Below are 108814 nucleotides of genomic sequence, written 5' to 3'. Positions count from 1 at the left end.
GCTGGCCGTGGCTGCCGACAAGCCGGCCACCACCGACGCACCCGCCGTCGCCGACAAGGATTTCCACCTGCCGCCGCTGCCGGCCGACGCGCACGTGGTGCAGTCTGCCCAGGTCGACGGCCGCACCTTGAAGTACACGGTCACCGTGGGCTCGCTGCCGGTGCGCAACGACAAGGGCGAGGTCACCGGCGAGGTGGTGTTCACCGCCTACACGATGGACGGGAAGGACCGTCCGGTCACCTTCGCGCTCAATGGCGGCCCTGGCGCCTCCTCGGTGTATCTCAACCTCGGCGCGATCGGACCGAAGCGGGTAAATTTCGGCGTCGAGGGTGCCAACCCCTCCGACCCCGCCACGCTGCACGACAACCCCGGCACCTGGCTGGGCTTCACCGACCTGGTGTTCATCGATCCGGTCGGCACCGGCTACAGCCGCGCGCTGGTGGACGACAAGAAAGCCACCGAGCTGTTCTACAGCACCGACGCCGACATCAAATACCTCTCGCGCATCGTCTACGACTGGCTGGTCAAGAACGGCCGCATGGACTCGCGCAAATATCTGGTGGGCGAGAGCTACGGCGGCTTCCGCGGCCCGCGCGTCACCGATTACCTGCAGACCCAGCTGGGCGTGGCGATGAACGGCGTGGTGCTGGTGTCGCCCTACCTCGACCCCGCCGCCTCCGACGACGAGAACGTCTCGCCGCTGCCGTGGATGCTCACCCTGCCCTCGATTGCAGCGGCCAACCTGGAGCGCCAGCACAAGCTCAGCGCCGAGGCGATGGCGCCGATCGTGGCGTATACGCGCGGCGAGTACGCCACCACCTTGATGCAGGGCCGCAGCAATCCTGCCGCCACCGAGGCGATGGTCAAGAAGGTCACCGAACTGACCGGGCTGGATCCGGTCTTCGTGCGGCGCTCCGGCGGCCGCATCGAAACCCAGGCCTACCTGCGCGAGATCTACCGCGCCGAAGGCAAGCTGGGCAGCCGCTACGACTCCAACGTCACCGCCTGGGACCCGTTCCCCTATGCGCCCCAGCAGCAGACCGGCGACCCGATCCTCAACGGCATCATCGCGCCCACCACCACCGCGATGGTCAACTTCGTCACCAAGACCGTGGGCTGGAAGATCGACGCCCGCTACAACGCGCTGAGCTACCAGGTGAACCGCCTGTGGCACCAGGACGACGACGCCAACCGCGGCTCGGTGAACGAACTGCGCGAGTCGGTGGCCAACGATCCGGGCCTGCGCGTGCTGATCGCACACGGCTGGGATGACCTGTCGTGCCCGTTCATGGTGTCCCAGCTGATCGTCGACCAGATGCCCGCGATGGGTGACCCCACGCGCGTGCAGGTGAAGAATTATCCGGGCGGCCACATGTTCTACGCCCGCCCGGACAGCCAGGCGCAGCTGCGCCAGGACGTGGAGGCGCTGTACGGCGTGAAGTGAGGCACTGTCGAGCGTCGTCGTTACGGCCCGTCGGGTAACCGGCGGGCCGTGGCCGTCGTATGACAGGCAACGCGGCCGTCGGCCGCCTCTTCGAGATGCCACTCATGCGCTCCCTGCTCCGTCCGATCCTGATCCTGCTTGCGGCCCTGGCCGCCCTGCCGGCCGCCGCGCAGACCGCGCTCGCGCCCGGCGACGCCGCGCCTGCCTTCGCCGGCATCAACCGGTGGATCAACTCGCCCCCGCTGACCACCGCCGCTCTGCGCGGCAAGGTGGTGCTGGTGGATTTCTGGACCTTCGAATGCATCAACTGCCTGCACGCGCTGCCGCAGGTGAAAGCGCTCGATGCAGCGTACCGCGACCAGGGCCTGGTGGTGGTTGGCGTGCACACGCCGGAGCTGGCGGCCGAGCGCGATACCGGCAACCTGCTGGCCGCGGTCAAACGCCTGGGCATCACCTTTCCGGTGGCGCAGGACAACGGCTACGCCACCTGGAACAACTGGCACAACCAGTACTGGCCGGCGCAGTACGTGATCGACCGCAGCGGCCACGTGGTCTACACCCACATCGGCGAAGGCGGCTACGAGGCCATCGAGAACGCGGTGCGCGCGGCGCTGGCCGCCGCGCCCTGAGCGATCGGGCAACGCGTGGCACGGGCACCCGGCGGGCCTTGTGCCGACGGCGACGGCCATCATCTAGGGGGCTGGACCTCCTCGCGGACCACGCCATGACCTCCCCTCTTGCCGTTCCCTGCCCGCACTGCCGCGCGCTGAACCGGGTACCCGCCGAACGCATCGGCCAGCACCCAAGCTGCGGGCGCTGCCACCAGCCGCTGTTCGGAGGCCACCCCGTGGCGCTCGACGCGGCAACCTTCGATGCCGTGGCCGGCCGCGGTGACCTGCCAGTGCTGGTGGACTTCTGGGCCACGTGGTGCGGCCCGTGCATCGGCTTCGCACCCGTGTTCGCCGCCGCCGCGAAGGAGCTCGAGCCGCGCATGCGGCTGGTCAAGGTGGAGACCGAAGCCAACCCGGCGCTGGCGCAGCGCTTCGCCATCCGCTCCATTCCCACGCTGGTGCTGCTGCGTGAGGGGCGCGAGATCGCGCGGCAGAGCGGCGCCCTGAGCGCGGCGCAGCTGCGCCAGTTCGTGGCGCCGGTACTGCGGTGATCCGCCGCCACGCGCACGCGGTCGAAGACACACGCCCGCCGCCCGCTCCGGCGTCGGCGCGCGGACGCCATGCCGCGTGGTGCCTGCTCCTGCTGATGGGGGCAGCGCTGGCGCAGGGCGGCATAGCGGGATACCCCACCGCCAGAGTCCACCTCCGTGCGGGGCCTGGCGTCGACTATCCGCAGCTCGCCACCCTGGCCGCATCCGATGGGCCGTTGGTCATCCATGGCTGCACACAGGGGCGGGCATGGTGCGATGTGACCTCGCGCGGCCGGCGCGGCTGGGTCGCCGGCCGGTTGCTCGCATGCCGGGTTGGTGGCGACGTGCAAGCGATCCGGCCATGCGGCGTGCCCGAGAGCGTCCCGATCGTGAGGTTCGACATCGAACGCTACTGGAGCGAGCACTATCGCGATCGTCCGTTCTATCCCCAGCGCCACGGCAAGCACGGAAGGCCGGCGTCGGAGCAACCACAAGGGCCGCCACACCGGCCGTGGCACGGATCCGGCACGCCGCCCGGCGCACAGACCGCGCGCCCCGGCACGCCAGCGGTGGAGCGGCATCCGTCGTCCACCGGTGGACGACCTGAAACGCACTAGCAGCCCACTGCCTGCGGCGCGCGACGTCAGGGCTGCGGTCAGCGCGAACCGGCGATAACGCCAATCACGCCTGATCGGCTCTCGCAGATACGTCGCATGTCGCCGGGCCGCAGACAAAAAAAGGCCAGCGCCAAAAGCGCTGGCCTTTCTGCCGGCAGACCCGTCAGCGGCGGTCGTCGCCGCGGATGCGCCTGCCGTGGTCGCGTGCCGCGCTGCGGTCCTGCACCGGCTGACTCCGGCGGCTGCCGCCATACCCGACCCGGCCGGTGCTGCTGCCTTCGCGGTGGCCGTCATGTCCGCGCCCACCGCCGTCATAGCCGCCACGGTTCGGGTGCCAACCGTGGTCGCGGTCACCGTCGTGATCACGGCCGCGGCCGTGGTCACCGTCGTGGCGATCGTGGTCCCAGTCGTGCCTGCGGTCATAGCGGTAGTCGCGGTGACGATAACCGTACGAGCCGCCGTACCACCCGCTGCTGATGCCGATGCTGACGCCGCCGGGATACCCGTACCCGCCGTAGCCGCCATAACCGTAATAGGAGGGAGCGTAGTAACCGTCGTCATAGACGGTGGTGGGGCCGCGGCCGTAGTACGCATCGCCGCCGTAGCCGTCGCGCACGTAGCTGTAGCCCGGCGCCACATAACATCCGCCCAGTGCCGAGGCGACCACGGCCAGAGCCACGCCTGCCAGCATCTTCTTCATGATCGGGGTTCTCCACCCGTCGTCGGGGACGGGTTCATCGGGACTCAGGCCTTGCACGCTAGCCCCTGCCGATGAACCCGCCCTGATCTGCCGTGACGCCGTGCTCAGCCCTTGTCGCGCTTGCTGCCCCGCTCGTGGGCGAGGTTGTCCGGCGCGGTCGGGGCAGCAGGAACTTCCGGCCCAGCCTGGGTGCTGCCGTCCGGATGCGCCTGCTGTGCGGCACCCGGCCATTGCGGACCCTGGCGGTCACGCTCGTGCTTGGCATCGAGCAGCGCCTGGATGTGCGCCACGGCCTCCTCCGGACTGATGTGCTTGACCGGCGTCTCGCGGGACGACGTGCCGCGCGTCTTGCCTGCGCTTGCGCTGCTGGGGCCACCGCTCTTGCGCGCAGCGGGTTTGCCGGACGCTCCGGCCGGAGCGGGGCGCCGGCTGGCGACCGGGTTACCGGAGTTGGCGGGGGCCTTCTTTGCCACGGGCTGCTTGGTCGGCGCCCTGCCATTGGCCTTGCTGGTGGCGACTTTCCCGGCGGTAGATTTCTTGGCAGCCGACTGCTTGGTCACGGGCTTTACGGCAGCCGGTTTCCCGGTGCTGCCCCGGGTGGGCGCGGCCTTTTTCGAGGCAGCACTCTTAGCCGCCTTCTTCGCAACAGGGTTTTTTGCGACCGGCTTTTTTGCGGCGGCCTGCTTTGTCGCCGGGGACTTCACGGCGGCCTTCTTTGCGGCAGTCCTTTTCGGCGCTGCTTTTTTCGTCGCCGCCTTCTTCGCGGGGACGCTCTTCGCAACCTTCTTGCCTGCAGCCCTCTTTGGCGCGGCCCTTGTCGGTGCCGCCCTGGTGCTGGCGGCGGCCCGTGATGCCGGCTTCTTCGCTACGGACTTCTTCGCTGCCGGCTTCTTCGCTGCGGACTTGCTGCCCGTGGATTTGGCCACAGCGCCCGACGGCTTGGCGGACTTGGCGGCGGCGGGTTTCTTCTTTGCCGCGGATTTCTTCGCGGCGGACGTGCGGGTCGTTGCCATGCGTCATTTCTCCTGCGGAAAACGGAACGTCGTGCTTCGATGCCGGACAGCCATGCGCGAGCGCCGACGGCGTTGCGGTGGATGCACGTCCAGTATTGCGCGGGGCCGCAACACTGTCATGGGCAGGTGCCGCATGCGTTTCAACGCGAGACAGGCAGAGCGTGGCGGCCGTGCAGCATGAAGCGTCCTTCCGCGCTGTCGTAATCCCAGCGCTCCACCACGCAATCGGCTGCCCCTTCGCGCCGCAGCACGTTGACCGAGTTCGGCACGTCGCCACGTACACGACGCGATACCGCCGTACCCGCCTGCACCACGTGGGACTCGCGGGAAAGCTGCGGATAGGCCTTGCGCAGGGGGCGCACGTAGGGCAGGTGGATATGCCCGCCCAGCAGCAGGTCGGCACCTGCCTCGGTCCATGCCGGAGCCACCTGCGCATGTCCGTGCAGCAGGTTGGCGACGTCGTTCTCGCGGATCGCCAGCAACGGCTGGTGCGTCACCACCACGCGCACCTGGCCGGGCGCAGCCTGGCGCAGGCGCTGCGCGACGCGGCGGCACTGGCTGCCGGACACTTCACCGTCCTTGTGGCGCCACCAGCGCGTGGTGTTGAGCGCGATCACCAGCCACTGCGGCGTCGACCACTCGCACTCCAGCGCCGGCCCGAAGGCGCAACGAAAACCCGCGTACGGCGAAACCAGCCGGGCCCACAGGTTGAACAGAGGGATATCGTGGTTGCCCGGGATCACCAGCGCGGGCGCCGGCAACGCATCGACGAACTCCCGCGCCGCCGCGAACTGCGCAGCACGCGCCCGCTGGGTGATATCGCCGGACAGGATCACCCGCTCCGGCTGCAGCTGCCCGGCCAGTCGCAGCAGTGCGTCGACCACCTCCGGCCGCTCGGTGCCGAAGTGCGGATCGGAGATATGCAGCAGCACGCTCAAGCCGCCTGCTCCGGCTCCGCGTTACGGGGCACCAGCAGCCGCAGCGATTGCGGCGCGACTGAGAAGCGCAGCGGCAGGTCCAGCGAGCAGATCTCGCCGTCGAGCGCGACCTTGATCCGGCGACGACGCGGCAGGTCCACCGTCAGCTCCTCGAACGCAAAGCTGTCCACGCGATCGAAGTCGCCCAGATGTCCCAGCAGCCCGCGTATCGCCATCCACACCAGCGACAGCCGTCCCACCGGACGCACGGCAATGCCGACCAGGCGCCCCCGCTCGACCGCGCTGGCCTGCTCGATGCCGATCTTCTCCAGCTGCAGACGGTTGTTGCCCACAACCAGCGTCATTGCGCTCAACTCGCCGGCCGGCGCATCGCCGCGCATGCGCAGGCGCAATCGCGGAAACCGCTGAAGCAGCGTGCGCAGCCCCGAGCCCAGCGCGACGAGACGATGGCGCCCGAACTGCTGTTTCGCACCCTCGCGTTGTTCCAGCAGCGACGGGTACAGACCCAGGCTGGCGTTGACCAGGAAGGCGCGGCCGTTCACCAGCCCGGCCTGCGCCGGTTGCTCGTCCGCCTCGAGCAGTTCCCGCACGCCTTTCCCGGCGTCGCCCTGCGGCAGGCCGTGTGTGCGTCCGAAGAAGTTGAAGGTGCCCTGGGGCAATACGCCAAACGGCACCTGACCGGGAAGCACCGCCTGGGTCACCGCGTTGATGGTGCCGTCGCCGCCGACCACGATCACCGCACCATCCTGCTCGCGCGCCAGCGCCACCGCCTGATCGGCCAGCTCACCGAGCTGCGAGGGATCGTCTACCCGCAGGATCCGGAACGTGCGACCGGCGTCGTCCAGGCTGCGCCGGATGGACTGCTCGACCTCGCTGGCGTCGCCATGCCCGGAGGCCTTGTTGAGCACGATGAAGAGGGGCGCATGGGCGGCGAGCACGGGGTCTCCTTGTCAGCCGGCTCCGGGATGGGCCAGCGCATTGAGAAAGTGAGATAGCACGCGCGGCTCCATCAACAGCGTGAAAGCCACGCCATAGGCGCCGCCCCACAGGTGCGCGCTGTGATTGACGTTGTCCTGCCCGCGCTTGTCCATGTAGATCGAATAGGCGGTGTAGAGCACCGCGTAGATGATCGCCGGCAGCGGCAGCACGAACACGTAGATGCGCGACCACGGCGCCAGCAACACATAGGCGAACAGCACCGCGGACACCGCGCCGGATGCCCCCAGGCTGCGGTAGCTGGCGTTGCTGCGGTTCTTCAGATAAGTCGGCAGGATCGAGACCACCAGCCCGCCCATGTAGAACAGCAGAAAACCCAGCGATCCCAGCCGCGAGGCGTAGAACGGCTCCATCGCCCGACCGAAGAAGAACAGCGTGAGCATGTTGAACAGCAGGTGCCCGAAGTCGGCATGCACCAAGCCATAGGTGACCAGCCGGTAGTACTCGCGGCTGCGCTGGATGGCCGGTGGCCACAACAGCAGGTCGTTCATCAGCTTGGCGTTGTTGAGCGCCATGAACGAGACAACGCAGGTCACGGCGAGAATGGCGAGAGTGATCGTCATGGTTTCCATCGGCAGTCGGGGCTGGCGGGCATCTTGGCGGTGCCGGCCCGTGCTGTCGACCGCGATGGCACGCGCTGCGCGTTCTGCCGGACGACGCCGGCCGGGCGACTTACGCCGCGGCGGGGATCGCGCGCTGCGCGGCGCGCCGCTGGCGCAGGCGCAACCCGGGTCGCTCCACCAGCAGGTGCAATGCCCCGCCCGCCGCCAGCGCCGCCAGCGCGTAAAGCCCGAACAGGGCGATTCCGTGCAGGCGCTCGCCCCAGCCCACCTGCACCAGATGGAAGGCGATCTTGTGCGTGAGGTAGAGGCTGTACGAGATGCTTGCGACCGGGCGTGCGCCCCACACGTGCCAGCGTCCGATCGCGCTGCCCGGCCCCGCCGCGGCGAACACCAGCAGGCCGATCGCCGCCGACAGCAGCGGCCAGCCGAACGCGTTGGGCAGCCACGCGAGGCGATCGCGGAACAGCCAGAACGCCAGCGCCAGCATCACCAGCCCGCCCCACATCGCCACCGTGGCGTGCGCCTGGGCGCGAGTCCACAGCTGCGGCCGGAAGACCTTGAGCGCGGCCAGCAGCACACCGGTCAGCAGCCCATCCAGCCGCGACCAGGTAGGAAAATAAAGATCCTCGATGTACCAGTTGCGCGGCGGGTCCAGCGCACGGTCGTGCAGCCACAGCGTGGTACGCACGGCGATGCCGCCCAGCACCAACGCCAGCGCCACGCCCTTCAGTGCCGCGCCGGACCGCCACCGCGCCAGCCCCATCGCCAGCAGCGGAAACAGCACGTAGAAGTGCTCTTCCACGCACAGCGACCACGCGTGCGAGAACGCCGGCTGCGCGTTGTAGTCGATCAGCAGGTTCAGCGAGAACGTCGCGAACTGCCACCACGGCGCCAGCCCCTCGAACTCGCGCACCGCCGGCGCCCACACGTACAGCGCCAGCACCACCGCAAAGGCCGGCACGATGCGGTAAGCCCGCCGTTGGTAGAAGTCCACCAGATCCAGCCACTCGCCGCGCGCCAGTGGCGCCAGCACCTGAGCGCCGATCAGGAAGCCGCTGAGCACGAAGAAGATGTCCACGCCCACCCAGCCGTAACGCGACAGCCACCCGAAGTGTGGCCCCAGCCCGCCGACGACCCAGGAGTGGAACAGCATCACCCAGACAATCGCGGCCGCACGCAGCGTGTCCAGGCCAGGGAGTCGTTGCATGGGGGCGGTCCATCGCGGCAAAGGGGGCGAGCATGCCGCGACCGTGGCGGCAAAACCACGGGCAGGCCATGGCGGAATGCGGGCAAGGTTGCGGTGATGGCGGCAGCGCGTGCCGTCGATCCCGGCGCCTCATACCGCCGCTCCAGCGACCGGTGGCGCGGATTGCTGATCGCGCAGGCTCGCCGCAGCGCGCCGTCCGGCATGCGCGGGCGTCCGGCCTCAGATCATCGCGCGCCTGCCTCGCAGCGTACTGCGCCGCTATGCTCGATTCGTCCACGCGCGGGCGCCAGCGACCAAACGGAGCCGCTGGCGCGCTAGCCGACCGCAGACATCACGGCGGCAGACCGATCACCGCAACCCCACCGTCCCGTTCGCCGCCTGCACCAGTTTCGCCGGGTCGTAGCCCACGCCATCCTTGAACACGGTGATTACCTTCTCGATGTCCTTGATGTTGCTTGCCGGGTTGCCGTCGATCAGCACCAGGTCGGCCACCTTGCCTGCTTCGATCGAGCCAATGGATTTTTCCTCACCCAGGAAGCGCGCGCCGTTGAGCGTTGCGATGCGAATCGCCTCCAGCGGGCTGAAGCCCGCCTCCACCAGCAGCTCCACCTCGCGCTGGTCGCCGTAGCCGGCGATCACGCCGCCGAAGCCGGTGGGATCAAGGCCGGCCAGCAGCGTGCCGCCGGCCTTTGCAAAGGCGTGCTCGAAATCCATCTCCAGCTTGAACAGCGCCGGCCACGACGAATCCTTCTGCGCCGCCACGCGCTCGCGCGTGGCGAGGTACTCGGTGCGCGTCTGCGGCAACATCGCGTCCAGCACGCGCTGATCCACCGGCGCGCGCCCGGGCACGAAGGTCTCGAACACCGGCAGCGTCGAGGTGACCGCCACGTGCTTGTCCACCAGGTGGCGGATCAGCTGGCGGATCTCCGGGCTGTCGACGGTGAGCGTGGCCAGGTGCGCGGAGGCGGCCTTGGTATCCGGACACACGTCGGGCTGCTTGCCCGCGGTGAATTCGGTATCCACCACCAGGCCGTGCTCGAGATCGTCGATGCCCAGGTCGGCGGCCTCGGTGAAGCCGATCGAGCACAGGTGGCCGGTGACGGTGATGCCCCTGGCGTGCGCCGCCGCGATGGCGGCGCTCAACTCGGCGCGGGTGATGTGCATGTAGGCCTTGAACGAGGTGGCGCCCTCGTCCATCCAGTACTCCACCGTGGCGCGCGCATCGTCCGCGCCGGTGAGCTCGTGCATCTGCGGCCCGAGCGCACCCTTGCCCTCCAGGTAGGGCCCGGTGGTGTGCATCTTCGGGCCGGGCATCAGGCCTGCGTCGATCGCCTTCTTCAGTTCCAGGTCGGTGTACGGCTCGGTGCTGCCGGTGGTGCGGATGGTGGTGACGCCGCCGGCCAGGTAGAGCTTGGGAAAGCTCGACGGCTGCTCCGGATAAATCGCCACCTTCGCCTGCGGGTTCACCTTCGGCGCCGGATAGAACATGTGGTCGTGCATGCCGACCAGGCCGGGGATCAGGCTCTTGCCGCTGCCGTCGATGACGGTGGCCTCCTTCGGGACGCGGACATGCCTGCCCAGCGCGGCGATCCGGCCGTCCCTCAGCACGACCGTCTGGTTTTCCCGCGCCGGCGCGCCGGTGCCGTCAATTACCCGAACGTGGGTGATCGCGATGAGCGGCTGCGCGTGGCTGACAAAGCCCAGCGTTTGCGGTGACAGCGTGACCGCACCGGTCGCGCCCGCGGCCGCGGCCCACAGCGTGCAGCCGAACAGCGGTCCGCAGACCAGGCGAGCGCAGCGAGGCACCCGGTTACGACGGTTGGACTTCATGATGATTACCCCTGCGACGGACCAGACGCGATTGAGGCATGGAACCCGCGACGCGGGATAGGGTGGACGCAGCATGGCTGCCGTCGCGCGGTGCCTCAGCGCGCGTGCAGCGACTGCACCTGGCTGCGCCGCCAGGTGGCGGGCGGTGCGCCGTACTCGCGGCGGAACGCGCGGCTGAAGGCGGTATCGGTGCGATAGCCCACGTCCTCGGCGATCCGCGCCAGCGGCACGTTGCTGCGGCAAAGCAGGTTGGCCGCCAGCAGCATGCGCCACTGCATCAGGTACTGCATCGGCGAGCTGCCCATCAGCTGGGTGAAGCGCTCAGCCAGCACGGAGCGCGAGGTACCCGCGGCGCGCGCCAGTTCCTCCAGCGTCCACGCGTGCGCCGGCTGCTGGTGCAGGGCGTTGAGCGCGCCACCGACGATGCGGTCGCCCGCGGCCGCCAGCCAGCCGGTGCGACCGGCGCCCTGCTCGTGCATCGTCAGGCGCAGTACCTCGATGAACAGCAGCTCGGCCAGCTTGGCCAGCACGCCGGCGCCACCCGGGCGCGGCGAGCGCGCTTCGGCGATCGCTTAGCGCAGCGAAGCCTCCAGCCACGCACCGGCGTTGCCACCGCGCACGTTCACGCGCACCAGCGGTGGCAGGCCGCCGAGCAGCATGCGCGCCAGCCGCGCGTCGCAGGCGAGGTAGCCGCACACCAGTCCGGTGGGTCGGCCACCACCGCCGTGCAGCAGCTTCAGCGGGCGGCGCGCCAGCACGTCCTGCAGCCGCGCGCCGCGCGGTGGCGTGAGCCCCGGCCCCGACGCCATGCGGTGCGCGTGGCCCTGCGGAAACATCACCACGTCGCCGGCCACCAGCCGCAGCGGCGCCTGCCCGGCCAGTTCCACCACGCACTCGCCGTCGGTGACCAGGTGAAAGATCACCACGCGCTCGGCATGCGGCTCCAGCAGCGGTGCGGCCGCGTCGGCATGCGGCGACTGGTAGCACCACGGCGCGGTGAAGCGCGCGTTGATGAAGATCGCACCGACCAGGCGCACGGCACGCAGGGTTTCGGAGAGCGCGTCCATCATGCGGCGTCGATCTGCCAGTCCAGCGGCAGCGCCTGTTCGACCGCGGCCGGCACCGGCGAGCAACTGCGGCTGCGCCGCACCAGCGCCTGCAGGGTCGGGGCCGGCACGCCGGCGGCGCGCAGGCGCACGCGCATCTGCATCGCGCACGGCGCCGACGGCACCGGCAGGCCGTCGGGGGCTTGCATGCCCAGCAGGCCGCGGGCATCGGATTGGCTGTCGGCGCGCACTTCCAGCTCGGTCAGCTCGATGCCGCAGGCGGCCGCCTCCATCGCAATGCGGGTGGCCGCGCACGACGCGAGCGCCGCGCGGAAAAGCCAGCCGGGCGTCGCGTGATCGCCAGTTCCGCCCAGCTCCACGGGCATATCGGTTACCAGCTGCGTGCCGTTGGGGTGGTCGCAGGCGATCCGCGCATCGCCCTGCCATCGGGCCACCGCGCCGGTATCGTCATGCAATCCGCGCTCGGGCCGGCGCTGCAGCACGTCGCGCATGCGCTGCATGGCTGCGGCCATCTGCTGTGTCGTCATGCGTCGACCCTCCGGCGGCGTGCCGATGGATTGTGGGCGCCTGCCCCGCCAGCGCCAAGTGGCCGCTGGCTCGCCGCGCGCGAGCCGGACGCGCGGGCAGGATCCGCGGACGCCAGAGCAACCCGGCGAACGCGCCCGACGCCCGGGCAACTTGCCGGGACGCACGGACAGGACGGCACCCGACCGGCAGCGCATCGTTCCGCCAGGGCATTCCGCCCCGCCGCAGTCCATGGAGAACCGTCATGCCCCTGATCAACGTGAAAGTCATCGAAGGCGTGTTTTCGCCGCAGCAGAAGGCTCAGATCATTCGCAAGTTGACCGACGCCATGGTCGAGGTGGAGGGCGAAGCGATGCGCGCCGTCACCTGGACGGTGATCGAGGAAGTCCGCAGCGGCGACTGGGCCATCGGCGGCAAGCCGCTATCCACCGCCGACGTCAGGGCACTGGCCGGGGCGGAGTCTGCGGCAGCGGCTTGCTGAAAGCGTCCTGCACCAGCGGCACCAGCGCGGCGGTGAACTGCCGCGCGGCCGGTTCGGACAGGTGCGACCACTCCGGCTGCTCCAGCCCCTGCAGCTGGGGGTAATCGGAGAACTCGATGCCGGGCGCGCCGGTACGCTGCAGCAGCACGTCCCAGCTCTGCGCGCGCGGCGCGACCCTCTGCTCGAACGCGTAGTACGGCCCCGTGACCGGCGCGCGCAGGAACACCACGCGCACGCCGCGGGCGCGCAATTTCGCCACCGCAGCCACTGCACGCGCGATCTGCTGCTGCGCGATCGCGCCGGCCTTTGCCGGCGTCTCGAACCCCGGCGGCGGCGGCGCGTTGATCTGCTGCAGCCAGATGCCACGCGCCAGCTCGCGGTAAGAGGGGTCGGTCACCAGCTTCGACCACATCCGCCCGTTGCGGTCGTAGTCGAAGTTGGCCAGCTTGCGCACCTCTCGGCGCGGGTGGGTGCCGGCGCGCACGGGCCAGGGCTGGCGCTTGATCACCGTGGCCAGCGCGAAGTCATTGCCATCGAAGGCGAGATAGGGCTCGAACAGGCGCATCGACAGCCAGGTGCCGATGCGCTGGGAAGGACTCTCCCGCGGCGCCTTGCGAATGGCCGCGCCGCGGTAGGCAAAGCCGCTGAAGAACAGCGACGGCGTCACCCCCACCAGCAGCCTGCCGGTGAAGTTGGGATCCCCGGCCAGATCCTCCAGCACCGGCAACGCCGAGGTGCCCTCCAGCGCCAGCTGGATCGGCCGCTCGCCGGTCATCTGCTGCCACACCGGCAACTGCACGTCGAACAGCGTGCGCGAGGAGCCGATCAGCACCGTCCCATGGCCTTCCCCGTTGTCGATGCGCCGGCGCTGCATGGCCCACTGGCCGTCGGAATTGGCGTAGGCCGGAGTCACGCCGAACGCGCGCCAGCGCCACTCCCACCCGCCCAGCAGCAGCAGCGCGACGGCCAGCGCGCCCAGCCAGATCCGGCCCCATGCCCGCGCGGGAATGTCCCGCTCGGGCACCGGCTGGGCCATGCCGGGACGATCCGACGCGGTAAGCCGCACGAAGCCCGGGCGGTCGGCATCGGCGACCCGGGGCGCGCCGGGAGGCACCGCGCCGGCACGGACGGGCGCCGCACCGGCCGGGTCAGAACTGGAAATAGATGAAGGCATTGCCATCCCCCTGTGCCGTCACCACGGCGAACGCCATTACCCCCAGCGCCAGCGACATCGGCACCGCGGGCGCCTGCTGCAACATCGACTCCAGCGTGCGCCGCCGCATGATCCAGTGCGCCAGCACGATGCCCGCGACGATCACCGCGGTGGTCACCAGGTACATGGTCGGCAGGATCGGCGGTGCGACGGCGTTTGTCCCGACCATGCCGCGCAGCATCGTCCATGCGCCGGCAAAACTGCGCGCCCGGAAGAACACCCAGGTGACGTTGATCAGCACGTAGGTGAGCAGGCCCAGCCCGAGCACCGCCAGCGGACTGGGTCGGTAGCCGGCGAACCTGCGCCGCAGCAGGCGCTCCACCGACAGGTACAGCCCGTGCAGCCCGCCCCACACCACGAATGTCCAGCTCGCTCCGTGCCAGAGCCCGCCCAGCAGCATGGTGCCCATCAGCGCCATGTAGGTGCGAGCCTCGCCGTGGCGGTTGCCGCCCAGCGGGATGTACAGGTAATCGCGCAGCCACGACGACAGCGTGATGTGCCAGCGCCGCCAGAAGTCGGAGAAGCCCACCGCGGCATACGGAAAGCGGAAGTTGTCCGGCATCGCGAAGCCCAGGCACATCGCCACGCCGATGGCGATGGTGGAGTAGCCCGCGAAGTCGCAGAAGATCTGCCCGCTGAACGCCAGCGTGCCGATCCACGCATCCAGCGCGCCCGGTGCGCCCGGCCCGTCGAACACCATCTCTGCCGCCTTGCCCAGGAAGCTGTCGGCTAGTACCACCTTCTGGAACAGCCCCAGCGTGATCAGCACCAGGCCGAACTGCAGCTGCCGGGCGGTGCCACGGCGCGGCTGCTCGAACTGCGGCACCAGCTCGGTCGGTCGCATGATCGGGCCGGCCACCAGGTGCGGGAAGAAGGTGACGAACAGCGCGTAGTCGAGAAACTTGCGCGCCGGCAGCGCCCGGCGCAGGTAGATGTCCAGCGTGTAGGACAAGGTGGCAAAGGTATAGAACGAGATACCCACCGGCAGCACGATGTCCCACGCCGGCGGCACGTAGTGCACGCCCACCGTCGCCATCAGCGCGCTGAAGTTTTCCAGCAGGAAGTGCCCGTACTTGAAGTACGCCAGCATGCCCAGGTTGGCCACCACCGACAGCAGCATCCAGGCACGGCGGATCAGCGGCCGCTCGGCGTGCACCAGCTTCTGCGCGGCGAACCAGTCGACCACCGTGGAGATCCACAGCAGGATCACGAACGGCGGGTTCCACGCTGCGTAGAACAGGTAGCTGGCTATCAGCAGGTTGAGTTTGCGGGTGGTCCACGAGAACGGCATCGCATGCAGCGCGAGCACGATCGCGAAGAACGCCAGGAAAGCGAGCGAATTGAAGACCACGTTGTGCCCCTCGTGCCGCGCACGCCCCCCGGCGCTGGCCGGAGCCTACTCTTGTCCGGGGGCGTCGGCGCAAACGGCGCCAGTGCGGGGCCGCGAGAGGCGCCAGCGCTCAGCCGCGGCTCGGAATCTTCAGCCCCCGCTGTACGGCCGGGCGGCCCATGGCCCGCGTCAGCCAGGCGCCCACCTGCGTAAAACTGTCGAAGTCGACCAGTTCGCGCGCCTCGTAGAACGTGATCAGGTTGTTCACCCAGCCGACCGTGGCGATGTCGGCAATGGTGTACGCCTCGCCGATCAGCCACGGGCGCCCCGCCAGTCGCTTGTCGAGCACGTCGAGCAGGCGCATCGACTCGTTCACGTAGCGCTCCAGCGGGCGCTTGTCCTCGATCTCCCTGCCGCCGAATTTGTTGAAGAAACCGAGCTGGCCGAACATCGGGCCGATCGAGGCCATCTGGAAGAACAGCCACTGGATGGTCTCCCAGCGGCCGGCCGCGTCGGCGGGGATGAACTTGCCGGTCTTGTCGGCCAGGTACAGCAGGATCGCGCCGGACTCGAACAGCGCCAGCGGCTCGCCCTGCGGGCCGTCCGGATCGATGATCGCGGGGATCTTGCCGTTCGGGTTGAGCGCCAGGAACGCCTCGGTGTGGCTCTCGCTCTTGGTGATGTCGACCAGGTGCGCCTCATACGGCAAGCCGGTTTCTTCCAGCATGATCGACGCCTTCACCCCGTTGGGCGTGTTGAGCGAATACAGCTGGATGCGGTCGGGATGCTGCGCCGGCCAGCGCGTGGTGATGGGAAAGTCGGCAAGTTTCGACATGGGCTGCTCCGGGTGGTTGGCGGGGGCATCGGCCGGGCGGCCGGCCGGGGGAAAGAGGAGACGGATCGTCATGGGCGCTCACCCTCGCAGCGCCCACGACACCGCCGCGTCAACGCCGGGAGTGAGGCAACCGCTTCAGCGCGCGGCGTGCATGCGCCGCACGCGCACGACCGCACCACCTTCGAAGTGCAGCACGAATGTCGCTCCCTCGTGCGCCTGCCCGGTGACCGGGACTGCCACCGGCGGCTGCGCCTGGAGCTGCGCCCGGTTGCGCGACACCTCCTGGCCGACCGGGATCAGCGTCATCGGCGGACTCATCGACTGGAAGTTCTGGAAGCGCGAGGCGCACAGCGCGCAGTCGCGCTGGATCACCGGCATCCGCTGCATCCACAGGAAGTATTTGTTCTCGTGCGCGATCCATACCCGGCCATCGCCGTTGTGCACGCGCCCCACCGCGCCGCCGGCATTCCACACCTGCACCACGTGAGCCTGCCGGCAGTCGGCCGAGGCGCATTCCTGCAGCACCAGGTACTCGTCGTCGTTGAGGTGGACCGGCTGCACGCTGAGTATGTCGTCCTTGACCAGCGGCTGGGCGGGAAACACCACCGTGGGCATGCGCGCGTCCACCCGGAAGTCGCCCGAAACCACGTATCCGCCGTGGGAGCGGGTATACGGCGCGGTTACGGTGACGCCGGGCAGCGCCTGGCCGGTCGTGGGCGGCGGCGAGCCATCCTGCGGCAAGGCCGATGCGCCGGCCGCAGGCAGTGCGGCCAGTGTCAGCGCCGCGCCGATGAGGAGGCAGATTGCAGGGGGCATGAAGACTCCAGGTCCATCTGGCATGACGCGCAGTGCCGGTGACCTTACGCCGAGGCGGCCGTCACCACCACTGCAAGGCGATGCCGTAGCGCCCTGACGGCAAGCGTGATCTGGCGCACATTTTCACGCGCGGGCGACGATCCGCCTGCATTGCGAAGGCGCCTGGACGGCTATTTGCAACGCGCTTGGGCTACGTTCGCACTGCGCTGCCAAGCCGCCATGCTGCGGTCGCGTTCCGGCCGGGACGGACCACCCGTCGACGGCATGGATCGGCGGCTGTTGCACGCCACACATTCAGGGGGAATGTCATGCTTCGTCACTCGCTGCGGGTTCGCCTGCTGCTGCCCGTGCTCGCTCTTGTGCTCGCCGTGGTCGTCGCGGTCACGCTGATCCTGGCCACCACCGAGGCCAGCCGCGTGCGGGCCGAGGCCTCCACTGCAATCGACCGCCAGACCACGGCCCTGCAGAGCCTGTTCTCGGTGACCCGGTCGATCATGCTCGACCGCGTGCACAACGCGATGCGCCTGCTGCGCAAGGAAGGCGATGCCGTCGGGCCGGCCAGCGTGGGCGGCAAGATCACCGTCCCCGGCCACGACGGCGAGGTCAACGACCTGCTGCTGGGCAGCGTGCCCCAGGGCAACCAGTTCACGCTGGTGGACAGCGTCACCGCGACCATGGACGGCACCGCCACGCTGTTCTCGCGCACCGGCGAGCAGTTCGTGCGCGTCTCCACAAACGTCAAGAAGGACGACGGCAGCCGCGCCATCGGCACCATCCTGGATCCGAGCGGACCGGTGATCGCGCAGATCCGCAAGGACGAGAGCTTCTACGGCGTGGTCGACATCCTCGGCAACCCTTACGTCACCGGCTACGAGCCGATCTATCCCGCCGGCGGCTCCAGCGCCATCGGCATCTGGTATGTCGGCTACAAGACCGACCTGGAATCGCTCGACCGCGTGATCAGCGAGAGCCGCGTGCTCGACTCGGGCTTCATTGCCCTGTTCGACTCCAAGGGCAAACTGCGCTTCCACTCCAAGACCGGCGCCACCACCGACCCCACCGCAATGGCGAAGATCGTCGCCACGGCGCCGGCCGATTGGGTGATCACCCGTCAGGATGTGCCCAACTGGGGTTTCTCGCTGGTCTCGGCGTATCCCCGCAGCGACGTCAACAACGTGATCGTGCGGCAGTCGCTGTGGATCGCCGCGGTCGGCCTGCTGGTGTGCTTCCTGCTGCTGGGCCTGCAGTCGGCGCTGATCTGGACCCGCGTGCTCAAGCCGGTGCAGCACCTCACCGCAGTGGCCGAGGAGCTGAGCCTGGGCAAGTGGAACCACACCATCGACGAGGTCAACCTCAAGGACGAGATCGGCACGCTGGCGCGGGCGATCGCCCGCCTCTCCAACAGCGTCCGACTGGCGATGGATCGACTGAGCAAGCGCTGAGGCATACCCTGCCCGCGCCCGCTCGAATGCATAGAGGCATACCGGCATGGCCAACGAGTTCCGCCCGCTGATTGAGATCCTGCGCGACCTGAAGGCGCTGGCGCTGCAGAAGGCGTCGGGCTTCTTTTTCGTCGTCACCGAGGACAACCACTCGTGCACGATCCGGCTGCGCAGCGGCCAGATCGAAGACGTGGTGTTCAGCCGTCATCGCAGCGACGAGGCGGTGCAGCTGCTGGCCAAGGTGCCGGCCGGGCGCGCCCGCTTCCAGGCCGACCCCGCCGCCGCGGGCGCGGCGCGCGTGTCGCTGGGCGAGGCGTCGCTGAGCTGGCTGATGGGCGGCTTCGAAAAAGGCAGTGCCGCCCCCGCCCCGTCTGCTGCGGCGCGCCCGCCCGCGCCGGCAGCCAACGTCAACGTGCAGGGGCTGTCCGCGGAGCAGCGGGCGACCATCGAGCGGATCGCGCTGAACTACCTCGGCCCGATTGCCGGCCTGCTCTGCGACGAGGCGCTGGAAGTGCCCGGCAGCATCGACCGGGCACTGGTGCAGATCGCCTCCAACCTGCCCGCGCGCGACCAGGAAGACAAATTCCTCGCCGAGGCGCGGGCGGCGCTGGGGCTGCGCAGCTGACGCCTGCGCCAGGGCCCCGCGCGCCGCGCGACAATGGCCGCCCGTTTTCGCGGAGCGTGCCATGGCGACCTGGACCGATACCCGGCTGACCCGACTGCTCGGCATCGAGCATCCGTTGCTGCTGGCGCCGATGGCCGGCGCGGCGGACGACGCGCTGGCCATCGCGGTGGCGCGCGCCGGCGGCCTGGGCGCCCTGCCCTGCGCCATGCTCGATGGGCCGACCATGGCGGCGCAGGTGGCGCGTTTTCGCGCCGCGGTGGATGCACCGCTGCTGTTGAATTTCTTCTGCCATGCGCCGCCGCCGGACGACCCGGCACGCGATGCGCGCTGGCGCGCCCGGCTCGCGCCGTACTACGCCGAGCTGGGCCTGCCGGCCGAGGCCCGCCTGCCGGATGTAGAGCGCCGGCCGTTCGATGCGCAGGCCTGCACGCAAGTGGAGCAGTTGCGGCCGACCGCCGTGAGCTTTCATTTCGGGCTGCCCGAGCCGGCATTGCTGGATCGGGTGCGCGCGGCCGGTATCCGGGTGATCGGCTGCGCCACCACTGTGCGCGAGGCGCGCTGGCTGGAGGCACGCGGCTGCGATGCCATCGTGGCGCAGGGACTCGAGGCCGGTGGTCATCGTGGCCTGTTCCTGGAGGAGTCGCTGGACTCGCAGGTGGGCCTGTTCGCGCTGCTGCCGCGCGTGGTCGACGCGGTCGCCGTACCGGTGATCGCCGCCGGCGGCATCGGCGATGGCCGCAGCATGGCCGCGGCGCTCGCACTGGGCGCGGCGGGCGTGCAGCCGGGCACCGCCTACCTGCTCAGCGACGAGGCGCGTATCCGCCCGGTGCACCGCGCGGCGCTGCAATCGGAGCGGGCCGCCGACACCGCAGTCACCGATCTTTTCTCCGGGCGACCCGCGCGCGGCATCGTCAACCGCCTCATGCGCGAACTCGGCCCCCACTGCCCCGATGTGCCGGCCTTTCCCCGCGCGGGCGAGGCGCTGGCGCCGCTGCGTGCACGCGCCGAAGCGCAGGGGCGCGACGACTTCTCCAACCTGTGGGCAGGCCAGGGCGCGCCACGGGTGCGCGCCGGTCCGGCTCAAACGATCACCCAGGCATTGTTATCGGACGCACAGCAGTGGCTGGGCCGGCGCGGCAACCACCACCACTAGCCTTTGGCCCTGGCCTTGCGTGGCGCCCGCGGCTTCGGCAGCGGCAATGCGGCGGCCGTGGCGCGCAGCAAGCGCCCGAGGCGCTCGCCGTCGTCCAGCACGGCGTCCATGCGCCAGTGCATCCTGGCGCCGGGATACGGCGGCGCCTCGTCGACCGCATCGAGCAGCGCCCGGCCAGCCTCGGTGGGTTTGACGAACAGCATGTTGTCGCACACCAGCGCGACCACGCGGTCGTCCAGATACAGCGCGTACTCGCCGAACATCCTGCGGTAGCTCAGTGCCGCGCCGAGTCCCGCCTGCTCGCAGACGTAATCGACGAAACCGACGTCCGAGGCCATCAGTGCTTCGCGGCGGCCGGCGCCGCCCCGGCACGCGCGGCGGGGGCGGTGGCGCAGCCGGTGGTCTGCATGCTGTAGGTGATGGCGGCGATGCGCCACTGGCCGCCCTCGTCCTGCAGCAGGGAGAAACTGTCGATGCCGCAGTGGGACAACTTGCCGTCGAGATGAAAATCGTACGGCGCCCACACCTGGGCGATGCCGTCGTGCATCAGCACCCGCGGCGACCAGATCCGTTCGCGCCAATCGCCGCCGCGGCTGGCGAGCACCTGCAGGAAGTCCTCGTCGTGCTCGAGCTTGATCCGTCCATCCGGGCCGCGCAGGGCGAACACCGCACCCGGCAACAGCAGGGCACGCATGCCGGCGGCATCGTGCCGGGCCATGGCGGCGAACGTGCGGTTGACGGTGTCGAGTACCGCCTTGTGGCCGGGCGGCGACGCGCTGGCGGCCAGCACGGGGGCGCTGGCGATCGGGAGCAGGCAAAGCAGTGCAGCTCTGAGCAGGCGATGCAGCGACATGGGTTGCTCCGGGAGGATGGACAGGAGCGCCAGCATCGCGCGATCGCCTACCGCCTGCACGTGCCGGTCGATACGTGCGGCACGGGTTGCACGGGCGGGCGGCCGTACCCATGACGAGGGCTTGTTGCCACCAACTCGAGGTGTCCATGCGTACTTTCGGCAAGCCAGCCCAGGGTGAGCGGCTGGAGCGCTTGCGCAGCCTGCCGCTGTGGGACGGCGAGCGGCTGCGCAACGTGCATCCGGTGCTACCGGGATTGCGCGATCCCACCGCACCGCGGCCGAGCCTGCGCGACCTGCTGCGCGGCGACGCCGACCGCAAGCCGCCCGCGCCGCTGCGCGCGGAAGATCCGCGCCAGCCCTGGCTCAAGCGTTCCGCCAGCGGCCTGCGCGCCACCTGGCTGGGCCATTCCACCGTGCTGCTGGAGATCGACGGCTGGCGCGTGCTGACCGATCCCGTCTGGGGCCAGCGCGCCTCGCCGTTCACCCTGCTTGGCCCGAAGCGCTTCCAGCCGGTGCCGGTGGAACTGCGCGACCTGCCGCTGGTGGATGCGGTGGTGATCTCGCACGATCACTACGATCACCTGGATTTCCCCACCATTCGCGCGCTGCGCAAGTCCCGCGTGCCGTTCATCACCTCGCTCGGCGTGGGCGCGCATCTGGAAGCCTGGGGGATCGCGCCGGAGCGCATCACCGAGCTGGAGTGGTGGCAGAGCCATCGCGTACCCGGCACCGGGCTCACGGTCACCGCGGCACCGTCGCAGCATTTCTCCGGCCGCGGCCTGAACAACCGCAACAGCACGCTGTGGTCGTCGATGGTGATGCAGGGGGAAAAGCACACGGTGTTCTTCAGCGGCGATACCGGGCTGACCACCGAGTACGAGGCGATTCGCGACCGGCTGGGGCCATTCGACCTGGTGATGCTGGAGGTGGGCGCGTTCCACCCGTCGTGGGGCGACATCCACCTCGGGCCGGAGAACGCGCTGGAGGCGCATCGCCTGCTCGGCGGCGGCGTGCTGATGCCCGTGCACTGGGGCACCTTCGCGCTGTCCACCCACGCCTGGGATCAGCCGGTGGAAACCCTGCTGCAGCAGGCCGACCCGCGCCACGCCCATCTGCTGCTGCCACGGCTGGGCGAGCCGGTGGAGCCGGCCGAGCGGCGGCCGGTGCTGCCGTGGTGGCGCGAGGCCAGCGAGCCGGACGCCGCGGACCAGCGGACAGCCCCGCAGAACGACGACGATCGGGCGAGCAACGAGAAGAACCAGGACAAGCTGGATGGCGAGATGCCCTGGCCGCTGGACTGACGCCGGCCGCGACTAAGGCGAGCGCGGCACGGGCGGGCCGCGCACGATCACCGCTGCCCATACCGTCATGCCTGACGCTCCGAGCGTGGCGATCAGGAAAATCGGTTCATGCAGCGGGGCGAAGCCCTCTGCGATCAGCCGCGCGACATGCGCCATCACGATCAGCGCGAACAGGCATCCGGTCACCACGACATAGGCACGCACGGCAGGTCTCCGAGGAGTGAAGTGGCCGACCAACAGGTCGGCCGCCCGCGCGTCCGGGCGCAGTCCCGGAGCCCCTCGCTTTCTACGCCTGCACCAGAGCCAATGCCAGCGTGCCCAGCCCCCGCAGATGCCGGAGCTGGTCGCGGGCCGGCACCCCGCGGCGCGGCCGACCATCAGAGTAACGAAGCAATCCGCCCCACCTCGGCCAGCACCGCATTGCGCCCATCGGCATCGGCGGACGAGCCGGCGTAGTAGGCGGTGACCAGCAGCGGCTTGCGTTGTGGCGGAAAAACGATCGCCACGTCGTTGCTCTCGCCCTGGCTGCCGCTGCCGGTCTTGTCGCCGGCGGTCCAGCCTGCGGGCAGGCCGGCGCGCAGCTTCTGAGCACCGGTGCTGCAGGCGCGCAGCCACCCGAGCAACCGGACCCGCGAGCGGTCGGACAGCGCATCGCCGTCTACCAGCAGCGCGCGCATGGTATCCAGCATGGCGTCGGGCGTAGTGGTATCACGCACGTCTCCGGGCGCGCCGACGTTGAGCTGCGGCTCGGTGCGGTCCAGCCGGGTCAGCGGATCGCCCAGGCGGCGCACGAAGGCGGTGACGGCGGCCGGGCCGCCGAGGCTGGTCAGCAGCAGGTTGGCCGCCGTGTTGTCACTCAGCGCGATCGCCGCCTCGCACAGCGCCTCCACATGCAGGCCGGGCGGGCCCACGTGCCGTTGGGTGACCGGCGCGTAGTTGAGCAGCACGTCGGCGCCGTAGATCACCGGGCGGTCGAGCCGTTCGGCGCCCTGGTCCACCCGCGCCAGCACGGCCGCCACCGCCAGCAGCTTGAACGTGCTGCACATCAGGAAGCGCTCGTCGCCCCGGTGAGACAGCCGCTTTCCGCTCCCCGTGTCCAGCACGCTGACGCCGAGCCGCCCGCCGTGGCGGCGCTCCAGCGCCTGCAGTCGTAGCACCAGCGGATCGCCCTCCGCGGCGAGAGCGGTGATCGGTCCAAGCGCGAGCGCGGAGGCGCCCCACAGGGCGCTTCGAAGAACATCACGACGGTGCATGGCAGGTCCTCATGGCGGGTGCGACAAAATAGCGTGCCACCGTAAACGCTGGTGCGGCGCGTGGCCCGTCCTTCCCATGGCAGCGCGCGGGCAATGCCGCTTGCGCCCGCGCTGGCCAGCCGCATATAGAAAGGCTCCACCACCTTGCCACCTGCCAGGAGCTGATCCGATGACCGAATCGACCGAACGTGCCGTGCTCGCCGGCGGCTGTTTCTGGGGAGTGCAGGAGCTGATCCGCGCGCAGCCCGGCGTGATCTCCACCCGCGTGGGCTACTCCGGCGGCGACGTGCCCAACGCCACCTATCGCAATCACGGCAACCACGCCGAGGCGGTGGAGATCGTGTTCGATCCGGCCGTGACCAGCTACCGGGCGCTACTGGAGTTCTTCTTCCAGATCCACGACCCCAGTACGCCCAACCGCCAGGGCAACGACCGCGGTGCGAGCTACCGCTCGGCCATCTACTACACCAGCGCACAGCAGAAAGCCGTTGCAGAGGACACCATCGCCGACGTCGATGCGTCGGGGCTGTGGCCGGGCAAGGTGGTCACCGAGGTCGCACCAGTCGGCGATTTCTGGGAGGCCGAGCCGGAACACCAGGACTACCTGCAGCACTACCCCACCGGCTACACCTGCCACTTCGTGCGCCCCGGCTGGCGGCTGCCGCGCCGCGCCGACGCCGCGTCGGCGACCTGACTCCACACGGCACCGACGGCCCCCGGCCGCCGGCGCCCGATCAGCTGGAATGGTCGAGGATGATCTTCCAGCCGGCGGGCGTCTTTTCCCACAGCAGCGAATACACGCCGTCATCGGCAGCGACGCTGCCATGGGCGGTGCGGTCGAGGTGGAAACGGCCGGTCACCACCGCGTAGCGCACGCCACCGTCCGCGCACGGCAGCAGCCGCACGTCGATGCCGGAGAAGGTCAGCTGGCCCATCTGCTCGCGCCCCGCGTAATGTTCGCGGTAGCTCGCCAGGATCGCCTGATAGCCCTGCCGTACCGAGCTGCCGACGAAAGTGGTGTCGGCGGCGTCCTTGTAGCCGTGCATGAAGCTCTCGACGTCGCCGCGGTTCCACGCCGCCTGCTGCTCGGCCAGCACCGCACGGATCGCGCCGGCCTCCCCGCTGTCGGCCGCGCGCCCGGCCCACGGCCACAGCGCCAGCATCAGAGCCAGCAGGCACCACCCATGAAACCTGTTCATCGCGCTTCGCTCCCGCAGCCGGATCAGGCGCCGAGCGTAGCGGGTTTCGCGCGGCGCGGCTGCCGGGCCGCGTGCCATCCGGCACTGCTTGCCACGAAGGCGAACCGCTAGCGTGCGCACTGGATCCCGGCCGCGTCGTGCGGGCAGGTTGTTCCGCACCAGGACGCACGCACCATGGCTCATCGCACTGCCGATCACTCTCCGCAGGCCCTCGCCCGGCTGGCTGGCGCGCTCTACCTGGTAATCATCGTCGCCGGTGCACTGGGCGAACTGCTGGTGCGCGGCCGGCTGGTGGTGCCGGGCGATGCGCTCGCCACTGCCACGCGCATCGGCGCCTCACCGATGCTGTGGCGTCTGGGCGTGGCGGGCGACCTGCTGATGCACGTGTGCGACGTCTTCGTGATGTGGGCACTCTACGTGCTGCTGCGTCCGGTAAGCCGTCGGCTCGCCCTGCTCAACCTGCTGCTCAACCTGATCCAGACCGCCGCGCTGGTGGCCAACAAGCTCACGCTGATGGTGCCGCTGCTGTTGCTGGGCGACGCGCCCTACCTGGCCGCGATCGATCTGGCACAGCGTCAGGCGTGGTCGCTGGCCGCGATCGAGCTGCACGAGTACGGCTTCGGCATCGGCCTGATCTTCTTCGGCTGCGTATGCCTGCTCGAGGGCTACCTGATCCGCACCTCAGGCTACCTGCCGCGCCTGCTCGGGATGATGATGCAGCTCGCTGGCGCGTGTTATCTGGTCAACAGCTTCACGCTGCTGCTGGTCCCGGCGATCGAGGCGCAGCTGTTTCCGGCGATCCTCATGCCTTGCCTGGTGGCGGAGCTGTCGCTGGCGTTGTGGCTGCTGCTCAAGGGCGTCGACCTGCCCGCCTTCACCCGGCGTGCGCTAGCCCGTGGCGGGTAAAGGTGTCGGCGAAACCCGAGCGTCTCCGCCCGGACTCGCGGCGGATGCGCGCGCTCGCCGGCACGGGCCGCGGCGCGGTCACGCCGGCGGCATCGGCCACGGCGCAGCGCGCCAGCACGCGTGGTAGAACACCCTCAGCTGGGCGTGGGCGCCCCACGGGTTGAGCGCGAAGCCATCGCGAAATGCGGCGCTGCGACCGTCCACCCATGCCCCGATGGAACCTGCGAACAGCAGGTCGACCAGCCGCTCCGGTGGAAACGAGCGCCGGATCACCAGCATCTCGCCTTCGGCGCTGACGCCGTCGGTCGCGGCGAGCATCGGGGGGCCGCCGTTGAGCGCGAGGTAGGAGCGGCCGCCGCGCGCGACGATCTCGCGCGCACGACGCGCCCCGACGCGCTCGGAAGCCTCCACCAGAGTCTGCCCGGGCCGGCAGGTGATCACCAGGCGGTGCTCGCCGGTACGGTCGCTCTGGCGCAGGTCCAGCGTCGGCGTGGGTGAGGCGACGTCGTAGCTGGCGCGCGCGGGCAGGCGCCCGTTGTTGACGGCGCCGGAGCGCCGCAAGGCCTCGGCCGCCAGCCAGACGACGCTCGCTGCACCCTTTGGCGAGGTGACGGTGAGCGGACCCGGATCGACCTTCATCTCCTTCAGGTAGTCATCGACGCCGGGCGGCAGCGACGCCGCATGACCGGCGGCGGCCGGCGTCACACTGAGGCCGAGGCGATCGCTGCCGCTGGGCGCCCAGCGATACAGGCCACCAAAGAACGCCAGGGCGCAGGCGTCCACGCACACGGCGGTGCGGCTGCCGCTGGCGCCGGGGAAATTCCGGCGCGGCGCGCCCAGGTGCGTGGCCATGCCCCCCGCGCGGATCAGCCGGCCCAGCGCCATGCCCGCGGCCAGGTCGCCGTGCGCCGCACTGAGATAGACGTCCGAACCGGCGGCGATGCGTCCGCTGCGCACCAGCGTCTCGAACCGCTGCGGCGCCTGCGCATCGATGCGGCCGTAGAGGTAGACCTGGGGATGGCGCGCCACCGCCAGCGTCAGCCGGTCGCTCAGCACGTGGATGTTCAGCCGCTCGGCGCGGGCCTGCGCGCAGGTGCTGCCGAGCCCGCCGAGGCCGAGCGCCAGCCATGCGATCCAGCGCGCGTGGCGCGAACGGTCGCGCTTGCCCGTTGCCACGGCGGCAGCATGGCTGGCCGCATGTGCCGGCGCGCCCGCCGGCGCTTGCGAAGCGCGGTTTTTCCCATCGTCGTCACGTTTCACTGCTGTCTAGGCCCGTTTTTTTTCGGTACAAATCGCTTCTGCCCCGCCGTGGAGAGGTATTCATGCACATCGTTGCCGAACTTGATCGTCGGCTGGAAAAGGTGAAGGCGCTCTTGAAGCTGGAAGAGGAGCACCTGCGCCGGGTGCGTGAACACGGCCTCGACGATGCCGACGCACAGTGGCTGATCGAGCTGCGCCGGCGCTACCTCAAGCGGCTCGAAGAGCAGCGCGGCGTGATCGTGCATCGCCGCCTCGCGGCTCACAAGGCACAGGCGGAATTGGCCGCGCAGTCGGCGCAGGCCCTGCTTGCGGAGCATCCGCGCGTGATCGCGCCGCCTGCGGCGGTCGAGAGCGCGGACGAGTGAGCGACGCCTGGATCGCGTGCGCGCCAGCGTCACTCACCCGGGCCGGGTCCACACGGCGACGTAGTCCACCAGCATCGCGTGACCCGGCTCGGTGGCCGCCGTGGGCGTACGCACCGGCGCGCCGAGGCGATCGGGAAACTCGCCCCCGATCGCCAGATTGAGGATCAGGAACATCCCCTCGCGGGCGCTCATGCGCTGCCAGGTGGCCGGCGGCACGTCGGTCTCGCGCAGCGTGTGATACAGCCGTCCGTCGACATACCAGCGCAGCACCTGCGGACTCTCCCGCCGGTCCCACTCGGCGCTGTAGACGTGGAAGCCGGCCTGGCACGGCGAGCCCGGGCATGGCACGTCGGCCGACAGTCCTTGCTTCTCGTGGCACGGGCCGCCGGGCGAGACGCCGCAATGCAAGGTGCCCCACACGCGATCGAGCCCGTTGACGTTCTCCATCACGTCGACCTCGCCGGTGGCCGGCCAGTCCAGCTGCCGGCGGAAGCTGTGGCCCAGCGTCCAGAAGGCGGGCCAGTAGCCCAGCGCCGCCTCGCCATGCACGTCCGGCAGCCGCAGCCGCGCCTCGATCCGCAACACACCGCCGGCGGGCGCGTGGAAATCCTCGCGGCGGGTCTCGATGCGCGCGGAGGTCCACGCACCGCTGGCGTCGCGCAATGGCACGATGCGCAGGTGACCGTCGCCGTCGAGGCTCACGTTCTGCGGCCGCGCGGTGTTTTCTTCCACCTCCTGGGTACCCCAGTTGGCTGCCGCACCCGGATAGCCGTGCCCCAGGTCGAACTGCCAGTGCTCGCTCGCCGGCCCCTGCCCCTGCGGGCCGGCAAAATCATCGGCGAACTGCAGCGTCCAGCCGGGCGTGGCGGGCACACCTGCCTGCACCGGCAACAGGGCGCACGCCAGCGTCACCGCCAGCGCGGCGAGGCTCCGCCGCGCCGCACCGCGCACGGGACGACGCGCCGCGGTGTCGGCACGAGCGCGACGGACAAGAGCAATCGGGGCAGCACGATGCATGGGAACTCCGGGGATGCAGGAGCGCCAGCCGGAGCGTTCGGCGGGCGCGAACCGGCAGAGTGCCCGATCGGGCGGCGCGACGACAGCGACGCGCGCTCACGTGCCGCGGCCGGCTACCGGCGCACATGGCCCAGGCCGCCCGCCCGCGGCCATGTCGATTCCCCGGCAATCCGCTCGTCGCCTCGGCACACCCCCACGAGGAGCACACCGATGACCGGCAAGAACACCATCTGCCTCTGGTACGACGGCGCCGCGCTGGAGGCGGCCACGTTCTATGCCGCCACCTTTCCCGACAGCGCCGTGGGCCGGGTGCTGCGCGCGCCGGACGACTACCCGGCTGGCAAGCGCGGCGACGTGCTGACGGTCGAATTCAGCGTGATCGGCATCCCGTGTGTGGGCCTGAACGGCGGCCCGGGCTTCACCCACGACGAGGCGTTTTCGTTCCAGGTGGCCACCGATGACCAGGCCGAGACCGACCGCCTGTGGAACGCCATCATCGACCATGGCGGCCAGGCCAGCGCCTGCGGCTGGTGCAAGGACGCGTGGGGCGTGAGCTGGCAGATCACGCCGCGTGCGCTGACCGAGGCAATCGCCGATCCGGACCCCGCCGCGGCCCGCCGCGCGTTCCACGCGATGATGGCGATGACGCGGATCGACATCGCCGCCATCGAAGCGGCACGTCGCGGCTGACGCGTGTCCTCGGGAGCGGCCGCACGAGCGACACGCGCGCGGCGGCCGCCGTGGCCCGCGACGATTCATGAACGGCGCCCGCGTGCCTGGCGCCCGTGATGCCGTTCTGGACACGGCACTCACCTTCCCACCAACCGGTGGCCGGCAGCCTGACAGTCTCTACCGTGGAGCCCGTCCCGCCATGCATGCCCTGCCCCGATCCACCCCCTTCGACGCCGAAGCCGCCTTCGCCGGCTACATCGCCCAGGAGGCGTTTCCCTGCCTCGCCGCCAAGCAGGCCGTGGCGCGTGGTCAGGTAACGTTTTTCCACGGCAGCTCGATCGACTGCCCGGCGCACGATCGCGCCCTGCTCGATGCGCTGACCGAGTTCGCCAGGCCGTCCGACGAGGAGTCGCCGTTCCGCAGTTTCGTGGCGTTGTTCCCGGACAGCCCGGGGAAGTCGCCGAAGGGCTTTGAGACGGCAATCTGGCAGCGGCTGCAGCGGCTGCACGACATCGACGTGCTGCGTTCGCCATGGGACGAGACGGTCTCCAGCGATCCCAGCTCGCCCGACTTCAGCATGAGCCTGGGCGGCAACGCGTTCTACGTGGTCGGGCTGCATCCCGGGTCGACTCGACGCGCGCGGCGTTTCCCGGTCACCGCGATGGTGTTCAACCTGCACCGCCAGTTCGAGCAGCTGCGCGAGCAGGATCGCTATCACCGCTTCAGCGAGGCAATCATCGAGCGTGATGTCGCCTTCCACGGCAGCATCAACCCGATGCTGGACGAGCACGGCTCCTCCAGCGAGGCCCGCCAGTACAGCGGCCGCATCGTGGGCGATGACTGGGTCTGTCCGTTCCAGCCGCGCGAGTAGCCGCCGGCTGCTGGCCCAGACCAACGAACACACCGCGGGCCGGCCTTTGCCGGCCCGCGGTGTGTTCGCCAGATCGATTACTTCGCTGCGGCGGCCGACTTCTCCAGCTTGGCCTGCTTGAGCTGCTTCACCAGCTCGGCCTTGCGCGACTCCATCTGTTCGCCGAGCGCAGTCAGCTCGCTCTTGCTGAGCAGCTTTTTCGCGCGCGGGAACATCTCCTTCTCTTCCTCGTCGGCGTGGTGCTGCACCAGCTCCTTGAGCACCTTGGCGCGACCGGAGAACTTCTCGCTGTCCACCTGCGTCGCCAGCAGGTCCGGCAGCACCAGGTCGCCGGCGGCGCGATGCTCTTCGAGCGCCTCGAAGTACATCTTGGCATCGTCCGAACCGTCACCCTTGGCCTTGAACGCGGGATAGAAGATCTCTTCTTCGATCGTGGTGTGCGCTTTCAGCTCCACCCGGATCTTGTCCAGCAGCTCGGTGCGCTTCTTCACTGCGCGCGAGCTGCTCTGGGCCAGCTCGTCGAGCATCGCTTCGACGGTGTCGTGGTCTTTCTTGAGCAGGGCAATGGCATCCATCGGCTATCTCCGGGGCGTGGGGGTGAGGCAGCGTTCCATCGCCGCGGTGAAGAACCCGTGCAACGTGATGCGGCCCGTCGCCACCGCGCTGCCGTTCGCGAATCCGGCGCCCTCGCGAAGGCCATGGACGCGCTGCATGTGTCGGCGCCGACACGAAGAAATCATCCGCCCCGCCGCATGCTTCGCATCCGTCCCGCCCACTCCACATGCCAGGCCACTGCATGGATTACCTCGACCTCGTCCAATGGCCCGCCATGGTCATCACCGTGATCGCCGCCTGGTACGTCTCCTCGCGCACCCAGACCCGTCGCGGCGTCGGCTTCTGGTGCTTCCTGGTCAGCAACGTGCTGTGGATCGTCTGGGGCTGGCACACCGCTGCCTATGCGCTGATCGTGCTGCAGGTGTGCCTGGCGGTGATGAACATCCGCGGCGCGCGCAAGAACGACGCGGTGTGACCGCGGCACCGCGCCGGCGCGTGCTCAGTCGCGCGACAGCCAGCCGCGCAGGCCGAACCAGGCTAGCGGCCCCAGCATGCTCAGCACGATCAGCGACAGCGCCATCGGGTAGCCCCACACCTCGTCCAGCTCGGGCATGTGCTTGAAGTTCATGCCCCAAATGCCGGCCAGGATCACCGGCGGAATGGTCACCACCGAAGCCACCGTGAGCAGTTTCATTACCGCGTTCTGGTCGGTGTTGATGAAGCCGAGCACGGCATCCTGCAGGAATTGCAGCTTGCCGGTGAGCTGCTCGTCGAACTCGTCGAGCACCTTGAGGTCTTCGGTCAGCATGCCCAGCGAGTCCATCGGCTGCTCGTCGATCCAGTCGGGCGAGCGGTGCTGCACGAAGGTCACCAGCCGGCGCACCCCGAGCATCGAGGTGCGATAGCGCGCCAGCTTTGCTTCCACCTTGCCCACGCGTACCAGCTTGCGTCGCAGCTCGCGGGTCTTCTCGCGGGCTTCTTCGAAGACGTCGCCGGACAGCCCCGCCACGTCCGCCGCGTCGGACTGCATCTGGTCGGCAATGTCGTCGGCGATCGCGTGCAGCAGGTGCACCAGCAGTGCCGGACCGTCGGTGCTGCGCTGACCGTGCGCCAGGTACGTGTCCAGCGCGCCCCACGCCCGCACCGGCTGGTAGTGCTGGGTGATCAGCCGCGTCCGCGTCACCAGCATGCCGACCGGCGCCATCCGCCCATCGGGGTGGTCGGCATACATGTGCATGTGCAGCGTCAGCGTCTGCTTGTCGTGCCGGTAGCTGCTGGACAGGCCCAGACTGCTGATGGCGTCGCGCTCTGCCAGCGGCACCCCGGCCAGGGTTTCCACGGCATCGCGCTCGGCCGGCGTGGGGTCGAGAAGATCCAGCCAGACCGCGTCCTCGGCAATCGGATCACCCGTCTGCCAGGTGATTGGCTGGGACGTACCGGGGCGATGGATTCTCAACATGATGGCAACCTGATCCGTAGCGGACGCGACGATAGGACCCGATCACAGCGCAACCGGGGTGCAATTTCCGTCACAGGGCACTCGCCGGTCGGCGGCGGGCAGCGTTCCGGGCGAGGTGCGCGCACCGCACGCGCGCTAGAGTGCCGCCTGCCGCAGCCGCCCGGAGCCGCCATGACGCCCACCATCACCGCGTTCGAAAGCTCGCCCGACCGCGGCCAGGGCCTTGCCCGGGACATGCGCGTACGCTGGGCGCTGGAGGAAGTGGGCCAGCCCTACGCCGTGCGGCTGGTGTCGTTCGAGGCGATGAAACAGCCGGCGCATCGTGCGCTTCACCCGTTCGGCCAGATCCCCACCTACGAGGAGGGCGAGCTGGTGCTGTTCGAATCCGGCGCGATCGTGCTGCACGTGGCGCAGCGCCATGCCGGACTGCTGCCGGACAACGAGGCAGGCCGCGCACGGGCGGTCGCATGGATGTTCGCCGCGGTGAACACGATCGAGCCACCGATCCTGGACCTGCAGAACGCGCGCCTGCTGGAGGCAGACAAGCCGTGGGCGGAGCAGCGCCTCGCGCTGGTGATGGAACGTATCCGCAGCCGCCTCGGCGAGTTGTCCGAGCGCCTGGCTGACGGCCCGTGGCTGGAGGGCACCTTCAGCGCCGGCGACCTGATGATGATCGGCGTGCTGCGCCGCCTGCGTCCGTCGGGACTGCTCGACGCGCATCCGAACATTGCCGCCTACGTTGCCCGCGGCGAGGCGCGGCCGGCGTTCAAGCGCGCGTTCGAGGCGCAGCTGGCCGTGTTCAATCAACGGCAGGCCGGACACTGAAACACTGACGGGACAGCTAAGGGCAGCCAGCAGTCGTCACCCGCACCATCGCGTGATGTCGAAGGCCCCCCAACGGCATCGCTCGGGAGATAACAGGCATCCGGTGTCTTGCACCAGGACACGGCCCCCGCCCCCCGTCACGCCAGCTCTCCCGGGCCGCACCAGGTGCAGCCCGGGAGAGCTGGATTACATGACCCGGACCAGCGAACGATGGTCCGGGCATCCAGCGCACACGGCGCGAGGTCAGAACACGCTGACCACGCCCAGTACGCCAAGCAGCGCGAGCAGGAACAGAATCACGAAGATCGCGAACAGGATCTTGGCGACCGTGGCAGCGGCGCCGGAAAGACCACCGAAGCCGAGCCAGCCGGCAACGATGGAAACGATGGCAAGAATGATGGCCCAGGTAAGCATGTGGAGCTCCTCGTATGCGTACCCCGCAACAGCAGATGACGGCGGGGGAGAAAGGATGGGTGTGCCGGCACCGTACGGGCCCGTCCGTGAATGTCCTGCGTAGCCGCAAGCGGACGCGAGCGGCGCCACGGCGCGGCTTGCGCCATTCAACCGAACGCGGCGACGTCCCGGGTTGCGCCGTTCGTGGACGGTTCGCCCGGGTGGCGACGCGGACGCTCACCGCGAGCGGCGAGGCCGAAGCGGGAGACCAGCGTCGGCCGACACGCTCACCCTGCCTGCATGCGCGCGCACGCAGCATCGTCGCCGATTGCCGCGCCGTTCCGGCGCGTGCGACCTCGACCATCGAGAGCAGAACCATGCGCGACCCGCTCGCCCCTCATGCTTCCAAGGCGATCAACCGCGTGGCCGGTTCACGCGGGAGCCGGCAGCGCACGCTGGATCGCGCCCGGTCCGGCGCTCGCGCACCTGGTCCACGTCCGCTCGGGCATGACCGGAGCAATCCGTGCGGGCTCGCGAGGAGGCGGCTGTGAACGCAGCGCCTTCGCACGCACCCCGCATCGGCTGCGCCGGGTGGTCGATTCCAACTGAGGCCACGGCCCACTTCCCCGCGGGTTCCAGTCATCTGCAGCGCTACGCGCAGGTGTTCGACGCGGTGGAGATCAACTCGTCCTTCTACCGGACCCATCGCCCGGCCACGTACCGGCGCTGGGGCGAGACCGTGCCGGAAAGCTTTCGCTTTTCGCTGAAGGTGCCGCGCACCATCACGCACGAGGCGCGGCTGGTGAACTGCGTGGATCTGCTGCGCGAGTTTCTGGCGGGTGCGCGGGAGCTGGGCCCGCACCTGGGCTGCCTGTTGCTGCAGCTGCCGCCACGCCTCGCGTGGGACGGCCCGACGGCGCGTGCGTTCCTGGCGCAGCTGCGTGAGCAGTACGACGGACCGGTGGCCTGCGAGCCGCGTCACACGTCGTGGTTCCGTGGCGAGGTGGAGCACGAGCTTGCGACGTTTGCGGTGGCGCGGGTGGCGGCGGACCCGGCGCTGTCGCTGCGGGCGCGGGTGCCCGGGGGCGACCGCCGGTTGCGTTACCTGCGCCTGCACGGTGCGCCACGCGTTTACTACGACAACTACCCGGATCCGGTGCTGGAGCGCGTCGCCCGCTACCTGCAGCACGCCACCCGCCGGACGGAGTGCTGGTGCATCTTCGACAACACCGCCCACGGCCACGCCACCGGCAACGCGCTGTCGTTGCGTGCCCGCCTCGGAGCGTCGCGCAGGCCACCCTGAGCGCTTCACCTTTCTTCGGCGCGGCGACGGCCACAGTGCCGGCCACCACCCGAGGAGGCCGCCGTGCCGGAAGGTCCGTCGATCGTGATCCTGCGCGAGCAGGCCGCCGGTTTTGCCGGCAAGGTGATCCGCCATGCCGAGGGCAATGCCCGGATCGACATGTCCCGGCTGCAGCGCCGGCGCGTGCGCGCAATACGCAGCTTCGGCAAGCAGCTGCTGATCGACCTAGGCGACACCGCCGTGCGCATCCATCTGCTGATGTTCGGCAGCTACCGCATCGACGAACGCAAGGAGGCGGCGCCCCGGCTCAGCCTCGGCTTCGCCCGCGGCGAGCTGAACTTCTACAGCTGCTCGGTGCGTCTGCTGGACGGGCCACTGGACGCGCTGTACGACTGGCGCGCCGACGTGATGTCCGATGCATGGGACCCGGCGCTGGCGCGGAAAAAGCTCCGCGCGATGCCGCAGGCGCTGGTGTGCGACGCCCTGCTCGACCAGGACGTGTTCGCGGGCGTCGGCAACATCATCAAGAACGAGGTGCTCTACCGTATCGGCGTGCATCCGCTGTCGACCGTGGGTGCCCTGCCGCCACGCAAGCTGCGCGCGCTGGTGGAGCAGGCGCGCGTGTACGCGTTCGAGTTTCTCGCCTGGAAGAAGGCGTTCGTGCTGCGCCAGCACTGGCTGGTGCACAACCGATCGCGCTGTCCGCGCCACGACATCCCGCTGCAGCGCGCGCACCTGGGCAAGACCCACCGGCGCAGCTTCTACTGCGAGCTGTGCCAGAAACGCTACGGCGCCTCCTGAACCAGCCGGACACGTCATGGCACAGCTGTCACTTTTCGGATCCGACCGCCAGGTGCTGCTGGACGATGCCAGCGGACGCATCGTGCTGGCGCGCGGCGTGGTCGCCCCGGCCCGGGCGGCCCTGTGGTTCGAGTCGCTGCGCGACGACGTGCCGTGGAAAGCCGGCAGCCGGCTCATGTACGAGCGCGAGGTGGAGGTACCCCGGCTGCGCGCGCACTACCGGCTGGACGACCCCGCGTTGCCGCACGTCATCACCGATGCGCTGACCGCGGTCGGCACGGTGGTGCAGGCGCCGTTCGACAGCGTCGGGCTCAACCTCTATCGCGACCACCGCGACAGCGTGGCTCCGCATAACGACACCCTGGACGACCTGCAGCGCGAGCAGCCGATCGCCCTGCTGTCGCTCGGCGCCACGCGCCGCATGACCATCCGCGCCAAGCAGCCGCCGAGGCGGGTGATGCAACTCGAGCTGGAGGCGGGCAGCGTGCTGGTCATGAGCTGGGAGACCCAGCGCCACTACGACCACGGCATCCCCAAGCAGCGCACGTTCTCCGCGCCACGCATCAGCCTCGCCTTCCGGGTACGCGGCGGCGCCTTGCGCTGAAGGCTTGCGGGTCGGCGCCTTCAGCGATCCCGACCGAACGGGCCTCGCAACAGCAGCGCCGCGTAAACCAGGGTGAGCGTACCGAACAGCACCGCCAGCGCAAGCATCGCCGGCGGTGCGTCACCGGCCTTCACCCGGTGCGCCAGGCTGGAGGCGCTGATCAGATACAGCGTGAAGTTGCCCAGCACCAGTGGCCGGGCGTAGATCCCCCCGATGACCAGATGGCGCTGGTTCCAGTTGAGCCACGCCATCGCCAGCCAACCACCGGCCACCAGTTGACCGAGCACCGTCAGGGCAGCAACCGCCCCCGGAGCCAGTGGCGCCAGCAGCACGTCGGGAGCGAACAGCAAGGCGATTCCGCCGATCGCGAGCACCAGCGTGCTGGTGATGGTGATGGCGGCGGATGTGCGGTTGGCGTCCATGGCGTGGGAGTTCTTGTGGATGTGGCGGGAAGGAGCAACGGCCTCGCCGCCGCCGGATCGAGCACGGACCATGGCGCGGACGGCGCCGTGCATCGTCCACGGCACCGGCGCGCCTTGCAATATCCCAGGGACGCCCGCCGCTACCGGCCATTGCCACTTCGCTTCACGCGGCCTGCACGGTCTGCGGCGCTTGATTCCGCCGCCGCCAGCGAGCGGGCGGCAGCAGCGATCAAACCATCCGAGGGACGCCATGGGCGAACAGGGAAGCGTGGGTGCACCCGGCGCGGCCACCGTGTCGGCGCTTTGTCTGCCCACCGTGGAGACCGGGCCGGCGCCGCAACCGGCCACGCGCCGCCCGCAACCCAAGGCCGGCTCCTGGCGCGCGGCGTTGCATCGGGCGACACGCACGCAGCGGGAGCTGGCCGCCCTGATGTTCGATCCCGCGCTGTCGCGCAGCTACTGGCCAGAGCAGCCGCGCAAGGGCCGGCTGCGGATACTCGCCGAGCTGCTCGGCTGGCTGGCGCGCACCGGCGAGGCGAACCGGTTCTACTACGTCTACGGCATGGACCGGCGCGCGGTGCAGCGCGACGACGTGATGTCGTTTCGCCGCTTCCAGTCGCTGCGCAACCAGCTCAACCTGCGCCTGGACCTGCCCCCGCGCAATTACAACACCGTGTGCGTGCTGCGCGACAAGTTCTTGTTCGGCCAGTTCGCCGCCAGCCTCGGCGTGCCGACGCCGCGGTCCATCGCCATGCTCGACGGCGCCCAGGTGCGCTGGCTGGATGGGCGCGAGGCCGGACCACTGGAGCAACTCTTCGATGGCACCCAGCCGCCGGTGGACGGCTTCTGCAAGAGGCTCGACGGCATGCAGGGCGCCGGCGCCTTTCCGCTGCGCATCGACGCGCAGGGCCAGCCATGGATCGACGATCATCCGGTCACACCGGAAGCACTGCGTGCGCGCCTGCGCGGCCGGTTCCTGTGGCAGCACCGGCTGGCCCAGCACGCGCAGCTGAGCGCGCTGCATGCGGGGGCGGTGAACACGCTGCGGCTGGTGTCGTTCTGCGAACACGGCCGCGCCACCGTCGCCTACGGCGCGCTTCGCGTGGGCACCGGCAGCAGCTGCGTGGACAACTGGGCTGCCGGTGGGCTGATCGTGGCGATCGACCTGCAGCGCGGCACGTTGCGCGGCGACGGTTTCTTCAAGCCCGGCTACGGCGGCCGAACCGCCACGCATCCCGACAGCGGCATCCGTTTCGACGGCTATCCGCTGCCGCAGTTCGCCGAGGCGATGGCGCTGGTCAAGCGCCTGCACGAGTACCTTCCGGGAATCCACTCGGTGGGCTGGGACGTGGCGATCACGCCCACCGGACCGTCGATCATCGAGGGCAACGACGACTGGGACGGCGTGATCCAGATGGTGCTCGAGCAGGGCTTCCGCCAGCGCTTCGTGCAGACCTGCCGCGACGCGCTTCGCCCGATCGGCAACGCAAGCCGGTAACACCGCGCCCGCGGCGCGGTGTCGCGCCCACCCCTCCCGGGCGCCCGCGCGGCCCGGGCACGCGCGCCTCCCTCCATGCGGCACACGCACCGGTTTCGTGGATTTCACGGCCGACACTCTAGAACCGTGGCTTCCCTCTTACGCCCCCGAAGGAATAGCCATGAGCAACGAGAAGAAACTCGAACAGAAAATGTGGAAGGCGCTGTCCTCCGACCGCACCGTGATGCTGGGCCTGGACGGCGTGGAAGACGGCCACTCGCGGCCGATGACGGCGGTGGTGGAAGGCGAGAGCGGCCCGATCTGGTTCTTCACCAGCAGGTCCAACGGCGTGGTCGAGCACCTGGGCAGCAGCCGGCGCGCGATTGCCGCGTTCAGCGCCAAGGGCCACGAGCTGTTCGCCAGCATCCACGGCAGCCTCGCGGTGGACCAGGACCGCGCCGTAATCGACCGCCTGTGGAACCCGTTCATCGCCGCCTGGTACGAGGGCAAGGACGACCCGAAGCTGGTGCTGCTGCGCTTCGATCCCGAGCACGCCGAGGTGTGGCTGAACGAGTCGAGCATGCTGGCCGGAGTCAAGATGCTGTTCGGCAAGGATCCCAAAGAGGACTACAAGGACAAGGTCGGCGACGTCGACCTGCACTGAGCCACGCATCACGGGCCGCTTCTTCCGGGGCGGCCCGTTCCGTTGCAGGTTTCGCTAACGTCAGACCTGCACCTGACCACCGTCGACGAACAGCTCCGTGCCGGTGATGTAGCTCGCCTCGTCCGAGGCCAGGAACGACACCGCGCTGGCGATCTCCTCCGGCTTGCCGGTGCGGCCGAGCGGCGTGATGGCCACGGCCTGGGCGTCGAACTGCTCGACCTGCTTGTCGTTCATGCCGAGTCGGCAGCTCAGCACCAAGGTGCGGGTGTTCATCGACTGGGCCACCGAGCTGTTCGCCGACATGGAGCCACCGGCGCCACAGCCCCCGCGCCAGCGCGGATAACCGTGCCCGGGTCTGCGGGAACCGGCTATACCGGCTCCCGCGGGTTTGCCTTACGGGTCAGTTGATCAGCTTCGATTCCTCAACGCCCTTCTGTCCCTTCTCCGCATCCACCTGATGAAGCGCGGAACGCGCAGCGAACATGCCCATCTTCACTTCCTGCCAGACGTAATAGATTTTCCCGGCGATCATGTCGATCGTGACGGTCGAATCTTTTTCGGTCTTGGACGTGATGGTGTGCGAACCAGGCGCCAGTTCCTTTCGAATATAGGTATGAGCGGCAGTGTCGCCCACGCTGACGCCATCGATCAGCAACGGCATCTTGATTGCCGCACCCATGGTTTCGTTGCGATAGATATAAAGCACAGCCTTGTCAGCACTGGGTGCGAATGTCTTGGCCTGTGAGTCCGCGGACTTGTTTGCCATCGGCACGCTGGCGCAGCCACTCATGAGCAGCGCCACGGACAAAAACCCCAAAGCGATTACTTTGCGAAACATGTGATTCCCCCTGATTGTGGATTGTCACCACTCGGTGGAATCACCCGGCCGAAGACGCAAGAAAATGCGTCCGCGTCCATGCGGTTTCCAGCCAAGCGGGATTAACGCCACCCTGTTTCCTGCCGGTGGCGCCGGCATCGTAGCCAAGTGTTTTTGAAACCGCCATATCGAGAAAATACGGCTTTGGCCGACCCTCCCTTTCAGCTGAAAAAGTGATCGAGAGCGGCCGCGCCGGGACCCGAATCAGCCGCGCCCGGAGCCGCCTCGCTGGCATTCCGGGCGGCTCCAGTATCTCGACCGCAACGCCGCTGCCGGCGCGCGCAAGGAGCCACGAACGCCCCTTCCCCGCGCAGCCGCGAACAGAAGCAGTCACGGCACACCTATCACCACACGAGCCCGCCGACCCGGTGAGCGCGCGTCGTCGGCATGTTCGGCATGTGGGCATCCGGCATACAGGGCGGCGTGTAGGGTGTCAGTCTTTCCACACCATCGCGTCGCCGTGCATACGAGCCGCCCACCAAGCCGAGGACTCGGTCTTCGGATCATCGCCGCGGCGCGCCACGCGCGGCGCCACCGCGCGTGGTCGCCGGCGCTGGCCGGCCTGTTGGTCCTGGGTGCGCTGGGGGCGTTCGCGTACCTGGCCGGGGACGTGATCGCTGGCGATCGCATCACCCTGATCGATCACCAGTGGGCCCGCTGGCTGCACGCACACGCCACGCCCGCGCTGACCCGGGCCATGCTTGCGCTCTCGGCTGCGCACGAGTTGTGGGCGATCGGCATCTACACCGCGATGCTGGCGGCCTGCCTGCTGCGGCGGCGCCAACGCGACTGGTTGCTCTGCCTGCTCTTCGCGGTGCCCGGCGGCATCGCGATCAACACGCTGATCAAGCATCTGGTCGCGCGGCCGCGGCCCTCATTCGACGATCCCATCGTCACGCTGGCGACCTTCAGCTTTCCCAGCGGGCACGTTTCGGCCAGCACGCTGCTGTATGGGTTCCTGGCCGCATGGCTGGTGCAGGGCACGCACCAGCTTGCACGCCAGCTGGCGATCGTGGTCCCGGCGCTGCTGATGGTTGCCCTGATTGCGGCGAGCCGCATGTATCTCGGAGCGCACTTCCTGAGCGACGTACTGGCCGCCTTCTTCGAGGGCATCGCGTGGCTGGGCATCTGCCTGCTGGGCAGATGCGCCCTGCGTCGCGGCGCGGGTGCGCGGCCGGGTTCGGCCGGATAACGACGACAGGCCCGGACGCATGCCAGCGCATCTAGCGGGTCGACCGAGGCCGCGGGCGTGGTGTCGCTCGTTACAATCGCCCCATCGCGCCGGTCCCGCAGCGTCGCTGCGGCGATATGGAAACGCGCCCTGCCCGGACCAGACGCATGCAACCCAGACAGCGCATCGCCGCATACCTGCACTACATGGACAGCCGTGGCATGCCCAGGAGAAACGTGGCCCCGCCGCTGTGGACCCTGCTCTGGTCGATGGGGTTCTTCCTGCCGCCACCGCCGTTCCTCCGGCTGCCGGCGCTGGGCATCATTTCGGCGCTCCTGGGCGCCGTGCTGGCGCTTGTCCTGTGGCTGGTGTTCTGCGTCATGGCGCTGTTCCGGCACCACCGCCATGCGCCGACCTTGACCATGCTCTGGTGGACGGCCATTGCGGTGGCAATGTTCATGGCGATCGCCAACACCATCTACTACCGCCGCATGGCTCGCCGGCACGGCCTGGCCCACTGGGCTACCTTCGCCGGCATTCGCCAGCGCGGCTGACACGCCCGGGAGCATCCGACACTGCGGCAGCACGAACCTCGGCCGACGCAACGAGGCGCTGGCAAGCCCTCCATGTTCAGTGCGCCGACAGAGCTCGCGGTACCGGCTCGCCGGTACCCGAAGAGCGACCCACTTCGATTCTTTCCTCACCGTCACCGAGATCGAAAACGGTCCGATCCCGATGGTCACGGTAATCGTCCTGGTCTTTGCAGGCGTTGCCGCCCGCGCCATCGCGCCGGAAGCGCCGGAAGCAGCATCGCTGCCGTCCACCGTGCTGATGCGCACGTCGCACGAGACGTCGAGTTCCGCGAAAGTCTTTTCCACTTCCGCACTCCGACCGCTGTGCACGGCATCGATCAGGCGGCGCGCGAACTCCTTGTCCTCGGCGAGCGCCCCCGCCAATCGTTGCACCTGCCCCGCGTATTCACGGATATCCCGGATATCGCCCGCATCGTTTCTGGCCATGGTGAGATCCTCAGGCACGCTCGGTTCCCCCGCGCGATTCTCGCCGCAGGAGCCGGGTAAAACGGGTTAAGAAAACCGAACTAATCCGGTGTGGTCAGCGCCGCTCGAGAGGTCGCAAAGCGAACCCGTGCTGGCGGCGACCGACTGGCACTGCGCACTCGGCGACGCGGCATGCATGGCCGGAGATGCACGTAAGCGGCAGCCGGCTCGCAGCTGTCATGGCCGTGCTCGGCATCTCATGCGACGTTGGCAGGCAGCGCACCGGACGACCCGCCGCGACTGCCCTTCCCTGGACCGGCGCAATGGCATCCGGTCACTGCTCGGCCTCCGCGTGCTCAGGCTCGCGCCACGTCTTGAGCATGACCCAGCCCATCGCGGTCAACGGCACCGCGAGGAAGGTGCCGACGATGCCGCCGAGGATGGCGCCGGCGGTCAATGCAGCCACGATCGCCAGCGCATGCAGGTGCAGCCACTTGCCGAGCACCAGCGGCGAAAGCAGGTTGCCTTCGAGCTGGTTGACGGCAATCACCACGCCGGCCACCCACAGGGCGGCATGCAGGTCCACCGTGACCAGCGCCACCAGCGTGGCGACGCCGCCAGACACAGTGGCACCGACGATCGGCACGAACGCACCGAGGAACACGAGGATCGACAGCGGCACCGCCATCGGCACGCCGAGGATCCACAGCGCGCCGCCGATGAGCACGGTGTCCACCAGCGCCACGATCGCCGTGCCGCGCAGGTAGCCGCCCAGCACGATCATCCCCTGCCGGCCGCTGGCACGCGCCTTGTCGCGCAAGGTCGGGCTGAACGGGCGGGTGAGAAACGTCCAGATGGCCGGCCCGTCCTTGAGCAGGAAGAACAGCACGAACAGCCCCAGCACGAAGCAGGTGGCGACCTGCGCGGCGCCATACACCCCGGCCATGGCGTCGGCGCCGAATTCCCTGCTGGTGAAAAAGTCGACCACCGATTGCCGCGCCCCGGCGATCTGAGCGTCGCTCAGCGGCAGCGGTCCGTCGCGCAGATAATCTCCGGCCTGCTGCAGCCCCTGCATCGTCGCGTCCTGGATATTGCCCAGCTGCGCCTCCATCCGCACGACCGCATAGGCGATGGCGCCGCCCACCCCCACGCCGCCGAGCAGCAGCGCGATCGCCGCGGCGAGGGCATTGGGCATGCGCGGCTTGAACCAGTGCATCAGTGGCTGCATCGCGGCGGCGACGATCAGCGCGATCAGCACGGGCACCACCAGCAACTCCAGACGCACCGCCGCCAACACCAGCAGCGCGATGACTGCAAGGATCAGCAGCGCCTGGATCGCCCGGGTAGCCAGCCGCCCCATCGGATCGCTCCACAGCGTGAGCACGCTGTGCGCGTGCCGTGGACCGACCATCGCCGCGCCGATGTCCGGGGCGCCGTGGCCCGAGGAATCCCTGGGATCGTCGTTGTCGGTTACTCCGCTCATGTGATGCCTCGCCGAAAGACTCCACGAGGCTAGTGCGCATCGGCTGCAGTGAAGGTGCACGGTGCGTGCACGCCGCGTCGCCCGCGACGTACGGATCGCGATCGGCGCCAGCACGGCAAGGGCTCGCGGCCCGCCACCGCGGGTGACATGGCAGCGCGCCTGCCGACTCGGCGCTGCTGCTCGACCTGCCTTCGTCGGCAGGCCCAGCGGCCGGACTTCGCCGCCCCGCAGACGCCCGCGCGGCTCGCCAGCCACAGGGCTTTTGTGGCGGCGCGTGGATTACCGAAACACGCGCGGCGCGATTGCACCCACGCGAACGCCGCGCGCCGGCGGAGCTACCGGAACGGCCCGAACCACACGTGATCGATCTTGCCTTCGCGCACCTGAAACATCGCGATGCCGGTGGGTGACTTTCCGCCCGGCACGCCAACCAAGCGCTCGCTCACCACCACCACGTTGCCGTTGACCAGCTTGCCGAGGTACTCGGAGTGGAATTGGGCGGGCATCCGCTGGAACAGCGCGCCGTAGAGCTTGCGCAGCGCGGCGATCCCCACCACGTCCGGGCGCTGCCCGGTCAGGTCGGTCACCACGACCTGATCGGCGTAGCACGCGGTGAACGCGTCCAGATCATGCGCCGCGTAGGCGTGATGCTGCGCCATCACCACCGCGTCCGGCTCCGTTGCCCCACTGCCGCAGGCTGCCGCCGTGGCGGCGAGCGGGACGCAGGCAAGGACCGTGAACAGGACACGTCGCAGACATTGGCTCATCGGGGCACCTCGGCGGGACGGCGGGAATGGAACGGCTGCAAGCGGACGGCACATGGACGATTTCGGTCGCGGCACCGGCATCCCGGCTCGCAGCAACATCACGTCACCCTCGTCCGTGCCGGCCGGGTAGTGCGGGCTGGGGCAACGGTTTGGGGCGAACGCGCAGCATGCCTGTTTTTTCGCAGCGATGGAGCGAGCAAGCGGCCTCCTCTGGTGCGATGCACTGCCACCGACCGCACGCGCTCGACCTCCCGGGCCGCCGGCGTGGCAGATGGACCTTGCGATCACTTCCCCTGCGGCATGCTGCGGCAATGCTTATTGCACCCGCGAATACGCATCTCGATGCGGTTGGCCAGCGCCTGCTCGACCAGGGTTATCGGCTGCTGGCCGCGCTGCCGTTGCTGGCGCTGGCGCTGCTGGTCATCGCGCTGGCATGGTGGCTCGGCGGCTGGGTCACGCGGCGGCACCTGTTCACCGCGCACGCTTATGCCAACCCGTTCCTGCGCGAGCTGGTGCGCACCACGGTGCGCTGGTCGGTGCTGCTGGCGGGCGTGCTGATCGCGCTGGAGATCATGAACGCGACCGCGCTGGTGGGCGCCGTGCTCGGCACCGCCGGCGTGCTCGGGGTGGTGCTGGGATTCGCGTTCAAGGAGATTCTGGAGAATTACCTGGCGGGCATCCTGCTCAGCCTGCGCCAGCCGTTCGCGCCGAACGACCACATCGACATCGCCGGCCACGAGGGCGTGGTGGTGTCGCTCAATGCGCGCTCCACCGTGCTGATGACGCTCGATGGAAACCACGTGCGGCTGCCCAATGCGCTGGTGTTCGCCAGCGTCATCCTCAACTACACGCGCAACCCGCGCCGGCGCTTCGAGATCCAGGTCGGGGTGGGTGTCAACGAGGATCTGATCGAGGCGCAACGCATTGGTGCGGCCGAGATGCGGGCCATGGCTGGCGTGCTGGACGAGCCGCCGCCGCGGGCGTCGATCCTCTCGCTGGGCGACTCCAATGTGGTGGTGGCGTTCCACGGCTGGGTCGACCAGGCCGCGCACGATTTCCTGCAGGTACGCAGCGAGGCGATTCGCCGGGTCAAGGCGGCGCTCGACGCGGCCGGCATGGACATGCCCGAGCCAATCTACCGGGTGCAGCTGCACGAAGCGCGGGCCACGGCCAAACCGTCCGTACCGCCCGCCCTGCGGCGCGACGAGGCGCTGGATACCCGGGCCACCCGCGACATTAGCCGGCAGATCGCGGCCGACCAGGTCAACCAGCGTGACAACCTGCTCGATCCCGACGCACCACGGGAGTAAGCGCCGGCGCCACGAAACCGCGCCAGCAGCGGGCCGGAGTTGCTGTCGCTGGCCGAATATCGTCCGTGGTGTCCGCACGATGGTCGCGGCCGCTCGCGGGGCCGGCCCCTGCCTTCAGAACATTTCGGTAGAAGCCCATGAGCAACGAGCTTTCACCCGGCACCATCGAAACCGCTGTGCTGGCCACCCTGGAGAAACGCGCCGACGGCGCGTCGATCTGCCCGTCCGAGGTGGCGCGCGCCCTGTTCCCCGACGACGAGACGCGCTGGCGCGCGGTGATGCCGCAGGTGCGCGCGGTGGCCGCCGCAATGGCGCGCAGCGGTCGCCTGCGCATCAGCCGGCACGGCGTCACCCTGTCTCCCGACCAGCTCGGTGACGGGCCGATCCGCCTGCATCGCGGCAAAGCGCCTTGAGCCACCAAGCGCCCCCTCTGGCGGCAGCATTTCACACCGGCGTCGCCCTCGTGTATCGACCCTCCCCACGATGGCCGGCCCCGTGGTGCGGATCACCGATCGAGCAGCCACGCCCACCCGTTACACGTGTACGGCCGTTCCAATCACGTACCCGGAGAAGCCCATGTCCGATGCATTCAAGCCCGGCGACAAGGTCAGCTGGCACACCTCGCAAGGCGTCACCCACGGCACGGTGGAGAAGAAGCTCACCCACCCTACCGACATCAAGCAGCACCACGTCGCCGCGTCGAAAACGCACCCGGAGTATCTGGTGGTGAGCGACAAGACCGGGGCACGCGCGGCGCACACCGCCGATGCGCTGAAGCATCGCAAGGACTGACCAAGCGCCCGCGCCGGCGGCACGCCGCGGTGTCGTCGGGGCGCGTCGGCCGAGGCGCCCGCAGTCATGCACGCGGCGATCGGCCGGTCACTCATCGACACGGGCGGCGGCGGTGCCGAGACGGCGCACGAGTAGTGCGGTCGCACGGTCACCACGCGGTTCGCGTGCTCCACCGCACAGCCTGGCCGGCGAGTGGACGCAGCGATCGCGCTGCCACGTCATCGCGCATCACGGACGGCTCTGTCGCCCGCCGTGCGGGCCGGGACGCAGCCCCAACGACCTGATGCGCCACCACGCATGCCTGTCGCCACGCCCGTCGATTCGTGCACTTGCGCCGGGCCAGTCGTTGCGCAACACTGAACCACATGGTTCAGCATCAATCCGCCGCCTTCAACGCCTCGTTCGCCGCACTGGCGGACGTGACCCGGCGCGGCGTGCTCGAGCAGCTCGCCCGCGCCGACGCCTCCATCACCGAGTTGGCGGGCAAGTTCCGGATGTCGCTCACCGGCATGAAGAAGCACGTCGAGGTGCTGGAACAGGCGGGCCTGGTCGCCACCCGCAAGGTCGGTCGCGTGCGCACCTGCACGCTCGGTGCGCACCGACTGGAGCAGGAGGCCGCGTGGATCGCGAACCATCAACGGCTGTGGAGCGAGCGCTTCGACTCGCTCGATGGCGTCTTGGATGAACTCAAACGACAGGAGCAGGCCCGTGGACGCAAGCAAGACAAGTAGCACTGACAACCGCCGCGTGGACGTACAGCGGATCTCCGACCGCGAGCTGGTGGTCACGCGCATGTTCGACGCGCCGGCCCGCCTGGTGTTCGAGGCGTGGACGAAGCCGGAGCTGTTCCGCCAGTGGTGGGCGCCGACGTCGGTCGGCATGACGTTCCTGGCCTGCGAGATGGACGTCCGCACCGGCGGCACCTACCGCCTCGTGTTCGGCCACCCATGCTCCGAAGAGCCGGCCGCGTTCCATGGCCGCTATCTGGAGGTGATCCCGAACGCCAAGGTGGTCTGGACCAACGAGGAAAGCGGCGAACCCGGCGCCATCACCACGGTGACCTTCGAGGAACAGGACGGGCAGACGCGCGTGGTCATGCACGACCTCCACCCGTCGAAGGAAGCGCTCGACGAGGCCATGGCCTCCGGCAGCACCAGCTGCACCGAGGAGCAGTTCGCGCAGTTGAACGACCTGCTCGACTCATCCATGGCGGCGAGCGGCTGAGAGCTCCCGGCCCACGCGATCCCGAGCCGATCGCACGGACTCGCCCCGGGGCAGCCGCGCCCGGGGTGAGTTGGCCCGGCCGACAGCGCGCCGTATCCCTTGGCAAAAAAACCATCACACCGGATTGGCACCACGGCCCTAAGATGTTCCGAGCCATCCGGAGCCACCACCCATGCAGATGAAGAAGCTCACGACCGCGGTACTGCTTGCAGCCTTGCTGGCAGGCGCGACCCACGCGCAGACCAACGCGGGCAACCAGCAAGCGGACCCCGACCTCCCCTTCACCATCACCCGGGTGGCGACTTTCGATCTGCCCTGGCGGATCGCATTCCTGCCTGACGGGCGCATGCTGGTCACCGAGAAAGTCGGCCGCGTGCAACTGGTCACCGCGCAAGGCGTCAAGACCCAACTGAAAGGCGTGCCACCGAGCTATGTGCAAGGCCAGAACGGCATGCTCGGGGTGTTCCTGTCTCCGCACTACGCGACCGACCACAACGTGTACCTCACCTACGTCGCGCCGGGCGACTACGGCGGCAGCCTGACGCTGGGTCGGGGACGACTCGTGCTCGACGGGGCGCAGCCGCGGCTGGACGACTTCAAGGTGCTTTGGCAGCAGATGCCCGCGGGCAAGGGCGGTCAGGCCGGTGCCCAGATCGCTTTCTCGCCGGACGGCAAGCACCTGTTCCTCACCGTGGGCGACCGCCAGCGTTTCACCCCCGCGCAGGATCCCGATCAGCCGGTGGGAAAAATCCTGCGGCTGACCCTGGATGGCAAGCCCGCGCCGGGCAATCCGGGCGCAGGCAAGGCCGGCGCGCGCAGCGTTCCGCTGATCGATCCGCCGGCCGATACCGAGAAGGCCAAGACCGCGCCGGTGGTCAGCACCTACACCTTCCCCGGCCCCAACCTGACGCCGGCGGAGACCTGGAGCACCGGCCATCGCACGCCGTATGGCATGGCCTTCGGTCCCGATGGCCGGCTGTGGGAACTCGAGCACGGCCCGCGCGGCGGCGACGAGCTGAACCTGATCCAGCGCGGCAAGAACTACGGCTGGCCGCTGGTCTCGTACGGCCGCAACTATGACGGCGTGCCCATCCCCAGCCCCGATACGCGGCCCGACCTGGTCAAGCCGGTGATCTACTGGACGCCGGTGATCGCGCCGGGCAACCTCATGTTCTACAAGGGCGACGCGTTCCCGCAGTGGAAAGGCAGCGCGCTGATCAGTGGCCTGTCGACCGAGTCGATCGTCCGCGTCACCTTCGACGGCAAGGGCGGTGCCACCGCCGCGCAACGCTGGAACGTGGGCAAGCGCGTGCGCGATATCGAAGAAGCACCCGACGGCTCGCTCTGGATGCTCGAGGACGACGCCGCCGGCGGCCTCTTCCATCTCACGCCGAAATAAGCGGCCTCGGCAGCAACGTCGGAGGCGGCCGGGTCACGCAACGCGTTGCGGTGGCCGGCCGCGTCCTCGCCTGCCGCTCACGCGTCGACGGCGCCAGCCGCTAGATGGGCTCGAGAAGCGCCCCTCATCCGCGAGTTCATTCCTCTCGCTGTGTCGATCGCGACTGCGCCATGCCCTGCAGCGCGGACCGGTCACCGGCCTGGCTTTCAGCGACCACGCTGAAGGAGCCATCGGTTTCCAGCACCACGGCCTCCACCGCCTGCAGCGAACCGCAGCCGGAGGCGCGCACGGCGGAGCAGATCTCGTCCCGGGTGACCCGGGCACGGCGCATCGCGGAGGTCAGGAACTGGCCGCGAAACAGCAGCAGGCTCGGCTCGCCGGTGGTGACCCGACGCACCCAGCGCACCCGCACGCTCGACCAGGTCACCACGAACTGCATGGCGATCAGCAGCGCGAAGGCCGAAACGCCCTGCGCCAGGGTCACGTTCTTGCTCAGCAGCACCGTGGCCAGCGTAGAGCCGAGCGCGACCGTCACCACGAAATCGAATGCGTTCATCTTCGAGAGCGTGCGCTTGCCCGACAGGCGCAGCAGCACGATCAGGCTCACGTACGCCGACACGCCGATCACCAGCGTGCGCAGCACCGAGGCGGCATCATCGAAAAAGATATGTTGCAAGCGGAACCTCCATCGCGCCGGACTGGCTGCTCGCACGCAGCGGGCGTCGCCGAAGTGTCCATCCGGGATAGCACGCCGGGCCTGCTTCAGCGCGTGAACACCGCGCTACGCCCGCAACCGACCGAAGCGACTGTCCCGCGCAGCGGTGCCGACATGAGGAACTGCCCTGCACCCGTCTCCGCCTCCGGGCGTCCTTCAGCCAGGCTTGCCCGCACCGGGCGGGGCGCGGCCCGAGGCAAGCAGGCTGCCCGCCACCGACACGGCGAGAATCAGGCCGACCACGCCCAGCGCAATGCCGACCGGAATCTTGTAGATATCCAGCAGCAGCATCTTCACCCCGATGAAGATCAGGATCACCGCCAGCCCGTACTTGAGCAGGTGGAAGCGCTCGGCCATGTTGGCCAGCAGGAAATACATTGCGCGCAAGCCGAGGATGGCGAAGATGTTCGAGGTGAACACGATGAACGGGTCGTCGGTGACGGCGAAGATCGCCGGGATCGAATCGACCGCGAAGATCAGGTCGGTCACCTCCACCAGCACCAGCACCACGAACAGCGGCGTGGCGTAGCGCAGCCCCTGCTTGACCACGAAAAACTTCTCGCCGTGATGCTCGTCGGTCATGCGCATGTGGCGACGCAGCCAGCGCAGCACCGGGTTGGTGTCGAGTGAGGCTTGCCTGCCGGCAAACAGCAGCATCTTGCCGCCGGTCAGCAGCAGGATGAAACCGAACACGTACAGCACCCAGTGGAACCGCACCAGCAGCACCGCGCCGACGAAGATCAACACCGCGCGCATGACGATCGCCCCCAGCACGCCATACAGCAGCACGCGCTTCTGGTAGGCCGGGGGCACCGAGAAGAACTGGAAGAAGGTGATCCACATGAAGACGTTGTCGGTCGCCAGCGCCTTCTCGATGAGATAGCCGCTGAGGTATTCCAGCGCCTTCTTGTTCGCCACCTCCCGCGGGAATCGGCCGTCCAGGTACCACCACAGCCAGCCGCAGAACGCGAGCGACACCATCACCCACACCACCGTCCACACGGCGGCCTCTTTCACGCTCACCCGGTGGGATCCCTCGACCCGCAGCACCAGGAAATCGACCGCCAGCAGGAGGACGAGCAGCAGCGCGAAGGCCGCATAGAGCAGCGGCGTGCCGGTGGATTCGATGGTCATTTCCAGGCCTCAGGGGAAACTTAAAACTCCCGCTTCGGCTGCTTTATAGCGCCGGTTTGGACGAAACGCACCGACGCCACCTCTGCGAAGCGTGTTGCCTTCGCCCTTGGCCGAATTGGCCGCCTGCCCACGCATGTCGTGGATGCGGGGAGCGGCTCCCGCGCCGCGGAGGTTCGTCCGCGCCAGGGCGTGCCCTCGATCACGCCGTCCCGTCGCACCGCCTTGTCACGCTGCCGTTGCGCGCGCGTCGCCCAGCGAGCCGTGGCGGCAAGGACACCACCAGTCCGGCCATGATTGATGCGATGCCCGCCCATTGCCCGAGGTTCGGGTACGTGCCGAAGATCACCATCGAAAACAGCGTGGCGGCCACCGGCACCAGCAGCGCCACGGGTGCCACTTCGGTGGCCGAGTGGCGCACGATGAGAGTGTTCCAGACCCCGTAGCCGAGCAGCGTGGTGGGGTATACCTGAAACGCCAGCGAAGCCAACGCAACCGGATCGAGTTGTGCCGGCAGCCGCGAGAATGCGGCGGTGCCGGCAGTGGCCCACGCCAGTGCGAACAGGGGCAGCGGCGCAAACAGGCTGCTCCAGACGAGGAAGCCAAGCACGTGGGACGGACGCGCGCGCCGCACGGTGACGTTGGCCAGGCTCAGCGCAGCTGCCGCCGCCATGACCAGCACCATGCCTCCCACGGTTGCCGTGCCGCCGCTGGCCGCCACCACCCCCACCAAGCCCGCCAGCGCAAGCAGGCCGCCCTGCTGCTGCCGGCGGCTCATTGTCTCGCCGAGCCACAACGCCGCCAGCAGCGGAGTCAGGAAAGCGCTCGATTGAAGCAGCCACGCCGCCAGTCCCGGGGACAGCCCTGCACGCAAGCTCATCGTCACCAGGCCCCAGGTGCCGACCCCGAAGCTCATTCCGTAGATGGCCAGCCAGCGCCACGGTACCGACGGACGCGGAAGCCAGAAAACCAGCGGCCATGCGGTGAGGGTGAACCGCAAGCCCGCAAGCACCAGCGGATCGATCTGCCGGACACCGAGCTTGATGACTGAAAAATTGAGGCCCCAGACGGCCGCTACGCCGACGGCCATTGCATAGTCCCGATACCGCACGCGATGCACTCCCGCTGCAAGAGAGCGAGCACTTTCCATTATGCTTTTGGCGTGGAAAAGCGATATTCAAGCGCATTCATCATGCGCTTCTTGCACATTAGTGAGGGTCGACGACGGTCATGCCCCAGAACCCGCGATCACTGCCGAGCCTGGCCGCGCTCCAGTCTTTCGAGTCGGCGGCACGGCTGGGCAGTTTCACCCGTGCCGCGGCGGAGCGGCATCTGAGCCACAGCGCGATCAGCCGAAACGTGCAGGCGGTCGAGCACTGGTGCGGGGAACTGCTGTTCGTGCGCCAAGGCCCGCGCGTAACACTGACCGACGCCGGGTGCAGTCTGCGCGCGCGCATCGGTGATCCCATCCGCCACTTGCTGGGCGCCCTCAACCTGAAGGAGGACGCGCCGACACGGCAGCCCCTGCTGGTACTCACCCTGCCGTCGGTGGCCAGTACGTGGCTGCTGCCGCGCCTGGCCCGTTTCGCCTGCGCGCACCCACGCATCACGCTGTCGGTGGAAACCGGCTACGACATGCGCAGTCTGCAGCCGGCGACACCGGTAGCGGCGCTCCGCTTCGGCCACTTCGATCGTCGAGGCCTGCACTGTCGCCGCCTGTGGAGCGACCGGATGGTGGCCGTCGCCTCACCCGCTTGGATCGCCGCGCACGGCGCCGATCCGTCCCGCTGGCGAGGCGACCAGCTACTGCGGCACGTGCACGAGGCGTGGCCCGCGCGACTCCCGCCGACATCACCTGACAAGGCGCCCGGACCGAAGCTACCCGCGGCGGACGGGCACGCATTCAACGACGCGCTGTTGCTCACCCAGGCTGCCGCTTACGGCTGTGGCGTGGCATGGGTCCGCCTGTCATTGGCTATGCAATTCATCGGTGAGGAACGGCTGGAGCGGATCGCCACACAAACGGAACAGACCGACAAGGCAGCGTGGCTGGTGTGCCGCGAGGATCACAGCGACATGCCGCAGGTGCGCGCTTTTTTCCAGTGGATGCTCGAGGAAAGCCAGAGAGCGCCGGCCTACTGACCATCGCGTCGATCTATTCGCCCAGCTGGCGACGTGTCCCTGCGGCGGCAGCAATTCCGCCTGCCACCCCTTGTGGCGCCCACTGCGCCGCGCAGCCCCGACTCGAGCACGCCTCCGCTGCTGCTCGCCGAAAGGCTGGACTAAAGGCAGGACGGATGCGAACCCGCGCCGCCGCAGGTGCGCTGTTTCAGGTGCGTGACCGTGCGCGTGGACTCCGCAAACTGCACGTCGATCTCGGCCCGGTACTTCGTTACCGAGACGCCGCCATAGGGATTGCGGCTGGTCTGCTCCAGCACGCCCGGCAGGGTGAGGTCGAGCACGCCGTCGTGGCGGCGCACGTCCAGCGCGGCACCGGAGGGTACGAAGCGCGAGGAAAACGTCGGCGCCCCTTTGTCGTCCTGCCAACCCTGCAGCTTCTTCATGAACTCTGCCCAGCCCTGCGCGGTGAAGCGGCTCTTTGCATCAAGCAGGCTCGCCACATCGCCCTGCGCGAAATCCAGCGCATCGAGGCAGATCGCCGTGGCTTCCCTCACCCGTGCCGGTTGATCCGGCACCGGAGCGGCTGCGCATGCCCCAGACACGGCCAAAAGCAGGATCACGATGCAACGCATGAATTCCCCCTGTTCCCCAATGCAAAGCGCCCTGCAAGGGCCGATGAAAGCCGACACCGGCTTGCTGGCGGCGGCAGGGGCCGCGTGTTGGCTTGCGCGCGCCCCTGCGCCGGCGATCCTCCGCAACCGCGCTGCATTTCGCAAGACGCCGCCAATGATCCGCGCCGCCTGCGGTTCCTGCGCTCACGGTTCCTGCGCATCAGGCTCAAAGCGCAGCAGGTCCCCCGGCTGGCATGCCAGCACCTCGCACAGTGCCGCCAGCGTCGTGAAGCGGACCGCCTTGGCACGGCCGTTCTTCAGAACCGCCAGATTGGCGGGAGTGATGCCCACCCGCTCGGCCAGGGTGCCGACGGCCATCTTTCGCCGGGCGAGCATGACGTCGATGTCCACCACGATGGCCATCAGATCACCTCATCCAGTTCCGAGCGCAGGTAGCGTGCCTGCGAATCCAGCGCCACGGCCTGTGCCAGCAGCATTCTGAGCACCAGCACGATCAGCGCCACGCCGCCGATCACCAGAGACGCACCGCATATCAGGGCGATCATGCCGGGCGCGATCTCGTCGCCCGGCGTGGTGCGGTTGACGTGCGCGCCCACCACGGCTAGGCCGAAGGTCAGCACCGAGGCCGCGGCGATCGCCCCGATCACGACATCCACGTAGCGAAAGGCCGCCGGCGAGAACACCGTGCCCCGCCGCACCATGGTCAACAGCCGCCACACGCAAACCGCCGTCACCTGGATCGTCAACACCCCCAGCACCACGATCAGCACCAGCGGCACGCGCACCTCCGCGCGTGCCAGCGCGAGGTCCTGCCACAGCAGCGGCGCGATCACGCACTGCACCGCCAGCGAGCCGAGCAGCCCCACTGCGATCACCGCGCGCAGCGCCAGAATGGCAAGATTGCCCATGACCCTCTCCCCGTGTCGTTGAGTGATCGAATACTATCGATTTGCGATAGATATGTAATGCATTTCAATGCCACTCGTCGAACGAGGATGTCTCTGCACCTGCCGCGCGGCGGAGCGTCATGCCCCCGCCCGCTGCGCGCGGCGCTGCCGGTGCATCGCCGCATGCATCACGCCGGGAGCAGCCTTCATGTTGCGACCGCCTTGTCTCGACGCATCGGGCAGCGGCATGCCCTTGTGCGGGCTCAGGCTCGAGTCCGGGCCGAGAGCACCCTCGGGTTGCGCAAGATCGCTGCCGATACCAGCGACACGAGCACGCCGACCGGGAATATCTCGGCGAAGGTCATCGGTACCCGGTACAGCGGGTTGGCGTACTGCGCCTTGAACGCCTCCATCCGGGCGGTAAGCCGGGCGACCTCGGCCGTATCGGCACCCTTGGCCGTAGCATGGGCGATCACCGAACTGGCGTACTGCGCGGCGAAATCATGCACGACCGTGGCTTGTGCGATTTCCCACGCCACCACGTAGAAAAGGCTCGCCACCAATGAGATGGCCAGCCCCATTCCAAAGGCAGGCCAGAACCGGATCACGCCGCCGCGGGCCATGTCGCGGTGGCTCTTGATCCCCACGAACACCGCGCTCAGCGCAACCAGCATCGTGAGGTAGCCCAGCAACATGCCCATGGCGCCGTGTGACATGGCGCCATGAAAGGCCAGCAGGGTTATCCACATGCCGGCAGCCAGCACCAGCCCGGCGATCACCCCGAACTTCAAAATGTCACGCAGCATCACCCGTCTCCTCCTGGTTGGACAGGCACGCATGCAGGGCACGGCGGCTCTGCCTTCCATCGCCCGAACGGGTGATTCGGGCCGATTCACCCGTTTTCCCGCGCCGGCGCGCGGCCGAGAGCCTCGTCTACCCCTCAGCGCAGCAGCCCGAGCTCGCGGGCCCGCCGCACCGCATCCGTACGCCGCGTTGCGCCCAGCTTCTCGTAGAGCCGCGCCAGGTGGGTCTTGACCGTGTTGGGCGACACGCCAAGGCTCCGGGCGATTTCCTTGTTGGACAGCCCCGCCGCCAGCTCTTGAAGCACCGCGACCTTACGCGGGCTGATTCCCAGCTCCGCCAGCGCTTTCGGATTCCCGTCGAAGACGGTATCGCCTGCGCGCCGGCCGAGCATCCGCGCACCGATCCACACGCCCAGCGCCAGAAAGCCCGCCGCCAGCAGGGCGTCGTAGACCGACTCCGGATACAGCCGCGCCATGCGCTGCATGTCGATCCACTGCAGCGCGAGGGCGCCGAGCGCGAACAACGCGGCATAGAGGGCAATGTGCTTCCACATGCACGAAGGGTACGACGGGCGGCGCTCGCGTGGTCAAACCGGCACGGGCCGCGTGTGAAGCCGGCGGGGCGGCATGGCCGCACCAAGGCAGCATGGGGAGGCGAGCGAGCCAGGTCAGGCCCGGATGGCGACCCTCACCAAGCGTGCTCTTCCCTCTGCACGACCTGCCGGCTTTCGGTCCGCTAGCCGCTTTTTGATCAGCGTCGCCAGCGCCACGTCGGACCCGAACGTGTGGAACCCTGGCGAAGCCAATCTCTCCCACCGTGGTGTCGCAACTAACCGGGGTCACTTTGTAAGTGCGGCGCGCACCTCGGCACCGTGCAGCATTGCCAGACATAAGTGCGCCGCTTGCGCTTGCCGACCACAGCCGTGCTGCAAGACATGGACCTTCCGAGCACCCTCGGTGAACACCAACCCGATCTCGCCGGATCGCACCCCTATGTCGCGGCGAGGCCGGCGGGACCGGGGAGAGGTCGCGGGCAGGCATGCCTACGCCAGCTAAAACAGGAGGCAAACCTGGATCTGCCACGGCGCCCGCTTCAGGAACGTTCGCGTTTTCCCTGCTCCGGCCGGCGCCGTCAGATATCGACGTTGCCGTTCGGCCCCTGCTCCCGCAGCGGCGTGTTGCCATTTCCCTCGCGCAGGTAATTGCCGTCTCCCAACGGCTGGGACATCTGCTCGCCGGGGTCCCCCGGCGTCTCGGCGCCCACGTCGCGCGCCCGCTCCCTGGCGGACTCCTCGGTCCGCTCATCCGCCTGCTCGATCAGGTCGAGCCGATCACGACCGGCACCGTCCGCCGCGCGCTCGCCATCCTTGCCAGCATCGGCAGGCCCGAGGCGTGCGTCGGGGGTCTTGGTCGCATCGGTATCTTCCGGCCTGTCGGCCGCGTGCTTGCGGTTGTTCATGGGCGTCTCCCGAACATCGAGTGGAGCGACCAGCCTCGGCGACGGCGCGTTTCCGCGGCGCGAACGCGAAGTCAATCCGCCGCGTCGGACGGCCGCCACCCCACGCATCACCGGCCGACCCCGTTCACAGGCGGGTGGCGGGCGAAGAACGCTGCCATGGCGTTGTCCGCCTCCACCGACCAGATCGCCGCGACGTGGCCCTTGCCCTCCACCGGCACGAAGGTCTTGTCCTCGGAACTGGCCGCGGCGAGGTCGGCGCGTCCTTCAGCCACGGGGATCACTTCGTCCGCCGTACCGTGCACTACCAGCAGCGGCCCGTGGTAGCGCCGAAGTTCTTCGGCGTTGCGGATGCCGGCACGCACGCTGGCAGCCACCTCCACCGGTCGGTGCAGCGCCCGGGCGATAGCCGCCGGCAGCGCATCGGCCGAGGCCATCGGATCAAGCAACACCAGGCCCGCGATGGCGGGGCGACTCGCCGCAGCATGGCTGGCGAACACCGAACCCAGCGACCAGCCGACCACGTACATCGGTCGTCCCGCCGCTTTCGTCATCGCCAGGTCGACGATCGCCAGCGCATCGGCGCGCGCCTGCTCCAGCGAGATCGTGCCGTCGCTGAAGCCCGTGCCGCGGTAGTCGAAGGTGACGAGATTGAAGCCAAGCGTGGCGTAGAAAAACCCGTCACGGGCCTGCGTGAACGCGTCGCCGATCGTCTCGTTGTTGCCGTGGAACGTCACCACGTACGGCGCGTCCGGCGTGGGCGCGGGATAAAACCATCCGCGCAGAGCCACACCATCGGGCGCCTTCAGCAGCATGGCCTGACGCGAGTCGTCCTGCGCCGCGTCGGCCCACAGGCGGGGAGGAAGTCGCTTGGCCGCGTGGAACAGACGGGCGTCGTCGAAATGCAACGGCGCGGCCGGCGCATCTGCCGCTGCCGCTTGAACCGCAGCGACTCCCAGAAGCAGCCACCCAAGGCTGCCTGCCAGGTGCTGCGCCAGCCACCGACACCGGAAACGGAATGGTCCACGACGACGACGCGCCGCAATGTCATGTGCATTCATGCTGGCTCCCCTGATCGCCCGACTCGACGGCTCGGCACAATACCCGAGTTGGCACACGCAGGAATCGGGGAAGACATTCCATGACGCCGCCGCTGGAAAGCACACGCCGGCTCCAGCGTCTGGACGTCGGCTTGCGCCCCACGGACCAGGGCCGGGTACGGGAAGCTGGATACGCTGATTGGCGATGCGCTGGTGGCGTTCAAGTTGCCGGAGTGATGTGGGTGGTTGATTGGATTTGCTCGTTGTCGTCTCGGCCGCTGGTTCAAGCAGGCCGGCGCCGATGGATTTCGCCAAAAGCGAATAGGCTGGATCCCGGCCATCGCTGGGATGACGAGCCAGAGCGCGCAGGCCACCGCACGTCAAACTGCCGCCATTCCGGCGAAAGCCGGAATCCAGTGCCTCTAAACCGGGCGACCGGCTTCGCCGTTCAAAAGCGGCTCTCGCTCGACCGGCCCTCGGCTATTGCGTTGCGCTGTGGCGGGAATAAGGGGCATGAGGAGCATCGCGGATTGCGGGCACGCCAGGTGTCCCCGGTTTCGCTGTACCGCCGAAACCACGTCGCGTGCGCAGGCGCCACGTTGGCTGGAGTTCTGCAGCCCGTCCGATATCCACTTGCCCTATCGCTACTGTTTCGCGCGGCTGGCGGCCGTCCTGCCGTCGATGCGGCTGGCCGACCCGGCGTGTCACGCCGAGCCGACGATTGCGCAACTGCGCGAGGCGGTGGCGAAAGGCGCGGTGATGGTGGTCTTTGCCGAGCTGGGGCTGTCCGGCTACAGCCTCGATGACCTGGCCCATGATGTAGTGATCACGTATGTGACCCAGTAGCGCGGCCCGCTGGTGGGCATCGCTGCCCCGCGTGATCTTTATGGCGACTTGTTCAAACGCATGCCACCACGCTTCCGTTCGGAACAGCTGGGCAAGCTGGTCAACGGTCAGATGGTCGTGATCAGCGAGCGCGTTGTTGGCGGCAAAAGTGGAAAGAAGCCAAGCGGCATCCCCATGTTCGAATTGCGCGATGGCAGGATCATCCGCGCGTGATTCACTCCATTCGACTAACACCAGGGTGCAGAGTGCACTTTCCGAAAGTTGGCGTTTCTGAAGGTCGACCCAGAACCGCGTGCTTTCCTTCTTGAAAAGCCGATGGGTCGAAGAAACAGAAACGCGGTTAGCTGGGCTGCTCCGTCTGCCGCCAATCAGCGCGTTTCGTCGGACTTTTTCTCAGTTTTCCGAGAAGCTGGTGCATCTGCCGTTTGCGTCGCCCCAACGGTGACGTTGCCAAACCATTGCGCGTCGCGTGCGGCAAAGTATTTCTTCGCATCGAACAACGCCGGATCGTACGTGCCACACATGCCAACCGGCACTTCAACCGTGCCGAGGGTGAGTGGCGTTGTGCCGCAGTCGCTGTCGCGCTTCTGAAGCTCCAGGTGATTCAGTGCGTCGTGCTGCACTCCGAAGTCGAAGCCGACGCGTGACCCGGTAAACGCCAGTCGGGCCGAGCGCAAGGCCGCCGCCATTCGCGGCTTGGCTGCCGCGTCGCCGTACTCGGGCTCCAATGTATGCAGCACCGCCTTGGCCCTGTCGTACTCCGACGTGCTCAACGACTTGCAGGCTTGGTCTCGCGCCTGGAGGTATATCGGGTAGTTGCGTTCGGCGGCCAAGCTGATCCATGCGCACGCGGTGACGGGATCCTTGTCGACATCACGCCCATTGAGATACATGTTGCCGATGCTGATTTGGGAGAGCTTGTCCGCGTAGCGTGCGCCCATCTTGAAATACTTCAAGGCGCCCTCGTAGTCTCCGGCAAACAGGCGTCGCATGCCGGCAAATTGGCCGAATAGATCAGGGTGCCCCTCGGTCGAGGAGCGGCCCATGGTTTTCAGAATGCGCTGAACGTCAGGGGTGGGTACCGGCGGTGGCACTGGATCGTGGACGGTGTCACGAGGTGCGGTAACCGAGGATGGCGCCTGTTCCTCTGGACTGTTCGTTGTCTGAGCGGCGTGCGCCGATGTGGTGCCTGCAAGCAGCATGCAGATTGGTGCGAGAAATAAGGGTTTCATGGTCGTCCTTGCCTTTATTTTTCATGGCCGAGAGTAGCGTTGCCATAGCTGAAGCCACAACAAAATGGTGGACGTAATCAGCGAGTTAAGTGGCTGGTGGGACTATCTCACTCGGCCCAACATTTTGTGATTGCCGTTTTCGCCTCCGCAAACATGGCGGCTGCGAGAGTCAATAAAACAGGGGTCAGAGCCGACTTTCTACAAGACTAGCTTCAAGAAAGTGCGCTCTGACCCCAGTTTTCGCACGACGACGACGCGCCGCAATGGCATGTGCATTCATGCTGGCTCCCCTGATCGCCCGACTCGACGGCTGGGCACAATAACCGAGTTAGCACACGCAGGAGTCGGGGAAGACATTCCATGACGCCGCCGCTGGGAAGCACACACCGGCTCCAGCGTCTAAACGTCGGCTTGTGCCCCGCGGAGCAGAAGTCTCTACTCCTGACCAGCCCGGGCTGCCGGGGGCGCCGCGAGTTTCGCCGTGTCCTTCAGGTACTCAGCGCTCAGGGTGGCGTGCTGCGTGGCGATGGGCAACAGCGTCGGGTAGAACTGCACGAATGTCGTGTCCACCGCGGCGTGTGCGCTGTGGCACGAGTAACACCCCTCGCTCACCGGGATCTGCTTCGCCGGCGCACCACCGTCGTCGAAGCTGAAGAACGCCCAGCCGCCCTGAAAGCGCGCGGCATCTTTCACGTGCACTTCCATGCCCTGGACGGCCCCGCTCTGGTAATGCCCGCGCTGGTTGATCGACCCTTTGCCCATCGACCCGCGCACCTCCAGCACGATGACGGTCTTGTCCGGCCAGCTGCCGGTGCGCAGGAAGGCGCGATAGCTCCCGGGGTTGACGAAGGTGTTGTCGAACATCGGGCTTGGCGAGGCCATCGCCCTGGGGTTGTAGCTCATGTCCAGGCCGGAGCTGAGATACACCCACTGGCGATAATCCGCCGGTTGGATCAGCTCGCCGCTGGCGGTGTAGGCAGGAGCATGCATGTTCGCCGAATCCGGATCATCGGCTGTCGCCGCGAAGGAAACACTGGCCATCGCGGCGATCAGTACAAGGCAAGACGGCTTCGACAGCACGGGTGTTCTCCGACAGTGGGGGCTGCGGAATTTTGCTGCCGCGCTGCGCGCCACGAAGGACGCAAAGCCGACGAATCCGGCCAGACCTCAGAAGGAAAACCGTTCGCGGTATTCCTTCGGCGTCGCTCCGTAGCGGGCGCGGAACGCGCGGCGGAACGCGTCGGCGCTGTTGAAACCCACGCTCGACGCAATGCGCTCGATGGGCGCCCTGCCGTGCGTCAGACGCATGCAGGCCTGTTCCAGCCGCAGCTTCTCGACAAACCGTGCCGGCGTCATCGCGAACGTCTCGGCGAACACCCGGCGGAAATGCCGCGCGCTCATCGCCACCTGATCGGCCATGCGTTCCATGCCGATGTCCTCGTCCAGATGCGCCAGCAGCCAGCCCACCAGCGCACCCATGCGGCCGTTGCCCTGCGCCTGCGCCGCCAGCGGCGTGGAGAACTGCGCCTGGTTGCCGGGCCGCTTCACGTACATCACCAGGTACCGCGCGACTTCGAGCGCCGCCGCCGCGCCGAGATCCTCGTCCACCAGCGCGAGTGCCAGGTCCATGCCTGCGGTCAGCCCGCCCGAGGTGGCGAAGCACCCGTCGCGCAGGAACAGCCGGTCCGTTTCGACATGCACGGCGGGATAGCGGCGCGCGAAGTCGTCGGCATAACCCCAATGCGTCGTGACGCGGCGGCCATCCAGCAACCCGGTCGCCGCCAGCACGTACGCGCCGGTGCAGACCGAGACGATCCGCCGCGTGTCTTTTGAGCGCTCGCGCAACCAGTCGAGCAGGCGCGCATCGCGACTGAGGGCGAGACGCGCACCCCGGCCGCCCGGTATCAGCAGCGTATCCAGCGGCGGCGCGTCCTCCAGCGTGTGCACAGGCACGATCGATAAACCGTTCTCTGCGCGCACGGCGCGCGCGTGCAGACCAATGACCCGCAGCTCATACGGCGGTGCACCGTGCGCAAGCGCGTTCGCGCCGCCGAACACGTCCAGCGGACCGACGAGGTCCAGCGCCTGCATGTCGTCGTAGGCAAGCAGGCCAATGGACCGGGTGGAGGATGGTGAAGTCATGGAGGAAAACGATTCCGGGTAAGTGGCCTTGCGCATTGTGCTGGGCCGGCCGACCGTGACGGCCGTTTCTGCCTGCGCTGCGTGTCACCCGCTATTCGGCCGGGCACCACTGGCTCTCGCAGGGCACGCCGTCGCCGTCGCCATCCATCTGCGTGCCCGGGCATTGCCTGAGGAAGAACCTGGCCTCGGCGCACGAGTGCATCTGCGGGCACCTTGTGCGGCCGTCGCAGCTGAAGGGCGAGGCCGGCTCCGGCGCCGCGGCGCGCAGGGCATGCACCCGCGGCGCCGCCGGCGGCTCCTGGTTGGAGCTGAATTGCTGGTAGCCGTACCAACCGATCGCGATCAGCAAGAGCAAAGTGACCAGCGAACCGAGCGCGCTGCTGCTCCGATGTGCCGCGGCCGGTTGCCGCGAGCGCCGTGACTGCAAGCCGCTGCCGCACCGCATGACCCGCACCGCCCGCTTCTTGCCCGCCTCGCGCGCATCGATCTCGAAAGAAACGAGCTCCCCCACGACCGGCCGCACGCCGCCGCGCGGGAACGCCGAAATATGCACGAAGACCCTCTCGCCGCCTCCCGGCAACTCGATGAAGCCGAAGCCCCGGTCGTCGTTCCAGGTCACAAGGGTGCCGTGGGTTTTCATGGCTCGACCATCTCCGTGTCTGCGCCGATCGCGCGCGTGATATCCAGGTCCTCAGGCGTCCACGATAACCAGCACACCGTCGCTGCCGGAGTCGACCGCGTGCGGCACGCCGGCCGGCACGATGAAGACCTCACCCGCATTGACCTGCACCAACGCACCCGCTACGTGAAGATTCATGCGCCCGGACATCACCAGCAGCGCTTCGTCGAAGTCATGTACTTCCTCGGGAAACGCCGCCCCGTCCATTCGCACGACCTTCAGATTCGCCCCGGCCGCGCGGCCGACGATACGGGACGACCAGGCGGCCGGAAGGCCGTCCGCCACCGCATGAAGATCAATCTTGCTCATACCCTGCCCCCCTGGGCCCCTGCCGGCAGACGTGGCCGGCCGTTGATGGAGTACCGATAAACGCGCGCCGGCAAGCGGCGGCAGAGTGGATTTCTACGGCACCCGCCTGGAGAAGAGAAGCCCCTTGCCGGGCCGGGAATCGCTCCCGCGTCGCGCCCGCCTGAAGCCGGAACGGCCGGACGAGCCTTGCCAGGTCGCGCGCGCCGTAGCCCCCATGGACATGCCGTCGGGATGTCCAGGAATGACGGCCGCCCACCTCGGCGGCGCCGACCGGCGCTGCGCGGGACAGCGCCTCAAGGGCGCTTCTCGCGGGCTTGCTGTCCCATCATGTTGCGGCAGGATCAACCACCGCGCGAGCCCGACGGTGTCGAATGGAGCCGCTCTCGATCGTCATGGGAGGCAGGCAGCGACGCTTGCTCGCTCGGCCATCCCAGCAGAGGACAAACCATGCGCTACACCCTACTTCTCCATTACGCCGAAGCCACCGCCGAAGATATCGGCAAGGAGGCGATCGAGGCCGGCATGGCGGCGTTCCAGGCCTATGCGAAGGCGCTTGAGGAGGCGGATGTCCTGGTCTGCGCCGAGGTCCTGCAGCCTTCCGCACTCTCCACTACCGTGACGCTCCGGCACGGCGGGCTCCAGGTGCAGGATGGCCCGTACGCCGACTCGAAGGAGCAACTTGGCGGCACCTTCGTGCTCGACGTGCCGGATCTGGACACGGCGCTCGCCTGGGCGGAGAAGTGCCCGGCGGCGCAGTGGGGCACGGTGGAGATCCGTCCGTCGGCGGTGCGCTTTGTCGGCGGGCGCTGGATTCCGGCGTGACGAACGGGATGCCAGCGGGTGCCGACGGCGGAAGCACGGTGCCCGTGGAGGCGCCTGCCCGGGCACGAGCGGAGCAGGTAGCCCGCGCCTCTTACGGTCGTCTGGTCGCGATCCTTGCCGCTTCCAACGGCGACATCCAGCTGGCAGAGGACTGTCTCTCTGATGCATTCGCGCAGGCGCTGCAACGATGGCCACAGGCGGGCACGCCGGAGAACCCGGAGGCGTGGCTGCTCACCGCCGCGCGCAACCGCCAGAGGGATGTCTACCGTTCCGCCGCCCACCGAACCTCTGCTCCGCTCGACGAAGCGATCCACTCACCGGCCTGCGCGATCGATGAGCTCGATCCGGACACCATTCCCGATCGCCGCCTGGCGCTCCTGTTCGTCTGCGCACACCCGGCGATCGACCCCGCCGTGCGCAGTCCGCTGATGCTGCAGACCGTGCTCGGCTTGCAGGTGCGGCAGATCGCGAGGATCTTCGCGATCCCCGAGGCGACGCTGGCGCAGCGACTGGTGCGGGCGAAGCGCCGCATCCGGGAGACGCGGATTCCCTTCGCCCTGCCCGACCCGGCCCACCTGCCGGGGCGACTGGAAGCCGTACTCGAAGCAGTCTACGGCGCCTACGCGATCGACTGGCTGGTCGTCTCCGGCCCGACTGTCCGCGAATCACTCGCCGCCGAGGCCAGATACCTGGCGGTCATGCTCGCCGAGCTTCTCCCCGACGAGCCGGAGGCACTGGGGCTGGCAGCACTCCTTTCGCTGTCGCTGGCCCGCGTGGGTGCCCGCGGTGCGGCAGACGCGTTCCTGCCGCTGGAGGAGCAGAACCCGGCCCAATGGGACGCGGGCCTGATCCGGGAAGGCGAGGATCTCCTGCGGCGGGCCAGCGTGTTTCGCCGGATCGGGCGCTTTCAGCTCGAAGCCGCCATCCAGTCAGTGCACTGCGCGCGGGCTTCCTCCGGGCTGACCAACTGGGCCGCGTTGCGCTCGCTGTACGCCGCGTTGGTAGCGATCGTGCCGACACTGGGAGCCCGCGTCGCCTTCGCCGCGGCCACGGGGCGGGCGAAGGGGCCGAGAGATGGACTGGCCGCGCTGGACCTGATCCCGGACGAGGCGCTCCGGCGCTTCCAACCGGCATGGGCCACCCGCGCCCATCTGTTGGCGGAGGCGGGACACTTCGAGGACGCCCTTGAGGCCTACGACAGGGCCATCGTGCTCACCACCGAGCGCAGCGTGCGCGAGTACCTGGCGCGGAAACGAGCCGAAGTTGCAGAAGAGGCAGCACAGGCGAGCTAGTCGCATGACCCCGGCGGGCAACATGCCGGCCATATGGTGGCCGATCCGCCACGTTCCTTTCGCCCGCCACCGCCACGGAAACGTGCCGACGCGGCATCGGGACGTTTCGCCCGTACTTGCAGCGCCAGCACGCGCTCGAATCCGGTCGTTGCCGCCATCGAAGCCCGGCGCGGATCGCTCAAGAATCGGACGCCCCCGCAACGCACCGACAGACACGGAACGTTGCACGCTCTCCCTGCCGCCGTCTCCAGATCGTGCCGCTGCCTTCGTGCCGTCGCAGACGGCTAGTTCCTGGTATCCGCCGGACAGAGTTCGAATGCGCCGATGTCTGGCGCCGAGCCCTGCACGCGCGCGAAGCCCGGTCCACGCTGGTCGTAATGGCGGTGACGCAGATTGTTGCCGCGGTCGATGGCGGGACTGCCGTTGAGCAACGCGTGCGTCATCGTGGGCCCGCCGTTGTCCGCCAGCGGTGCAAGCAGAGGATCCAGCGTCATCGTATCGGGCGGCACCGGGATCGGCGATTGCTGGAAGATGTTGTTGTAACCGTGCACGAAAAAGATCGAGTCCGGCTCGAACGCGTAGCCGGGGTTCCCTCGCCATAGGTTGTCGGCGACGATCGAGCTGCTGATGTTGTAGGCCGGTACGCCGGCCTGCGCCCCAGGCAGGGCAGCCAGGCCGGTGAAGTGATACACCACAACCGCTCCCAGACTTTCGGACCCCGTCTCCCGGTTGAAGGCAATGGTGCTGTTGGCGATCTGGAGCGAGTCCATGGCCCAGATCGCGCTACCGTAAAACGCCTCGTTCCCGGAGACCGTGCTGTCGATAACGTAGATCGCACGCCCCCACACGCCCCCGCCGGGGCGGCCGTAGTCCGACACGGTAACGGCGTTATTTGAAACGGTGGATTTGTTGACGACCAGTCTGCCTTCGGCATAGACGCCACCACCCTCGCTCTGCGAGCGGTTGCCGTCCACGGTCGAATAGGACAGCGTCATCATGTCCTGTGCCGTTGCGCCACCGCCCCACCGGCTGGCGTGGTTGCCGTAGATGCGGCTGCGGTAGACGATCATGTCGAACGCTGCCGCACCGCCACCCACGCCGTCCGCCACGTTGTCGAAGATGTTGCTGTTGAGCAGGCGCAGGCCATAGTCGGCAAACACTCCGCCGCCCGAGCCGCCAAAGCAGCCGTGCACATCCACTCCCTGCAGTTCGAGATTGCTGTTGGAAGCCACGCAGCCGCCGGAACCTGTCGCCCCTGCATACCCGCCATTGGCGACAGTCATCTGCTTGATCACCAGTGTGCCCAAGTTGTCGGATGCGCTCGGGGCATCGTGCAGGAACGCCCTGCCTGCACGGTCAGCGTCCACCGTCAGAAGCCTGCTGCCGGGGCCGATGATTGTCATGTCGTGCTGCGCAATGCGTATCTCGCCGCCGGTAAGGCGGATGAGGTGGCAACTCAGGTGCCTCGCATCGATCGTGTCGCCGCTCTGCGCACTGGCGATGGAACCTCGCAAGCTGCCGACGCCACTGTCGTTGCAGTTCATCACGTGGACGGTCGCGGCGCTCGCGGCACGCGATGGCAAGGCCGAACTCACCAACAGCGCAGCGGAAATGACGCACACGAACGGGCCACCGCTCGCAAGCGGGCGAAACAGGAATTGACGCATGACGCACCCTCCATGAAGAAGGCAGCGCCGCTTCGGACGATGCCCATGACCCCCTGCACGTGCGCCGGAACATGCGCGCGATGGTGTGGCGAGAGGGTGAACGGAAACGTTCGAAAACCGGACTCGAGCAAGGGGTTCAGAAGCGCTGGAGCTGAGCCCCGGACTTGGGTCAGCGCAGACTTCTCCGGAGCGGATCGCCACCCTGCAACAGCGGCGAGCGCTCCCGGAATGTCGCCGCGCAGTTTGAAAAATCCGAAGGATCTTCCTGCGACGTCGGTGCCGCTCCGGCTCCACGCCGAACCTCACCGTCGGTCAGCGCACGCGCCGCCAACTGCGGAGGATATGCCGGGGCGCCATGGGCACCCGTGGCAACCGCCACAAGTCCGCGCCCGGCATGGCGCGACCGCGGCGACTGGTGGTCGCCGCGAGGTAACCGGCCTCACGCACAACTTCGAGCACGCGGTCGTCCACGTCGCCGTACGGGTAGCAGAACTGGAGCACGGGGGCATCCAGCAGCGTTTCCAGCTCTGCCTTGCAGCTGACGATCTCCTCGCGCAGCTGAGGGACGTCGCACCTTGTGAGGTACGGGTGGCTGCGCGTATGCGCGCCAACTTCCATGCCGCCATCGCGCCAGGCCAGCACCTGGGCCGTGTTCATCATCGGTTTCTCCCGTCCGAGCCGGTCCGCGTCCCACGTGTTGTGCCGGCCGATGCTGCCGCTGACTACGTAGCAGGTGGCGGTGAAACCGAAGCGCTGCAGCACCGGTAACGCGTTCTCGAAGTTGTCGAGGTAACCGTCATCGAGTGTGACAACCGCTACCCGGCCCGCCCTCTCACCACGCAGGTAGGGCATGGCGTCGGACATCGACAGGCCGCGATACCCCAGGCGGTGCAACAGCCCCATCTGCCACGCAAACGCGCTGGGCGTCACGTACAGGCTGCGCCAGCGGCGCGCCACGCCGGCCACCGCCGCGACGTGGTGATACATGAGGATCGGAATGGCCATGCCGGGTCCCTGTAAACGCCCGACCCCTCCGGGCGTTACGCTCCAACGAACATGGAGCCTGTGCCGCCGATCTGCGAAAACGTCCTTGAAGCAAAAGCAGAAATCGAAGCCCACTTTTCCAATGCGGAGGCGACCAGCGAGTGAACTTGGCCCCCGCGTTGTGACAGGCCCTCCGCGCTACCCCGGCCACGCTCGCTTCATGCGCGTCCGCGTTTCTCGCCTTATCAACCCGTCGAGACGCTCAGCGCCGGAAGGCCGAACAGGTCCCGGAGTTCACGCAAAAGTCGACCCTGGGCCGATTGCCTTGCCGTCCGGTTACGGCGAATCGAGCGGGACGCCGCTGTTGCTGTTGCGGGCCGTGGTGAATATCTGCGACGTCCCTGCGCACCACGCCTGACTCCAGCTTTCGCCAGGTGCCAGACCCCAGCGCGCGCTGCAATCCCAACCTCTGGGCGTCATCGAACACATACGCACGTCCACCGGCGTCGGGCAGTGGTTGCTGACCGAAGCTGACGTGCCCTTGCCACAGGCATTGTTGGGACCCACCACAGGCCGGCTTACGCAAACATTGGCATCGGTTTGCGTGGACGCCGTGCCTCTCGGCGCGCCTTGTGCTTGCGGTAGGCCTTGCACCTGGCGTTGCGTCTGCGCTTCACGCTGTGCCTGCTGCTGTGCCTCGAACTGGCGCGCTGTCTCGTACTGGCGCTGCGTCGTCAGACGCGCATTTTCGGCATCGCGCTGGCGCTGCTCGGTCTGCGCCGCCTGTTGCGCATACTGCTGTTGCAGTCTGTATTGCTCCTGCTGCGCCTGCACCCGCGCCGTGGTGTCGTTGAGGCGCGCGATGGAGTCCGCCAGCCCCTGCTCGTTCGCCGCGGCCATGGCATTCCAGGCGGCGGCCTTCTGCGCCCGTTCGGCCTCGAACTCGGCGTCGGCGTCTGCCTCTTCCTGCTGTCGCGCCAATGCCTGCTCCTCCATCGCTGCGAATTCGGCCTGCTGCCGCTGCTGCTCCGCTGCTGCCGCAAGCTGCGCCTGCTCCCGGCGACGCGCCTGCCACTGCTGCCATTGAGCGACCCATTCCGGTGTACTGGGAACGTCATAGGTGGTCGAGAAGGTGGCCCAGGCACCGTCCTTGAGGGACTGGTTGGTCCACTTCGTTCCGCCGTCAGAGATCGCCTGAACCAGCGAGCGCACCTTGAGATTGTCCGGCCGCAGAACGAGGAGCTGGGAGATGCCTCCGGCCTCCACGCTCAGCTCCCGGGCATAAGCAGCCTTTACGTCGAGCGGCAGGCCGATCACCTTCTGCCGCTTGGCGTTCCACCGATAAATATCGGTGGCAGGACCTTCGCTTCCTGCCGTGATCTCTTTCCATTCCAGTTCAAGGCCGCGCTCCGTCCACGCCGACACGTAGCCTTTGTCAGGGGAGCTGGGCGGGTTGCGCTCCGGCTCCGTGCGGAACACGAAGTGTGGCTGATCCACCAGCGTTGCCATCACGCCCCAACGCGCCGGGACGGCCTGCATCGCGTCCGTTGCCGCCGCACCCTTTTTCCCGGCGGCAGCGGACTTCCTTGAACCCGGCGTCGCGGCAGGCGGCTCGCGGAATGCAATCACGACTCCATCCGCCTGTCGCTTCCTGATCAGTGCGACCAGCGCGGCGCAAAAGCGGCTCGCCCGCTCCTTCGCTGACGCGCACATGTCTTCGCCCGTGCTCTGCAGCAATGCGTCAACGTCCGACAGTGCCGGCGCGGCGGGCGCCACTCTCGCTGCGGCGGCTACCGCCGGCGCCGGCGCGCTCGCGTCCGGTGCTGCGGCAGCCCGGGGCGAAGTGGGAGCCACGGGAGGGGCGGCCACAGCGGCAGTGGGTTCGGGTGTCGGCGCAGGCTGCTCCAACCTAGCCGCTGGCGGCAGGGTACCGACCAGGCGCAGCATCTTGCCGGCCTCTACCACCACCCCGTCGCGCAGCGTTACCTGGTCATAGGCAACGCCGCCATCGAGCAGCGAAACCCGGAAGGGCTCGGAGCCCGCCATGGTCCACACAACCGAACCGTCCGGTTGCACGGCGCCGCTGCGCTGCTCTTTGCCGTCCTCGGTGACATAGCGCAGCGCGCCAGGACCGGCGACCGTGATGAATGCCCTGGCGGATGCCCCGCCGCCATCCTCGACCAGCGTGTCCTTGTCGCGCCACGACCAGCGGATTTGCCCGTGGCCGGAGGCCATGTCAGCGCCAGCAAGTCGCGAGTAAACCCCCCACGCCGCCTGATCGGCCGGGGCGGGAGACGACTCATCGTCGTTGGGGATCAGTTCGAAGCGCGAGTTCGCGGTCGCCGGAGCGATCGATGCGATCGCGCCATGGCTCAGCTTCACCTTCCGCATGTCGAGGGCGCCATCCTCGCCCAGCGCTACCCGATACGGCATCTTGAGAAAGCCCGAGCCGATCCACAGCACGCTGCCGTCGCTCTGCACCGTGCCCAGCCACTCCTTGCTCATGTAGGAGCTGACGAGGCGCAGCTTGCCCGGACCCGCGCCCGGCGTGATGGTGTTGCTGTAGTCCACCTCGGCGCCGCTGCGCAGGATGAACTCCTCGACCAGCTCCGCACCCGGCTTGGTCCAATGCCAGCGCACGATATAGATCGGGTCGCGCCGCTGCGTCCCGGCGACGTGCGCGTAGGGCCCCCAGACGGCGGGATCGACTGGCGCTTGCGCCGTGGCTACTGCGCTGATGGCACACAGGAAAAGCGCGGCGACGCGGACCGCGAAACGAGCGATGGCTGACATGAAATCCCCCCGGATATGGCGCAGAAGATAGCACCGCCAGCCGCCAGGGAAGACAGCGCACGCAATCCGTGGCTCCTGTTCGTTCGCGCCCCGTCGCTGGAAGAAACGAGGGGGGTTGAGCGGGTCTGACGCACGTATTCCTCCCGCTTGTCGACGTACCCCACGCCCTGATCGACGATGTCCGGACAGAAGGCGCGCAGCTGTACCGCAACCATGTGCAGATGGAGGGGAAGTGTCTTCCGTCTCGGCTCGATCGTGTGAGTGCTCGAGAAGAGGATGTGGCCAATCAAGTCACGCACGCGGCGCGCTCTGCCAGACGGCGAACAAGCTTGGTTGGCCTCGTCTCCTTTCATGGGGAGATCCGGGGGCCGGGAGCGGAAGCCGAGCAGGGTGTTCCGCTGCACGTCACGCAGCGCGGCATCACCAAGCGGGTAATCTGCCCAGGATCACTTCTTCGCCCGACTCGGCCACCGCCAGACCGGATCGCTCAGCACCTCGGCGAAGTAGTTGGCCACCGCTTCCACCTTTGCCGGTCGGTGGCGCGTGGTCGGCGACACGAAGTACAGGCCTCCGCCGGACTGCTCCCAGTCGGGCAGCAACGACAACAGGCGACCGTCCCGCAGGTACTCCGCCGCCATGAACTCGGGCAGCGCGGCAACAGCCTCGCCGGCCAGCAACACCGGCAGCAGTGCCTCCGAGTTGGTGGTGCGCAGCCTCCCCATCGGATGGACCACCTCCTCCTTGCGGCCGTTGCGGAAACGCCACGCGTCGCTTCCAGCGCGAAGCGCGTAGGCGAGGCAGTGGGCGGGGTCCAGGTCACGCGGGTGCTTGGGCGTGCCGAAGCGCCTTACGTAAACTGGCGCTGCCACGGTAAACCGCGACACCTTGCAGAGCAGTCGTGCCGCCAGCGAGGAATCGGGCAGCGACGCGATGCGCAGCGCTGCGTCAAAGCCATCGCCGACGATGTCGACCACCGCATCGGACAGATGCAGATCGACGGTCAACTCCGGATAACGCGCGAGCAACGCCGGGAGCAATGGGGCCACCCAGCGCACGCCGAAAGTCATCGGCGCGGCGATCCGCACTGTCCCGCGCGGCGAGGCGGACTGGTCGCGCGCCAGCGCCTCGGCCTCCTCGGCATCGCGATAGAGCTGGGCTGCGCGCTCAAGCAGGTTGCTGCCGAACGCGGTCAGCGCGAGCTGGCGCGACGTCCGGTTGAACACCCGCGCACCCAGGCGCTTTTCCAGCCGCGCGACACCCCGCGACAGCGTCGGCACCGAGAGGTCGAGCTCGCGCGCCGCGGCCCGGAACGAGCGGCATTCGGCGACCTTGGCAAACAGGGCGAGCCCTTCGAAGTCCGGCAGCTTGGACATATCAATAATGAAACGATGAATTTCATTTGATTCTATTTAGTCACGAACCTTCCGTCGATATCTTTTCGCCACCAGTCACTCACCCACGAGGTTTCAACCATGTCACGCAAGCTCGAAAACAAGATCGCGGTGGTCACCGGCGGCAGCTCCGGCATCGGCCTGGAGACCGCCCGGCAGTTCGCTCTGGAGGGCGCCACCGTCTACATCACCGGGCGCCGGAAAGCCGAGCTCGAAGCCGCGGCGGCCTCGATCGGTCCGCAGGGCGTCGCAGTGCAGGTGGACTCGGCCAAGCTCGGTGACCTGCAGCGCCTGACCGACCGCATCAAGGGCGAACACGGGCGCGTGGACGTGCTGTTCGTCAACGCCGGCGGCGGCTCCATGCTTCCGCTGGGCGAGATCACCGAAGCGCACTTCGATGACACCTTCGACCGCAACGTCAAGGGGACCCTGTTCACGGTGCAGACCCTGCTGCCCATCCTGGGGCCGGGCGCCTCCGTCATCCTGACCGGTTCCACCGCCGCGACCACCGGCACGCCTGCTTTCAGCGTCTATGGCGCATCCAAGGCCGCGGTGCGCGCATTCGTCCGCAACTGGATTCTCGACGTCGACAAGAGCCGCAGGATCCGCTTCAACACGCTGAGCCCCGGCCCCACGCGCACGCCCGGCCTGGTCGGCTTGGCTGGCCCGGACGCGGCCCAGCAGCAGGGCCTGCTCGACGCGCTCGCTGCCCAGTTGCCGCTGGGGCGGGTCGGTGAGCCGCTGGAGATCGCACGCGCGGCCGTGTTCCTCGCCTCCGATGACGCCAGCTTCGTCACCGGCACCGAGTTGTTCGTCGACGGTGGCCAGGCCCAGGTGTGACGGGAGGGCTCCCAGGCGCCTGTACCCCCACAAGCCGGGGCGCTTCCCGCCGGAGCGTCCCGGCGGGCTGGCGTGACAGGTGACGCGGGAGCGAGTAGGAGGGCTTCTCTCCGGAGAGCCCCTCCCCCGTCCCGCTTGGTCAATCGGGTCAGGTTGAGGTGAGCCGATTCGCGCGATCAAGCCGCGATCTGGTGCTCGTAGAACGGGTGCCGCTTGTCGTCGAAGATGGCATATAGCGCGGCCAGGTTCGCCGGATCCGGACGGAGCCACGCGTCGATGTGTTCCGGCTTTATGTTGATGATCGTTCGATCGTGCCCGGCCGCGGCGACTTCGGGCTCCGGCTCGTCGGTGATCGCGGTAAACGACAGCAGCTTCTCGCCCTGCCCCTCCCATCGTGACCACAGACACGCCACGAGCATCGGCTCGCGGTCGCGCGGGGTGAACTGCACCACGCGATTTTTCCCGTCTGGTCCCTCGACGTTCTCGTAGAAGGTTTCAACGACGATGAGGCCATGGGCGAAGCCGAACTGGCCTTTCCAGAAGCCCTCGAGATTGTCTCGCCTGGCGTTGTAGGTGCCGGGGAACCTGGTGTCGTAGAGCGCGGGCTTCCCCTCTGGCCTGCACTGGTAGCGCATGGGCTTCACTACGCGTCGGCCGTCCTCCCACACCATCACCGGCGCGTAATAGCCGGGGTAGATGCGCGAGTCGTCGGGCTCCAGCTCGCGGCGGTGAAGGTCTTCGAGCTTGCGCTCGACGGCCTTGATCTTGTTGCCGGCGATGCGCTGGTCGTTTGCGGCCTTCTTGGTGGGCTTGGCGCTCGCGAGCACCGCCTCCGCTTTGGCCAGGCGATCGCGCTGTGTGCCGAGGTCGGACTCGAGCACGGCTTCGAGTTCCCGGTCGCCTTCGGCCACCAGCTTGGCCAGCTCGAACCCTTCGGCGCTCTCTGGCTTGCGGAAGCTCTCGCGCATGGCCTTGGGCAGACGGGACCACTGGCCGCGTGCCTTGACGTCAATGAAGGTCCGCACGAACTCCTTGAAGTCCATGATCGCGCCATGCACGTGCACGAACTTGTTGTATGCCGCCCACACCTGCGCCGAGTAGCACATCAGTCGAGTGCCGGTGCGCTGTGCTGGCGCAACATCTCGCGCAGCCGCCCGGCTGCCCATGGGTAGTCATCCTTGGCCGCTGCGTCCAGGAGGAGAATTTCCCGGGGAACGCAATCCGGAAGGAAGAATTCAGTGGTCGCAGATGCACGGACCATCGTCGGCATCCGCGACTCAAGGTCATCCAGGTCTTCCTGCAGCTGGGCAAGGGTGGCGGTCATCGCTTGAATCTAGCACTGGCCGATCGCCGATCGTGAGTCGCCAACGGCGTGGCGTCCGCTCCATACCCAGACGCGAACCCAGGCCCGCGCCGGACCTGGCCGGCGACCTCCTGGCCGAGCCGGGCTCAGCTCGTGCGGGCACAGAGTGCAATTTTCTGAGTGTCTCGTGGGCCTGCAACGACAGACGACGCGCCGGACCACGGGCATCGATGGCGCTTTGGCAAGGAGCCGCCCATGGCACGCAGTCCGCGCATCGACCTCCCGGGCATTTCCCAGCACGTAGTCCAGCGCGGAAACGATCGACAGCCCTGCTTCTTCACCGATGCCGATCGGCACTGCTACTTGCAGAACCTCAAGGAGATCGCGCTGCGGGAGCACTGCCAGGTTCACGCCTATGTACTGATGACCAACCACGTGCACCTGCTGATGACCCCGGAGACCAGCGGCCAGGTCGCCCGCCTCATGCAGGCGCTGGGGCGGCGATATGTCCGCTACGTCAACGATCGTTACCGCCGCACGGGCACGCCTGGGAGGGCCGCTACAAATCCTCCCTCGTCGATCGCGACACCTACCTGCTGCGCTGCTACCGCTACATCGAGCTGAACCCGGTTCGCGCGCGCATGTGCGCCGATCCCGCCGACTACCCGTGGTCCAGCCATGCGGCCAACGCCCTCGGGCGTGACGACGCGGTCGTCCACCCCCACCCCAACTACCACGCCCTTGGAGCCACGAGGGAGGAGCGCTGCGCCGCCTATCGCGCCATCGCGGTGGAAACCATGTCCGACGAAGATATCGAGGCGATCCGGCTGCATCTGCAGCGTCAGCATGCGCTCGGATCCGACCGCTTCAGTGCCGCCATCGAGGCCCAGCTCGCCCGCCCTGCTGGGCCGCTCAAGATCGGGCGGCCGAGGAAAGCCCACAACCGGTCAGAAAGTCGAACCTGACCTTTGTTTTGGAAAGTGGAACCTGACCGCTGTTTGGTTGACTCCAGTTTCTGGATTGGATGATCAACCCGTGTCCTGAGGGGTGAACTCGTCGCACCCAGCTCCGGCGACGGCTGCCCAATGCCCATCGGCAGCCTGGATGGCCGCATATTGGTTGACCGAAAGGTAGGCGGGCACCGCACCAACCTTGTTTGCAGCGTACTGACCGTTGACGCAGCCCGGCGAACGACGGCTTACCTCGGTAGCTGGCTTCCGCCGCAAGCGGAAGCCAGGAATCGTGTCGTAGATGTAGCCGTCGTATTCAAGCCACATGTGTGTGGGCAGCTTGTCAGCCGCAGAATCGAACTCCCCGTATATGATGCACGGCCGCGCCGTACTGACCGCCGTCCTGAGGCCGACGAACTCGGCCACCTTGAGGTGTCGGTTACCCTTGAACCCTCCTTGGTACAGGGCAGTACCCTTGGCCTCGATCAGGTGATTCAGATTGGTCGATCGTTCCTCATTGATCCAGCCGTCAATCGCCCAGACCCTGCAACTGCATCCATCGATAAACTCGTCCATGCCGCAAACCTCCTTGTGCGTGGAAACGCCGGACCGGCTCTGCCTCACAGGGAGCTCGAGCACCGTGTAGCGAACGCCGGCCCCTCGACCAAAGAGTGCGCATTTGGGTGAACTTTCCGATCACCCCTTCTCGTGTTGCCCATGCCAGCAAAGTAAACCCGGCATTTGGAACCTCCGAAGACAGGGGTCAAAGTGGACTTTTCGATCAGAAAGTCGAACCTGACCCCTGTTTTCGGCTTGCCTCGCCCGTGTGCTGATTAAGATAAGCAAGCACTCGCGTCCAATGCTGTTCCTCAGCGTAGCGCCTGAAACCTGCTCCACCGTCATTCATTTGCCAGCTTGAGCCAGCCTTCAGAAGCAGCAGCGCGATGTCTTCATTCTGCGCGCTTCCCAATGCAGGCAGGCCGTAACGACCCGCGGTTGACGCATTCAGGCCATGCAGCAGCAGGTAGCGAACGAATGCGATATCACCCGCCTCAACCGCCCTGTGCAGAAGCGTGTCGCCATCAGCTGCCTGCGCCTTCAGATCGCAGCCCTTCGCGGCAAGCCATTCGGCAATCGCCTGTCCCTCCCAATGCACATCGCGGTAGGAGCGTGAGAGGAGCAGCGTCACCGGCACGCGCTTGGGGGTGGCCCGTTCACCATCTTCATCCTCGTCCTCGAGCCGAAGCGAAGGGTGGACCTCGCCACCGCCTGCGTTCCATATCTTCTGCACGGCCGCAAGGCGCCCGCCCCTTACTGCGTCCTGAAAGGCCAGGTCGAGTTTGTGCTTGTCCAGCAGACCGCCCGTGTTCAACAGGCCCTGCGCCACGAGCGGATCGATCAGCGCGACGCGATGATGGACCAGCGCAACGTTTAGCAGTGTCGATTCCGTCGGCATGGGCGCTCCCCGCGGTGGCCGTACCGCGTCTCCGCCCTTGACAGGCGTACCAAGGTCGATCATCCGCAACAACGCCGCTTCGTCGGTGCTACCGTCGTTGGCAACGGCTCGCGCCAACGTATCAGCGCCCTCTTGTGAGGTGAAATCAAAGTTTTCACTTTGCAAGCGCTCGACCGCCGCCAAGGAGAGATGTATCCACTCGGACGTTCGTCCCACACGATCCACCTCGTTTTCGAATTCCCCAACCGCGGCAGGCATGCCGACCATGCGACCCACATAGTCCTCGATCTCGTGCGTCAACCTGCCCATCTTCAAGGTGAGCACGTAGGTCGAGTTGTCGGTGATTGGAGCTCGATAACTAGTGCTCATGGACCAGAGATCGACGCGCCGGGCTCTTTCCACAAGCGCCGCCACCTCTTCAGGGGATATCTGATAGCGGTGCTTTCCCTGGACGTCTGCATAGCCCCCACCTTGATAGTCCACCTGCCCGTTCCCGTGGATGCTCACCTCATAACCAGGGCACATTCCGAAGCACCCGCCTCGGGACAGCGAAATCGTCACCTGAGCGGGTGAAACCTCGGGCAACGGTTGGTGCACCAAGGGGACCCGCTGCTCGGCTACCGTCTCCCGAATTACAACCGAAGCTGGCTTGCCGTCGACAAGAAAGGGCCGGTAGCGCCAGCCAGTCATCGCCCGCAGAAGTTCGCGCCGCGTGTGGTTGAGTGCGCGCCGCTCACTGAAGTCGCTCCCCATCGACCGGCAGGCAACGCGCCCTGATGCGTCAACAAGCAGCGTGAGCGGAACATTCCAGTGGGTGGGACCCGAATCGCCAGCGTAAGAAAGCGTCGGCAGCTCAAACTGGCGATGAGCGAGAACCTCGTCACTCGCAGGGATGCCATCAAGCTGGTGCGGCCCACACGAAGGGATCGCTGCTGGCTTCGATGTAGTCGAGCCGTCCGAACTGGCCTGCGCGCCTCCGGTGACGACACAAAAACCGCACGCCAGCGCACGCGCAAATATCCACTTCGGGGACACGCTCATCTGAATCCTTCTCCCGCTTGAGACTAAAACAGGAGTCAGAGCGGACTTTTTTAGCTGACCCTGCGGGAAAGTGCACTCTGACCCCAGTTTTTCGCATTCCTTGACGTTTCAAAAATAAAAAAGCGCCTCGCAAGCGAGCCTAGCACTGGGCGACCAAAAGCTTAGCCAAACAGGGGTCAAGGCTGACTCTGCGAAGCAAAGGCGCTGCAAAAAGTGCACTCTGACCCCTGTTTTCGACCCCTGTTTTCGATCCGGCTGCATCTGCAGCGCCAGCATGCGCTCGGGTCCGACCACTTCCGCGCCATCATCGAGGCCCAGCTCGCCCGCCCCGCCGGGCCGCTCAAGATCGGACGGCCGAGGAAAGCCCACAACCGGTCAGAAAGTCGAACCTGAGCCCTGTTTTGATCCCTCGGTAAGCGGATCAGTTAACGCTCGAGAGATACAGCCCAAGAGACGACAAAGCCATGCCAGCCATCACCAAGGGCAGGCTGCGCCTCGCACTTTGCCAATGCACCACCAGAAACACCGGATAGGTGACGACCCAGAGGGCAACCATGCCTGAGAGCCACAGGATGGAACGGCGTTTTGCGAGCACCAGGGACCAAGCAAAGCCGAATATCCAGACGATGCCGCCCAGCAACTTCATCAGCCAGGCCACCATCGTTGCGGCCCCCGACGGCTGGCCCCGAGTGTCCCCTTCACTCGTCAGCTGAAAAGCCACCGGAATCCGGATTCGCTGCGCAACCGCCCTGCCTCTGACGAGAGCGGGTCGAAATGACCATTGGGCGACACTTCGCAAGGCCGCCTCGTCCAGCCGTGGATGCCCGCTGGATTTTTCCAAGGTCGCGTCGTGCACACGCCCGGTGGCATCCACCTCGAGGGCGACGATGGCGGTGCCCTCCTCGCCGGCGGCAACGGCCTCGGCCGGATACTGCACAGGTGCCTCGGCAACGGACGCGGGGGTAAGGTCCGGCGCCCTTTGGGCGCCAAGGGGCGCGCCAACCTGTAACGACAAACCCAAGGGCAACACTAAGCGGATAAGGAAGTGCACGCTGATCCTTGTGTTTCTGTTCGCGCCAGATGCCGCCAGAAGAGGACTGAAACAGGGGGCAGAGTCACCTGATCACTGCGCTCGCTTCAAGAAAGTGCACCCTGACCCCCGGCTTCGCTGTTTTGGCCCCTGTCTCGCTGACCCCGACGGACAACGCTGTTGTCGATCAGTGGCCGGTCTCTACAAGACGGATGCGCCCATCGTGGATCGCCCACGCCGCACTCTCCGTGCTCACGTACATATCCTTGTGCGCCCAAAGGCTCCAGAAGACGTGCGCCTCGGTCGGCGTGGTGTCGAGCAGGTGGCTGATCATCAGTGCGACCGCACGCGGGTCATTTTCCAGGGCGATGCACGACTTCGTGAAAGGCCGCTGCGCCACGATGGTGCCGTGGTCCACGGTCACCCGAGACGTGCCGCCAATCGGGATGACGCTTGGTTGGGTGGTCGCGGGTAGCAGGTAAACCAGCCATTTCCCCGCAGACGATGCATCGAGTGGGAGCACCACCGTGTTGTAGCGAGCGCTGCACGGCGGGAACTTCGCGCCAAGTGCGACCGTGCGGGCAGCGACGGCACCAGCCTCAAACGCAGAGAGGGGCAGTGGCGTGGCATACGCCTCCACCTTGCCGACCAACTTGCCGTCATTCGATACGGTGGCGCGATACAGCGCTGCCGGCGTCGCGTCGATGAAGGTCACCGTCACCGCGTCGGCGTGCGCCTGGGTGATCCATCCACGCACGCGCGATTCCTGGCGGAACGCATCCAGCTTGAGCGCCGCATCGGTCGCGACTGTGGCAGCCCGGTCGCTTACAAACATGGCCCGCCCCACCACCTCGTCGGCATGCAGGGTTGCCTTCTCCTGCGGCGACAGTGCCCGCGGTGCTTCACGTTCGCTCGCGCGCACCGTCGTGACACCTACAACGCAAAGCACCAGCAAAAGCGATCGGATGATCAACATATGCACTCCCCTTGGGCATGCGCCAATGCTTTACCAAAACACGGTCTGAGGTCGACCTTTTTCAGCGCACACCGAGAGAAAGTGCACTCTGACCCCAGTTTTTCACTCCAGGTTTTCTAGGCCGAATTCGCATTGACCCTACGCATCAGTTCATGTATCAATCGAAACGCGGCCGGATGGGCCGCATTTAGGGAAGAAGTGAGCATGAAGCTTAACAAGACTCTCATAACTGGACTCGCTGGATTCGCCGCTCTCACCGCAAGCGCCATCGCGGTCAGTGCGCCTTCCAACTACATCGACACCATTTATTACTCCGACGCCAGCCACACCAACATGGTTGGAGAGAGTGTTCTCTATTGCACGGGCCGCCACAGGCAAACTGGCCAAGTCACGGCTTACTACACCATCGAATCAGAGCCCTGCTGATCACTTCGCCAGCGTAAGGGTTCGAAATCTGAAAAGCTGCCTCCGGGCAGCTTTTCTTTTTCAGAAGATGCGCAAGAAAAAGACAAAAAAAAGGGGGCCAGAGCCACTCTCTCACTGCGCTCGCCTCCAGAAATTGCACTCAGACCCATTTTTTCCTCCTTCATTCCGCAATTTCTGCCTATTTTGAGACGGCCGCCTTCAGCGCCGCATTCGAGTCGTGAGTCCAGTCTCCGACTTGCTGAACGTCATAGGTCGCCGTAACCGTGCACTCCACTTTCGCTTCTTTGCAGCGGCTTTCGGCATCCTTCGCGGCAGTTTTGTAGACCGCACTCGAGCCGACGTGCAAAGCACGGGTCGTGTCCGTGGCTATGGTGATGGCGCCGCCGGATACGGTCCGCGCGGCGACGCACTGCTGGCCACTGGCCTTCTCGCAGGCATTCACCGCCGCACTGGACGCATCCTCTGCCTTGTGCCGCCCGGTGCTGACCCAGACCGTACTGCCCCACGGCCCGCCAATGGCCTTCGAATCGATCCACGCCACCGAGCCGTATTTGCGGCGAAAGTCGCCTTCAGGCGCAAGAATTATAGGCTGACCCAAGCTCAGGCCACCCACGGCCTCAAGCCACGGATGTGCGAAAGCGGTCCTGATGATTCCGCAATGCTTGCCACCGCCCTCGCGGCAAGACTTGAGAGTGACTCGCTTGGCAGCAGCCACGCTATCGCCGACGTTCTCCCACAACGCCCCGTCCTCGTCCCGAACCAGCGCGAGGCCGCCGTTGCGGACACCCGTACCGACGGTGCAACCGTCGCCCATGGCTTGCGCACATGCCCCGACTGCTGCTGCCTCGGCAGCCTGGAAACTGCCGAAACCCGTGGCAATCCAGCCGTCAGATGCGTCGGCGTGCCAGGCCATCGTCATGTAGTTGTCCATCCACACCATCTGCGGGCCCGGAGGAGCCTCATACGCAGGGGCCTGGTACTGGGGTAAGGTCGAGGGGTCATCAACGCACAACGGCACAGGCGCGACGCCATTGCCGCCTTGGGACATGCCCACTACCCGCTGACCGGGCTGGTTGCCCGAACAGGCATATTGCGCGACAGCGGGATGTGCCCAGAGGCCGGTGAAAAAGAGAAATCCCGCGAGCAGGATATGTCGCCGGCTTTGTCCGGAGGGATGCATGCTGATGACACTCAGGCGATACCGGAAAATCCTTTTCATAACGCGTTCCTTGACGTTTAAAAATAGCAAAGCGCCTTGCAAGCGAGCCTAGCACTCGGAGATCAAAAGCTTAGCCAAAACGGGGGCCAGGGCTGACTTTTTTAAAGCAAAGGCGCTGCAAAAAAGTGCACTCTGACCCCTGTTTTTGACGAAAACCCGGCGCTTCGCAGGCGTCCGCCCTGCCCATCGACCACCGCGCACCCGGTAAGCAGAGCCCAAGCCAGACGAGCGCTTCAATCAAGCGGCGTAAGTGAACCTGACCGTGTTAGCTCTAGCTCTAGCTCTAGCTCGACCCCGTTAGCTCCAATCCATTGACGAACACAAACGGTCCAACACAGTCGAGCAATGCCTCGCGAACGTCCTCAGGAAAGTCGGCCTGGAGCATCGCGTACCTTTCCAATACATACTCTCGGAGCGTTTGCCAACGCGCAGGCGAGGTGCGCGAGGTGGGGCGTGCGATTACGCGTACCACCATCGCGAATACCTTGTCCTCACCCACGGGCACTTCTTCGAACGTAAGGGTGACCTCGGCTTCACTGTCGCCCGTAGCCGTCACCAGCGCCCCCGATTCGTATAGCTTGTCCTCGATGCCCAAGAGTGCATCTCGCACAGACTCGTCAGCCGCTGCCGCCGTAACGTCCATGGGTCTTCTCAACGCGCGGCGAGCAAGCCAACGCTGCGGCTCATTTTCACCCAGTCCCCGGACGTGCGGCCCGGAGCGCCCTTGTTGCGATTGCTTTGCCCCCAAGCCCCAGTGTGGGCTTGCGCCCAGATGGCTACCTTGCGCCCCTCCAATTCAACAGTGAACGCTGCATTGATCGCATCTTCCATGGTGTGGCAGCGTTCCGCCCCGTGCGTCAATCTGCCCTGAGAGGCCGCGACATGAATAGCATTGAAGGTGTTCTTGCCGAGGCAGATGACGAGCTTGGGCGCAACAATCCTGATCTGCGGTAAAGCGAATTCGTTTGCCGCGAGCACGAGATCCGCAAAAGGAAAACGGGCGGATAAGCCGCGGCCCTTGATGAAAGGAAACAAGTTAGTGGCGTAAGTATCTTCCAACTTCAGCCCCATTGCGTCCCTCAATAACCTGTCGAGCGTCCTGTTGGTCGGAAGATTGGGATCGCGCCCCAGTTCACTTGGTCCGCCACTACGCCGCAATGCATTATCCGAACTCCAGTCCTGGAGCATAATCATCACGTCTGCGTTGATGTTATGCGCGCCCTTGGAATAGGGAGAGACAAAATTGCAATCCCTGTCAAAAGCACCGTCGGCGTAATCGGCCAGCCGCGCATATTGCGGAAGGATGTCGGGCTGGCGCCTCTTTTTAACGAGCTCCAACAGCTTTTCATGCTTGTTCAACGTTCCACCCCTGTTGCGCTGAAAGTCTTATGAATACCCCGTAAGTCAGAATCACTGCCGAAGGCCAGAAAAGTGAACCTGACTCCGTTTTGAGCAGAGCCCAAGCCAGGCGACCGCTTCAATCATGCGGCATAAGTTAACCCGACCCGGTTAACTTGCGGTCTTGACTCCTCTGTTAAGCGGAGTACTTAAGAACGACATTCTCGATTAGGTCGATGATAAAATCGGTCGCCTTGACCTCCGAAATCGAAACATTCGCGGGATGTGCGGCGCTGTTTCGGATACCGAGCTTCGTATCAAGGATCTTCCGCACATCGTTCGAGATTACCTTCGAGGCTCGGAGTAACTCGATTAGCTTCACTTCCTTAGAGATCTCTGCAAAGTCGTCGATATTCGTAATTGCTGAAAGCTTCACGCCTTTGTCGGCAACTAGAGCAGCGTTGAATTCGCTGAGCTTGTGCTTGAGGACGTGCTGATAAAGATGGCTAAGACTGAGAAGCCATGTCATCAAGATCGCCGCCCTCCGAGCACCGATCTCATAGCAGTCGATCGCTTCTTGGAGGAAAGATCGTTCCGTTGGGTCCGAAATCTTCGGGAGAAGATCTCTAAGCAAAATACTTGTTTCGACTTTTGCTGGGCCGGAGTGCAGTTTTTGCTGCACCTCAGTCTGAGCCTCACGTGTCAAGTGATAGCCAGTCTTTGTGCGAATGAAGGACTGCCCTTTCCCTCTCTTGCTCTTTGCGCTTAGCAACGCTCTGATATTCGAATAGGGTGGAATGCGAAGTTTTGCAAAGCACTCGTCAACCTTAGTCGCAGTCGTGTCGCCCTGTCCCTCGATGACCGTAAGGTAGTAGGCAAAGTAGCTCACGAGTTCCGACTTAGTCCTTTGCCCGACATCGGGAATCTGCGCAGCAAAGGCCTCGAGTTTTGACGTCATTACTTAGCGGCCTTCTTAGGGAAGTCGTGGAGCATGTAGTTCTCGCCCGGTGTCGTGACACGAATATCATCCATGTCCGACGTGTCGAGCCAGCCCTTTCTCTTTGCCGTGTTAAATGCGCTTTGGCGAAGTGCGCCAGGAACTTTCGCTTCCACGGCGCGGTAGCATGTATAGAGATGTGCTGGCGTGATGCCCGTGATTCCCAGCTTATGCTGCATGAAGTAGACGAAAATTAGGTTGTGGTCCGGAGCAGTCTTGACTTCATATTTCGCGAAGAAGTCCCTTAGTCGACCGTGCGTTGGGCTCGTCAGGTTCAAATCCTTAACGACCGAGTAGCTTTCCTTACTACCCTTGCTCTTCACTTTTGTTTTCTTCGCGGCTGAGCCTAAGGGTTGCTCACCAAGAACATCTTTAACTTCGGAGCGATCGTGTCCACCTCCCGCTCCTTCGCCGGATGGCGATCGTTGGCCTGCGTCGCTGGGGATCCGATCCTTGAAGTCGTCGTAGATTGCCCGGACAAAAGCTTCCGAGCCTTCCACATCGATGATTCCTTTAGAAAGATCTATATGTAGCTTCACCTGACTCATGTTTGCCCCCTACGAGCTTCCCTTGCCGAAACTGAGACGGTGGATGCTGAACATACCGCAGCGTGAAACGCGCTGCATGATCAAAGGCTGGTCATGGGCAGGCTGTCAGGGTGCACGCGTCCAAGGACTCCTGCCTGCCAAGTGTCATCCGCTTGAGTTTGAGACAGCTGTAGACCGTAACATGGGATTTTCAATCCCCTGCTACAGCGCCTAAATCATCGGCAACTTCAACCCCTGCTCCCGCGCCCAGTCCACCGCCACCTCATACCCCGCATCCGCATGCCGCATCACCCCTGAAGCAGGATCATTCCACAACACCCGCGAAATCCTCTCATCCGCCTCTTTCGACCCATCGCAAACAATCACCACCCCCGAGTGCTGCGAATACCCCATCCCCACCCCACCCCCATGATGCAGCGACACCCACGTCGCGCCGCCGGCCACGTTCAACATCGCATTGAGCAACGGCCAATCCGACACCGCATCCGAACCGTCCTTCATCGCCTCGGTCTCCCGGTTCGGTGACGCCACCGAGCCCGAATCCAGATGATCGCGTCCGATCACCACCGGCGCCTTCAGCTCGCCGTTGCGCACCATGGCGTTGAACGCCAGCCCGAGCTTGTCACGCAGGCCCAGCCCCACCCAGCAGATGCGCGCCGGCAGGCCCTGGAAGCTGATGCGTTCGCGGGCCATGTCCAGCCAGCGGTGCAGGTGGGCGTCGTCGGGGATCAGCTCCTTCACTTTTTGGTCGGTCTTGTAGATGTCTTCCGGGTCGCCGGAGAGCGCCACCCAGCGGAACGGGCCGATGCCGCGGCAGAACAGCGGGCGCACGAAGGCGGGCACGAAGCCGGGGAACGCGAACGCGTCGGCGCAGCCTTCGTCTTTGGCCATCTGGCGGATGTTGTTGCCGTAGTCGAAGGTGGGGATTCCCTTAGCGTGGAAGGCGAGCATGGCCTCCACGTGCACCTTCATCGACTGCTTGGCGGCCTTGGCGGTGCCGGCCGGGTCGCTCTTGCGGCGCTCGAACCACTGCTCCACCGTCCAGCCCTGCGGCAGGTAGCCGTTGACGGGGTCGTGCGCGCTGGTCTGGTCGGTGACGGCATCGGGGCGCACGCCGCGCTTGACCAGTTCCGGCAGCACATCCGCGGCGTTGCCAAGCAGCGCGATGGATTTGGCTTCGCCGGCGGCGGTGTATTTGGCGATGCGCGCCAGCGCGTCGTCGAGGTCCGTGGCCTGCTCGTCGACGTAGCGGGTCTTCAGGCGGAAGTCGATGCTCTTCTGCTGGCACTCGATGTTGAGGCTGCTGGCGCCGGCCAGGGTGGCGGCCAGCGGCTGCGCGCCGCCCATGCCGCCCAGGCCCGCGGTGAGGATCCACTTTCCGGTGAGGTTGCCGCCGTAGTGCTGGCGGCCCATCTCCACGAAGGTTTCGTAGGTGCCCTGCACGATGCCCTGCGAGCCGATGTAGATCCAGCTGCCGGCGGTCATCTGGCCGTACATCATCAGGCCCTTCTTATCGAGCTCGTTGAAGTGCTCCCAGGTGGCCCAGTGCGGCACCAGGTTGGAGTTGGCGATGAGCACGCGCGGCGCGTCGGCGTGGGTGCGGAACACGCCCACCGGCTTGCCGGACTGCACCAGCAGGGTCTCGTCGTCGTTGAGTTCGCGCAGGCTACGCAGGATGGCGTCGAAGCACTCCCAGTTGCGCGCGGCGCGGCCGATGCCGCCGTACACCACCAGCTCGGCCGGGTTCTCGGCCACCTCGGGGTCGAGGTTGTTCTGCAGCATGCGGAACGGCGCCTCGGTGAGCCAGCTCTTGCAGCTGAGCTCGGTGCCGCGCGGCGCGCGGATGGTGCGGGTGGTGTCGATGCGGGTGGGGGCGTTCATGGGCGTGCAACCAGCCAAAGGGAAAACCCGATTGTGGCGAGCGCGTTCACATGCGGAAAGCGGCAGTGCGGCATCGGCAGCGACCGCAGCCATGCCGCAGCCATGCCGCAGCCATGCCGCAGCACGATCGGCCATGATGCGCAGCCATGTCCGTGACCCCTGCCCGCCCGCCCATGCCAACTCGCCGGCTTGCCGCCGCGGGCGAGGTGCTGGCGGCCTTCGTGATGCTGGGGCTCACCTCGTTCGGTGGCCCGGTGGCGCACATCGGCTATTTCCGTCGCACGTTCGTGCAGCGGCGGCGCTGGCTGGATGAAGAACACTTCGGCCAGCTGCTGGCGCTGAGCCAGTTTCTGCCGGGGCCGGCGAGCAGCCAGCTCGGCTTTTCGATCGGCCTGCTGCGTGCGGGGTGGCTGGGCGGAGTGGCCGCGTTTGTGGGCTTTACGCTGCCCTCGGCGCTGGCGATGTTCGCGTTTGCGCTGGCCAGCCGCACGCTGGACGACGCGTGGGGGCTGGCGCTGCTGCACGGGTTGAAGCTGGTGGCGGTGGCGGTGGTGCTGCACGGCGTGCTGGGCATGGGGCGCACGCTTGCGCCGGACGGGCCACGTCGCGCCATGGCACTGGCCGCCGCGGCACTGACGCTGTGGAGCGGCGCGGCGTGGATGCAGCTGGTGGTGGTGGCGAGCGGCGCGCTGCTGGGGCCGTGGCTGTGCCGCGACGTGACGGCGCGACAGGGCGAAACGTTTGCGCTGGGCTACGGCCACCGTGCGGGCACGTGGCTGCTGGGCGTGTTCGTGCTGGGGCTGGGCACGGCCCTGCTGATGCCCGGGCTGCCGCCGCTGGGGCGAGTGGCGGCGGCGTTCTATCGCGCCGGTGCGCTGGTGTTCGGTGGCGGCCACGTGGTGTTGCCGCTGCTGAAGACGGCAGTGGTGGATGCGGGCTGGCTGGACAACGCCACTTTTCTCGCCGGCTATGGCGCCGCACAGGCGGTGCCGGGGCCGATGTTTTCGCTGTCGGCGTTTCTCGGTGCGCGGCTGCCCGGCGACATGGGCGGCGTAGCCGGCGCACTGGTGGCGCTGGCAGGCATCTTTGCGCCGGGATTGTTGCTGGTATCGGGAACGCTGCCGTTCTGGCGCACGCTGGGCCAGCGTACCGACGCGACGCGCGCGCTGGCGGGCGTGAATGCCGTGGTGGTTGGCCTGCTCGCTGCGGCGCTGGTGAACCCGGTCGCCATCGGCGCGATCCGCGGCGTGGCGGACGTACTGATCGCGCTGATGGCGTTTGCGCTGCTGCGTGCCCGGTGGCCCGCGCTGCTGGCGGTGGCGTGGTGCGTGCTGGCGGCGATGGCGCCGCTGGCGCTGGGCGTGCGATGAGTGGCGTTACACCAGCGCCAGCCAGCCCGCGTGCAATGCCAGCACCACCACGCTTATCCCCAGGCGCATGCGCCGGTACGGCGCGGTCCACAGCGGATCGCGCTGGTCGATCACCAGCCAGATCGCGAAGCCGGCGGCGAGCAGCGCCAGCGCATACAGCGGCGCGTGCAGCAGGAGCAGTGCGGAGAAGCCGATCAGGCTGGGCATCACCGCCTCCACGAAGCGAAGCGGCGACACGCCGCCCGCCAGCCCGCGGCCCCAGCGCGCGCCGCCGAGAAAGCTCAGGATCACCGCGCCGTAGGAGACGAACACCGCAGCCGCAAAGCCCGCCCACGCCGGCCACACGAACGCGGCGACCAGCGCCAGTGCGAACGGCAGCACGCCGCTCCAGCCCAGCACGAGCATGCCGCGCGGCAGTGGCGGATTGAGGCGGTCGGTCATGGCGTGGCTCCTTCGCCGGCACCGCGCCGGCAGCGGGGCGATGATGGCGCAAGCGCGCGGGTGGCCCAAGCGGTCACGCTGTCGCGGCGGCGCGCCTGGCCGCGCTGGCGCGGTGGGCGCATCATCGGGCGCTGACCTGTCGACGGAGAACGCCATGACCACCAGGGTGCTGGGTATCGATCTGCACGACGCCGGCCGCGACGGCGTGTATCGCGTGGACCCGGACGACCCGGTGACGCTGGCCGCTGATGCCGAACGCGCCGGCCTGCTGCTGACGCGGGTGGACCTGCGCGGCTGCGCCGACGTGGCGGCGGTGGTGCAGCGGATTGCCGCGAGCGCCGGCTTGCCGGCGGGCGCGATGGAGTCGTGGCTGCAGCTGGACGGCGCACTGCGCGCGCACGGTGGCGACGATGCCGGGCGCGTGCTGCTGATCGACCACGCGGTGGATCTCAGCCGCGCCGCGCCGGTGGTGTACGCCGCCACCCGCGATGCGCTCACCGCGATGGCGCAGGCCTGGCACGCGCGGGGCACGCCGTTCTTCGTGTTCATGGCGTTTCCGGACAACGAGACCCGCGACGCCGCGATCGACGCCTGAGCGGCCGCGCATCGCCCGGCACTGGCGGCGGCCGCGCGGCGCGCGGATGCTCCGGCGCCTACCGCCCATGGAGCTTGGCCAATGATCCTGCTCGCTGCCCTGCTGATGACCGCGACGGCCGCGCCGTCCCCCGCCTGCCAGGTATGGCAACGCGAACAGGCGTTCGCACGCAGCGTGCGCAGCCACGACGCGGCCGCGTTCCGCACGTTCCTTGCCGATGACGCGGTGTTCGACGTCAACGGTGCGCATCCGGTGCGCGGGGCGGCGGCGATTGCCGCGGCGTGGGCGCCGATCGTGGCCGGCAAGGCCGTGCAACTGGACTGGCAACCGGCGCACGTGGTGCTGAGTGCGGACGGCCGGCTGGCACTGTCCAGCGGCCCATACGTGCTCACCACGCACGGCAAGGATGAAACGGCGCACACCTCGCTCGGGCACTTCAGCACGCTGTGGCGGCGCGGGCGGGACGGGGCGTGGCGGGTGCAGTTCGATGGTGGTGACGAGGGGCGCCTGGCGGCGGCGGCGGAGCTGGCGGCATTTGCGCGGGGCGTGGATGCGCAGTGCCCGCCCGGGCTGTAGTCGGGTGTGGGACGGGCGGCCGGCAGGCCGTTCCGGGACGCTCGAGTTCGGCGCGGGGCGCCCACGCTCAGGGCGCACGGTCGAGAGGTGGCGGCGCCTGACCGGTGCGCACACGCGGTGCAGGCCGGGCAGATCAGCGCGAAGCGCTCAAGCTGGATTGGTCGCCCCGCGCGTGGGTGCACCAAGCCGACGTGGAAGGCTCGCCACGCGTTGAGAAGCCCCTTCCCACAGCCCCGGCATCCCTGTCCGAAAACGGCGAGTCCGGTGGCCGGATGCAGTGCTAGCCTGCCGCCATGTCGCCTGCCGCCCACCCTGCCGCCTTGCCCGATGCGCGCACCTGCGAGCAGGCGCGCCTGAGCCGCGATGCGCGCTTCGACGGGCTGTTCTTCACCGCCGTCACCAGCACCCGCATCTACTGCCGCCCGGTGTGCCCGGCGCCATCGCCCAAGCCGGGCAACGTGCGCTACTACGCCAGCGCGGCGGCGGCCGAGGCGGCGGGTTTTCGCCCCTGCCTGCGCTGCCGGCCCGAGCTGGCGCCGGGCACCAGCGCATGGCGCCACGGAGAACACCTGGTGAGCCGCGCGCTGGACTGGATCGAGGCGGGCCTGCTGGCCGATCACTCGCTGGAAGAACTGGCCGCGCGCGTGGGCGTGAGCGCGCGGCAGCTGCGCCGGCTGTTCGTGGAGCATCTGGGCGCGCCGCCGATCGACGTGCACACCACGCGGCGGCTGTTGTTCGCCAAGCAATTGCTGACCGAGACCGCGCTGCCGGTCACCGAAGTGGCGCTGGCAGCGGGCTTCGGCAGCCTGCGCCGGTTCGACGCCGCATTCGCGCAGGCCAACCGCATCACGCCGCGCGAGCTGCGCCGGCAGCCGCGCGCCGGTGGCGGCGATGCGCTGGTGCTGCGGCTTGGCTATCGCCCGCCGTATGACTTCGACGCGCTGCTGACGTTTCTGCGCACCCGCGCGCTGCCGGGCGTGGAGCAGGTGGACGCGCACGCCTATGCCCGCGTGTTCGGCAGCGCGGATGCACCGGGCTGGTTGCGGCTGAGCGCGTGGCCGGGCGACGAGCACGCGCTGAAGCTGGAAGTGCACGCGCCCCAGCCCGCGCAACTGCTGCCGGTGGTGACGCGGCTGCGGCGGATGTTCGACCTGGACGCGGACCCGGCAACAATCAGCGCCACGCTGCAGGCGCACCCGGTGCTGCGGCCGCTGCTGCGCAAGCGGCCCGGCTTGCGCCTGCCCGGCGGCTGGGACGGATTCGAGATCGCGGTGCGCGCGGTGCTCGGCCAGCAGGTGAGCGTGGCGGCTGCGCGCACGCTGGCGTCGCGCATCGTGCAGCGCTGGGGCGAGCCGCTGGCGGGGCCCACCCTGCCCGGGCTGGACCGGCTGTTCCCCACGCCCGCGCGGCTGGTCGACGCGGACCTGCGCGACATCGGCGTGACCGGCGCCCGCGCCGACACCATCCGCGGCGTGGCGCGTGCACTGCTGGAGGGCCGGGTGGACTTTCGCAGCGGCCAGTCGATGGAGGAATTCGTGGCGCGCTGGGTGGCGCTGCCGGGCATCGGCGAATGGACCGCGCACTACATGGCGATGCGTGCGCTGAGCCATCCCGATGCGTTTCCCGCGGCGGACCTGATCCTGCGCCGGGTCGCCGCCGGCGACGGCGATCCGCTGAGCACGCGCGCGCTGATCGCCGTGGCCGAGGCGTGGCGACCGTGGCGCGCCTATGCGGTGATGCACCTGTGGCGCAGCGCCAGCGATGCCGCGCCCGCCGCGCGCGCCGCACCTCGAAAAAACACGGCCGCACGGAGCGCCCCATGAGCACGGCGATCTGGCACGACACCATGGATTCGCCGATCGGCCCGCTGCGGCTGGCGGCGGACGCGCGCGGGCTGCGCCAGGTCTGGTTTGCCCGCGACGGCCAACCGCACGCGGTGCCGCCGCACTGGCAGCACGCGCCGGACGCGCTGCGCTTTGCGCGGGTGCAGCTGCAGGAATATTTCGACGGCACGCGGCGCGCGTTCTCGCTGCCCTTGCATCCGCTGGGCACACCGTTCCAGCAGGAGGTGTGGCGTGCGCTGGCGGAGATTCCCTACGGCCAGACGATCAGCTACGGCGAACTGGCCCGGCGCATCGGCAGCCCGGCCGCGGTGCGTGCCGTAGGTGCGGCGAACGGGCGCAACCCGCTGCCGCTGGTGCTGCCGTGCCACCGGGTGATCGGCAGCAATGGCAGCCTCACCGGCTTCGGCGGCGGACTGCCGACGAAGCGCTGGCTGCTGGGGCTGGAGGCACGGGTGGCCGGCGGCGACCTGTTCGGCTGAGCGCCGGCGTTGTCGCGGGCGCGGTGGTGGCCAGCGCAGCGACACGGTGAGCGGCCGCATCCCTCAACAACGGGGCGACGTCCGTACCGGGGCCTGGCACGCGGCGCGACGGCGACGGTCGCGCCGGCAGATCAGTGGCCGGCGTCTTTCGGCTTGCTCGCGGTGCTCTGCGCCGGCACCGGCTGCGGAGTGAGCGCATCGCTGTAGCGCTGCAGGCGGTCGCGCTGGCGCGCCTGGTAGAGACGATCCTGCGCCTGCTTCGCCTGGTCGACCTGCTGGTCGTTTGGGTTGGCGCTGTCGGCCTTGCGGCGGGTCATCTCCAGCGACTGCTGATGCAGCGCATGCTCCACCTGGTTCTTCTGCAGCTGGTCACGCACCTGGCTCTGCTGCACCGCCTGGCGAAAGCGCACCTGCGACGCGGTGGGCTGGATCAGGACAGGCCGGGGCGGCGGTGGCGGGTGGTACTGGCGCGCCGCGGCCAGCGGGCTGAGGGAGGCGGCCACCAGCGCTGCCAGCAGCGCCCCGCCACGTACATTGCGAGATGTCATCGTCACACCTATGCGCGATCATGGCGCGTTGCCATGTTTGAAAAGTCTAGGTCGCACCGTATGAAATTCCTGTTTCGCCTGCTCGCCGGCCCCGTCCTGGGACTGGTCCTCACCGCCTGCGCACACGTTTCGCCCCCGCACTCACCCACTGCCGCCAGCGCAGCGCGCACCGCACCCACGCCGCTGCTGCTGATCTCGATTGACGGCTACCGCTACGACTACCTCGACCGCGGCCTCAGCCCCACCCTGGCCGCGCTGGCGCGCGACGGCGTGCACGCGCAGTCGATGCAGCCCTCCTTTCCGTCGCTGACTTTTCCCAACCACTACACGCTGGTCACCGGGCTGCGCCCGGACCACCACGGCATCGTGCACAACAGCATGCGCGACCCGGCGCTGGGCAGCTTCTCGCTGAGCAACCGCGAGGCCGTCGGCGACGGCCGCTGGTGGGCGCAGGGCACGCCGCTGTGGGAGACCGCCGACCAGCAGGGCCTGCGCACCGCCACCATGTTCTGGCCCGGTTCGGAGGCCGCCATCCGCGGCCACCACCCGGACCTCTGGAAGCCGTACGACGGCAACGTCACCGCCGCGCAGCGGGTAGACCAGGTGCTGGGGTGGCTGGATCTGCCAGCCGCGCAGCGCCCCGCGTTTCTCACCCTGTACTTCGACACGGTGGACCACGCCGGGCACGATTTCGGCCCCGATTCGCCGCAGGTGAACGAGGCGCTGCGCGACACCGACGCGGCGATGGCGCGGCTGGTCGCCGGCCTGCGCCAGCGCCACCTGCTCGAGCACATCAACATCATCACGCTGGCCGACCACGGCATGGCGGAGGTGCCGCCGGGGCACACGGTGCTGATGGACGCGCTGATCCCGCTCGATCACGTACAGAAGGTGACCATGGGCGTGCTGGCCGGCTTCAACCCCAAGCCGGGTTACGACTTCGCCGCAATCGAGGCCCAGCTGGAGCAGCCGCAGCAGCACATGCAGTGCTGGGACAAGACGCGCGTGCCGGCTCGGCTGGCGTACGGCCACAACCCGCGCGTGCCGCAACTGCTGTGCCTGGCCGACGTGGGCTGGACCATCTCCACCCAGGCCTATCTCGACAGCCGCAGCCGCGACCACATGGCGCCCAAGCGCGGCGAGCACGGCTACGACAACGCCGATCCGCGCATGCAGGCGGTGTTCGTGGCCCACGGCCCGGCGTTCCGCGACGGCGTGCGCTTTCATGCGTTCTCGAATGTGGACGTCTATCCGCTGATGGCGCACCTGCTGGGCATCACGCCGGCGCCGAACGATGGCGACTACGCCGCGGTGAAGGGGATGCTGGTGCCGGCGGCGCGGTGAGGAGCGCATCCGTCGGGTGGTGGCGCGCGGGCACGCGCTCACTCTGCGCATCGGATCCGTGATGCGAGGCGCTGACGCCATCCGTGGGTGTGCCGGCGAAGAGCAAAAATGCTTTCACGCCTTCAACGCTCGAGTCACTGCGCCGCAGGTGTGGCGCGTGCGTACGCGTTGCCACACAAAAGCGACATAACCCGGCCTCGGCAGGAGGACGACGCACGTCGCGTTTGCTCCAACGCATTTCCGCGGCCAACCACACTTGCGCGGGCAACCATGGCTTTCCGCGCACGCGGAAATGACGGCAGCGGAGAGTTGGGCGGCTGGCGGCGAAGCACTCAAGGTGGCTCGCGAGCATGCCCACGGATGGACTGCCGACACGCCTGCAGCACCTACGCGTAGCTCGGGGGCCGCAGTAACGGGAGGCGCGGAGGCGGGGCGGCCTTCTCCTGGTTACTTCTCTTTGCTCCGGGCGTGTTGCCCGCCACACGTCGGGCGGCTTTGCCGTTCGTGCCCGTTTCGACGGGCGCGTGGCCACGCAGAGAGATGTGGTTTGCCTTCCGACGGAGGACGAAACGCTTTGGCTCGTGAGCGCGAAGAAAATGGATTCCCGCGTTCGCGGGAATGACGGCACTGGGGCGTCACGCAGAGAGATGTGGTTTGCCTTCCGACGGAGGACGAAATGTTTTGGCTCGTGAGCGCGAAGAAAAATGGATTCCCGCGTTCGCGGGAATGACGGCACTGGGGCGTCACGCAGAGAGATGTGGTTTGCCTTCCGACGGAGGACGAAACGCTTTGGCTTGTGAGCGCGAAGAAAAATGGATTCCCGCGTTCGCGGGAATGACGGCACTGGGGCGTGCGGTCAGCTGCGTTGGCGCGTGGGCGTGGGCGTGGGCGTGGGCGCGGGGCGCGGGGTGCGGGGTGCGAGGCCGGCGTACAGCCTGGTCCTCGATCCCGCCACAGGCACATTCCCTCAGGGCATCGCGCCCTGACTGGCTGGCGTAGGCGGCGTCGCCACGTTGACCAGAGGCGGCACGCGGTAGAGCCGCCAGGCCACCAGTAGCCCGGCCAGCACCAGCAGGCCAACGAACCCCGCCACGCCATGCCACCCGTGCGAGGCGTAGAACAACCCGCCACCGGCGCCGGCCAGGCTCGATCCCATGTAGTAGGAGAACAGGTACATCGACGAGGCCTGCGCCTTCGATGCGCCCGCGCGGCGGCCGACCCAGCTGCTGGCGATGGAGTGGCCACCGAAGAAGCCGAAGGTGATCGCCACGATGCCCAGCACGATCACCCACAACGGCGAGAGCGCAGTCAGCGCCACGCCCGCCAGCATCAGCGCGAACGCCGTCCACAGCACCTTGCGCCGGCCGAGCCTGCCGGCCAGGTGGCCCATCCACGCCGAGCTGAAGGTGCCGATCAGGTACACGCTGAAGATCGCGCCGACCAGCGTCTGGCTCAACGAATACGGCGGCGCGAGCAGGCGGTAGCCGATGTAGTTGTAGACGGTGACGAACGCGCCCAGCAGCAGGAAGCCGCTGGCGAACAGCCACGGCAGCGCGGCGTCGCGGAACATTGCCGCGAAGCGCGCCAGCAGGTGGCGCACGTTGAGTGGCTGGCGCACGAAATGCCGCGACGGCGGAAGGCTGGCCCAGAACAGCAGCGCCGAGACGAAACCGATGCCGCCCACCGTGGCCACGCCCACGCGCCAGCCGAAATGGTCGGCCAGCACGCCGGCCACCAGCCGCCCGCCCATGCCGCCGATGGCGTTGCCGGCGATGTACAGGCCCATGCCCAGGCCGATGGAATCGGCGTGCATCTCCTCGCTGAGATAGGTCATCGCCACCGCGGGCAGGCCGCTCAGCGTGAGCCCCAGCAGCGTGCGCAGCACCAGCAGCATGTGCCAGTCCGGCACCAGCGCGGTGGCCAGCACCAGCACCGCCGAGGACAGCAGCGACGCGGCCATCACCGACTTGCGCCCCACCGCGTCGGACAGCGCGCCGGCAAACAGCATGGCCACCGCGAGCACGCCGGTGGTGAGCGACAGCGACAGCGCGCTGGCCGCCGCGCTCACTCCGTAGTCGCGGCTGAACTCCGGCATCAACGGCTGCACGCAGTACAGCAGGCCGAAGGTGGCCAGGCCGGCGGCGAACAGCGCCAGGTTGGTGCGCCGGAACGCCGGCGTGCCGTGGCGGATCGCCTCGGGTGCGGGCCCGGCAGTTGCGGGCGTGGTCGCGGCGGCGGGCCGGCGGGAGGAATGCATGGGTGGGGAACACGACCGGCGCAGACGGATGCGCTGCCCGCCCATGGTAGCGGCGCGGCACCGCCCGCTCAGCCCGGCGGGGGTGGGCGATCCAGCGGCAGGCGCATCTGCACGGCCAGTCCGCCGCCCGCGGCGTTGGCCGCCTCGACCCGGCCGCCGTGCACCCGCATGACCCGCTGCACGATGCCCAGGCCCAGACCCAGGCCGTCGGCACTGGCCGCGTTGCTGCCGCGGAAGAACGGCCGGAACAGCGAGGCCAGTTCGTCGTCGGGCACGCCCGGGCCGTGGTCGCGGATGGACACCACCGCGCCGTCGCCGTCGGCGGCACCGTGGTCGGTGGCCACGTCGATCCGCACATCGCTGCCGGGCGGGCTGAACTTGATCGCGTTGCCGATCACGTTGTCGATCGCCCGCTCCAGCAGTTGCGCGCTGCCGCGCACCGGCACCGGTGCCTCCGCGTGCAGCACCAGCGCAATCTGCCGCTCGCGCGCCTGCAGCGTGGCGCGCTCGACGCCCTCGCGCGCCAGCGCCGCGAGATCGAGTCGCTCCGTTTCCATCCCCGGCAGGCCGCCTTCGAGGCGGGACAGCGCGAGCATTTCACCGGTGAGGCGATCCAGCCGCGCGATCTCCTGCTCGGCGCGCTCGAAGTAGCCGGCCGCCTCGGCGGCGTCGGTGCTGCGCTGGGCAAAGTCCAGCAGCAGCTGCAGCCGCGCCAGTGGCGAGCGCAGCTCGTGCGAGAGGTCCTGCAGCACGCCGCGGTCGTGCGCGACCAGCGCCTCGATCCGCTCGGCCATCGCGTCGAAGTCGCCGGCCAGCAGCGCCAGCTCGTCGCGCGCCGAGCCTTTCCAGCCGACCCGGGCGGACAGCTCGCCGGCGGCCATCCGGCGCGTCGCCGTGCGCAATGCCGCCACCGGCCGCGCCACGCTGCGCGCCACCCAGCCGCCGATCAGCGCGATCAGCACCAGCGACAGCAGCGCCTGCACCACCAGCAGGATGGTCTGCCGGCTGCGCTGGTGCAGCCGCGTGTGGGTGCGGCTGAGCGCCACCAGCTGGCGGCTGCGGCCGTCCTCGCCGGTGATCTGCTGCACGGCGAGATAAAGCCCGCGGCGCGGTTGCACCACCACGTCGTGGCCGGCACCAAGCCAGGTCGGCAGGTCACGAAGGAGCGGTGGCGGCAGGCGCATCGGCCCGAGCGGGCGGCCGTTCTCGAACAGCGTGGCCTCGATGCCGTCCTGCCGCTCGCGCTGGCGCCACGCCTCCAGCGCGGCGGTGCCGCCATCGCGATAGGCGCGGTCGGCGTCCTGCGCCAGCGCATCCCAGTTGATCTCCACCGCGGTGGTGTATTCGATGAACTGCTTGGCCAGCGCGCCCCCGGCCACCAGCACCACCAGGTTGGCCAGGCAGAAGCCGACCAGCAGGCGCCAGAACAGCGGGCCGCGGAACGGATTCACGGCGCACCCGCCAGCAACAGGTAACCGGAGCCGCGCACGGCGTCGATGCGTGGCGCGCGGTCGGAGGCTTCGGCGAGCTTGTGCCGCAACCGGCTCACGTGGACGTCGATGCTGCGGTCGAAGCGTTCCAGTTCGCGCCCCAACGCCAGGCGCGTGAGCGTCGCCTTGTCCACCACCTCGCCGCTGCGCTGGGCCAGCGCCAGCAGCAGCGTGAACTCCGCGCCGGTGAGGCTGAGCTCGCGCTCGTCGACAAACGCCTGGCGATCGCCCGGCTGCAACCGCAGCAGCCCGACCTGCACGTTGGCGGCCGCCTCGGGCGTGTGCCGGCGCAGCTGGGCACGCACGCGGGCGAGCAGTTCGCGCGGCAGGCACGGCTTGGCGAGGTAGTCGTCCGCACCCAGCTCCAGCCCGATCACGCGGTCCACCGGTTCGCCGCGCGCCGACAGCATGATCACCGGCAGGCGCTGACGCTGGCGCAGCTCGCGCAGGGTATCGAGGCCGTCGCGGCCGGGCATCATCACGTCCAGGATCAGCAGGTCCGGGCGCTGGGCTGCGTCGCGCAGACGCGCCAGCGCGGCCTCGCCGTCGTGCACCACGTCCACGGCAAAGCCCTCGCGCTGCAGGTATTCGGCCAGCAGTGCGGCCAGGGCACGGTCGTCGTCGGCGATCAGGATTCGTTGCATGGGCTCATTTCAGTGGGACGGCGGCGCGAGCGCCACGGGCTTTACGCATCTTTACCGTGGCGCAAAGAACATACACGCGGGGATGTCGTCCAATGCTCACCGTCCCCACCGCAACAACGAGGTGTCACCCATGCGCAAGACCACGTCCCTCGGCCTGATCCTGGCCTCCGCCCTCACCCTCAGCACCCTGGCCGTGGCCGGCACCGGCGGCGAGAGCCGCGACGGCGGCCGCTTCCACGGTCACCACGGCCGCCACGAAGGCATGCGCCACGCGTTCGCCAAGCTCGACCTCAGCGATGCGCAGAAGGCCAGCATCAAGCAGATCACCCAGGCCAGCCGCGAGCAGAACAAGAGCCAGTGGCAGGCCCTGCGCACGCAGCGCGAGGCGTTCGAATCGCTCACGCCCGACCAGCCCGGCTACCAGGCCGCCGCCGCCCGCCTGGCGCAGGCCGAAGGTGACGCCACCCGCCAGCGCGTGGAGCAGCGCGCGCGCATTCAGGCGCAGGTGTACGCGGTGCTGACGCCCACCCAGAAAGCCAAGCTGCTGGCCATGCGCACGGAGCGCCAGGCACGGCGCGAACAGTGGCAGCAGTTCCGGCAGAGCCATCCGCTGCCGGCGACGGACAGCGCGCAGTAAGTCGGCGCGCGGCGCGGGGCATGGACGCTCCCGCAACGCACGCAAGGCAGGTGAGTGATTGAGGCGTCGGCCGCTGCCGGCGCCTTTTTTCTGCACGCGATGGCGCGACATTCACCGGTGGGACACGACACTGCGGCGTCCGCTTGTCTCTGGAGGTCACGCACGATGCGCCCACGTCGTCTTCTGATTCCGCTGCTGGTTCTGCTCGCCGGCTGCCAGCACGGGCCGCCCGCCGGACCAGACACGGAGCACGCCCCGGCGGCGCCCGCCACTACGCCGCCCGCCGATGCACCCGACTTCGTCGATGACGCACTCGGGCTGTCGCTCACGGCGCCAGCGGGCATGCAGCTCCGGCACGATTTCCAGCGCAGCTACCTCGGCAACGGCGAGTGGAAAACCTATGCCGGCCCCCACAGCAACGGCTCGCCGCGGGTGGCGCTGGTGAAGGACGGCTCCGGCCATCTGCTGGCGGCCGAGCTGCGCATCGGCACCAGCGACGAGCCGACGGCCGTGGCGCGGTGCCGCAAGCTGCCGGACAGCGCCGAGCCGGGCAGCGTGACGCAGGTGACGCTCGACGGCGTGCCGTTCGTCCGCTTCCGTGCGGCCGATGCCGCGATGAGCCACTTCATGCAGGTGCAGTCGTATCGCACGGTGCGGGCGGGCCAGTGCGTGGCGATCGACCTGCTGGTGTACGGCACCCGGCCGGAGGTTTACGACCCGCCGCGATCCGCTCCCTTCACCCAGGCGCAGGCGTGGTCAGCGCTGCACGCTGCCCTCGCCAGCCTGCATTGGGCGCACCGAGCCGGCGCGCGAACGGGCGCTCAGCGGTAGCGCCAGTGGCCTTGTACCCAGACATGCGGCCGCGCCCAATGGCCCGGCACCCACGCGCGCGCATGGCCGTGCGCAGGCACCACGACGCAGCCGGCGAGCGAGCCGAGGCCGCCGACGAGGGCGGCGGCGAGAAGAAGACGAGAGCAGCGGAGCATGGCGGGAATCCTTGCAGATGGGTGCTGCAGGAAACGCCTCGCACGATCTCCGGCTGACTGCGCCCGGGCACGCGTTCAGAACCCAGACAGCGAAGCGGCTCAGCCCCGCGCAAGCCGCTCGACCACCCGGCGATAGCGCGCGGCGATGCGCGCCTCGTCGTGATGGTGGAAGTCGCGCACCACCCAGCGGCCACCGCACATCACGTGGCGCACCAGCGGCGTGTTGCCGGCGAACAGCAGGCTGTCCATCACCGCCGCTGCTTCGCGGGCGGCGAGCAGCGGCGCGTCTTCGTCCAGCACCAGCAGGTCGGCGCGATGATCCGGCGCCAGCTCGCCCAGCGGCAGCCCGGACGCGGCCGCACCGCCGGCGAGCCCGCCCTGCCACAGCGTCTGCCCGACGCTGTCGCCCTCGCGGCGCGCCGCGATGTTGCGGTGCTGGGTGGCCAGGCGCTGGCCGTACTCGAGCCAGCGCAGTTCCTCCACAGGCGATACCGAGATATGCGAGTCCGAACCGATGCCCCAGCGACCGCCGGCATCCAGGTAGTCGGCCAGCGGGAACAGGCCGTCGCCGAGATTGGCCTCGGTGGTGGGGCACAGGCCCGCGACCCCACCGCTGCGCGCCAGGCGCGATGCTTCGTGGCCACTGAGGTGGGTGGCGTGCACCAGGCACCAGCGCGCATCGACGTCGGCGTGATCGAGCAGCCATTCCACCGGCCGGGCGCCGCGCAGGTTGAGGCAGTCCTGCACTTCGCCGAGCTGTTCGGCGATGTGGATGTGGATCGGGCCGGTCTGCGCCGCGCCGGTGGCCAGCAGCGTGCGCATCGCCGTTTCCGGCACCGCGCGCAGCGAGTGCAGCGCGATCCCCACGCGCAGGCCCGGCCCCTGATGCGCGCCCAGCGACTCGAGCAGGCGCACGTAGTCGGACACCTCCGCATGGCCAAAGCGCCGCTGGCGCGGTGCCAGCGCGCGGCCGTCGAAACCGCCGGTCATGTACAGCACCGGCAGCAGGGTCAGCGCGATGCCGGCCTCCTGCGCCGCGGCGATCAGCGCCAGCGACATCGCCTCGCGCTGCGCGTACGGCGTGCCGTCGCTCTGGTGGTGCAGGTAGTGGAATTCGCACACCTGGGTGTAGCCGGCCTTGAGCATCTCCACGTAGAGCTGCGCGGCGATCGCCTGCAGCGACTCCGGATCGAGCGCGGCGGCGAACGCGTACATGGCCTCGCGCCAGGTCCAGAAGCTGTCGTCGCTGGGGCCTCGCCGCTCGGCCAGCCCGGCCATGGCGCGCTGGAACGCGTGCGAGTGCAGGTTGGGCATGCCCGGCAGCACCCGTGCACCGAGGCGCTCGCAGGTGCCGGGACGCGGCTCCTGCAGCTGGCCGTCTGCCGCCACGGCGATACGCGCATCGGCATGCCAGGCGCCGTCGCGCCAGAGATGGCCGGCATCGAACAGGCGGGTCGGCGTCGAGGTCATCAGTGGCTCCTGCCTTGAAAGCGCGCAGTGTATTTGACCGGGGCTTCAAGCTGACTGATGCATACTTGGGAAATGGCCAAGAAAATGCTGGAAAACACGCCCCGTCTCCTGCTGCGGCAGGCCGTTCCCGCCGATGTGCCGCAGCTGGTCGACCTGACCGCCCGCATCTACTCCACCGAGTGGGGCCACTCCGCCGAAATGCTGCGCTCCCAGCAGACGCACTTTCCGGAAGGCCAGTTCGTGGTGGAGTACGAGGGCAAGGTGGTCGGCTATTGCGCGACCTTCCGCATCGATGAAGCGACCGCGCTGGCGCCGCACACGTGGGCGCAGATCACCGGCGGCGGCATGGGCTCGCGGCACAAGGCTGACGGCGACTGGCTGTACGGCATGGAAGTGGTGGTGCACCCGGACTACCGCGGCATGCGCATCGGCCAGCGCCTGTACCAGGCGCGCAAGCGGCTTTGCACCGACCTGAAGCTGCGCGGCATCGTGTTCGGCGGCCGCATCCCGGGCCTGGCCAAGGCGATGCCGCGCTACGGCAGCGCCGAGGCCTACGTGCAGGCGGTGATCGAGGGCAAGCGTCGCGACCTCACGCTCAGCTTCCAGCTCAACAACGACTTCGAGGCGATCGGTCTGCTGCGCGCCTACGTGCCGTCGGACTACGACTCGCTCGGCTACGCCGTGCACCTGGTGTGGCGCAACCCGCAGCTGCACGACCATCCGGACACGCCTTCGATCACCTCGCACCAGAGCCTGCCCGACTCGGTGCGGGTGGCGTCGGTGCAGTACTTGCAGCGCAAGATCAAGTCGTTCGAGGAGTTCGCCACCCAGGTGGAGTACTTCACCGACATCGCCGCGGACTACAACGCCGATTTCGTCACCTTTCCCGAGCTGATCACGCTGCAGTTGCTGTCGATCGAGAACACCGAGCTGTCGCCGGTGGAGTCGATCCGCAAGCTGAGCCAGTACACGCCGCAGGTCAAAGCGCTGTTCAGCCGTCTGGCCGTCCATTACAACATCAACATCATTGGCGGCACGCACCCCACCGAGCAGGACAACGGCGACATCCACAACGTCTGCTACGTCTGCCTGCGCGACGGCTCGATCCACGAGCGCGAGAAGCTGCACCCCACGCCGAGCGAGCGCAACGTGTGGAACATCACCGGCGGCGAGAGCGCGGCGACGATCCAGACCGACTGCGGCCCGATCGGCGTGATGATCTGCTACGACTCGGAGTTCCCCGAGGTAGCCCGCCACCTCACCGACCAGGGCGCGCTGATCTTGTTCGTGCCGTTCTGCACCGATGTACGCGAGGGCTACCTGCGGGTGCGCTACTGCTCGCAGGCCCGCGCGATCGAGAACCAGGTGTACGTGGTGATGTCGGGCAACGTGGGCAACCTGCCCGGCGTCAACAACTTCGACATCCAGTACGGGCAGAGCTGCATCCTCACGCCGAGCGATTTTCCGTTCGCCCGCGACGGCATCGCCGCCGACTCCACGCCGAACATCGAGACGGTGCTGTTCGCCGACCTGCGGCTGGAGAGCCTGGCCCGCGCGCGCAATGCCGGTGCGGTGCAGAACCTCAAGGACCGTCGCTACGACTTGTACGAGACGCGCTGGCATCCGCACCCGCGCTGACGGGCGCGGGGCGAGGTCTGCGATAATGCCCGGATGACAGACCCGACCCCGCCTTCCACGCGCTCGTCCAACCCCCGTCTGCAGGCCCTGCTGGGTCACGAATTCTTCGCGCCGGCGCAGTGGAAACGCCGCCTCGCCTTGTGGGTGGGGGCGATCATGGTGGCACTGGCCGCGATCGTGTTCGCCAAGGCGAGCGACTGGTCGTACCACCTGTTCCAGCTGATCCTCGGCTACGGCGCGTGGATTCCGCTGATCCTCACGCCGCTGGTCTTTGCCGGCCTGGCCTGGGCGACCGAGGGCCGCCTGCGCGCCACCCGCGGCAGCGGTATCCCGCAGGTGATCGGCACGCTGCACATCGAGGACGAGACGTTCCGCGCGCGCATGCTCGCTTTGCCGATCGCGGTGGGCAAGATGGTGCTCACGCTGGTGGCCCTGGCGGTGGGCGCGTCGATCGGTCGCGAGGGGCCCACGGTGCACGTGGGCGCCGGCCTGTTCTACACGCTGGGTCGGCGCTTCGGCTTCACCGACCCCAAGGCGGCCTCGCGCTTCATTCTCGCCGGCGGCGCCTGCGGCATCGCGGCCGCCTTCAACACCCCGCTGGCCGGCGTGGTGTTCGCGATCGAGGAACTGGCCGGCACCTTCGAACACCGCTTCAGCGGCCTGCTGCTCACGGCGGTGATCGTGGGCGGCGTGGTCTCGCTCGGCATCGTGGGCAACTACGCGTACTTCGGCGAGGTGCAGGCGAGCCTGCCGCTGGGACACTCCTGGCTGGCGGTGTTGCTGACCGGCGTCATCTGCGGCCTGCTGGGCGGCCTGTTCGCGCGCCTGATCCTGCTCAGCCGGCGCGGGCCGCTGGCGCAGATCGGGCGCCTGCGTTCGCGGGCGCCGGTGGTGTTTGCCGCCGGCTGCGGCCTGGCGCTGGCAGTGATCGGCCTGCTCACCCACAACAACGTCTACGGCACCGGCTACGACCAGGCCCGCGCGTTCGTGCAGGAGGCCGCGGTCACGCCCGGCCATGCGTTCGGCATCGCCAAGCTGCTGGCCAACGTGGTGTCGTACTGGGCGGGCATCCCCGGCGGCATCTTTTCGCCCGCGCTGGCCGTGGGTGCCGGCATCGGCCACAACATTGCCTATTTCCTGCCGAGCATCCCGCCCGGCACGGTGGTGCTGCTGGGGATGAGCGCCTACCTGTCGGGGGTGACCGGCGCGCCGCTGACCTCGGCGGTGATCGCCATGGAGCTGACCGACAACCAGGAGATGGTGATTCCGATCATGGCCGCATGCCTGCTGGCGCGTGCGGCCGCGTCATTGTTCTGCCCGACGCCGGTGTACAAGGATTTCGCCGAGCGCATGGTGCAGGACTTCGAGCACCAGCAGGCCACCCGCGCCGGGCGCGACGCAGAGGTCGCCGAACAGGCTGCGGTAAGCGAGCCGGTGGATCTGGCCGACGAGACTGCCCAGCCGCCCGAGCCGACCGAGTCCTCCCCGGCCGGGAGCACCAGTGCGTTCGACGAGCCTTCCGGGCCCGCCGACGACGATCCCCGCCGAGGTGCCTGAGATGGGTGCGCACGACCTGCGGGCGGCACCATGACGTTACCGCGCTGGGATCTCCTGCTGGCCGACGCCACCCTCGCCACGCTCGCCGGCGAGCAGCCGTTCGGCCTGATCGAGCGCGGCGCACTGGCCGTGCACGAGGGCCGGATCGCCTGGGTCGGCGCCATGGACCAGCTGCCCGCCGCGCCAGCCGCGCTGGCTCGCGCGGTCCAGTCGGTCGGCAACCGGCTGCTCACCCCGGGGCTGATCGACTGCCACACGCACCTGGTATTCGGCGGCGACCGCGCGGACGAGTTCGACCAGCGCCTCAACGGCGCCAGCTACGAACAGATCGCCCGAGCCGGCGGCGGCATCGCCTCCACCGTGGCGGCGACCCGCGCCGCCAGCGCCGAGACGCTGCTGGCACAGGCCTTGCCGCGGGCCCGGGCGCTGCAGGCCGATGGCGTCACCACGCTGGAGATCAAGTCTGGCTACGGGCTCTCGCTGGACGCGGAGCGGCGGATGCTGCAGGTGGCCCGGCAACTGGGCGCCGAGCTGGGGCTGACCGTGCGCACCACCTTCCTGGGGCTGCACGCACTGCCGCCGGAATACCGCGACCGGCGCGCGGACTACGTCACGGCCGTCTGCGATGAATGGTTGCCCGCGCTGGCCGGCGAAGGGCTGGTGGACGCGGTGGACGCGTTCTGCGAGGGCATCGGCTTCAGCCGCGAGGAAACCGGGCGCGTGTTCGCGCGCGCGCAGGGGCTGGGCTTGCCGGTGAAGCTGCATGCCGAGCAGCTGTCGGACCTTGATGGCGCCGCGCTGGTGGCGGAGTTCGGCGGGCTGTCCGCCGATCATCTGGAACATCTCAGCGAGCACGGCGCGGCCGCCATGGCCGCCGCCGGCACGGTGGCGGTGCTGCTGCCGGGCGCGTTCTATGCGCTGCGCGAGACCCGTCTGCCGCCGGTCGAACGGCTGCGCGCGCTGGGCGTGCCGATGGCGGTGGCCACGGATTGCAACCCGGGCACCTCTCCCCTGCTCTCGCTGCGGCTGGCGGCCGGCATGGCCTGCACGTTGTTCCGGCTGACCCCGGACGAAGCCCTGCGCGGGGTCACGGTGCACGCGGCACGGGCGCTGGGTCTGCGCGACCGCGGCACGCTGGAGCCCGGACAGCGGGCCGACCTGGCGCTATGGCGTCTGCATCGCCCGGCCGAGCTGTGCTACTGGATCGGCGGCGACGGCCTGCTAGAGCAAAGCTGGGTTGCCGGCCAAGCGGTGTCCCGCGAGGACTGAGCGGTGCGAGCACCGCGAGCGGGAAACAAAAAGCCCCCGCAGGCGGGGGCTTCTGCTCAACCTGGCGCGTGGCTCAGGCGGACTTCTTCTTCGGCGCGGCCTTCTTGGCGGCAGCCGGCTTGGTCACGGTGGGCTTGCCACCCGCCACCGCAGGCTGGACGCCGTGCGCACGACTGTTGCCGTAGCTGGCGCGATTGATCTTGCCGCGACGGGTCTTGCGATCGCCCTTACCCATGGAAACTCCTTGATGCGTATTGATTGTCTGAACAGTCGGCCATCGTAGCAGCGGCCGCGCAAAGCGCAAGAAGGGCTGCGCTCAGTGCGCGCACTGCGGACCGTGCACGTGGTCGAGCTGACGGTCCGCGCGCAGATTAAGGAAGTGCGAGAACGCCACCATCAGGCCACCCAGCGTCACCATCGTGCTGTGCATTGCGACCGAGTAACCCTCGGCCACCGTGACACCCAGCAACAGCAGCGCCAGGCCGGGCAACGCGAAGGCCAGCGGCTGCGAGAGGCGATGGCGGCGATAGCCGCGGATCAGGCTGAACAACGCCAGTGCGCAGGCGAACACCACGAACCACCGCTCGAACGTGTGACTGGCCAGGAACTCCAGCCCGATCAGCGGCAGCAGCGCCAGCACGAACGGCAGCAAGGCGCAGTGGATTGCGCACAGGAACGAGGCCGCCGCACCCACCCGGTCCGCCACCTTCCACCACGTCGATCTGTCCAGTTGGGGGGAATCCATCGACTCGTCCCAGGTCGCCACGGGCGGCGACGCGTTCGTCTTCATTCGTCGATGTTACTTTATAACGTGCTCGGGCGCCAGCGACGGCCCTGGAGGCGCGCTCGGCCTCAGCCTTGGCGGCACTGGCGGCACACGCCGTGCACTTCCAGCGTCTGCGCCTGGGGATGGAAACCGAAGCGCTCGGCCTGGGTCTCGATCAACTGCGCCACCCGCTCGTCGCACACCTCCTGCGCACTGGAGCAGACATCGCAGATCAGGAACGGCACCTGGTGCGCCTCGGCCGGGTGGTGGCAGGACACGAACGCGTTGATCGACTCGAGCTTGTGGATGAAGCCCTGCTCGAGCAGGAAATCCAGCGCCCGGTACACCGTGGGCGGGGCCGCGTTGCCGTGGCGCTCGCGCAGCTGGTCGAGCAGGTCGTAGGCCTTCACCGGCTTGCCGGCCGCGGCCACCAGCTCCAGCACTTCCTTGCGCAGCGGCGTGAGCCGCAAGCCGCGCTCCTCGCTCGCGTGCGACACCGCGTCGACAAACCCCTGGGGGTCGCCTTCGTGGTGCGTGTGGAACTTGCCGCCGGTCTGCTTGCTCAATCGAATCACCTCGCTGGCGATCATACATCGGGCCTGCCGGCCTCCCGATCAACCGCAAGGAGCGCGCAGGCACGCCCGCGACAGCAACGCGCCTGCTGTCCGGGTCAGCGTCGCCGGCGCGGCAAGGGCGGTGGCAAGGGGCCGGTGCGTCGCGGCAGCCAGAGCACCACCAGCCAGCCGATCGGGCCGAGCAGCAGTGCCCAGACCACGCCGGCGCGGGTCTGTCCGCGCCAACGGCCGAGCGCGGCACCCACCACCACGAAGAACACGCTCCACAACGCCAGTTGCGTCCATGGCACCAGCGCCATCAGGTTGCCGAACGCCTGCCAGAACGCTCCGGGCGCTTCCGGGTCCACGCCCTGCATGGCCTTGGCGATCAGTTCATCCATGGCTGGGCTCCGCGACGCGAGCGGGCGGCCGTGCTCAGCCCTGCGCCCGCGCCATGGCGTCGGCGATGCGCTGCAGCGCCACATCGCGGCCAGCCAGGTAGATGGTGTGATCGATCGACGGCGAGACCTGGGTGCCGGTCATCGCCACGCGCAGCGGCTGGGCAATCTTGCCCATGCCCAGCTCCAGTTTCGCGGCGATCTGCTCGATCACCGCGTGGATCGGCTCGGGCTTCCACTCGCAACTGGCCAGCAGCGCCCTTGCCTCGTCAAGCACGGCGACCGCACTGTCGTTCTTGAGGTGCTTGGCGACGGCCTTCTCGTCCCACTCGACGATGGGACCGAACCAGATCGCCGCGCGCTCGGCCATTTCCTTCAGGGTCTGCACGCGGTCGCGCAGCGCCACGATCAGGTCGGCCGGCGCCGGGCCGTTCGACAGGTCGTAGCCGGCGCGCTGCAGGTGCCACTCGAACTCCGGTGCGATGGCGGCGGGATCGTCGGTCTTGAGGTAGTGCTGGTTGAGCCAGGCGAGCTTTTCGGTGTCGAAGCGCGAAGCGGCCTTGTTGACGTCGGCGATGTCGAAGAGCTTGACCATCTCCGCGCGCGAGAAGATTTCCTGGTCACCGTGCGACCAGCCCAACCGCACCAGGTAGTTGAGCAGCGCGTGCGGCAGGAAGCCGTCGGCGCGGTACTCCATGACACTTACCGAGTTGGTGCGCTTGGAGAGCTTCTTGCCTTCCTTGTCCAGGATCATCGGCAGGTGCGCGAACTCCGGCACCGGTGCGCCCAGCGCGTGATAGATGTTGATCTGCCGCGGCGTGTTGTTGACGTGGTCGTCGCCGCGGATCACCTCGGTGATGCCCATGTCGATGTCGTCCACCACCACGGCGAAGTTGTAGGTAGGCCAGCCGTCGGAGCGGAAGATCACCAGGTCGTCCAGCTCGCTATTGGCGATCTCGATGCGACCCTTCACCTTGTCCTCGAACACCACCGAACCCTCGGTAGGGTTCTTGAAGCGGATCACCCGGTTCGGGTCCTCGCGGTACGGCTCGTTGCGGTCGCGGTAGTAGCCGTTGTAGCGAGGCTTCTCGCCGGCGGCCATGGCCGTCTCGCGCATCGCCTCGATCTCGTCCTTGCTCTCGTAGGCGTAATAGGCCTTGCCCTCGGCAACGAGGCGATCGGCCACTTCCCGGTAGCGCGCCAGCCGATGAGTCTGATAGACCGGTGCCGCGTCGGCGTCCAGATCCAGCCAGTGCATCGCGTCGAGGATTGCCTGTACGGCCGCGTCGGTGGAGCGCTCGCGGTCGGTGTCCTCGATGCGCAGCACGAACTCGCCGCCGCGACGACGCGCCTCCAGCCAGCAGTACAGCGCGGTGCGCGCGCCGCCGATATGGAGAAAGCCGGTGGGACTGGGGGCAAAGCGGGTGCGGACGGTCATGGGGCGAGGCTGCGTGCGGGGCAATCGCCCATTTTAGACCATCGACGCGCTGCTGCCCCGCCTCAGCGGCGAGACGACTGCTCGCAGGACCAGCCGCGGCACACGATGACGTTGGGGGTTTCGATCACTCCCCGAAGCAGCACGGCGGGCGCGCCGAGCAGTGCCGAGTCCCGTATCGCCGGCTGGCCGTCGCCAAAATCCAGCGGCGGATGCTCGCGGCGTTGCGGCGCCGCGGGCTCCAGCACGTAACGCACCTGGAACAGCGGTACCCGCGCGGGCACTGCCGTAGCCGCAGCCGGCGGCGGCTCCGACGCCGCATCCTGGACGGCGGCACGGGCGGTGGCCCGCGCGTTGGACGGCAGCGCGAGCGCCGCGATCAATGCCATTGAAGCGAAGGACCCGAACGGATGCATGGCCACCTCCTCTGCCGCGACGCAAGCGATGGTGGCGCGTCGCCCTGCGATGGTAAAGCACGGCGTCACCGACGCGTCATGACCGCGCCACGCCCGCGCAACGCGCGGCGCCGAAGCTGGGCCAAGCCAGCCAAGGTGTTGTCATGCGCATCGGCATCGTCAGCGAGACCTATCCCCCCGAGATCAACGGCGTCGCGTTGACCGTACACAGCCTCGCCACCGGCCTGGCTGCACTGGGGCATACGGTGGAAGTGGTCCGGCCGCATCAGCCGGTGTCGTGCTCCGACGAACCCGGCATGCTTCCGGTGGAAACGCGTGGCGCCGCCCTGCCCCGCTACCCGGGCCTGCGCTTCGGATTTCCCAGTGGACGCATGCTGCGCAAACGCTGGAACCGCCTGCGGCCGGACGCCATCTACGTGGCCACGGAAGGCCCGCTGGGGTGGTCGGCGATGCGCACGGCGCAACAGCTGGGCATTCCCGCGGCGACCGGTTTCCACACCCGTTTCGACAACTATGCAGCGCACTACGGCGTGGGCTTCCTGACCGAGGCGGTGCGTGGCTACCTGCGCCGCTTCCACAACCGCGGCGGGGCAACGCTGGTACCGACCGACGCGCTGCGGCAGGAGCTGGCCGCGATGGGGGTGCGCCATGCGCGCATCCTTCGTCGCGCCGTGGACACGACGCAGTTCCATCCGAGACATCGCGACGTGGCGTTGCGCCAGCAGTGGGGCGTGGATGGCCACGCTCCGGTGGTGCTGTATGTGGGCCGCATCGCGGCGGAAAAGAACCTCGAGCTGGCCGTGCGTGCGTTCCGCGCAGTGCAGCAGCAGGTGCCGGCCGCACGCTACGTGTGGGTCGGCGACGGCCCGGCCCGCGCGGCGCTGCAGGCGGCGCATCCGGACTTCATCTTCGCCGGCATGCAGCGCGGCGATGCGCTGGCGCGCCATGTGGCCAGTGCGGACGTGTTCGCGTTCCCCAGCCTCAGCGAGACCTTCG

Annotated in this window: 123 protein-coding genes and 1 pseudogene (2 of these 124 only partly in view); 51 read left to right on the top strand and 73 right to left on the bottom strand. The window is 68.0% G+C overall.

Annotated features, from left to right (window positions below; all coding sequences use genetic code 11):
• The 4 genes from VFG40_RS10905 to VFG40_RS17845 all read left to right on the top strand — a co-directional run.
• Window positions 1-1444, top strand: partial view of a S10 family peptidase gene (locus VFG40_RS10905; protein WP_324897378.1) — the 3' portion only. The gene continues 56 nt to the left of window position 1, outside the view; the window shows 1444 of its 1500 coding nt (coding positions 57-1500); the start codon falls outside the window, past its left edge; it ends in the stop codon at window positions 1442-1444.
• 104 nt (window positions 1445-1548) lie between these two features.
• Window positions 1549-2073 carry a redoxin family protein gene (locus VFG40_RS10900; RefSeq protein ID WP_324897377.1) on the top strand — a complete coding sequence of 175 codons (525 nt, stop codon included), beginning with the start codon at window positions 1549-1551 and terminating at the stop codon, window positions 2071-2073.
• Window positions 2074-2168: 95 nt separating this feature from the next.
• Window positions 2169-2606: a thioredoxin TrxC gene (gene trxC / locus VFG40_RS10895; RefSeq protein WP_324897376.1), complete on the top strand. Its 438-nt coding sequence runs from the start codon at window positions 2169-2171 to the stop codon at window positions 2604-2606.
• 95 nt (window positions 2607-2701) lie between these two features.
• Window positions 2702-3202 (top strand): SH3 domain-containing protein, encoded by a 501-nt coding sequence (locus VFG40_RS17845; RefSeq protein ID WP_414649288.1) that lies wholly within the window; start codon window positions 2702-2704, stop codon window positions 3200-3202.
• Between the two features lie 163 nt (window positions 3203-3365).
• On the opposite strand, the gene VFG40_RS10890 is transcribed toward VFG40_RS17845, so the two are convergent.
• From VFG40_RS10890 to VFG40_RS10845, 10 genes are all read right to left on the bottom strand, one after another.
• Window positions 3366-3902, bottom strand: coding sequence for a hypothetical protein (locus VFG40_RS10890; RefSeq protein ID WP_324897375.1), 537 nt, complete (start codon window positions 3900-3902; stop codon window positions 3366-3368).
• A gap of 104 nt (window positions 3903-4006) precedes the next feature.
• The gene (locus VFG40_RS10885) at window positions 4007-4915 is read right to left on the bottom strand and encodes a hypothetical protein (RefSeq protein ID WP_324897374.1); all 909 of its coding nucleotides are present in this window, start codon (window positions 4913-4915) and stop codon (window positions 4007-4009) included.
• 140 nt (window positions 4916-5055) lie between these two features.
• Complete coding sequence (locus VFG40_RS10880) at window positions 5056-5847, bottom strand: metallophosphoesterase family protein (RefSeq protein ID WP_324897421.1); 792 nt, start codon at window positions 5845-5847, stop codon at window positions 5056-5058.
• 2 nt (window positions 5848-5849) lie between these two features.
• Window positions 5850-6791, bottom strand: coding sequence for a diacylglycerol/lipid kinase family protein (locus tag VFG40_RS10875; RefSeq protein ID WP_324897373.1), 942 nt, complete (start codon window positions 6789-6791; stop codon window positions 5850-5852).
• A 12-nt stretch (window positions 6792-6803) separates the two neighbouring features.
• A complete protein-coding gene (locus VFG40_RS10870; protein WP_324897372.1) occupies window positions 6804-7412 on the bottom strand; it encodes a rhomboid family intramembrane serine protease in 609 nt (202 codons plus the stop codon).
• Window positions 7413-7521: 109 nt separating this feature from the next.
• Window positions 7522-8619, bottom strand: coding sequence for an acyltransferase family protein (locus tag VFG40_RS10865; protein ID WP_324897371.1), 1098 nt, complete (start codon window positions 8617-8619; stop codon window positions 7522-7524).
• A 348-nt stretch (window positions 8620-8967) separates the two neighbouring features.
• Window positions 8968-10449 carry an amidohydrolase family protein gene (locus VFG40_RS10860; protein WP_324897370.1) on the bottom strand — a complete coding sequence of 494 codons (1482 nt, stop codon included), beginning with the start codon at window positions 10447-10449 and terminating at the stop codon, window positions 8968-8970.
• A gap of 95 nt (window positions 10450-10544) precedes the next feature.
• Entirely contained in the window at window positions 10545-10979 is a 435-nt protein-coding gene (locus tag VFG40_RS10855) for a helix-turn-helix transcriptional regulator (RefSeq protein WP_324897369.1), read from the bottom strand.
• 42 nt (window positions 10980-11021) lie between these two features.
• Window positions 11022-11519: a cupin domain-containing protein gene (locus tag VFG40_RS10850; RefSeq protein ID WP_324897368.1), complete on the bottom strand. Its 498-nt coding sequence runs from the start codon at window positions 11517-11519 to the stop codon at window positions 11022-11024.
• Window positions 11516-12043, bottom strand: a complete 528-nt coding sequence (locus VFG40_RS10845; RefSeq protein WP_324897367.1) for an OsmC family protein — start codon at window positions 12041-12043, stop codon at window positions 11516-11518. Before VFG40_RS10845 ends, VFG40_RS10850 begins: the two co-directional genes overlap by 4 nt.
• A 242-nt stretch (window positions 12044-12285) precedes the next feature.
• Between VFG40_RS10845 and VFG40_RS10840 the strand changes: the two genes are divergently transcribed.
• Complete coding sequence (locus tag VFG40_RS10840; RefSeq protein WP_324897366.1) at window positions 12286-12522, top strand: tautomerase family protein; 237 nt, start codon at window positions 12286-12288, stop codon at window positions 12520-12522.
• Here VFG40_RS10840 and VFG40_RS10835 read toward each other — a convergent pair.
• From VFG40_RS10835 to VFG40_RS10820, 4 genes are all read right to left on the bottom strand, one after another.
• Entirely contained in the window at window positions 12479-13558 is a 1080-nt protein-coding gene (locus VFG40_RS10835; protein ID WP_324897365.1) for a hypothetical protein, read from the bottom strand. The two genes, VFG40_RS10840 and VFG40_RS10835, sit on opposite strands and share 44 nt — an antisense overlap.
• Before the next feature lie 112 nt (window positions 13559-13670).
• Window positions 13671-15086 carry an MBOAT family O-acyltransferase gene (locus VFG40_RS10830; protein ID WP_324897364.1) on the bottom strand — a complete coding sequence of 472 codons (1416 nt, stop codon included), beginning with the start codon at window positions 15084-15086 and terminating at the stop codon, window positions 13671-13673.
• Between the two features lie 109 nt (window positions 15087-15195).
• Window positions 15196-15900, bottom strand: a complete 705-nt coding sequence (locus VFG40_RS10825) for a glutathione S-transferase N-terminal domain-containing protein (protein WP_324897363.1) — start codon at window positions 15898-15900, stop codon at window positions 15196-15198.
• A 135-nt stretch (window positions 15901-16035) separates the two neighbouring features.
• Window positions 16036-16716 carry a hypothetical protein gene (locus VFG40_RS10820; RefSeq protein ID WP_324897362.1) on the bottom strand — a complete coding sequence of 227 codons (681 nt, stop codon included), beginning with the start codon at window positions 16714-16716 and terminating at the stop codon, window positions 16036-16038.
• A gap of 308 nt (window positions 16717-17024) precedes the next feature.
• On the opposite strand from VFG40_RS10820, the gene VFG40_RS10815 reads away from it, so the two are divergent.
• The 3 genes from VFG40_RS10815 (at window position 17025) to VFG40_RS10805 (ending at window position 19936) form a co-directional block, all read left to right on the top strand.
• A complete protein-coding gene (locus VFG40_RS10815) occupies window positions 17025-18158 on the top strand; it encodes a Cache 3/Cache 2 fusion domain-containing protein (RefSeq protein ID WP_324897361.1) in 1134 nt (377 codons plus the stop codon).
• 46 nt (window positions 18159-18204) lie between these two features.
• Window positions 18205-18783, top strand: a complete 579-nt coding sequence (locus tag VFG40_RS10810; protein ID WP_324897360.1) for a DUF8082 domain-containing protein — start codon at window positions 18205-18207, stop codon at window positions 18781-18783.
• A gap of 61 nt (window positions 18784-18844) precedes the next feature.
• Window positions 18845-19936: an NAD(P)H-dependent flavin oxidoreductase gene (locus VFG40_RS10805; protein WP_324897359.1), complete on the top strand. Its 1092-nt coding sequence runs from the start codon at window positions 18845-18847 to the stop codon at window positions 19934-19936.
• Here the strand turns inward: VFG40_RS10805 and VFG40_RS10800 are convergent.
• Both VFG40_RS10800 and VFG40_RS10795 read right to left on the bottom strand, forming a co-directional pair.
• Window positions 19933-20274, bottom strand: coding sequence for a TfoX/Sxy family protein (locus VFG40_RS10800; RefSeq protein WP_324897358.1), 342 nt, complete (start codon window positions 20272-20274; stop codon window positions 19933-19935). The two genes, VFG40_RS10805 and VFG40_RS10800, sit on opposite strands and share 4 nt — an antisense overlap.
• Entirely contained in the window at window positions 20274-20789 is a 516-nt protein-coding gene (locus tag VFG40_RS10795) for a nuclear transport factor 2 family protein (protein WP_324897357.1), read from the bottom strand. The genes VFG40_RS10800 and VFG40_RS10795 overlap by 1 nt, the downstream gene beginning before the upstream one ends.
• A gap of 146 nt (window positions 20790-20935) precedes the next feature.
• On the opposite strand from VFG40_RS10795, the gene VFG40_RS10790 reads away from it, so the two are divergent.
• The gene (locus VFG40_RS10790; protein WP_324897356.1) at window positions 20936-22090 is read left to right on the top strand and encodes an MBL fold metallo-hydrolase; all 1155 of its coding nucleotides are present in this window, start codon (window positions 20936-20938) and stop codon (window positions 22088-22090) included.
• A 12-nt stretch (window positions 22091-22102) separates the two neighbouring features.
• Here VFG40_RS10790 and VFG40_RS10785 read toward each other — a convergent pair whose 3' ends face one another.
• Both VFG40_RS10785 and bla read right to left on the bottom strand, forming a co-directional pair.
• Window positions 22103-22294, bottom strand: coding sequence for a hypothetical protein (locus tag VFG40_RS10785; RefSeq protein ID WP_324897355.1), 192 nt, complete (start codon window positions 22292-22294; stop codon window positions 22103-22105).
• 173 nt (window positions 22295-22467) lie between these two features.
• Window positions 22468-23343 (bottom strand): class A beta-lactamase, encoded by an 876-nt coding sequence (gene bla / locus VFG40_RS10780; protein WP_324897354.1) that lies wholly within the window; start codon window positions 23341-23343, stop codon window positions 22468-22470.
• 169 nt (window positions 23344-23512) lie between these two features.
• On the opposite strand from bla, the gene msrA reads away from it, so the two are divergent.
• On the top strand, window positions 23513-24037 hold the full coding sequence (gene msrA, locus VFG40_RS10775; protein WP_324897353.1) for a peptide-methionine (S)-S-oxide reductase MsrA: 525 nt from the start codon (window positions 23513-23515) through the stop codon (window positions 24035-24037).
• Between the two features lie 40 nt (window positions 24038-24077).
• Here the strand turns inward: msrA and VFG40_RS10770 are convergent, their stop codons facing one another.
• Entirely contained in the window at window positions 24078-24542 is a 465-nt protein-coding gene (locus VFG40_RS10770) for a YybH family protein (protein ID WP_324897352.1), read from the bottom strand.
• 174 nt (window positions 24543-24716) lie between these two features.
• Between VFG40_RS10770 and VFG40_RS10765 the strand changes: the two genes are divergently transcribed.
• Complete coding sequence (locus VFG40_RS10765; protein ID WP_324897351.1) at window positions 24717-25448, top strand: DUF4386 domain-containing protein; 732 nt, start codon at window positions 24717-24719, stop codon at window positions 25446-25448.
• 78 nt (window positions 25449-25526) lie between these two features.
• Here the strand turns inward: VFG40_RS10765 and VFG40_RS10760 are convergent, their stop codons facing one another.
• Window positions 25527-26624, bottom strand: coding sequence for a hypothetical protein (locus VFG40_RS10760; RefSeq protein ID WP_324897350.1), 1098 nt, complete (start codon window positions 26622-26624; stop codon window positions 25527-25529).
• Between the two features lie 146 nt (window positions 26625-26770).
• On the opposite strand from VFG40_RS10760, the gene VFG40_RS10755 reads away from it, so the two are divergent.
• On the top strand, window positions 26771-27073 hold the full coding sequence (locus VFG40_RS10755) for a hypothetical protein (RefSeq protein WP_324897349.1): 303 nt from the start codon (window positions 26771-26773) through the stop codon (window positions 27071-27073).
• 33 nt (window positions 27074-27106) lie between these two features.
• Here the strand turns inward: VFG40_RS10755 and VFG40_RS10750 are convergent, their stop codons facing one another.
• Window positions 27107-28090 carry a glycoside hydrolase family 16 protein gene (locus VFG40_RS10750; RefSeq protein ID WP_324897348.1) on the bottom strand — a complete coding sequence of 328 codons (984 nt, stop codon included), beginning with the start codon at window positions 28088-28090 and terminating at the stop codon, window positions 27107-27109.
• 210 nt (window positions 28091-28300) lie between these two features.
• On the opposite strand from VFG40_RS10750, the gene VFG40_RS10745 reads away from it, so the two are divergent.
• Window positions 28301-28780 (top strand): VOC family protein, encoded by a 480-nt coding sequence (locus VFG40_RS10745; RefSeq protein ID WP_324897347.1) that lies wholly within the window; start codon window positions 28301-28303, stop codon window positions 28778-28780.
• Window positions 28781-28961: 181 nt separating this feature from the next.
• Window positions 28962-29633, top strand: a complete 672-nt coding sequence (gntA, locus tag VFG40_RS10740; protein WP_324897346.1) for a guanitoxin biosynthesis heme-dependent pre-guanitoxin N-hydroxylase GntA — start codon at window positions 28962-28964, stop codon at window positions 29631-29633.
• A gap of 77 nt (window positions 29634-29710) precedes the next feature.
• Here gntA and VFG40_RS10735 read toward each other — a convergent pair whose 3' ends face one another.
• Complete coding sequence (locus tag VFG40_RS10735) at window positions 29711-30208, bottom strand: PA2171 family ribosome-binding persister protein (protein ID WP_324897345.1); 498 nt, start codon at window positions 30206-30208, stop codon at window positions 29711-29713.
• A gap of 221 nt (window positions 30209-30429) precedes the next feature.
• Here VFG40_RS10735 and VFG40_RS10730 point away from each other — a divergent pair, with 221 nt between their 5' ends.
• A complete protein-coding gene (locus VFG40_RS10730; protein ID WP_324897344.1) occupies window positions 30430-30663 on the top strand; it encodes a hypothetical protein in 234 nt (77 codons plus the stop codon).
• Window positions 30664-30687: 24 nt separating this feature from the next.
• On the opposite strand, the gene VFG40_RS10725 is transcribed toward VFG40_RS10730, so the two are convergent.
• Complete coding sequence (locus tag VFG40_RS10725) at window positions 30688-31647, bottom strand: CorA family divalent cation transporter (RefSeq protein ID WP_324897343.1); 960 nt, start codon at window positions 31645-31647, stop codon at window positions 30688-30690.
• A gap of 171 nt (window positions 31648-31818) precedes the next feature.
• Between VFG40_RS10725 and VFG40_RS10720 the strand changes: the two genes are divergently transcribed.
• Window positions 31819-32472 (top strand): glutathione S-transferase family protein, encoded by a 654-nt coding sequence (locus VFG40_RS10720; RefSeq protein WP_324897342.1) that lies wholly within the window; start codon window positions 31819-31821, stop codon window positions 32470-32472.
• Window positions 32473-32715: 243 nt separating this feature from the next.
• Here VFG40_RS10720 and VFG40_RS10715 read toward each other — a convergent pair whose 3' ends face one another.
• On the bottom strand, window positions 32716-32886 hold the full coding sequence (locus VFG40_RS10715) for a DUF1328 domain-containing protein (protein ID WP_324897341.1): 171 nt from the start codon (window positions 32884-32886) through the stop codon (window positions 32716-32718).
• A 526-nt stretch (window positions 32887-33412) separates the two neighbouring features.
• Here VFG40_RS10715 and VFG40_RS10710 point away from each other — a divergent pair.
• From VFG40_RS10710 to VFG40_RS10700, 3 genes are all read left to right on the top strand, one after another.
• Entirely contained in the window at window positions 33413-34168 is a 756-nt protein-coding gene (locus VFG40_RS10710) for a DUF72 domain-containing protein (protein ID WP_324897340.1), read from the top strand.
• A 63-nt stretch (window positions 34169-34231) separates the two neighbouring features.
• Window positions 34232-34969 carry a DNA-formamidopyrimidine glycosylase family protein gene (locus VFG40_RS10705; protein WP_324897339.1) on the top strand — a complete coding sequence of 246 codons (738 nt, stop codon included), beginning with the start codon at window positions 34232-34234 and terminating at the stop codon, window positions 34967-34969.
• 16 nt (window positions 34970-34985) lie between these two features.
• Window positions 34986-35573, top strand: coding sequence for an alpha-ketoglutarate-dependent dioxygenase AlkB (locus tag VFG40_RS10700; protein WP_324897338.1), 588 nt, complete (start codon window positions 34986-34988; stop codon window positions 35571-35573).
• Between the two features lie 20 nt (window positions 35574-35593).
• On the opposite strand, the gene VFG40_RS10695 is transcribed toward VFG40_RS10700, so the two are convergent.
• Window positions 35594-36067, bottom strand: coding sequence for a hypothetical protein (locus tag VFG40_RS10695; protein ID WP_324897337.1), 474 nt, complete (start codon window positions 36065-36067; stop codon window positions 35594-35596).
• 178 nt (window positions 36068-36245) lie between these two features.
• Between VFG40_RS10695 and VFG40_RS10690 the strand changes: the two genes are divergently transcribed.
• Window positions 36246-37493, top strand: a complete 1248-nt coding sequence (locus VFG40_RS10690; RefSeq protein WP_324897336.1) for a sugar-transfer associated ATP-grasp domain-containing protein — start codon at window positions 36246-36248, stop codon at window positions 37491-37493.
• 160 nt (window positions 37494-37653) lie between these two features.
• Window positions 37654-38136, top strand: a complete 483-nt coding sequence (locus tag VFG40_RS10685; RefSeq protein ID WP_324897335.1) for a pyridoxamine 5'-phosphate oxidase family protein — start codon at window positions 37654-37656, stop codon at window positions 38134-38136.
• Between the two features lie 60 nt (window positions 38137-38196).
• Here the strand turns inward: VFG40_RS10685 and VFG40_RS10680 are convergent, their stop codons facing one another.
• Complete coding sequence (locus tag VFG40_RS10680; protein ID WP_525931241.1) at window positions 38197-38439, bottom strand: SDR family oxidoreductase; 243 nt, start codon at window positions 38437-38439, stop codon at window positions 38197-38199.
• Between the two features lie 97 nt (window positions 38440-38536).
• Window positions 38537-38974 (bottom strand): DUF2846 domain-containing protein, encoded by a 438-nt coding sequence (locus VFG40_RS10675; RefSeq protein ID WP_324897334.1) that lies wholly within the window; start codon window positions 38972-38974, stop codon window positions 38537-38539.
• 499 nt (window positions 38975-39473) lie between these two features.
• Between VFG40_RS10675 and VFG40_RS10670 the strand changes: the two genes are divergently transcribed.
• Together VFG40_RS10670 and VFG40_RS10665 are read left to right on the top strand one after the other, a co-directional pair.
• On the top strand, window positions 39474-40205 hold the full coding sequence (locus VFG40_RS10670; protein ID WP_324897333.1) for a phosphatase PAP2 family protein: 732 nt from the start codon (window positions 39474-39476) through the stop codon (window positions 40203-40205).
• A 146-nt stretch (window positions 40206-40351) separates the two neighbouring features.
• Window positions 40352-40738, top strand: a complete 387-nt coding sequence (locus VFG40_RS10665) for a DUF6404 family protein (RefSeq protein WP_324897332.1) — start codon at window positions 40352-40354, stop codon at window positions 40736-40738.
• Between the two features lie 778 nt (window positions 40739-41516).
• Here the strand turns inward: VFG40_RS10665 and VFG40_RS10660 are convergent.
• Window positions 41517-42665: an AI-2E family transporter gene (locus VFG40_RS10660; RefSeq protein ID WP_324897331.1), complete on the bottom strand. Its 1149-nt coding sequence runs from the start codon at window positions 42663-42665 to the stop codon at window positions 41517-41519.
• 335 nt (window positions 42666-43000) lie between these two features.
• Window positions 43001-43432, bottom strand: a complete 432-nt coding sequence (locus tag VFG40_RS10655) for a nuclear transport factor 2 family protein (RefSeq protein ID WP_324897330.1) — start codon at window positions 43430-43432, stop codon at window positions 43001-43003.
• Between the two features lie 311 nt (window positions 43433-43743).
• On the opposite strand from VFG40_RS10655, the gene VFG40_RS10650 reads away from it, so the two are divergent.
• The 6 genes from VFG40_RS10650 to VFG40_RS10625 all read left to right on the top strand — a co-directional run bounded on the left by VFG40_RS10650 (window position 43744) and on the right by VFG40_RS10625 (window position 48157).
• Window positions 43744-44742: a mechanosensitive ion channel family protein gene (locus tag VFG40_RS10650; protein ID WP_324897329.1), complete on the top strand. Its 999-nt coding sequence runs from the start codon at window positions 43744-43746 to the stop codon at window positions 44740-44742.
• A 137-nt stretch (window positions 44743-44879) separates the two neighbouring features.
• Entirely contained in the window at window positions 44880-45155 is a 276-nt protein-coding gene (locus VFG40_RS10645) for a DUF3253 domain-containing protein (protein WP_324897328.1), read from the top strand.
• A 163-nt stretch (window positions 45156-45318) separates the two neighbouring features.
• Complete coding sequence (locus VFG40_RS10640; RefSeq protein ID WP_324897327.1) at window positions 45319-45534, top strand: hypervirulence associated TUDOR domain-containing protein; 216 nt, start codon at window positions 45319-45321, stop codon at window positions 45532-45534.
• Between the two features lie 365 nt (window positions 45535-45899).
• On the top strand, window positions 45900-46265 hold the full coding sequence (locus VFG40_RS10635; protein WP_324897326.1) for an ArsR/SmtB family transcription factor: 366 nt from the start codon (window positions 45900-45902) through the stop codon (window positions 46263-46265).
• Complete coding sequence (locus VFG40_RS10630; RefSeq protein ID WP_324897325.1) at window positions 46243-46758, top strand: SRPBCC family protein; 516 nt, start codon at window positions 46243-46245, stop codon at window positions 46756-46758. Before VFG40_RS10635 ends, VFG40_RS10630 begins: the two co-directional genes overlap by 23 nt.
• A gap of 172 nt (window positions 46759-46930) precedes the next feature.
• Window positions 46931-48157 carry a PQQ-dependent sugar dehydrogenase gene (locus tag VFG40_RS10625; RefSeq protein WP_324897324.1) on the top strand — a complete coding sequence of 409 codons (1227 nt, stop codon included), beginning with the start codon at window positions 46931-46933 and terminating at the stop codon, window positions 48155-48157.
• A 136-nt stretch (window positions 48158-48293) separates the two neighbouring features.
• Here the strand turns inward: VFG40_RS10625 and VFG40_RS10620 are convergent, their stop codons facing one another.
• The 3 genes from VFG40_RS10620 to VFG40_RS10610 all read right to left on the bottom strand — a co-directional run bounded on the left by VFG40_RS10620 (window position 48294) and on the right by VFG40_RS10610 (window position 51093).
• Window positions 48294-48833 (bottom strand): DUF421 domain-containing protein, encoded by a 540-nt coding sequence (locus VFG40_RS10620; protein ID WP_324897323.1) that lies wholly within the window; start codon window positions 48831-48833, stop codon window positions 48294-48296.
• A gap of 195 nt (window positions 48834-49028) precedes the next feature.
• Entirely contained in the window at window positions 49029-50000 is a 972-nt protein-coding gene (locus VFG40_RS10615; protein ID WP_324897419.1) for a TerC family protein, read from the bottom strand.
• Window positions 50001-50205: 205 nt separating this feature from the next.
• A complete protein-coding gene (locus VFG40_RS10610; RefSeq protein ID WP_324897322.1) occupies window positions 50206-51093 on the bottom strand; it encodes an EamA family transporter in 888 nt (295 codons plus the stop codon).
• Between the two features lie 140 nt (window positions 51094-51233).
• On the opposite strand from VFG40_RS10610, the gene VFG40_RS10605 reads away from it, so the two are divergent.
• Window positions 51234-52145 (top strand): LysR substrate-binding domain-containing protein, encoded by a 912-nt coding sequence (locus VFG40_RS10605; protein ID WP_324897321.1) that lies wholly within the window; start codon window positions 51234-51236, stop codon window positions 52143-52145.
• A 140-nt stretch (window positions 52146-52285) separates the two neighbouring features.
• Here the strand turns inward: VFG40_RS10605 and VFG40_RS10600 are convergent, their stop codons facing one another.
• The 7 genes from VFG40_RS10600 to VFG40_RS10570 all read right to left on the bottom strand — a co-directional run bounded on the left by VFG40_RS10600 (window position 52286) and on the right by VFG40_RS10570 (window position 56810).
• The gene (locus tag VFG40_RS10600; RefSeq protein WP_324897320.1) at window positions 52286-52756 is read right to left on the bottom strand and encodes a hypothetical protein; all 471 of its coding nucleotides are present in this window, start codon (window positions 52754-52756) and stop codon (window positions 52286-52288) included.
• A gap of 183 nt (window positions 52757-52939) precedes the next feature.
• Window positions 52940-53158, bottom strand: coding sequence for a helix-turn-helix domain-containing protein (locus VFG40_RS10595; protein ID WP_324897319.1), 219 nt, complete (start codon window positions 53156-53158; stop codon window positions 52940-52942).
• Window positions 53158-53664 (bottom strand): DUF2975 domain-containing protein, encoded by a 507-nt coding sequence (locus tag VFG40_RS10590; protein WP_324897318.1) that lies wholly within the window; start codon window positions 53662-53664, stop codon window positions 53158-53160. Before VFG40_RS10590 ends, VFG40_RS10595 begins: the two co-directional genes overlap by 1 nt.
• Window positions 53665-53906: 242 nt before the next feature.
• Window positions 53907-54449, bottom strand: coding sequence for a DUF4199 domain-containing protein (locus tag VFG40_RS10585; protein ID WP_324897418.1), 543 nt, complete (start codon window positions 54447-54449; stop codon window positions 53907-53909).
• A 134-nt stretch (window positions 54450-54583) separates the two neighbouring features.
• Window positions 54584-55000: a response regulator transcription factor gene (locus VFG40_RS10580; protein ID WP_324897317.1), complete on the bottom strand. Its 417-nt coding sequence runs from the start codon at window positions 54998-55000 to the stop codon at window positions 54584-54586.
• A gap of 578 nt (window positions 55001-55578) precedes the next feature.
• Window positions 55579-55905, bottom strand: coding sequence for a hypothetical protein (locus tag VFG40_RS10575; RefSeq protein ID WP_324897316.1), 327 nt, complete (start codon window positions 55903-55905; stop codon window positions 55579-55581).
• Between the two features lie 107 nt (window positions 55906-56012).
• Window positions 56013-56810 carry an alpha/beta hydrolase gene (locus VFG40_RS10570; RefSeq protein ID WP_324897315.1) on the bottom strand — a complete coding sequence of 266 codons (798 nt, stop codon included), beginning with the start codon at window positions 56808-56810 and terminating at the stop codon, window positions 56013-56015.
• Between the two features lie 765 nt (window positions 56811-57575).
• Here VFG40_RS10570 and VFG40_RS10565 point away from each other — a divergent pair.
• Together VFG40_RS10565 and VFG40_RS10560 are read left to right on the top strand one after the other, a co-directional pair.
• Window positions 57576-57788, top strand: a complete 213-nt coding sequence (locus tag VFG40_RS10565; protein ID WP_324897314.1) for a hypothetical protein — start codon at window positions 57576-57578, stop codon at window positions 57786-57788.
• A gap of 12 nt (window positions 57789-57800) precedes the next feature.
• On the top strand, window positions 57801-58001 hold the full coding sequence (locus VFG40_RS10560) for a hypothetical protein (RefSeq protein ID WP_324897313.1): 201 nt from the start codon (window positions 57801-57803) through the stop codon (window positions 57999-58001).
• 155 nt (window positions 58002-58156) lie between these two features.
• Here the strand turns inward: VFG40_RS10560 and VFG40_RS10555 are convergent, their stop codons facing one another.
• Together VFG40_RS10555 and VFG40_RS10550 are read right to left on the bottom strand one after the other, a co-directional pair.
• Window positions 58157-59020, bottom strand: coding sequence for an SEL1-like repeat protein (locus VFG40_RS10555; RefSeq protein WP_324897312.1), 864 nt, complete (start codon window positions 59018-59020; stop codon window positions 58157-58159).
• A gap of 435 nt (window positions 59021-59455) precedes the next feature.
• Window positions 59456-60010: a cytochrome P460 family protein gene (locus VFG40_RS10550; protein WP_324897311.1), complete on the bottom strand. Its 555-nt coding sequence runs from the start codon at window positions 60008-60010 to the stop codon at window positions 59456-59458.
• On the opposite strand from VFG40_RS10550, the gene VFG40_RS10545 reads away from it, so the two are divergent.
• Window positions 60009-60233 (top strand): hypothetical protein, encoded by a 225-nt coding sequence (locus VFG40_RS10545; protein WP_324897310.1) that lies wholly within the window; start codon window positions 60009-60011, stop codon window positions 60231-60233. The genes VFG40_RS10550 and VFG40_RS10545 overlap by 2 nt on opposite strands.
• Here VFG40_RS10545 and VFG40_RS10540 read toward each other — a convergent pair.
• From VFG40_RS10540 to VFG40_RS10530, 3 genes are all read right to left on the bottom strand, one after another.
• Complete coding sequence (locus VFG40_RS10540) at window positions 60188-61162, bottom strand: GlxA family transcriptional regulator (protein WP_324897309.1); 975 nt, start codon at window positions 61160-61162, stop codon at window positions 60188-60190. The genes VFG40_RS10545 and VFG40_RS10540 overlap by 46 nt on opposite strands.
• A gap of 91 nt (window positions 61163-61253) precedes the next feature.
• On the bottom strand, window positions 61254-61802 hold the full coding sequence (locus VFG40_RS10535; protein ID WP_324897308.1) for a cold shock domain-containing protein: 549 nt from the start codon (window positions 61800-61802) through the stop codon (window positions 61254-61256).
• Window positions 61803-61853: 51 nt separating this feature from the next.
• Window positions 61854-62150 carry a cupin domain-containing protein gene (locus VFG40_RS10530; protein ID WP_324897307.1) on the bottom strand — a complete coding sequence of 99 codons (297 nt, stop codon included), beginning with the start codon at window positions 62148-62150 and terminating at the stop codon, window positions 61854-61856.
• 447 nt (window positions 62151-62597) lie between these two features.
• Here VFG40_RS10530 and VFG40_RS10525 point away from each other — a divergent pair, with 447 nt between their 5' ends.
• Both VFG40_RS10525 and VFG40_RS10520 read left to right on the top strand, forming a co-directional pair.
• Window positions 62598-62972 carry a YciI family protein gene (locus VFG40_RS10525; protein ID WP_324897306.1) on the top strand — a complete coding sequence of 125 codons (375 nt, stop codon included), beginning with the start codon at window positions 62598-62600 and terminating at the stop codon, window positions 62970-62972.
• On the top strand, window positions 62969-64264 hold the full coding sequence (locus VFG40_RS10520) for an RNA polymerase sigma factor (protein WP_324897305.1): 1296 nt from the start codon (window positions 62969-62971) through the stop codon (window positions 64262-64264). Before VFG40_RS10525 ends, VFG40_RS10520 begins: the two co-directional genes overlap by 4 nt.
• 284 nt (window positions 64265-64548) lie before the next feature.
• Here VFG40_RS10520 and VFG40_RS10515 read toward each other — a convergent pair whose 3' ends face one another.
• The 4 genes and pseudogenes from VFG40_RS10515 to VFG40_RS10500 form a co-directional block, all read right to left on the bottom strand.
• Complete coding sequence (locus VFG40_RS10515) at window positions 64549-65931, bottom strand: choice-of-anchor Q domain-containing protein (protein ID WP_324897304.1); 1383 nt, start codon at window positions 65929-65931, stop codon at window positions 64549-64551.
• 289 nt (window positions 65932-66220) lie between these two features.
• Window positions 66221-66936 (bottom strand): annotated as a pseudogene (locus VFG40_RS10510) (polysaccharide deacetylase family protein); the annotation flags it as partial.
• Window positions 66937-67251: 315 nt separating this feature from the next.
• Window positions 67252-69708 carry a hypothetical protein gene (locus VFG40_RS10505; RefSeq protein WP_324897303.1) on the bottom strand — a complete coding sequence of 819 codons (2457 nt, stop codon included), beginning with the start codon at window positions 69706-69708 and terminating at the stop codon, window positions 67252-67254.
• Between the two features lie 446 nt (window positions 69709-70154).
• Entirely contained in the window at window positions 70155-71081 is a 927-nt protein-coding gene (locus VFG40_RS10500; RefSeq protein WP_324897302.1) for a LysR family transcriptional regulator, read from the bottom strand.
• A 99-nt stretch (window positions 71082-71180) separates the two neighbouring features.
• On the opposite strand from VFG40_RS10500, the gene VFG40_RS10495 reads away from it, so the two are divergent.
• Window positions 71181-71939 (top strand): SDR family oxidoreductase, encoded by a 759-nt coding sequence (locus tag VFG40_RS10495; protein ID WP_324897301.1) that lies wholly within the window; start codon window positions 71181-71183, stop codon window positions 71937-71939.
• A 176-nt stretch (window positions 71940-72115) separates the two neighbouring features.
• On the opposite strand, the gene VFG40_RS10490 is transcribed toward VFG40_RS10495, so the two are convergent.
• Together VFG40_RS10490 and VFG40_RS10485 are read right to left on the bottom strand one after the other, a co-directional pair.
• The gene (locus VFG40_RS10490; RefSeq protein ID WP_324897417.1) at window positions 72116-73045 is read right to left on the bottom strand and encodes an SOS response-associated peptidase family protein; all 930 of its coding nucleotides are present in this window, start codon (window positions 73043-73045) and stop codon (window positions 72116-72118) included.
• On the bottom strand, window positions 73045-73263 hold the full coding sequence (locus tag VFG40_RS10485) for a hypothetical protein (RefSeq protein WP_324897300.1): 219 nt from the start codon (window positions 73261-73263) through the stop codon (window positions 73045-73047). Before VFG40_RS10485 ends, VFG40_RS10490 begins: the two co-directional genes overlap by 1 nt.
• A gap of 234 nt (window positions 73264-73497) precedes the next feature.
• Between VFG40_RS10485 and VFG40_RS10480 the strand changes: the two genes are divergently transcribed.
• Window positions 73498-73866 (top strand): transposase, encoded by a 369-nt coding sequence (locus VFG40_RS10480; protein ID WP_324897299.1) that lies wholly within the window; start codon window positions 73498-73500, stop codon window positions 73864-73866.
• 17 nt (window positions 73867-73883) lie between these two features.
• Window positions 73884-74207, top strand: a complete 324-nt coding sequence (locus VFG40_RS10475) for a transposase (RefSeq protein WP_324897298.1) — start codon at window positions 73884-73886, stop codon at window positions 74205-74207.
• 63 nt (window positions 74208-74270) lie between these two features.
• On the opposite strand, the gene VFG40_RS10470 is transcribed toward VFG40_RS10475, so the two are convergent.
• From VFG40_RS10470 to VFG40_RS10455, 4 genes are all read right to left on the bottom strand, one after another.
• The gene (locus tag VFG40_RS10470; RefSeq protein WP_324897297.1) at window positions 74271-74768 is read right to left on the bottom strand and encodes a hypothetical protein; all 498 of its coding nucleotides are present in this window, start codon (window positions 74766-74768) and stop codon (window positions 74271-74273) included.
• Window positions 74769-74973: 205 nt separating this feature from the next.
• Window positions 74974-76689, bottom strand: coding sequence for a DUF6438 domain-containing protein (locus tag VFG40_RS10465; RefSeq protein ID WP_324897296.1), 1716 nt, complete (start codon window positions 76687-76689; stop codon window positions 74974-74976).
• 421 nt (window positions 76690-77110) lie between these two features.
• Window positions 77111-77740, bottom strand: coding sequence for an energy transducer TonB (locus tag VFG40_RS10460; protein ID WP_324897295.1), 630 nt, complete (start codon window positions 77738-77740; stop codon window positions 77111-77113).
• Window positions 77741-77906: 166 nt separating this feature from the next.
• Window positions 77907-78695 carry a hypothetical protein gene (locus tag VFG40_RS10455; RefSeq protein ID WP_324897294.1) on the bottom strand — a complete coding sequence of 263 codons (789 nt, stop codon included), beginning with the start codon at window positions 78693-78695 and terminating at the stop codon, window positions 77907-77909.
• A gap of 204 nt (window positions 78696-78899) precedes the next feature.
• Here VFG40_RS10455 and VFG40_RS10450 point away from each other — a divergent pair, with 204 nt between their 5' ends.
• Window positions 78900-79121, top strand: a complete 222-nt coding sequence (locus VFG40_RS10450) for a DUF6289 family protein (RefSeq protein WP_324897293.1) — start codon at window positions 78900-78902, stop codon at window positions 79119-79121.
• Window positions 79122-79299: 178 nt separating this feature from the next.
• On the opposite strand, the gene VFG40_RS10445 is transcribed toward VFG40_RS10450, so the two are convergent.
• From VFG40_RS10445 to hutU, 6 genes are all read right to left on the bottom strand, one after another.
• Window positions 79300-80340, bottom strand: coding sequence for a DUF4189 domain-containing protein (locus tag VFG40_RS10445; protein ID WP_324897292.1), 1041 nt, complete (start codon window positions 80338-80340; stop codon window positions 79300-79302).
• A 283-nt stretch (window positions 80341-80623) separates the two neighbouring features.
• A complete protein-coding gene (locus tag VFG40_RS10440) occupies window positions 80624-80983 on the bottom strand; it encodes a hypothetical protein (protein ID WP_324897291.1) in 360 nt (119 codons plus the stop codon).
• An 8-nt stretch (window positions 80984-80991) separates the two neighbouring features.
• Window positions 80992-81699 carry a uracil-DNA glycosylase family protein gene (locus VFG40_RS10435; protein WP_324897290.1) on the bottom strand — a complete coding sequence of 236 codons (708 nt, stop codon included), beginning with the start codon at window positions 81697-81699 and terminating at the stop codon, window positions 80992-80994.
• 175 nt (window positions 81700-81874) lie between these two features.
• On the bottom strand, window positions 81875-82636 hold the full coding sequence (locus tag VFG40_RS10430; protein ID WP_324897289.1) for a hypothetical protein: 762 nt from the start codon (window positions 82634-82636) through the stop codon (window positions 81875-81877).
• The gene (locus tag VFG40_RS10425; protein WP_324897288.1) at window positions 82636-83223 is read right to left on the bottom strand and encodes a hypothetical protein; all 588 of its coding nucleotides are present in this window, start codon (window positions 83221-83223) and stop codon (window positions 82636-82638) included. The genes VFG40_RS10430 and VFG40_RS10425 overlap by 1 nt, the downstream gene beginning before the upstream one ends.
• A 210-nt stretch (window positions 83224-83433) precedes the next feature.
• Window positions 83434-85104 carry a urocanate hydratase gene (gene hutU, locus VFG40_RS10420; protein WP_324897287.1) on the bottom strand — a complete coding sequence of 557 codons (1671 nt, stop codon included), beginning with the start codon at window positions 85102-85104 and terminating at the stop codon, window positions 83434-83436.
• A gap of 146 nt (window positions 85105-85250) precedes the next feature.
• On the opposite strand from hutU, the gene chrA reads away from it, so the two are divergent.
• Window positions 85251-86474: a chromate efflux transporter gene (chrA, locus tag VFG40_RS10415; protein WP_324897286.1), complete on the top strand. Its 1224-nt coding sequence runs from the start codon at window positions 85251-85253 to the stop codon at window positions 86472-86474.
• A gap of 6 nt (window positions 86475-86480) precedes the next feature.
• Here chrA and VFG40_RS10410 read toward each other — a convergent pair whose 3' ends face one another.
• Complete coding sequence (locus tag VFG40_RS10410; protein ID WP_324897285.1) at window positions 86481-86915, bottom strand: DUF3429 domain-containing protein; 435 nt, start codon at window positions 86913-86915, stop codon at window positions 86481-86483.
• A 154-nt stretch (window positions 86916-87069) separates the two neighbouring features.
• On the opposite strand from VFG40_RS10410, the gene VFG40_RS10405 reads away from it, so the two are divergent.
• The 4 genes from VFG40_RS10405 (at window position 87070) to VFG40_RS10390 (ending at window position 90409) form a co-directional block, all read left to right on the top strand.
• Complete coding sequence (locus VFG40_RS10405; protein WP_324897284.1) at window positions 87070-87510, top strand: barstar family protein; 441 nt, start codon at window positions 87070-87072, stop codon at window positions 87508-87510.
• A gap of 81 nt (window positions 87511-87591) precedes the next feature.
• On the top strand, window positions 87592-88086 hold the full coding sequence (locus VFG40_RS10400) for a YybH family protein (protein WP_324897283.1): 495 nt from the start codon (window positions 87592-87594) through the stop codon (window positions 88084-88086).
• A 293-nt stretch (window positions 88087-88379) separates the two neighbouring features.
• Window positions 88380-89909 carry a DNA-3-methyladenine glycosylase 2 family protein gene (locus VFG40_RS10395; protein WP_324897282.1) on the top strand — a complete coding sequence of 510 codons (1530 nt, stop codon included), beginning with the start codon at window positions 88380-88382 and terminating at the stop codon, window positions 89907-89909.
• Window positions 89906-90409 carry a methylated-DNA--[protein]-cysteine S-methyltransferase gene (locus VFG40_RS10390; protein ID WP_324897281.1) on the top strand — a complete coding sequence of 168 codons (504 nt, stop codon included), beginning with the start codon at window positions 89906-89908 and terminating at the stop codon, window positions 90407-90409. The genes VFG40_RS10395 and VFG40_RS10390 overlap by 4 nt, the downstream gene beginning before the upstream one ends.
• A 131-nt stretch (window positions 90410-90540) precedes the next feature.
• Here the strand turns inward: VFG40_RS10390 and VFG40_RS10385 are convergent, their stop codons facing one another.
• Window positions 90541-90957, bottom strand: a complete 417-nt coding sequence (locus VFG40_RS10385; RefSeq protein WP_324897280.1) for a hypothetical protein — start codon at window positions 90955-90957, stop codon at window positions 90541-90543.
• Window positions 90958-91017: 60 nt separating this feature from the next.
• Between VFG40_RS10385 and VFG40_RS10380 the strand changes: the two genes are divergently transcribed.
• On the top strand, window positions 91018-92301 hold the full coding sequence (locus VFG40_RS10380; RefSeq protein WP_324897279.1) for an alkaline phosphatase family protein: 1284 nt from the start codon (window positions 91018-91020) through the stop codon (window positions 92299-92301).
• 967 nt (window positions 92302-93268) lie between these two features.
• On the opposite strand, the gene VFG40_RS10375 is transcribed toward VFG40_RS10380, so the two are convergent.
• The 3 genes from VFG40_RS10375 to VFG40_RS10365 form a co-directional block, all read right to left on the bottom strand.
• Complete coding sequence (locus VFG40_RS10375; RefSeq protein WP_324897278.1) at window positions 93269-94558, bottom strand: MFS transporter; 1290 nt, start codon at window positions 94556-94558, stop codon at window positions 93269-93271.
• 68 nt (window positions 94559-94626) lie between these two features.
• Window positions 94627-96009, bottom strand: coding sequence for a HAMP domain-containing sensor histidine kinase (locus VFG40_RS10370; RefSeq protein WP_324897277.1), 1383 nt, complete (start codon window positions 96007-96009; stop codon window positions 94627-94629).
• Entirely contained in the window at window positions 96006-96692 is a 687-nt protein-coding gene (locus VFG40_RS10365; RefSeq protein WP_324897276.1) for a response regulator, read from the bottom strand. Before VFG40_RS10365 ends, VFG40_RS10370 begins: the two co-directional genes overlap by 4 nt.
• A gap of 130 nt (window positions 96693-96822) precedes the next feature.
• Here VFG40_RS10365 and VFG40_RS10360 point away from each other — a divergent pair, with 130 nt between their 5' ends.
• Both VFG40_RS10360 and VFG40_RS10355 read left to right on the top strand, forming a co-directional pair.
• The gene (locus tag VFG40_RS10360; RefSeq protein ID WP_324897275.1) at window positions 96823-97329 is read left to right on the top strand and encodes a Spy/CpxP family protein refolding chaperone; all 507 of its coding nucleotides are present in this window, start codon (window positions 96823-96825) and stop codon (window positions 97327-97329) included.
• A 165-nt stretch (window positions 97330-97494) separates the two neighbouring features.
• The gene (locus VFG40_RS10355) at window positions 97495-98160 is read left to right on the top strand and encodes a hypothetical protein (RefSeq protein ID WP_324897274.1); all 666 of its coding nucleotides are present in this window, start codon (window positions 97495-97497) and stop codon (window positions 98158-98160) included.
• Here the strand turns inward: VFG40_RS10355 and VFG40_RS10350 are convergent.
• Together VFG40_RS10350 and VFG40_RS10345 are read right to left on the bottom strand one after the other, a co-directional pair.
• Window positions 98151-98315 (bottom strand): hypothetical protein, encoded by a 165-nt coding sequence (locus tag VFG40_RS10350; protein ID WP_324897273.1) that lies wholly within the window; start codon window positions 98313-98315, stop codon window positions 98151-98153. The two genes, VFG40_RS10355 and VFG40_RS10350, sit on opposite strands and share 10 nt — an antisense overlap.
• 99 nt (window positions 98316-98414) lie before the next feature.
• On the bottom strand, window positions 98415-99785 hold the full coding sequence (locus tag VFG40_RS10345; protein ID WP_324897272.1) for a formimidoylglutamate deiminase: 1371 nt from the start codon (window positions 99783-99785) through the stop codon (window positions 98415-98417).
• Window positions 99786-99857: 72 nt separating this feature from the next.
• Here VFG40_RS10345 and VFG40_RS10340 point away from each other — a divergent pair, with 72 nt between their 5' ends.
• Genes VFG40_RS10340 through hutI form a run of 3 tightly spaced genes read left to right on the top strand, consistent with a single transcriptional unit; the run spans window position 99858 to window position 104249 of the window.
• Complete coding sequence (locus VFG40_RS10340; protein WP_324897271.1) at window positions 99858-101423, top strand: GNAT family N-acetyltransferase; 1566 nt, start codon at window positions 99858-99860, stop codon at window positions 101421-101423.
• 33 nt (window positions 101424-101456) lie between these two features.
• Window positions 101457-102980, top strand: a complete 1524-nt coding sequence (locus VFG40_RS10335) for a chloride channel protein (RefSeq protein ID WP_324897270.1) — start codon at window positions 101457-101459, stop codon at window positions 102978-102980.
• A gap of 30 nt (window positions 102981-103010) precedes the next feature.
• Complete coding sequence (gene hutI, locus VFG40_RS10330; protein WP_324897269.1) at window positions 103011-104249, top strand: imidazolonepropionase; 1239 nt, start codon at window positions 103011-103013, stop codon at window positions 104247-104249.
• 73 nt (window positions 104250-104322) lie between these two features.
• Here hutI and VFG40_RS10325 read toward each other — a convergent pair whose 3' ends face one another.
• From VFG40_RS10325 to VFG40_RS10300, 6 genes are all read right to left on the bottom strand, one after another.
• Window positions 104323-104484 carry a 30S ribosomal protein THX gene (locus VFG40_RS10325; protein ID WP_324897268.1) on the bottom strand — a complete coding sequence of 54 codons (162 nt, stop codon included), beginning with the start codon at window positions 104482-104484 and terminating at the stop codon, window positions 104323-104325.
• 81 nt (window positions 104485-104565) lie between these two features.
• Window positions 104566-104994 (bottom strand): MerC domain-containing protein, encoded by a 429-nt coding sequence (locus tag VFG40_RS10320; protein ID WP_324897267.1) that lies wholly within the window; start codon window positions 104992-104994, stop codon window positions 104566-104568.
• Window positions 104995-105101: 107 nt separating this feature from the next.
• Window positions 105102-105605 carry a transcriptional repressor gene (locus tag VFG40_RS10315; RefSeq protein ID WP_324897266.1) on the bottom strand — a complete coding sequence of 168 codons (504 nt, stop codon included), beginning with the start codon at window positions 105603-105605 and terminating at the stop codon, window positions 105102-105104.
• 80 nt (window positions 105606-105685) lie between these two features.
• The gene (locus VFG40_RS10310; protein ID WP_324897265.1) at window positions 105686-105970 is read right to left on the bottom strand and encodes a hypothetical protein; all 285 of its coding nucleotides are present in this window, start codon (window positions 105968-105970) and stop codon (window positions 105686-105688) included.
• A 34-nt stretch (window positions 105971-106004) separates the two neighbouring features.
• Window positions 106005-107405 (bottom strand): glutamate--tRNA ligase, encoded by a 1401-nt coding sequence (gltX, locus tag VFG40_RS10305; protein WP_324897264.1) that lies wholly within the window; start codon window positions 107403-107405, stop codon window positions 106005-106007.
• Between the two features lie 62 nt (window positions 107406-107467).
• Window positions 107468-107824, bottom strand: a complete 357-nt coding sequence (locus VFG40_RS10300) for a hypothetical protein (RefSeq protein ID WP_324897263.1) — start codon at window positions 107822-107824, stop codon at window positions 107468-107470.
• Between the two features lie 137 nt (window positions 107825-107961).
• On the opposite strand from VFG40_RS10300, the gene VFG40_RS10295 reads away from it, so the two are divergent.
• Window positions 107962-108814 carry the 5' portion of a glycosyltransferase family 4 protein gene (locus tag VFG40_RS10295; RefSeq protein WP_324897262.1) on the top strand. The gene runs 311 nt beyond the window's last position, so only the first 853 of its 1164 coding nucleotides appear in the window; the start codon lies at window positions 107962-107964; its stop codon lies off the right edge, out of view.

Source organism: Dyella sp. (genome assembly GCF_035685805.1).
GTDB lineage: Bacteria > Pseudomonadota > Gammaproteobacteria > Xanthomonadales > Rhodanobacteraceae > Dyella_A.
Note: the sequence above shows the minus strand (reverse complement) of the source record. Positions and strands in the feature narration are given on the sequence as shown.

Coding starts and splice junctions, on each gene's coding strand:
- VFG40_RS10860 (WP_324897370.1), bottom strand. CDS start 10,449: ATGAAGTCCAACCGTCGTAACCGGGTGCCTCGCTGCGCTCGCCTGGTC.
- VFG40_RS10695 (WP_324897337.1), bottom strand. CDS start 36,067: ATGGTCCGTGCTCGATCCGGCGGCGGCGAGGCCGTTGCTCCTTCCCGC.
- VFG40_RS10340 (WP_324897271.1), top strand. CDS start 99,858: ATGGCCAAGAAAATGCTGGAAAACACGCCCCGTCTCCTGCTGCGGCAG.
- VFG40_RS10700 (WP_324897338.1), top strand. CDS start 34,986: ATGGCACAGCTGTCACTTTTCGGATCCGACCGCCAGGTGCTGCTGGAC.
- VFG40_RS10755 (WP_324897349.1), top strand. CDS start 26,771: ATGCACATCGTTGCCGAACTTGATCGTCGGCTGGAAAAGGTGAAGGCG.
- VFG40_RS10445 (WP_324897292.1), bottom strand. CDS start 80,340: ATGAAAAGGATTTTCCGGTATCGCCTGAGTGTCATCAGCATGCATCCC.
- VFG40_RS10375 (WP_324897278.1), bottom strand. CDS start 94,558: ATGCATTCCTCCCGCCGGCCCGCCGCCGCGACCACGCCCGCAACTGCC.
- VFG40_RS10810 (WP_324897360.1), top strand. CDS start 18,205: ATGGCCAACGAGTTCCGCCCGCTGATTGAGATCCTGCGCGACCTGAAG.
- VFG40_RS10790 (WP_324897356.1), top strand. CDS start 20,936: ATGCGTACTTTCGGCAAGCCAGCCCAGGGTGAGCGGCTGGAGCGCTTG.
- VFG40_RS10885 (WP_324897374.1), bottom strand. CDS start 4,915: ATGGCAACGACCCGCACGTCCGCCGCGAAGAAATCCGCGGCAAAGAAG.
- VFG40_RS10870 (WP_324897372.1), bottom strand. CDS start 7,412: ATGACGATCACTCTCGCCATTCTCGCCGTGACCTGCGTTGTCTCGTTC.
- VFG40_RS10505 (WP_324897303.1), bottom strand. CDS start 69,708: ATGTCAGCCATCGCTCGTTTCGCGGTCCGCGTCGCCGCGCTTTTCCTG.
- VFG40_RS10365 (WP_324897276.1), bottom strand. CDS start 96,692: ATGCAACGAATCCTGATCGCCGACGACGACCGTGCCCTGGCCGCACTG.
- VFG40_RS10665 (WP_324897332.1), top strand. CDS start 40,352: ATGCAACCCAGACAGCGCATCGCCGCATACCTGCACTACATGGACAGC.
- VFG40_RS10635 (WP_324897326.1), top strand. CDS start 45,900: ATGGTTCAGCATCAATCCGCCGCCTTCAACGCCTCGTTCGCCGCACTG.
- VFG40_RS10310 (WP_324897265.1), bottom strand. CDS start 105,970: ATGGATGAACTGATCGCCAAGGCCATGCAGGGCGTGGACCCGGAAGCG.
- VFG40_RS10690 (WP_324897336.1), top strand. CDS start 36,246: ATGGGCGAACAGGGAAGCGTGGGTGCACCCGGCGCGGCCACCGTGTCG.
- VFG40_RS10900 (WP_324897377.1), top strand. CDS start 1,549: ATGCGCTCCCTGCTCCGTCCGATCCTGATCCTGCTTGCGGCCCTGGCC.
- VFG40_RS10390 (WP_324897281.1), top strand. CDS start 89,906: ATGAGCACGGCGATCTGGCACGACACCATGGATTCGCCGATCGGCCCG.
- VFG40_RS10425 (WP_324897288.1), bottom strand. CDS start 83,223: ATGAGTCAGGTGAAGCTACATATAGATCTTTCTAAAGGAATCATCGAT.
- VFG40_RS10590 (WP_324897318.1), bottom strand. CDS start 53,664: ATGGGCAATCTTGCCATTCTGGCGCTGCGCGCGGTGATCGCAGTGGGG.
- VFG40_RS10795 (WP_324897357.1), bottom strand. CDS start 20,789: ATGTCGCTGCATCGCCTGCTCAGAGCTGCACTGCTTTGCCTGCTCCCG.
- VFG40_RS10490 (WP_324897417.1), bottom strand. CDS start 73,045: ATGTGCTACTCGGCGCAGGTGTGGGCGGCATACAACAAGTTCGTGCAC.
- VFG40_RS10765 (WP_324897351.1), top strand. CDS start 24,717: ATGGCTCATCGCACTGCCGATCACTCTCCGCAGGCCCTCGCCCGGCTG.
- VFG40_RS10455 (WP_324897294.1), bottom strand. CDS start 78,695: ATGTTGATCATCCGATCGCTTTTGCTGGTGCTTTGCGTTGTAGGTGTC.
- VFG40_RS10320 (WP_324897267.1), bottom strand. CDS start 104,994: ATGGATTCCCCCCAACTGGACAGATCGACGTGGTGGAAGGTGGCGGAC.
- VFG40_RS10555 (WP_324897312.1), bottom strand. CDS start 59,020: ATGAAACCCTTATTTCTCGCACCAATCTGCATGCTGCTTGCAGGCACC.
- VFG40_RS10720 (WP_324897342.1), top strand. CDS start 31,819: ATGACGCCCACCATCACCGCGTTCGAAAGCTCGCCCGACCGCGGCCAG.
- VFG40_RS10725 (WP_324897343.1), bottom strand. CDS start 31,647: ATGTTGAGAATCCATCGCCCCGGTACGTCCCAGCCAATCACCTGGCAG.
- VFG40_RS10575 (WP_324897316.1), bottom strand. CDS start 55,905: ATGAACAACCGCAAGCACGCGGCCGACAGGCCGGAAGATACCGATGCG.
- VFG40_RS10650 (WP_324897329.1), top strand. CDS start 43,744: ATGCTTATTGCACCCGCGAATACGCATCTCGATGCGGTTGGCCAGCGC.
- VFG40_RS10640 (WP_324897327.1), top strand. CDS start 45,319: ATGTCCGATGCATTCAAGCCCGGCGACAAGGTCAGCTGGCACACCTCG.
- VFG40_RS10315 (WP_324897266.1), bottom strand. CDS start 105,605: ATGATCGCCAGCGAGGTGATTCGATTGAGCAAGCAGACCGGCGGCAAG.
- VFG40_RS10845 (WP_324897367.1), bottom strand. CDS start 12,043: ATGACGACACAGCAGATGGCCGCAGCCATGCAGCGCATGCGCGACGTG.
- VFG40_RS10655 (WP_324897330.1), bottom strand. CDS start 43,432: ATGAGCCAATGTCTGCGACGTGTCCTGTTCACGGTCCTTGCCTGCGTC.
- VFG40_RS10865 (WP_324897371.1), bottom strand. CDS start 8,619: ATGCAACGACTCCCTGGCCTGGACACGCTGCGTGCGGCCGCGATTGTC.
- VFG40_RS10385 (WP_324897280.1), bottom strand. CDS start 90,957: ATGACATCTCGCAATGTACGTGGCGGGGCGCTGCTGGCAGCGCTGGTG.
- bla (WP_324897354.1), bottom strand. CDS start 23,343: ATGCACCGTCGTGATGTTCTTCGAAGCGCCCTGTGGGGCGCCTCCGCG.
- VFG40_RS10730 (WP_324897344.1), top strand. CDS start 30,430: ATGGATTACCTCGACCTCGTCCAATGGCCCGCCATGGTCATCACCGTG.
- hutU (WP_324897287.1), bottom strand. CDS start 85,104: ATGAACGCCCCCACCCGCATCGACACCACCCGCACCATCCGCGCGCCG.
- trxC (WP_324897376.1), top strand. CDS start 2,169: ATGACCTCCCCTCTTGCCGTTCCCTGCCCGCACTGCCGCGCGCTGAAC.
- VFG40_RS17845 (WP_414649288.1), top strand. CDS start 2,702: ATGGGGGCAGCGCTGGCGCAGGGCGGCATAGCGGGATACCCCACCGCC.
- VFG40_RS10475 (WP_324897298.1), top strand. CDS start 73,884: ATGTGCGCCGATCCCGCCGACTACCCGTGGTCCAGCCATGCGGCCAAC.
- VFG40_RS10580 (WP_324897317.1), bottom strand. CDS start 55,000: ATGTGGAAGCACATTGCCCTCTATGCCGCGTTGTTCGCGCTCGGCGCC.
- VFG40_RS10345 (WP_324897272.1), bottom strand. CDS start 99,785: ATGACCTCGACGCCGACCCGCCTGTTCGATGCCGGCCATCTCTGGCGC.
- gltX (WP_324897264.1), bottom strand. CDS start 107,405: ATGACCGTCCGCACCCGCTTTGCCCCCAGTCCCACCGGCTTTCTCCAT.
- VFG40_RS10335 (WP_324897270.1), top strand. CDS start 101,457: ATGACAGACCCGACCCCGCCTTCCACGCGCTCGTCCAACCCCCGTCTG.
- VFG40_RS10480 (WP_324897299.1), top strand. CDS start 73,498: ATGGCACGCAGTCCGCGCATCGACCTCCCGGGCATTTCCCAGCACGTA.
- VFG40_RS10820 (WP_324897362.1), bottom strand. CDS start 16,716: ATGCCCCCTGCAATCTGCCTCCTCATCGGCGCGGCGCTGACACTGGCC.
- VFG40_RS10745 (WP_324897347.1), top strand. CDS start 28,301: ATGACCGGCAAGAACACCATCTGCCTCTGGTACGACGGCGCCGCGCTG.
- VFG40_RS10715 (WP_324897341.1), bottom strand. CDS start 32,886: ATGCTTACCTGGGCCATCATTCTTGCCATCGTTTCCATCGTTGCCGGC.
- VFG40_RS10735 (WP_324897345.1), bottom strand. CDS start 30,208: ATGGATGCCATTGCCCTGCTCAAGAAAGACCACGACACCGTCGAAGCG.
- VFG40_RS10380 (WP_324897279.1), top strand. CDS start 91,018: ATGAAATTCCTGTTTCGCCTGCTCGCCGGCCCCGTCCTGGGACTGGTC.
- VFG40_RS10325 (WP_324897268.1), bottom strand. CDS start 104,484: ATGGGTAAGGGCGATCGCAAGACCCGTCGCGGCAAGATCAATCGCGCC.
- VFG40_RS10495 (WP_324897301.1), top strand. CDS start 71,181: ATGTCACGCAAGCTCGAAAACAAGATCGCGGTGGTCACCGGCGGCAGC.
- VFG40_RS10675 (WP_324897334.1), bottom strand. CDS start 38,974: ATGTTTCGCAAAGTAATCGCTTTGGGGTTTTTGTCCGTGGCGCTGCTC.
- VFG40_RS10800 (WP_324897358.1), bottom strand. CDS start 20,274: ATGGCCTCGGACGTCGGTTTCGTCGATTACGTCTGCGAGCAGGCGGGA.
- VFG40_RS10450 (WP_324897293.1), top strand. CDS start 78,900: ATGAAGCTTAACAAGACTCTCATAACTGGACTCGCTGGATTCGCCGCT.
- VFG40_RS10545 (WP_324897310.1), top strand. CDS start 60,009: ATGTTCGCCGAATCCGGATCATCGGCTGTCGCCGCGAAGGAAACACTG.
- VFG40_RS10395 (WP_324897282.1), top strand. CDS start 88,380: ATGTCGCCTGCCGCCCACCCTGCCGCCTTGCCCGATGCGCGCACCTGC.
- VFG40_RS10660 (WP_324897331.1), bottom strand. CDS start 42,665: ATGAGCGGAGTAACCGACAACGACGATCCCAGGGATTCCTCGGGCCAC.
- VFG40_RS10610 (WP_324897322.1), bottom strand. CDS start 51,093: ATGGCCGTCGGCGTAGCGGCCGTCTGGGGCCTCAATTTTTCAGTCATC.
- VFG40_RS10645 (WP_324897328.1), top strand. CDS start 44,880: ATGAGCAACGAGCTTTCACCCGGCACCATCGAAACCGCTGTGCTGGCC.
- VFG40_RS10540 (WP_324897309.1), bottom strand. CDS start 61,162: ATGACTTCACCATCCTCCACCCGGTCCATTGGCCTGCTTGCCTACGAC.
- VFG40_RS10465 (WP_324897296.1), bottom strand. CDS start 76,689: ATGAGCGTGTCCCCGAAGTGGATATTTGCGCGTGCGCTGGCGTGCGGT.
- VFG40_RS10400 (WP_324897283.1), top strand. CDS start 87,592: ATGATCCTGCTCGCTGCCCTGCTGATGACCGCGACGGCCGCGCCGTCC.
- VFG40_RS10470 (WP_324897297.1), bottom strand. CDS start 74,768: ATGGACGAGTTTATCGATGGATGCAGTTGCAGGGTCTGGGCGATTGAC.
- VFG40_RS10440 (WP_324897291.1), bottom strand. CDS start 80,983: ATGGACGTTACGGCGGCAGCGGCTGACGAGTCTGTGCGAGATGCACTC.
- VFG40_RS10685 (WP_324897335.1), top strand. CDS start 37,654: ATGAGCAACGAGAAGAAACTCGAACAGAAAATGTGGAAGGCGCTGTCC.
- VFG40_RS10430 (WP_324897289.1), bottom strand. CDS start 82,636: ATGACGTCAAAACTCGAGGCCTTTGCTGCGCAGATTCCCGATGTCGGG.
- VFG40_RS10515 (WP_324897304.1), bottom strand. CDS start 65,931: ATGCGTCAATTCCTGTTTCGCCCGCTTGCGAGCGGTGGCCCGTTCGTG.
- VFG40_RS10825 (WP_324897363.1), bottom strand. CDS start 15,900: ATGTCGAAACTTGCCGACTTTCCCATCACCACGCGCTGGCCGGCGCAG.
- VFG40_RS10530 (WP_324897307.1), bottom strand. CDS start 62,150: ATGAGCAAGATTGATCTTCATGCGGTGGCGGACGGCCTTCCGGCCGCC.
- msrA (WP_324897353.1), top strand. CDS start 23,513: ATGACCGAATCGACCGAACGTGCCGTGCTCGCCGGCGGCTGTTTCTGG.
- VFG40_RS10595 (WP_324897319.1), bottom strand. CDS start 53,158: ATGGCCATCGTGGTGGACATCGACGTCATGCTCGCCCGGCGAAAGATG.
- VFG40_RS10840 (WP_324897366.1), top strand. CDS start 12,286: ATGCCCCTGATCAACGTGAAAGTCATCGAAGGCGTGTTTTCGCCGCAG.
- VFG40_RS10485 (WP_324897300.1), bottom strand. CDS start 73,263: ATGACCGCCACCCTTGCCCAGCTGCAGGAAGACCTGGATGACCTTGAG.
- VFG40_RS10850 (WP_324897368.1), bottom strand. CDS start 11,519: ATGATGGACGCGCTCTCCGAAACCCTGCGTGCCGTGCGCCTGGTCGGT.
- VFG40_RS10625 (WP_324897324.1), top strand. CDS start 46,931: ATGCAGATGAAGAAGCTCACGACCGCGGTACTGCTTGCAGCCTTGCTG.
- VFG40_RS10350 (WP_324897273.1), bottom strand. CDS start 98,315: ATGCTCCGCTGCTCTCGTCTTCTTCTCGCCGCCGCCCTCGTCGGCGGC.
- VFG40_RS10525 (WP_324897306.1), top strand. CDS start 62,598: ATGCGCTACACCCTACTTCTCCATTACGCCGAAGCCACCGCCGAAGAT.
- VFG40_RS10355 (WP_324897274.1), top strand. CDS start 97,495: ATGCGCCCACGTCGTCTTCTGATTCCGCTGCTGGTTCTGCTCGCCGGC.
- VFG40_RS10535 (WP_324897308.1), bottom strand. CDS start 61,802: ATGAAAACCCACGGCACCCTTGTGACCTGGAACGACGACCGGGGCTTC.
- VFG40_RS10815 (WP_324897361.1), top strand. CDS start 17,025: ATGCTTCGTCACTCGCTGCGGGTTCGCCTGCTGCTGCCCGTGCTCGCT.
- VFG40_RS10835 (WP_324897365.1), bottom strand. CDS start 13,558: ATGGCCCAGCCGGTGCCCGAGCGGGACATTCCCGCGCGGGCATGGGGC.
- VFG40_RS10405 (WP_324897284.1), top strand. CDS start 87,070: ATGACCACCAGGGTGCTGGGTATCGATCTGCACGACGCCGGCCGCGAC.
- VFG40_RS10605 (WP_324897321.1), top strand. CDS start 51,234: ATGCCCCAGAACCCGCGATCACTGCCGAGCCTGGCCGCGCTCCAGTCT.
- VFG40_RS10500 (WP_324897302.1), bottom strand. CDS start 71,081: ATGTCCAAGCTGCCGGACTTCGAAGGGCTCGCCCTGTTTGCCAAGGTC.
- VFG40_RS10680 (WP_525931241.1), bottom strand. CDS start 38,439: ATGTCGGCGAACAGCTCGGTGGCCCAGTCGATGAACACCCGCACCTTG.
- VFG40_RS10550 (WP_324897311.1), bottom strand. CDS start 60,010: ATGCATGCTCCTGCCTACACCGCCAGCGGCGAGCTGATCCAACCGGCG.
- VFG40_RS10600 (WP_324897320.1), bottom strand. CDS start 52,756: ATGCGTTGCATCGTGATCCTGCTTTTGGCCGTGTCTGGGGCATGCGCA.
- VFG40_RS10890 (WP_324897375.1), bottom strand. CDS start 3,902: ATGAAGAAGATGCTGGCAGGCGTGGCTCTGGCCGTGGTCGCCTCGGCA.
- VFG40_RS10585 (WP_324897418.1), bottom strand. CDS start 54,449: ATGCTGCGTGACATTTTGAAGTTCGGGGTGATCGCCGGGCTGGTGCTG.
- VFG40_RS10805 (WP_324897359.1), top strand. CDS start 18,845: ATGGCGACCTGGACCGATACCCGGCTGACCCGACTGCTCGGCATCGAG.
- VFG40_RS10770 (WP_324897352.1), bottom strand. CDS start 24,542: ATGAACAGGTTTCATGGGTGGTGCCTGCTGGCTCTGATGCTGGCGCTG.
- VFG40_RS10410 (WP_324897285.1), bottom strand. CDS start 86,915: ATGACCGACCGCCTCAATCCGCCACTGCCGCGCGGCATGCTCGTGCTG.
- VFG40_RS10750 (WP_324897348.1), bottom strand. CDS start 28,090: ATGCATCGTGCTGCCCCGATTGCTCTTGTCCGTCGCGCTCGTGCCGAC.
- VFG40_RS10360 (WP_324897275.1), top strand. CDS start 96,823: ATGCGCAAGACCACGTCCCTCGGCCTGATCCTGGCCTCCGCCCTCACC.
- gntA (WP_324897346.1), top strand. CDS start 28,962: ATGCATGCCCTGCCCCGATCCACCCCCTTCGACGCCGAAGCCGCCTTC.
- chrA (WP_324897286.1), top strand. CDS start 85,251: ATGTCCGTGACCCCTGCCCGCCCGCCCATGCCAACTCGCCGGCTTGCC.
- hutI (WP_324897269.1), top strand. CDS start 103,011: ATGACGTTACCGCGCTGGGATCTCCTGCTGGCCGACGCCACCCTCGCC.